Source organism: Sulfitobacter maritimus, assembly GCF_013346665.1.
Classification (GTDB): Bacteria; Pseudomonadota; Alphaproteobacteria; order Rhodobacterales; family Rhodobacteraceae; genus Sulfitobacter; species Sulfitobacter maritimus.
The window spans coordinates 89,374-192,539 of the sequence record NZ_JABVBB010000037.1 but is presented as its reverse complement, the minus strand read 5'-3'; the positions used below and the strand labels follow the sequence as shown (position 1 = coordinate 192,539).

The 103,166-nt window shown below is 61.0% G+C and carries 92 protein-coding genes, 2 tRNA genes and 3 pseudogenes; 35 read left to right on the top strand and 62 right to left on the bottom strand.

The genetic code is table 11. The annotated features are described in order from the left end of the window. Positions 1–63 precede the first annotated feature (63 nt). A protein-coding gene (locus HTT03_RS14715; RefSeq protein WP_174858008.1) for an IS3 family transposase occupies positions 64–1,193 on the top strand; the annotation gives its coding sequence in 2 pieces (ribosomal slippage) (positions 64–307 and positions 307–1,193; 1,131 coding nt in all). Here HTT03_RS14715 and HTT03_RS14710 read toward each other — a convergent pair. Beyond that, a complete protein-coding gene (locus HTT03_RS14710) occupies positions 1,190–2,158 on the bottom strand; it encodes an ABC-three component system protein (RefSeq protein WP_174860535.1) in 969 nt (322 codons plus the stop codon). The genes HTT03_RS14715 and HTT03_RS14710 overlap by 4 nt on opposite strands. A gap of 1,551 nt (positions 2,159–3,709) precedes the next feature. On the opposite strand from HTT03_RS14710, the gene HTT03_RS14705 reads away from it, so the two are divergent. The 3 genes from HTT03_RS14705 (at position 3,710) to HTT03_RS14695 (ending at position 5,160) form a co-directional block, all read left to right on the top strand. Next, entirely contained in the window at positions 3,710–4,123 is a 414-nt protein-coding gene (locus HTT03_RS14705; protein ID WP_174860534.1) for a hypothetical protein, read from the top strand. Positions 4,124–4,427: 304 nt separating this feature from the next. Next, positions 4,428–4,778, top strand: coding sequence for a hypothetical protein (locus tag HTT03_RS14700; protein WP_174860533.1), 351 nt, complete (start codon positions 4,428–4,430; stop codon positions 4,776–4,778). Continuing rightward, positions 4,768–5,160: a hypothetical protein gene (locus HTT03_RS14695; protein WP_174860532.1), complete on the top strand. Its 393-nt coding sequence runs from the start codon at positions 4,768–4,770 to the stop codon at positions 5,158–5,160. The genes HTT03_RS14700 and HTT03_RS14695 overlap by 11 nt, the downstream gene beginning before the upstream one ends. Before the next feature lie 407 nt (positions 5,161–5,567). On the opposite strand, the gene HTT03_RS14690 is transcribed toward HTT03_RS14695, so the two are convergent. Next, entirely contained in the window at positions 5,568–7,847 is a 2,280-nt protein-coding gene (locus HTT03_RS14690; protein WP_174860531.1) for an adenosylcobalamin-dependent ribonucleoside-diphosphate reductase, read from the bottom strand. 200 nt (positions 7,848–8,047) lie between these two features. Here HTT03_RS14690 and HTT03_RS14685 point away from each other — a divergent pair, with 200 nt between their 5' ends. Next, positions 8,048–8,479 (top strand): DUF1489 family protein, encoded by a 432-nt coding sequence (locus HTT03_RS14685; protein ID WP_174860530.1) that lies wholly within the window; start codon positions 8,048–8,050, stop codon positions 8,477–8,479. A 6-nt stretch (positions 8,480–8,485) separates the two neighbouring features. Here the strand turns inward: HTT03_RS14685 and HTT03_RS14680 are convergent, their stop codons facing one another. From HTT03_RS14680 to hisS, 9 genes are all read right to left on the bottom strand, one after another. Further along, complete coding sequence (locus HTT03_RS14680) at positions 8,486–10,303, bottom strand: AMP-dependent synthetase/ligase (protein WP_174860529.1); 1,818 nt, start codon at positions 10,301–10,303, stop codon at positions 8,486–8,488. Positions 10,304–10,314: 11 nt separating this feature from the next. Further along, positions 10,315–11,109 carry an ABC transporter ATP-binding protein gene (locus HTT03_RS14675; RefSeq protein WP_093744075.1) on the bottom strand — a complete coding sequence of 265 codons (795 nt, stop codon included), beginning with the start codon at positions 11,107–11,109 and terminating at the stop codon, positions 10,315–10,317. A 56-nt stretch (positions 11,110–11,165) separates the two neighbouring features. Beyond that, on the bottom strand, positions 11,166–12,374 hold the full coding sequence (locus HTT03_RS14670; RefSeq protein WP_246253547.1) for an ABC transporter substrate-binding protein: 1,209 nt from the start codon (positions 12,372–12,374) through the stop codon (positions 11,166–11,168). Positions 12,375–12,405: 31 nt separating this feature from the next. Further along, complete coding sequence (locus HTT03_RS14665; protein WP_174860528.1) at positions 12,406–13,476, bottom strand: branched-chain amino acid ABC transporter permease; 1,071 nt, start codon at positions 13,474–13,476, stop codon at positions 12,406–12,408. Continuing rightward, positions 13,473–14,477: a branched-chain amino acid ABC transporter permease gene (locus HTT03_RS14660; protein WP_174860527.1), complete on the bottom strand. Its 1,005-nt coding sequence runs from the start codon at positions 14,475–14,477 to the stop codon at positions 13,473–13,475. The genes HTT03_RS14665 and HTT03_RS14660 overlap by 4 nt, the downstream gene beginning before the upstream one ends. Positions 14,478–14,544: 67 nt before the next feature. Then, the gene (locus HTT03_RS14655; RefSeq protein ID WP_174860526.1) at positions 14,545–15,360 is read right to left on the bottom strand and encodes an ABC transporter ATP-binding protein; all 816 of its coding nucleotides are present in this window, start codon (positions 15,358–15,360) and stop codon (positions 14,545–14,547) included. Positions 15,361–15,570: 210 nt separating this feature from the next. Continuing rightward, positions 15,571–16,260 (bottom strand): ATP phosphoribosyltransferase, encoded by a 690-nt coding sequence (hisG, locus tag HTT03_RS14650; protein ID WP_174860525.1) that lies wholly within the window; start codon positions 16,258–16,260, stop codon positions 15,571–15,573. Continuing rightward, positions 16,257–17,339 (bottom strand): ATP phosphoribosyltransferase regulatory subunit, encoded by a 1,083-nt coding sequence (locus HTT03_RS14645; RefSeq protein WP_174860524.1) that lies wholly within the window; start codon positions 17,337–17,339, stop codon positions 16,257–16,259. Before HTT03_RS14645 ends, hisG begins: the two co-directional genes overlap by 4 nt. Beyond that, positions 17,339–18,835, bottom strand: coding sequence for a histidine--tRNA ligase (gene hisS / locus HTT03_RS14640; protein ID WP_174860523.1), 1,497 nt, complete (start codon positions 18,833–18,835; stop codon positions 17,339–17,341). The genes HTT03_RS14645 and hisS overlap by 1 nt, the downstream gene beginning before the upstream one ends. A 186-nt stretch (positions 18,836–19,021) precedes the next feature. On the opposite strand from hisS, the gene HTT03_RS14635 reads away from it, so the two are divergent. Beyond that, on the top strand, positions 19,022–19,228 hold the full coding sequence (locus tag HTT03_RS14635; RefSeq protein WP_174860522.1) for a SlyX family protein: 207 nt from the start codon (positions 19,022–19,024) through the stop codon (positions 19,226–19,228). A gap of 9 nt (positions 19,229–19,237) precedes the next feature. Here HTT03_RS14635 and HTT03_RS14630 read toward each other — a convergent pair whose 3' ends face one another. Both HTT03_RS14630 and dnaE read right to left on the bottom strand, forming a co-directional pair. Continuing rightward, complete coding sequence (locus HTT03_RS14630; RefSeq protein ID WP_174860521.1) at positions 19,238–19,822, bottom strand: hypothetical protein; 585 nt, start codon at positions 19,820–19,822, stop codon at positions 19,238–19,240. Positions 19,823–19,911: 89 nt separating this feature from the next. Beyond that, a complete protein-coding gene (gene dnaE, locus HTT03_RS14625) occupies positions 19,912–23,448 on the bottom strand; it encodes a DNA polymerase III subunit alpha (protein ID WP_174860520.1) in 3,537 nt (1,178 codons plus the stop codon). 216 nt (positions 23,449–23,664) lie between these two features. Here dnaE and xdhA point away from each other — a divergent pair, with 216 nt between their 5' ends. From xdhA to HTT03_RS14570, 11 genes are all read left to right on the top strand, one after another. Then, entirely contained in the window at positions 23,665–25,056 is a 1,392-nt protein-coding gene (gene xdhA / locus HTT03_RS14620) for a xanthine dehydrogenase small subunit (protein WP_174860519.1), read from the top strand. After that, positions 25,053–27,467 carry a xanthine dehydrogenase molybdopterin binding subunit gene (gene xdhB / locus HTT03_RS14615; RefSeq protein ID WP_174860518.1) on the top strand — a complete coding sequence of 805 codons (2,415 nt, stop codon included), beginning with the start codon at positions 25,053–25,055 and terminating at the stop codon, positions 27,465–27,467. Before xdhA ends, xdhB begins: the two co-directional genes overlap by 4 nt. Beyond that, the gene (gene xdhC / locus HTT03_RS14610; protein ID WP_174860517.1) at positions 27,464–28,222 is read left to right on the top strand and encodes a xanthine dehydrogenase accessory protein XdhC; all 759 of its coding nucleotides are present in this window, start codon (positions 27,464–27,466) and stop codon (positions 28,220–28,222) included. The genes xdhB and xdhC overlap by 4 nt, the downstream gene beginning before the upstream one ends. After that, the gene (locus HTT03_RS14605; RefSeq protein ID WP_174860516.1) at positions 28,219–29,736 is read left to right on the top strand and encodes an ABC transporter ATP-binding protein; all 1,518 of its coding nucleotides are present in this window, start codon (positions 28,219–28,221) and stop codon (positions 29,734–29,736) included. Before xdhC ends, HTT03_RS14605 begins: the two co-directional genes overlap by 4 nt. 42 nt (positions 29,737–29,778) lie before the next feature. Beyond that, positions 29,779–30,861, top strand: a complete 1,083-nt coding sequence (locus HTT03_RS14600; RefSeq protein WP_174860515.1) for an ABC transporter permease subunit — start codon at positions 29,779–29,781, stop codon at positions 30,859–30,861. Further along, positions 30,861–31,781: an ABC transporter permease gene (locus tag HTT03_RS14595; RefSeq protein WP_174860514.1), complete on the top strand. Its 921-nt coding sequence runs from the start codon at positions 30,861–30,863 to the stop codon at positions 31,779–31,781. The genes HTT03_RS14600 and HTT03_RS14595 overlap by 1 nt, the downstream gene beginning before the upstream one ends. A 70-nt stretch (positions 31,782–31,851) precedes the next feature. Next, positions 31,852–32,925 (top strand): BMP family ABC transporter substrate-binding protein, encoded by a 1,074-nt coding sequence (locus HTT03_RS14590; RefSeq protein ID WP_174860513.1) that lies wholly within the window; start codon positions 31,852–31,854, stop codon positions 32,923–32,925. Between the two features lie 115 nt (positions 32,926–33,040). Beyond that, complete coding sequence (locus tag HTT03_RS14585; RefSeq protein WP_174860512.1) at positions 33,041–33,658, top strand: glutathione S-transferase family protein; 618 nt, start codon at positions 33,041–33,043, stop codon at positions 33,656–33,658. A 52-nt stretch (positions 33,659–33,710) separates the two neighbouring features. Further along, positions 33,711–34,649 carry an aldo/keto reductase gene (locus HTT03_RS14580; protein WP_174860511.1) on the top strand — a complete coding sequence of 313 codons (939 nt, stop codon included), beginning with the start codon at positions 33,711–33,713 and terminating at the stop codon, positions 34,647–34,649. Next, positions 34,646–35,302: a DUF938 domain-containing protein gene (locus HTT03_RS14575; RefSeq protein ID WP_174860510.1), complete on the top strand. Its 657-nt coding sequence runs from the start codon at positions 34,646–34,648 to the stop codon at positions 35,300–35,302. The genes HTT03_RS14580 and HTT03_RS14575 overlap by 4 nt, the downstream gene beginning before the upstream one ends. After that, positions 35,299–36,087 carry a glycoside hydrolase family 25 protein gene (locus tag HTT03_RS14570; RefSeq protein WP_174860509.1) on the top strand — a complete coding sequence of 263 codons (789 nt, stop codon included), beginning with the start codon at positions 35,299–35,301 and terminating at the stop codon, positions 36,085–36,087. Before HTT03_RS14575 ends, HTT03_RS14570 begins: the two co-directional genes overlap by 4 nt. A gap of 198 nt (positions 36,088–36,285) precedes the next feature. Here the strand turns inward: HTT03_RS14570 and HTT03_RS14565 are convergent, their stop codons facing one another. From HTT03_RS14565 to HTT03_RS14545, 5 genes are all read right to left on the bottom strand, one after another. Further along, the gene (locus tag HTT03_RS14565) at positions 36,286–37,032 is read right to left on the bottom strand and encodes a hypothetical protein (protein ID WP_174860508.1); all 747 of its coding nucleotides are present in this window, start codon (positions 37,030–37,032) and stop codon (positions 36,286–36,288) included. Continuing rightward, a complete protein-coding gene (locus HTT03_RS14560; protein ID WP_174860507.1) occupies positions 37,029–39,521 on the bottom strand; it encodes a GcvT family protein in 2,493 nt (830 codons plus the stop codon). The genes HTT03_RS14565 and HTT03_RS14560 overlap by 4 nt, the downstream gene beginning before the upstream one ends. A 203-nt stretch (positions 39,522–39,724) precedes the next feature. Continuing rightward, a complete protein-coding gene (locus HTT03_RS14555) occupies positions 39,725–41,128 on the bottom strand; it encodes an FAD-linked oxidase C-terminal domain-containing protein (protein ID WP_174860506.1) in 1,404 nt (467 codons plus the stop codon). A gap of 2 nt (positions 41,129–41,130) precedes the next feature. Next, entirely contained in the window at positions 41,131–42,906 is a 1,776-nt protein-coding gene (ggt, locus tag HTT03_RS14550; RefSeq protein WP_174860505.1) for a gamma-glutamyltransferase, read from the bottom strand. A 108-nt stretch (positions 42,907–43,014) separates the two neighbouring features. After that, a complete protein-coding gene (locus HTT03_RS14545) occupies positions 43,015–44,001 on the bottom strand; it encodes a 2-hydroxyacid dehydrogenase (protein WP_174860504.1) in 987 nt (328 codons plus the stop codon). A gap of 150 nt (positions 44,002–44,151) precedes the next feature. On the opposite strand from HTT03_RS14545, the gene HTT03_RS14540 reads away from it, so the two are divergent. The 5 genes from HTT03_RS14540 to HTT03_RS14525 all read left to right on the top strand — a co-directional run bounded on the left by HTT03_RS14540 (position 44,152) and on the right by HTT03_RS14525 (position 48,777). Beyond that, entirely contained in the window at positions 44,152–44,661 is a 510-nt protein-coding gene (locus tag HTT03_RS14540; RefSeq protein ID WP_174860503.1) for an SH3 domain-containing protein, read from the top strand. A gap of 75 nt (positions 44,662–44,736) precedes the next feature. Continuing rightward, positions 44,737–45,729 (top strand): NADPH:quinone reductase, encoded by a 993-nt coding sequence (locus tag HTT03_RS14535; RefSeq protein WP_174860502.1) that lies wholly within the window; start codon positions 44,737–44,739, stop codon positions 45,727–45,729. Between the two features lie 214 nt (positions 45,730–45,943). Then, a tRNA-Gln gene (locus HTT03_RS14530) sits at positions 45,944–46,018 on the top strand. Between the two features lie 158 nt (positions 46,019–46,176). Continuing rightward, a complete protein-coding gene (locus HTT03_RS18990; protein ID WP_425506328.1) occupies positions 46,177–46,449 on the top strand; it encodes a DUF6538 domain-containing protein in 273 nt (90 codons plus the stop codon). A 189-nt stretch (positions 46,450–46,638) separates the two neighbouring features. Further along, positions 46,639–48,777 carry a polysaccharide biosynthesis tyrosine autokinase gene (locus tag HTT03_RS14525; RefSeq protein ID WP_174860501.1) on the top strand — a complete coding sequence of 713 codons (2,139 nt, stop codon included), beginning with the start codon at positions 46,639–46,641 and terminating at the stop codon, positions 48,775–48,777. 65 nt (positions 48,778–48,842) lie between these two features. On the opposite strand, the pseudogene HTT03_RS14520 reads toward HTT03_RS14525, so the two are convergent. Then, positions 48,843–49,181: pseudogene (locus HTT03_RS14520) on the bottom strand (YjbH domain-containing protein); the annotation flags it as partial. A gap of 191 nt (positions 49,182–49,372) precedes the next feature. Here HTT03_RS14520 and HTT03_RS14515 point away from each other — a divergent pair. Further along, a complete protein-coding gene (locus tag HTT03_RS14515; RefSeq protein ID WP_174860500.1) occupies positions 49,373–50,098 on the top strand; it encodes a metallophosphoesterase in 726 nt (241 codons plus the stop codon). Positions 50,099–50,114: 16 nt separating this feature from the next. Here HTT03_RS14515 and HTT03_RS14510 read toward each other — a convergent pair whose 3' ends face one another. From HTT03_RS14510 to HTT03_RS14495, 4 genes are all read right to left on the bottom strand, one after another. Then, a complete protein-coding gene (locus HTT03_RS14510) occupies positions 50,115–51,251 on the bottom strand; it encodes a glycosyltransferase family 4 protein (RefSeq protein ID WP_174860499.1) in 1,137 nt (378 codons plus the stop codon). Further along, positions 51,248–52,429, bottom strand: a complete 1,182-nt coding sequence (locus HTT03_RS14505; protein WP_174860498.1) for a glycosyltransferase — start codon at positions 52,427–52,429, stop codon at positions 51,248–51,250. Before HTT03_RS14505 ends, HTT03_RS14510 begins: the two co-directional genes overlap by 4 nt. A gap of 91 nt (positions 52,430–52,520) precedes the next feature. Continuing rightward, on the bottom strand, positions 52,521–52,934 hold the full coding sequence (locus HTT03_RS14500; protein ID WP_174860497.1) for a type II toxin-antitoxin system VapC family toxin: 414 nt from the start codon (positions 52,932–52,934) through the stop codon (positions 52,521–52,523). Further along, positions 52,931–53,179, bottom strand: coding sequence for an AbrB/MazE/SpoVT family DNA-binding domain-containing protein (locus HTT03_RS14495; protein ID WP_174860496.1), 249 nt, complete (start codon positions 53,177–53,179; stop codon positions 52,931–52,933). Before HTT03_RS14495 ends, HTT03_RS14500 begins: the two co-directional genes overlap by 4 nt. Positions 53,180–53,345: 166 nt before the next feature. Here HTT03_RS14495 and HTT03_RS14490 point away from each other — a divergent pair. The 5 genes and pseudogenes from HTT03_RS14490 to HTT03_RS14470 form a co-directional block, all read left to right on the top strand. Beyond that, positions 53,346–54,050 (top strand): annotated as a pseudogene (locus tag HTT03_RS14490) (sulfotransferase family 2 domain-containing protein); the annotation flags it as partial. Further along, on the top strand, positions 54,047–55,411 hold the full coding sequence (locus HTT03_RS14485; protein ID WP_174860494.1) for a hypothetical protein: 1,365 nt from the start codon (positions 54,047–54,049) through the stop codon (positions 55,409–55,411). The pseudogene HTT03_RS14490 and the gene HTT03_RS14485, both read left to right, overlap by 4 nt. Then, positions 55,398–56,411: an acyltransferase family protein gene (locus HTT03_RS14480; protein WP_174860493.1), complete on the top strand. Its 1,014-nt coding sequence runs from the start codon at positions 55,398–55,400 to the stop codon at positions 56,409–56,411. The genes HTT03_RS14485 and HTT03_RS14480 overlap by 14 nt, the downstream gene beginning before the upstream one ends. After that, positions 56,408–57,730: an oligosaccharide flippase family protein gene (locus HTT03_RS14475; protein WP_174860492.1), complete on the top strand. Its 1,323-nt coding sequence runs from the start codon at positions 56,408–56,410 to the stop codon at positions 57,728–57,730. Before HTT03_RS14480 ends, HTT03_RS14475 begins: the two co-directional genes overlap by 4 nt. 5 nt (positions 57,731–57,735) lie before the next feature. Further along, positions 57,736–58,899, top strand: coding sequence for a GumK N-terminal domain-containing glycosyltransferase (locus tag HTT03_RS14470; protein ID WP_425506327.1), 1,164 nt, complete (start codon positions 57,736–57,738; stop codon positions 58,897–58,899). On the opposite strand, the gene HTT03_RS14465 is transcribed toward HTT03_RS14470, so the two are convergent. From HTT03_RS14465 to HTT03_RS14415, 11 genes are all read right to left on the bottom strand, one after another. Then, a complete protein-coding gene (locus HTT03_RS14465) occupies positions 58,797–60,140 on the bottom strand; it encodes a hypothetical protein (protein ID WP_174860490.1) in 1,344 nt (447 codons plus the stop codon). The two genes, HTT03_RS14470 and HTT03_RS14465, sit on opposite strands and share 103 nt — an antisense overlap. Next, entirely contained in the window at positions 60,140–60,409 is a 270-nt protein-coding gene (locus tag HTT03_RS14460) for a spike base protein, RCAP_Rcc01079 family (protein ID WP_174860489.1), read from the bottom strand. The genes HTT03_RS14465 and HTT03_RS14460 overlap by 1 nt, the downstream gene beginning before the upstream one ends. A 580-nt stretch (positions 60,410–60,989) precedes the next feature. After that, the gene (locus tag HTT03_RS14455) at positions 60,990–61,757 is read right to left on the bottom strand and encodes a hydroxypyruvate isomerase family protein (RefSeq protein WP_174860488.1); all 768 of its coding nucleotides are present in this window, start codon (positions 61,755–61,757) and stop codon (positions 60,990–60,992) included. Next, the gene (gene otnC, locus HTT03_RS14450; protein ID WP_174860487.1) at positions 61,757–62,401 is read right to left on the bottom strand and encodes a 3-oxo-tetronate 4-phosphate decarboxylase; all 645 of its coding nucleotides are present in this window, start codon (positions 62,399–62,401) and stop codon (positions 61,757–61,759) included. The genes HTT03_RS14455 and otnC overlap by 1 nt, the downstream gene beginning before the upstream one ends. Further along, positions 62,398–63,642 (bottom strand): 3-oxo-tetronate kinase, encoded by a 1,245-nt coding sequence (gene otnK / locus HTT03_RS14445; RefSeq protein WP_174860486.1) that lies wholly within the window; start codon positions 63,640–63,642, stop codon positions 62,398–62,400. The genes otnC and otnK overlap by 4 nt, the downstream gene beginning before the upstream one ends. Then, positions 63,642–64,526, bottom strand: coding sequence for an L-threonate dehydrogenase (gene ltnD, locus HTT03_RS14440; RefSeq protein WP_174860485.1), 885 nt, complete (start codon positions 64,524–64,526; stop codon positions 63,642–63,644). Before ltnD ends, otnK begins: the two co-directional genes overlap by 1 nt. Before the next feature lie 3 nt (positions 64,527–64,529). Then, positions 64,530–65,810: a TRAP transporter large permease gene (locus HTT03_RS14435; RefSeq protein ID WP_174860484.1), complete on the bottom strand. Its 1,281-nt coding sequence runs from the start codon at positions 65,808–65,810 to the stop codon at positions 64,530–64,532. Next, entirely contained in the window at positions 65,807–66,313 is a 507-nt protein-coding gene (locus HTT03_RS14430) for a TRAP transporter small permease (protein WP_174860483.1), read from the bottom strand. The genes HTT03_RS14435 and HTT03_RS14430 overlap by 4 nt, the downstream gene beginning before the upstream one ends. A gap of 70 nt (positions 66,314–66,383) precedes the next feature. Next, a complete protein-coding gene (locus HTT03_RS14425) occupies positions 66,384–67,355 on the bottom strand; it encodes a TRAP transporter substrate-binding protein (RefSeq protein ID WP_174860482.1) in 972 nt (323 codons plus the stop codon). A gap of 33 nt (positions 67,356–67,388) precedes the next feature. Beyond that, positions 67,389–68,375, bottom strand: coding sequence for a D-erythronate dehydrogenase (denD, locus tag HTT03_RS14420; protein ID WP_174860481.1), 987 nt, complete (start codon positions 68,373–68,375; stop codon positions 67,389–67,391). After that, complete coding sequence (locus HTT03_RS14415) at positions 68,372–69,124, bottom strand: FadR/GntR family transcriptional regulator (RefSeq protein WP_217482840.1); 753 nt, start codon at positions 69,122–69,124, stop codon at positions 68,372–68,374. Before HTT03_RS14415 ends, denD begins: the two co-directional genes overlap by 4 nt. Before the next feature lie 159 nt (positions 69,125–69,283). Between HTT03_RS14415 and HTT03_RS14410 the strand changes: the two genes are divergently transcribed. Both HTT03_RS14410 and HTT03_RS14405 read left to right on the top strand, forming a co-directional pair. Continuing rightward, positions 69,284–69,652 (top strand): hypothetical protein, encoded by a 369-nt coding sequence (locus HTT03_RS14410; protein ID WP_174860480.1) that lies wholly within the window; start codon positions 69,284–69,286, stop codon positions 69,650–69,652. Positions 69,653–69,696: 44 nt separating this feature from the next. Beyond that, the gene (locus HTT03_RS14405; RefSeq protein WP_174860479.1) at positions 69,697–70,188 is read left to right on the top strand and encodes a copper chaperone PCu(A)C; all 492 of its coding nucleotides are present in this window, start codon (positions 69,697–69,699) and stop codon (positions 70,186–70,188) included. Positions 70,189–70,307: 119 nt separating this feature from the next. On the opposite strand, the gene HTT03_RS14400 is transcribed toward HTT03_RS14405, so the two are convergent. The 4 genes from HTT03_RS14400 to HTT03_RS14385 form a co-directional block, all read right to left on the bottom strand. Further along, positions 70,308–71,114, bottom strand: a complete 807-nt coding sequence (locus tag HTT03_RS14400) for an ABC transporter permease (RefSeq protein ID WP_174860478.1) — start codon at positions 71,112–71,114, stop codon at positions 70,308–70,310. Continuing rightward, the gene (locus HTT03_RS14395) at positions 71,107–71,874 is read right to left on the bottom strand and encodes an ABC transporter ATP-binding protein (RefSeq protein ID WP_174860477.1); all 768 of its coding nucleotides are present in this window, start codon (positions 71,872–71,874) and stop codon (positions 71,107–71,109) included. The genes HTT03_RS14400 and HTT03_RS14395 overlap by 8 nt, the downstream gene beginning before the upstream one ends. Before the next feature lie 57 nt (positions 71,875–71,931). Beyond that, entirely contained in the window at positions 71,932–73,194 is a 1,263-nt protein-coding gene (locus tag HTT03_RS14390) for a cation:proton antiporter (RefSeq protein WP_174860476.1), read from the bottom strand. A gap of 182 nt (positions 73,195–73,376) precedes the next feature. Further along, on the bottom strand, positions 73,377–74,396 hold the full coding sequence (locus HTT03_RS14385; RefSeq protein ID WP_174860475.1) for an ABC transporter substrate-binding protein: 1,020 nt from the start codon (positions 74,394–74,396) through the stop codon (positions 73,377–73,379). A gap of 120 nt (positions 74,397–74,516) precedes the next feature. On the opposite strand from HTT03_RS14385, the pseudogene HTT03_RS14380 reads away from it, so the two are divergent. Further along, positions 74,517–77,497, top strand: a pseudogene (locus tag HTT03_RS14380) (4Fe-4S double cluster binding domain-containing protein). Between the two features lie 63 nt (positions 77,498–77,560). Beyond that, a complete protein-coding gene (gene rpe, locus HTT03_RS14375; RefSeq protein WP_174860474.1) occupies positions 77,561–78,250 on the top strand; it encodes a ribulose-phosphate 3-epimerase in 690 nt (229 codons plus the stop codon). A 121-nt stretch (positions 78,251–78,371) separates the two neighbouring features. Here the strand turns inward: rpe and HTT03_RS14370 are convergent, their stop codons facing one another. The 11 genes from HTT03_RS14370 to HTT03_RS14320 are packed head-to-tail and all read right to left on the bottom strand — an operon-like array spanning position 78,372 to position 90,445. Next, positions 78,372–79,874: a class I adenylate-forming enzyme family protein gene (locus HTT03_RS14370; protein WP_174860473.1), complete on the bottom strand. Its 1,503-nt coding sequence runs from the start codon at positions 79,872–79,874 to the stop codon at positions 78,372–78,374. Positions 79,875–79,928: 54 nt separating this feature from the next. Continuing rightward, positions 79,929–80,696 (bottom strand): oxepin-CoA hydrolase, alternative type, encoded by a 768-nt coding sequence (locus tag HTT03_RS14365; RefSeq protein ID WP_174860472.1) that lies wholly within the window; start codon positions 80,694–80,696, stop codon positions 79,929–79,931. Further along, positions 80,693–81,100 (bottom strand): PaaI family thioesterase, encoded by a 408-nt coding sequence (locus HTT03_RS14360; RefSeq protein ID WP_174860471.1) that lies wholly within the window; start codon positions 81,098–81,100, stop codon positions 80,693–80,695. Before HTT03_RS14360 ends, HTT03_RS14365 begins: the two co-directional genes overlap by 4 nt. Next, positions 81,081–82,214: an acyl-CoA dehydrogenase family protein gene (locus tag HTT03_RS14355; protein ID WP_174860470.1), complete on the bottom strand. Its 1,134-nt coding sequence runs from the start codon at positions 82,212–82,214 to the stop codon at positions 81,081–81,083. Before HTT03_RS14355 ends, HTT03_RS14360 begins: the two co-directional genes overlap by 20 nt. After that, complete coding sequence (locus HTT03_RS14350; RefSeq protein WP_174860469.1) at positions 82,211–83,410, bottom strand: acyl-CoA dehydrogenase family protein; 1,200 nt, start codon at positions 83,408–83,410, stop codon at positions 82,211–82,213. The genes HTT03_RS14355 and HTT03_RS14350 overlap by 4 nt, the downstream gene beginning before the upstream one ends. Positions 83,411–83,421: 11 nt before the next feature. Next, positions 83,422–84,597, bottom strand: coding sequence for an acetyl-CoA C-acyltransferase (locus HTT03_RS14345; RefSeq protein ID WP_174860468.1), 1,176 nt, complete (start codon positions 84,595–84,597; stop codon positions 83,422–83,424). Further along, positions 84,594–86,690 (bottom strand): 3-hydroxyacyl-CoA dehydrogenase NAD-binding domain-containing protein, encoded by a 2,097-nt coding sequence (locus tag HTT03_RS14340; RefSeq protein WP_174860467.1) that lies wholly within the window; start codon positions 86,688–86,690, stop codon positions 84,594–84,596. Before HTT03_RS14340 ends, HTT03_RS14345 begins: the two co-directional genes overlap by 4 nt. Positions 86,691–86,708: 18 nt before the next feature. Further along, positions 86,709–87,494: an IclR family transcriptional regulator gene (locus HTT03_RS14335; protein ID WP_174860466.1), complete on the bottom strand. Its 786-nt coding sequence runs from the start codon at positions 87,492–87,494 to the stop codon at positions 86,709–86,711. Then, on the bottom strand, positions 87,491–88,831 hold the full coding sequence (locus tag HTT03_RS14330; protein ID WP_174860465.1) for a TRAP transporter large permease: 1,341 nt from the start codon (positions 88,829–88,831) through the stop codon (positions 87,491–87,493). Before HTT03_RS14330 ends, HTT03_RS14335 begins: the two co-directional genes overlap by 4 nt. Continuing rightward, positions 88,831–89,364 (bottom strand): TRAP transporter small permease, encoded by a 534-nt coding sequence (locus tag HTT03_RS14325; protein ID WP_174860464.1) that lies wholly within the window; start codon positions 89,362–89,364, stop codon positions 88,831–88,833. Before HTT03_RS14325 ends, HTT03_RS14330 begins: the two co-directional genes overlap by 1 nt. A 25-nt stretch (positions 89,365–89,389) precedes the next feature. After that, entirely contained in the window at positions 89,390–90,445 is a 1,056-nt protein-coding gene (locus tag HTT03_RS14320) for a C4-dicarboxylate TRAP transporter substrate-binding protein (protein WP_174860463.1), read from the bottom strand. A gap of 214 nt (positions 90,446–90,659) precedes the next feature. Here HTT03_RS14320 and HTT03_RS14315 point away from each other — a divergent pair, with 214 nt between their 5' ends. Then, complete coding sequence (locus HTT03_RS14315) at positions 90,660–91,316, top strand: 5-formyltetrahydrofolate cyclo-ligase (RefSeq protein ID WP_174860462.1); 657 nt, start codon at positions 90,660–90,662, stop codon at positions 91,314–91,316. A gap of 5 nt (positions 91,317–91,321) precedes the next feature. On the opposite strand, the gene HTT03_RS14310 is transcribed toward HTT03_RS14315, so the two are convergent. From HTT03_RS14310 to lepA, 5 genes are all read right to left on the bottom strand, one after another. Further along, a complete protein-coding gene (locus HTT03_RS14310; RefSeq protein WP_174860461.1) occupies positions 91,322–92,095 on the bottom strand; it encodes an MBL fold metallo-hydrolase in 774 nt (257 codons plus the stop codon). A gap of 77 nt (positions 92,096–92,172) precedes the next feature. Then, the gene (locus HTT03_RS14305; protein ID WP_174860460.1) at positions 92,173–93,003 is read right to left on the bottom strand and encodes a 3-oxoadipate:acetyl-CoA acetyltransferase; all 831 of its coding nucleotides are present in this window, start codon (positions 93,001–93,003) and stop codon (positions 92,173–92,175) included. A gap of 139 nt (positions 93,004–93,142) precedes the next feature. Next, positions 93,143–93,583, bottom strand: coding sequence for an alkylphosphonate utilization protein (locus HTT03_RS14300; RefSeq protein ID WP_246253546.1), 441 nt, complete (start codon positions 93,581–93,583; stop codon positions 93,143–93,145). A 218-nt stretch (positions 93,584–93,801) separates the two neighbouring features. Continuing rightward, positions 93,802–94,524, bottom strand: coding sequence for an AbiU2 domain-containing protein (locus tag HTT03_RS14295; protein WP_174860459.1), 723 nt, complete (start codon positions 94,522–94,524; stop codon positions 93,802–93,804). Positions 94,525–94,690: 166 nt separating this feature from the next. Next, positions 94,691–96,490 carry a translation elongation factor 4 gene (lepA, locus tag HTT03_RS14290; RefSeq protein ID WP_174860458.1) on the bottom strand — a complete coding sequence of 600 codons (1,800 nt, stop codon included), beginning with the start codon at positions 96,488–96,490 and terminating at the stop codon, positions 94,691–94,693. 213 nt (positions 96,491–96,703) lie between these two features. Between lepA and HTT03_RS14285 the strand changes: the two genes are divergently transcribed. Beyond that, complete coding sequence (locus HTT03_RS14285) at positions 96,704–97,066, top strand: hypothetical protein (RefSeq protein WP_246253545.1); 363 nt, start codon at positions 96,704–96,706, stop codon at positions 97,064–97,066. A 6-nt stretch (positions 97,067–97,072) separates the two neighbouring features. Here the strand turns inward: HTT03_RS14285 and HTT03_RS14280 are convergent, their stop codons facing one another. The 8 genes from HTT03_RS14280 to HTT03_RS14245 form a co-directional block, all read right to left on the bottom strand. Next, on the bottom strand, positions 97,073–97,534 hold the full coding sequence (locus HTT03_RS14280; protein ID WP_174860457.1) for an arsenate-mycothiol transferase ArsC: 462 nt from the start codon (positions 97,532–97,534) through the stop codon (positions 97,073–97,075). Next, positions 97,535–98,152: a UPF0262 family protein gene (locus HTT03_RS14275; protein WP_281361065.1), complete on the bottom strand. Its 618-nt coding sequence runs from the start codon at positions 98,150–98,152 to the stop codon at positions 97,535–97,537. Next, the gene (locus tag HTT03_RS14270) at positions 98,098–98,991 is read right to left on the bottom strand and encodes a DUF2189 domain-containing protein (protein ID WP_174860455.1); all 894 of its coding nucleotides are present in this window, start codon (positions 98,989–98,991) and stop codon (positions 98,098–98,100) included. Before HTT03_RS14270 ends, HTT03_RS14275 begins: the two co-directional genes overlap by 55 nt. Before the next feature lie 290 nt (positions 98,992–99,281). Then, entirely contained in the window at positions 99,282–100,583 is a 1,302-nt protein-coding gene (gene hisD, locus HTT03_RS14265; protein WP_174860454.1) for a histidinol dehydrogenase, read from the bottom strand. A 21-nt stretch (positions 100,584–100,604) separates the two neighbouring features. Continuing rightward, on the bottom strand, positions 100,605–100,934 hold the full coding sequence (locus tag HTT03_RS14260) for a hypothetical protein (protein WP_093743894.1): 330 nt from the start codon (positions 100,932–100,934) through the stop codon (positions 100,605–100,607). Positions 100,935–100,964: 30 nt separating this feature from the next. Then, entirely contained in the window at positions 100,965–101,435 is a 471-nt protein-coding gene (locus HTT03_RS14255) for a DUF2948 family protein (RefSeq protein WP_174860453.1), read from the bottom strand. Beyond that, complete coding sequence (murA, locus tag HTT03_RS14250) at positions 101,432–102,703, bottom strand: UDP-N-acetylglucosamine 1-carboxyvinyltransferase (RefSeq protein WP_174860452.1); 1,272 nt, start codon at positions 102,701–102,703, stop codon at positions 101,432–101,434. Before murA ends, HTT03_RS14255 begins: the two co-directional genes overlap by 4 nt. Before the next feature lie 3 nt (positions 102,704–102,706). Then, on the bottom strand, positions 102,707–102,883 hold the full coding sequence (locus tag HTT03_RS14245; RefSeq protein ID WP_174860451.1) for a hypothetical protein: 177 nt from the start codon (positions 102,881–102,883) through the stop codon (positions 102,707–102,709). Positions 102,884–102,968: 85 nt separating this feature from the next. Here HTT03_RS14245 and HTT03_RS14240 point away from each other — a divergent pair. Continuing rightward, positions 102,969–103,043: transfer RNA gene (locus HTT03_RS14240), tRNA-Thr, on the top strand. Positions 103,044–103,166: the final 123 nt, after the last annotated feature.

The following is a 103,166-nucleotide window of genomic DNA, read 5'->3' as shown; positions in this document are numbered from 1 at the left end:
TGGACCTGTCGCAGTTTGATGCCGCTCCTTTGATAGCATTTACTGCAACAAAGGAGATGAACTATGGGACTGAAACGGACGGACGAATTCCGCCAGGATGCGGTGCGTATCGCACTGACGAGTGGGCTGACGCGCAAGCAGGTGGCTGACGATCTGGGTGTTGGCATGTCGACGCTTAACAAATGGATCACCGCGCACCGAGGCACAGACGTGGTGTCGAAAGAGGATTTGAGCCTCGCCCAAGAGAATGAGCGACTTCGGCGCGAGAACCGTCTTCTCAAGGAGGAGAGGGAAATCCTAAAAAAGGCCACCCAGTTCTTTGCGGGCCTAAAGCAATGAGATTTAGGTTTGTCGAGGAACACCGGAGCCACTTCCCCGTGAACCGCTTGTGTCACGTTGTCGGTGTCAGTTCGCGCGGTTTGCGAGCATTCCGAAGCCGTCCTGCCAGCCGCAGACAGCGGTCTGATCTGGTCACCTTGGCGCACATCAAAGAACAATCCCGTCTCAGCCTGGGCAGCTATGGCAGGCCGCGCATGACAGAAGAACTGAAGGAGATCGGCCTGAATATCGGTCACCGCCGTGTGGGTCGTTTGATGCGCCAGAACGGCATATCCGTGGTGCGAACCCGTAAACACAAGGTGACGACAGACAGTGATCACAAGTTCAATATTGCGCCAAACCTGCTGGACCGGGATTTTATGGCTGACCAACCGAACCAGAAATGGGCCGGTGACATCAGCTATGTCTGGACGCGTGAGGGATGGCTGTATTTGGCTGTCATCCTCGACCTGCATTCAAGGCGCGTGATCGGCTGGGCGGTCAGCAACCGTATGAAACGAGACTTGGCAATACGGGCTTTGAAGATGGCAATTGCGTTCAGGGCACCGCCCAAGAGCTGCATCCACCATACGGATCGCGGGTCGCAATATTGTTCGCACGACTACCAGAAACTTCTGCGCCAGCAAGGCTTCAAGGTGTCGATGTCTGGCAAGGGCAATTGTTACGACAATGCTGTCGTCGAGACCTTCTTCAAAACCATCAAAGCTGAACTCATTTGGCGCAGGTCATGGGAAACACGGCGGCAAGCTGAGATGGCGATCTTTGAATACATCAACGGCTTCTACAACCCACGGCGACGCCACTCAGCACTGGGCTGGAAAAGCCCCGTCGCCTTCGAACGGAAAGTGGCTTAAACGAGCACTTGGGGCGGCACGAAAGCGGGACAGGTCCACAGCGACTCAGCATGATAGAAGAATACGCGCTGTCTTTTGTAGTGCCCGCCCAGCGTTTCATTCAGCTCTGAGTGGTTGCTTACCGGCGCTCCAAGATGGTCACCATAGGCATCCATGAGCTTTTTTAGGTAAACGCTCTCATGCTCTGCCGGTTCATCCGGCGGCGGAGATGCCGGAGAGACGGGCGGCAGGCCGCCACCAAAGCGTGGCCGGTGAAACGGTGTCAGTTCGTGGATTGCTATCAAATCGACCGCCGCTTCATCATCGAATATTGAAAAATCAAATGCATCGAAGTAAGCCAGCAACTCTCCTTCGAGAGGAGCCGTCAGCTCTTTAGCGATTTTGGGAACACAATGCGTTTCCCAGACTTTTCGCACTTCGTCCTTGAAGCGTTGCGGGTCTTTCAGCCAGCGTCCGACTGTGATTCCGACGCCATGCGGGCATATAAATACATGGCGACGAGGGACGCGCGCGCTCTGATTGAAGGGCGGCGTCTTCCGAAACGAATGATAAATAATCTTTCCTATTTCTGGATAGATGTCGGTTGGCTGAAGTGCGTGACCGTATTGCTTACACTGGAAGCTATCCCAAGCCTCATCAAAACCCTTTGCCGATGTGAAGGCTACAAGATCGAGGCCGAGGTCGCCGGCTCCGGAATATTTGTTTACATCGTGATATGTGCCATTGTTCTTGTAGAACCAGAGCCATTCGTGGGTAAATTGCTCCCAGTCAGCTGCCGACAGAATAGGAAGCAAGCTTTGTGGCGGTATCGGCACTCCCGATGATACCTGAGCTGCACTCGCAATGGATTTTGCAGCTTTAGGAGTGACACTCGAAAACAAGTTAGCCATTGCCTCCTGCTTTTCAATATTAAACTTCTCGCCCAGCCTTGTTGTGTTGGCCTCGAGCACAATGAGCACTTGCATGCAACGCGTATCAGGCCAATCGTCACACAATCCACGCATGTTGGCAATGGGGCCGGGAGAGGCTGGTACAGCTATGTCCGCTTCCAGGATGGCACCCCTGAAAGTTTTGCGCCTGCAACAGTGGGTGTTCTGCGTCAGATATGAATGTCTTGAAAGGGATGGGACCGGCCGTCTGCCGCGCCTGTCACGAAGGTTGGTTGAGGGCCGTCACTTCCTGCGCCAACGTCGAACGGATTGAGCGAGATCAGGCCCCGCGCTCCATCCCCAGCCGGCTCCAATTACTGTGAACACTGATACGCCAGCAATCGCGCCGAACGCTCCGCCAACGATGCCGGTACCTGCCCCCAGAAGGAAGCCGATAGCTCCCCCGACAAGGCTGCCCATTACTCGATTTCTCATCGCATCACCTAACTTTCGGCCACCCTACCGTCAGCGTCCGCGATGCGGAAGCTGCATTGCAGCGTGCCGTGTTCTCGAAAGGCGGCTTTGGGCCGTTTGACCTCGTGACTTTAGTCCTTGGCAGTCATGCGGGATACGGTGAGCTCAACGGGCCAGGGCTTACACCTACCGTTCGATGTCAGGCAGGCGCGTTTTAATCGCACAGTTCCCCTATTTTTTTTTGGGGGGGGGCGACACTCTCGAGAGGGAGTACACTACGTTTTTGGAACAAGCAATGAAGCAGTTAATTCCAACGTAGCTTCAATCAGTCACGCTGGCCGAAAATGCACGTAGCAACTGCTCCACTGGCCGCTTGATGCAGAAGCATGCGGGTGCCGCGAGGCAACCCGCCAAGCAACCTGCGACCGCAGCGCTACACGCGTCAGCGTGTCCGCATCGGCAACCCAGGCCGCTCGGTCATAGTAAGTTGGAGTTCAAAGTTTGCACTGTCAAAGTAATCGGTTTTCCGCTGCAGTTAGAACGAGCGCCACCGCGCTCGTGGTCGTCTCCCGTCGGTGGCCGGGAATTCGAAGGCCGCCAAGGTCAGCCTTCTTTGACAGACGAAATGGGATAGCGTCTCGCATGCACGTTAGGGCGACCACTCAAGTGAATGCCAACATCTCTGGGGAATGATCAATTCCCAGCAGCGCGCTGCTTCTTCAGTGATGTACAATCTTCAAGAGCGTCCAGATCATCTGGAATTTGTGCCTTCTCCTTTCTCTTCGCTCACCGTGTGGTCATCGAGGGCATCTCCATGCCCGTCCGTCATACAGAGGAAATGGAATGGTCGCGGTCAGACGGAAGCATTTTTCTGGCCAAAACTAAAAAAAACGTCGACATACCGGCCTCGGCACATCTTTGGACCTCCATCGCCCTGGAGACAGCCAGCGGTCGAAGCAGGGCGCCAGCTTAAACCGGGATGGTATGGTTCGAGACCTTCGGAAACGGGATTCCCCAAAAAAATCTCAGTTTCTTCTTCGTGCATTGCATGATTGGCCAATGTTCATTTCGAGAAGCAAAAGCAAAGAGGCCAGAACGCAAGCACGCAGCTCAAACAGGGTCAAGCTTGATGCTGCCACGAACGGCAGACGCGCAATAAATAGGAGGACTATCATGCTGCGCACACTCCCCACGAAAACCCTGTCCACAGAACCGCAGATTGCCATCGTCCGCGCATTCTTCGCCGAGCAGGGAAACGCGCTTTGTAATGCCGCAGGTCTGATTGACGGCGAGGCCGGAACAGCTCGCGTATTACGGCTTATGTCGATGCTGCGCGAGGCACCACGCCTTGACCGCACAATACAGCGCAGGTTGGTCGATCTCCACCGCCTCCTTTCTTTGGACCCTGTCATTGAGGCCTACGAACCCGATCTTCCGGCTTGGGACTTCCTCGACCCAGCCAGCCAGGAAGTCGAAGACCTCTGCCTGCTCACCGATCGGCTTTATGATCTTTTGATCGCCATCAGCGATCTGGATGCGGGGTGGGATCAACAGGCGCTCAATCTCCCAGCGCAGAAGGCCGCCTGACATGCAAAATCGGCCGCGTAATGCGCGCGGCCGGTGACACTCTTTTGGAGCCACAGCGCAGGATGCCCAAGCGGACAAAAGCATCTTCCATGCAGCGCCATTAAAAATTAACTGCCCTGCACGGCAGATTTTTTCTTCGTCTCTCAAAAGAACGACCAATGTTCTCTTTACCAGCACCAGCACCAGCACCAGCGACCGTAACCAACTGAAAGGCACATGCCGCCAGAGATCTCCAGAACGCAGCGATGATGACGCCGATGAATAGGCACCGCCAGCACCGTTCACGCATGCAAGGGAGACAGTCATGCTCAATACCAACACCGCAAATATCAGCCAGGCCCGCTATGATGCGGTTGCCGCGACCCAGAAACATCTGCGTCGAAATGGCGCCAGTTTGTGCGATCTGCTCGACGCGCTCGACGATCCGGCGGGCTTCGAGGCGTTGTGCCGTTTGCATAGCGCCTTCAGTTACCCGTTCCCGGACGCGGATGCCGTCGAAGATGCCGTGCATGATATCATTCGCTTTCTTGCGGATCAGTCGCCATCCTCGCTCGACCGGATAGGGACCGAGCGCAACTTTGCTGCGTCCGATATGGCGCGGTGGCATGGCGCCAGGATCAGCGAAATCTACGGCAAGTTTCGCCATGCCCGATGATCTGCGTTGTGTGTTACAGATCATCAAGGAAAAGCGTCTGGGAGATTACCCCGACACGTTTGGACCAGAGCAAGATATATGCGATATCACGCTCTGGCTGAACCAAAAGTTCTCCGTATCAAAGGCGCGTCTACTGGTTGATCGGCTTTACACCCAACGCAGCCGCGAGATCGTCGGCCTTTCGGTTGCCGGAATGGTCTCACAATCCTTGTCGATCACCCCAATCGCCTTGGAGGCGTTTCTGGCCTTGGGGTATTCGGTCCAGGATGCGAGCGGAGATAGCTATCGATGCCCCTCTTGTTTTGGGCATCACTCAAAGCATGAAGCAATCAAAGCCTTCGCACGCATCGAAAGCGCGCTACGCGCTCAGCGATCACGGTAGAAACACTGGAAAATGGTATCAAAGGGCGCCGCGAGCCGCCCTTTTTTTGTTGAAACACGGGGACTGGGTTCAGGGCGCAATCTCTGGACATAGTGATGTGCTGAAACTCCTTGGGATACTCCGCAGAGCTTTCACCAAGCACTCGCCATAGATTGATCTGTCTGGCTGTGCAGCGACATATTCGGATAGCTGTGGTGGATAAAAAACTGAAAAATTGTTTTTGGTCGCCCAAACGCAGCCCAATATCCCCGCTAACAGGCTCGCCCCCCATTTAGCCCATAAGGGGGCCTGAAACGCGAAAATCGGGCGTTTCCGCCCGATTGACTTATTTTGCTTGCGAAATGGACATTTCAGCCCGGCCGATGGCTATTTATTGGTGGTCAGATCAACAAGAAGCCACCCCTAAATCACCCGCACTTACTATGCCCACAACTCCCACAAGTCATGCACCCTTCAACCATCCGCATATCAAACTGACCGCAAGACGGGCATGACTTCCCGCGCGGCGCATCCAAGCCCACGACCTTCGCCTGCGGATCGGTCTTCAGTCCCATGCCTTCGCCCGCGATAAAGCCAGTGGCGATCATGTGCTGCTCGATCACGCCGCCGATGGCTGCGAGGATGGAGGGGATGTATTTGCCCTGCATCCATGCCCCGCCGCGCGGGTCGAAGACGGCTTTGAGCTCTTCCACCACGAAGGACACGTCACCCCCACGCCGGAACACGGCGGAGACCATGCGCGTCAGCGCCACGGTCCAGGCGAAATGCTCCATGTTCTTAGAGTTAATGAACACCTCAAATGGGCGGCGGTGGCCGTTCAGCACGATGTCGTTGATCGTGATGTAAAGCGCGTGCTCACTATCGGGCCATTTGACCTTGTAGGTATTGCCCTCCAACTCCGCCGGGCGGTCCAGCGGGTCGGACATATAGACGATCTCGCCGCCTTCGCTGACCTGATCGGGGCTGTCGGCGGGGGCCTTGTCGGTCTTTTCCGAAGACACGCTCAGGACCGAGCCGGTCACGTCGTTCGGGCGGTAGGTGGTGCAGCCTTTGCAACCCATATCCCAAGCCTGCATATAGACGTCCTTGAAGTCGTCAAAGGAGATATCCTCAGGGCAGTTGATGGTCTTGGATATCGAGCTGTCGATCCACTTCTGCGCCGCGGCCTGCATCTTGACGTGATCAGCGGGCGGGAGGGTCTGGGCGTTGACGAAATAGTCGGGCAGCGGGGCGTCGCCTTTGAGCTCGCGCCACATTTGCACGGCGTAATCGACGACCTCTTCTTCGGTCCGGCTGCCGTCTTTTTGCAGCACCTTGCGGGTGTAGGCATAGGCAAAGACCGGCTCGATGCCCGAAGACACATTGCCCGCATAGAGGCTGATCGTGCCGGTGGGTGCGATGGAGGTCAGAAGTGCGTTGCGGATACCGTGTTCGCGGATCGCATCGCGCACGTCGTCGTCCATCTGCATCATGGTGCCGGAGGCGAGGAATTTCTCCGCGTCGAAGAGCGGGAAGGCACCCTTCTCTTTCGCGAGATCGACGGAGGCAAGATAGGAGGCACGCGCGATGGCCTTGAGCCAGGCTTCGGTCTGTGCCGCCGCTTCATCGGAGCCATAGCGCAGGCCGACCATCAGGAGCGCATCGGCAAGGCCTGTGACGCCCAGACCGATGCGGCGCTTGTTTTGCGCCTCGGCGGCCTGTTCGGGCAGCGGGAAGTTCGAGACATCGACCACGTTGTCCATCATGCGCACGGCGGTGGCGACCAGCTCGCTCATCGCGTCTTGGTCCAGATGGGCGTCGTCCTCGAAAGGCTGTGCGACAAGCCGCGCGAGGTTGATCGAACCAAGCAGACAGGCGCCGTAGGGCGGCAGCGGCTGCTCGCCGCAAGGGTTCGTCGCGGCGATGGTCTCGCAATAGTTCAGGTTGTTGGCGGCGTTGATCCGGTCGATGAAGATGACGCCCGGCTCGGCGTAGTCATAGGTCGCCTGCATGATCTTGTTCCACAAGTCGCGCGCTTGCACAGTCTTGTAGACCTTATCGCCAAAGACGAGGTCCCACGAGCCGTCAGCCTTCACGGCCTCCATGAAGGGATCGGTGACCAGTACGGACATGTTGAACATGCGCAGACGCGCCGGGTCGGACTTGGCCGAGATGAAATCTTCGACATCAGGGTGGTCGCAGCGCATGGTCGCCATCATCGCGCCACGGCGGCTGCCTGCGGACATGATCGTGCGGCACATGGCGTCCCAGACATCCATGAAGGACAGCGGACCGGAGGCATCTGCCGAGACGCCCAGCACATCAGCGCCACGCGGACGGATGGTGGAGAAGTCATAGCCGATTCCCCCGCCCTGCTGCATGGTGAGCGCGGCCTCTTTCAGCATGTCGAAAATGCCGGACATGCTGTCAGGCACAGTGCCCATGACGAAGCAGTTGAACAGGGTCACCCGGCGCGCGGTGCCCGCGCCTGCGGTGATACGGCCCGCGGGGAGGTATTTGAAATCCTCCAGCGCGGTGAAGAACTTGTCCTCCCAAACTTCGGCATCCGATTCGACCTGCGCGAGGTCACGCGCGATACGGCGCCATGTGTCCTCTACCGTGACGTCCTTCGGGGTGCCATCGGCCCCTTTAAAACGGTATTTCATATCCCAGATTTGTTCGGCGATCGGGGCGGTAAAGCGGGACATATAACGATTCCTTTGAGTCGTGAGGCAGCACGAATGCGACTTAAGAGGCGGCATCGATACTACATGGTGGGCAGATTTCTCAACGGTCAATTCGCATTTGGGTGAGAAATTATTCCTCATTGTACCACAATACCTTGCTAGCTCCGAGGGCGGAACTACTATATAAAGGCTCATTCTCGGGCGACTGTGCGGGGGAACTTTTGGATAACTACATCAATCTAATCAAACTTTCGGTCGGCACCGAAGGGGTCGAGAGCCTTGCTAAGTGGCAAGCGCGCAAGGACGTGCGGACCAAAGATGGCCTGCCCCGCCATGTGACTCGCATGTGGCCCAAGCGTGAAGCCGAGATTCTTAACGGCGGGTCAATCTATTGGGTTATCAAGGGCGTGATCCAAGCCCGCCAGCGCATCGTCCGGCTGGAGGAGATCACCCGCGCCGACGGCATCCGCCGCTGCGCCATCGTGCTCGACCCCGAGATCATCCGCACCCAGAACAGCCTGCGCCGCGCCTTTCAAGGCTGGCGCTACCTCAAACCCGAAGACGCGCCCCCTGACCTGCCTGAGGGCCGCGAGGATGAGACTGAGCTACCGGTTGAGCTAAACCGTGCGCTGGCCGAGATTGGCGTGCTCTGACCTGGCTCAGGCGTAGAGCGCATCAATCTCCTTGGCGTAGACCTCATAAACCTTGGCACGGCGCACTTTCATCGTTGCTGTGACCTCTCCATCGTCATGGTCCAACTCCTTGCGCATCAGCCAGACTTTCTTGACCTGCTCAACCCGCGCCAGATCGCGGTTGTGGCGTTCGACCTCTGCCTCAATCAACGCTTGCACCTTCGGATGCTCAGCAAGGGATCGGAAAGTCGTATAGGCGATCCCCTGCCCTTCGGCCCAAAGCCGCACGGTATCCATGTCGATCTGCACCAGCGCCGTCACATAGGGTCGCTTGTCGGCCACGGCGATGACCTCTTTGATAAAGGGGCTGGCCTTGATGACGTTCTCGATATGCGCGGGCGCTAGGTTCTTGCCCGCCGCGTTGATCATGATGTCTTTCTTGCGGTCGATTAGGGTGATCGACCCATCGGCTTCCTCCCGTCCTATATCGCCGGTGTGTAGCCAGCCGTCCTGAATGGCCTCGGCGGTGGCTTTTGGGTTTTTGTAGTAGCCTTTGAAGATCGTGCCGCCTGCGAAGAGCACCTCACCATCCTCCGCGATCTTGGTCCGCACCCCGCTAACGGGGAAACCGATGCGCCCGTCGCACTGCCCCCATGCGCGCTGGATCGTCCCCACGCCCGAGGTCTCGGACATCCCCCAAGCCTCGCGTATATTGACGCCGATGCCGCGCATGAAGCCCAGCAGCTCAGCGCTGATCGGCGCGGCGGCGGAGATCGCGAATGTCGTGCGCCCCAGCCCCAGATAGCTGCGGATATGGCGGTAAACGAGCGTGTCCCAGAAGGCATGTGCTATTCGGTCCTGCGCCCGCCACTTATCTCGCCGGATCATCCCGCGGCGCTGTGCGCCTTTCAGCGCCATGAGTGTCATTGGCCCTTTGATCCGGCCCGCGGTCTGGGCCTGCACCAACACGCCCGCCTGCATCTTTTCCCAGATGCGCGGCACGCCGAAAAACACCTGCGGTGCCACTTCGCGCAGGTCGAGGGTGATGGTCCGCAGGCTTTCGCCGAAATTCATCACGAACTGCTGCGCCAACCCGTTGATCACCGTCACCGCCTGCTCGGCAATGTGGCACAGCGGCAAATAGCTCAGCACATCGGTCCCCGCCGGGTAATCGCCAAAGACGTCCCGCGCCACGGCCACGCCCGCGTGGATGTTGCCATAGGAAATCTCCGCCGCCTTCGGCAGACCGGTAGAGCCTGAGGTAAAGACCATCATCGCGGTATCATCCGGCTCGATTCCTGCCTGCCGTGCGCGCAGGTCGTCGGCCAGATCAGCGATCCGCGCCCGCCCCCGCGCCAACAGGTCATCAAAGCTGATCAGCCCCATTAGGTCTTCGCCCCGCGTGCCTTTGGGGTTGAAGATCACCAACTGCCGTAGTTTTGGCACCCGGCCCTGCAACTCCTTGATCTTGTCCAATTGCTCCTGATCTTCGATGAACAGCACCGTGGTATCCGAGGCATTCACCAGATGCTCCAACTCCGCCGCCGGACTGGTGGGATACATGCCCACCACAACCCCCGCCGCTGCGTTGATGCCAAACTGCGCCTGCACCCATTCGCTGCGGTTTTCACTGAGGATGCCGACGTGATCGCCCGCGTTCAGCCCCAGATCGACCAGACCCGCCGCCGCGGCCTGCATGATCTCTTGCAGGCCCGCCCAGGTGATCTCGTTCCAGATGCCGAATTCCTTTTGCCGCATCGCCACGCCGTCGGGGCGGTTCTTCGCATGGTTGTGCACCATACGCACCAGCGGCGCGAAATCGCCCTTGAACTCGTCGAATGCCATCACGGGCCTCCCTAGCTGAGCCAGCGTTTGCGGCGCTTGTAGTGTTTCACATCACGGAAGGACTGCCGCGCGCCGCCCTCCTCGCCCATGCCGAGGTAGAAAGACTGGATGTCTTTATCGCCGCGCAGCTTTTCCACATCACCTTCCATGACGATCTGGCCGCTTTCCATGATGTAGCCGTAGTCAGCGACGGAGAAGGCCACGCCGGCGTTCTGCTCCACCAATAGGATTGCGGTGCCGTCCTCTTGGTTCAGCCGTTTGATCGTGTCGAAAATCTCTGCCACCACCTTGGGCGCGAGGCCCAAGGATGGCTCGTCCATCAGGATCAACTCAGGCCGCGCGATCATCGCGCGGCCAAAAGCCAGCATCTGCTGTTCGCCACCCGACAGGTAGCCCGCGATCTGCTTACGCCGCTCCTTCAACCGGGGGAAAAACGCATAGACCTTATCATAGTCCGGCTTCGCCTTGCGTTGATCCAATGCATAAGATGCCGCGATCAGATTGTCCTCCACCGTCATCTCGCTGAAGATCCGCCGCCCCTCACGCACATGGAACAGCCCCTGTTGCACCAAGCGGTCCGGCTGAATCGTCATGATCGACTGGCCCTTGAAGGAAATCCGTCCCTCGCCGACCTCACCATTCTCAAGCGCCAGCAGGTTGCTCGCCGCCTTCAGCGTCGTCGTCTTGCCCGCGCCATTGGTGCCCAAAAGCGTGACGATCTTGCCGTCTGGCACCTCCAAAGACAGCCCGCGCAGCGCCTGCACCGTGTGATGGTAGGTCACTTCGATGTTTTCGATGGTTAGCACGGGCGCTCTCTCTTTCTATGGGGTTTGGGGCGCCCGCCGGACGCCCCGCCATCCGGTTAAACGGTGAACCAGTCCGATTTCGGCGTGAACAGCCCGTCTTCGGGGTTGTAGCCATAGACACGCCCGGTCCCGATTGCGTTGTTCTCCATGCTCACCGGTCCGCCAAAGAAACCACCGGAATCCCAGTCAGAGATATTCGCGAGAGTCTCGGCGATGTTATCCGCCGTCAGTTCTTGGCCCGCCTCAGCGGTGTCGCGGAAGGCCTTCATAGCAATCTCCAGCCCGCACATGGTCTGGATCGCCCAGGTCGACATGTAGTTCTCCAGCGGCGTGCCGGCGAACATCGCCTTGCTGAGTTCGGCGTACTGCTGGTAGCGCGGCGCGTCTTCGCGGTCGTAGAAATAGCGGTAGGGCATGACGCCTTCATAGCCCTCAAGGAACGGCCCCGCCTCGGCGGTAATGCGATCGGCGATCAGCTTTTCCATGCCCCAGAAGGTGCCTTTAAACTTGACCGGTAGGCCGAACTGCCGCGCCCCGCCGATGAGTTGCGGCCAGACGCCGGTGACATAGCCCTGCAAAATGCAATGATCCGCGCCCGACTGCGCCAGCTTGGTCACATGGGTCGGAATGTCGGCACCCTCAGCCTTGGTGCTTTCCTCCAGCACGACTTCCAGCCCCAACTCCTCAGCGGTCTTGCGGCCATGCTCGATGGGGTCGCGCCCGAACTCAGTGTTGGAGAAGATAAAGGCCACCTTCTGCCCGCCCTCGTTCTTGATGTTCTGCAGCAGGATGTCGAACTGGCTTTGGTAGGTCGGCCCTGAAAGATACTGGTAGGGGTGCGTCGCCGGATCGGCCAGTTCCGAGGCGAAAGATGTCGACCCCATGATCCGCGCGTTCTCGCCCTTCAACTCAGGCGCAATCAGCTTCATCGCCCCGGTGCTGTCGGCAAAGTAGCCGATCATGTTCTTGCCTTCGGACGCCAGCGCGCGCTGGTAGTTGTTCAGCGCGTTCTGCGGCACGTATCCCGAGTCTTCGGTAACAAACCGGATCGGCGTACCTGCAATGCCGCCTTCGTCGTTAAAGAGCTTCGCCGCCATGGCAAAGGCTGGCGCAACAAGCTGGCCTGCCGTGGCGAAAGGCCCCGTGAGCGGCAGCGAGGCGCCCAACACATATTCCTTGGGCTGCGCGCGCAGGATCATCGGCGTGCCGGTGGCCGCGGTGGCAGCAGCAGTGGTGGCGAGGAAGGATCGGCGGTTCATTGTCATCTTATCTTCTCCCTAAAGTGGCCTGTTGTTATTATCCGCGCGCAAAGGGCCATCTGTTTGCAGCGCGTAATATGCGGTCGACAATCTGGTTGATGCCCAGCGGTTCTTTCAGCAGGAACAGCACCAGCAAGACCCCAAAGGCGATCTGTTGCAGCGGGGCGCGCAGCTGCCCGGCCCCGGCGGAATCCCCTGCCAGTGCGCCAAAGAGCACCTTGATCACCTCCGGCACCATCACCACGATAATGACACCAAACACCGGCCCCATCGTGCGCCCCATGCCGCCGATAATCAGCGCCGCCACGAGGTTCAGAGACAGCGCCAGCTCAAACTGTTCCGGCAGGATACGGGCGTAGAAATAGGCAAAAAGCGCGCCCGCCAGCCCGCAATAGGCTGCTGAAAGGGCAAAGCTCATCAGCTTGTAGCGCAGGAGCGAGATGCCGAGTATTTCAGCAGAATAGTCACGGTCTCGGATGGCGATAAAGGCCCGTCCGATACGGGTTCGGATCAGGTTCTGCGCTGCGAGCAGCGACACAAGCCCCACGACAGCAATCAACCCGAACATCTCGCGCTTGGTGTCCAACTCCCAGCCCAGCAGGTTTGGCACGTTGGTGTTGATCCCCACCATGCCACCGGTCCAGGGGGCAAAGAGGTCCTCTTCGATCAGAAAAATCACGATGAAATTAGCCGCCAGCGTCGCCACCGCTAGATAAAGCCCTTTAACCCGTAAGCTCGGCAGTCCAACCAAGACCCCCACCGCCGCCGCCAAGGCCACCGCCAATGGCACGGAAATGAAAGGCATCAGCCCTGCCGGGATCACCCCGGCCCCGAGATTGCCAAAGATCGTGACCGCATAAGCACCGATGGCAACAAAAGCGCCGTGGCCCAGTGACACCAGCCCGGTGTAGCCGGTCAGGATATTGATCCCCACCACGGCGATCAGCAGGATTCCCATTTGGCTGGCGATGAGGATCAGGTAGTCATTGCCAAACAAGGTAAACAGTGCCAACCCCAGAATCGTCGCATAGACAAAGGCTTGCTTGTAACGGTTGTTCAGCACCCGCTCATCGGCGGCATAGCTGGATTTAAGGTTCGCGTTGATCATATCCGCTCAACCTCTTTCTGGCCCATCAGCCCATGCGGTCGCCAAACCAGTACGACCAGCACGGTAACATAGGGGACAATCTCGGCCCAGCCGCCGCCCATTTTCCATTGGGTCATCGCCTCAAGCACACCGACAACCATCGCTGCGATCAACACGCCGACATAGCTGTCGAGCCCGCCCATAAGCACGATTGCGAGCACCGAAAAACCAAACAGCCCGAGGCTGGGCGAAATCCCATTGCGTGTGGCCAAAATCGCGCCGGCAATAGCGCCTGTCGTGCTGGCCAGCACCCAAGCGCGGGAGAAGACCTTTGGCACCGAGATGCCCATGGAATAGGCGGTCGACTGGTCCTCTGCCGTGGCGCGAATGGCGATGCCGCCCTTGGTAAATTTCACGAAGGCCACGATCCCGCCAAACAAGAGCAGCGCAACAGCCATGTTCACCAGATCGGTGCCAAAGAGGAAGATCATCGTGCCGAACAACTCAAAACGGATCGGCATATTGGGCGCGATATAGGGCACGCTCGCTGCATCCGCTGTCCAAATCAACTGCGCCGCCCCCGACAGGATCGAGATCAGCCCAACCGTCACCATGATCATCGCAAAGATCGATTGCCCCATCAGCGGTCGCATCAACACCCGCTCGATAATCCGCCCTAGAATGGCGTTGCAGACCAATGCGCCAAACAACCCCAGCAGGATACGCGGCAGGTTCGCCACCCAGTCCAGCACCGCGGCCACTGGCGAGAACATCGGCAACTCGCCCCGCATCTCAACCATCCAGCCGGGCTGCCACGAGGCCAACCACGCGGGCGCCCAAGGTTGGCCCGGGACGATCACCGCAAAGGTAAAATAGAAATAGGCCCCGAACATGATGAGGTAGCCATGGGCAAAGTTAACCACCTTCGTGGCCTTGTAAACGCTCACGATCCCAACGGCGATCAGGGCGTAAATCGCACCCGCCATCAACCCGTTGATCGCAAATTGAACAAACTGCCCCATTAGAACGCCCCCCTGCGCCGTGCTGAATATTGAGAAAATTCAGCCCCGATTTCTTTGAAGGAAATCGTCATGCCGCTGCCCCCAGATAGGCTTCGATAACCGCCGGGTTTTTCGACACCTCCTCCGGTGTGCCGCTGGCGATCTGCTGGCCAAAGTTCAGCACAACGATGCGGCTGCAGATGTCCATCACCATGTGCATGTCGTGTTCCACCAGCAGGATCGTGGTGCCGAACTGCTCTTGCACATCCAGAATGAACCGCGCCATATCGGCGGTCTCTTCGCGGTTCATGCCCGCCACAGGCTCATCCAACAGCAAGACGCGGGGCCGCATTGCCAGCGCCCGGCCCAACTCAACCCGCTTTTGCAGACCATAGGGCAGCATGGTGATCGGGTATTTTCGAATGTGGTCGATCTCAAGAAAGTCGATAACCTGTTCTTCGATCTCGCGGCGCAGCTCCAACTCCGCCTTCTGCGCCGCCCCGAAGTACCGCAGCGCCTGCCAGACGTTGGTATTGAGCCGCGTGTGACCGCCCAGCTTGATATTGTCGAGCACGGTCATGCCGCGAAAGAGCGCGATGTTCTGAAAGGTCCGCGCCAGTCCAAGCGCCGCGCGTTTGTCAGGGCTCAGCGTTGTGATGTCCTGCCCCTCAAAAGACACACGCCCCCGGTCAGGTTTGTAGAAGCCTGATATCGCATTAAAAAGAGAGGTCTTGCCCGCACCGTTCGGGCCTATGACGCCGGTGATCTCACCCGCGTTCGCTTCGAAATTCACGCCCTGTAGCGCTTTGATCCCGCCAAAGGACAGATGGAGATCTTCGATTTTTAGCAATCGCCCACCCCCGTGCAGCAACTGCTTCGGCCCCGCGCGAGGGGCAGACGACATCCGATCATCGACGGATCCTCCCTATGTCCCACGCTGCACCCCTTTTGGCGGGGCTTCAGCATTGGGCCTGTTGATCCCTTCACCCTATCCGAGTGACGACATCCCGCAAGGGTCTTGATGATCCGCATCGTGAAACAACCCCAAACCGCGCGGCGCCGGGGGTTGCAATACATTGGAAAGCAAAGAATTAGTCAGCGGTATAACGCTACGTCAGGTCAATTGCGCGACCAGTGTTTTCAGGGCTTTTCGGCTGTGATCCTCCAAAGGCGCCATGCGCGAGCGCCAGAGCGTCGCCTGCGATTGCAAGATCAACCCGTCGCTGAGGATCTTCAGGTGGTTGGCACGCAGGGTCTCTCCGCTTGAGGTGATATCGGCAATCGCCTCGGCGGTCTCATTGAGCACAGTGCCTTCCGTCGCGCCTTGGCTATCGACCAGCGCATAATCGGCAACCCCATGGGTGCGCAGAAATTCACGCACCAGCCGGTGATATTTCGTGGCAATCCGCAGACGGAACCCGTGTTCGGCACGGAAGGCAGCTGCGGCTGCGTCCAGATCGTCCAGCGTATCGACGTCAACCCAAGCCTGCGGCACCGCGATAATCAGATCGGCGTGGCCAAAGTTCAACTCCTCCACCGGCTCAACCAACTGATCCCAAAGCGCTAGCTTTTCCTGCACCAAATCGGTGCCGGTCACGCCCAAGTGGATGCGCCCTGCCGACAGCTCACGCGGGATTTCCCCGGCTGAGAGCAGCACCAGCGACACATCCTCAATCCCTTCGACCTTGCCCGCATATTCACGATCCGACCCGGTGCGTTGCAGGGTTACGCCGCGTGCGCCGAACCATTCAAAGGTCTTTTCCATCAGCCGCCCCTTGGACGGCACGCCGAGTTTTAACGTCATTGCGCGGCCTCCAATTCCAGCATCAGGCCGGGGCGCATGACACCGCCCACCGCCGGGATTTCTCCGCCCTGCCCCAAGCGCCGGGTCAGCGCGTCATAGCGCCCGCCGCTTGCGATATTGGGCAGATCGGGCCGTGTCTCAGCGCGGAAGGCAAAGACGAAACCGTCGTAATATTCCATCGAGGACCGCCCATGGTTGGCTTCAAAGATCAGCGCATCTGTGTCGATCCCCCGCGCGCGCATCGCATCGGCCCGGTTGGCCACGCGGGTCACCGCATCGGCAATCGCGGGCATATCCACCATCAAATCACGCAAGCGGCTCAGCGCATTTGGCAGGGTTTCGCGCACTTCCAAAAGCGCATCGAAAAGATCGACCTGTTGCGCTGAGATCGGTGGCGTTTTGGCATCCTCTCGCAGCGCCTCTACCCGCGCATCAATTTCCGCGCGCGTGCGCAGCCCGACCATCGGCGCGTCACAAGCGGCCCCGTCTGGGGCCAGCAGGGTCTGACGCGAAACCGGCACGGCACTGCGGCCTGCATAGCGATCCAGCAAAGCGCGGAACCTGCGCGGACGCCAGATATGCCGCATCAGGGCCTGTTTGCGTGCGGGGGAGGTCTCAAGCCCCTGCACCGCTGCCATCAAAACGCCAATGTCACCCGTCACTGGACGCACCGGAAGCCCGGCCAGCGCCTCGGCGATCAGCGCGAAAACTTCCGCATCCGCCGCTGCCGGATCAACGCGGTCAAAGACCTCATAGCCCACCTGAATATACTCATTGGGCCGGTTCGGATCATGCTCCTGGCGGCGAAACACCTCGCCGGAATAGGTATAACGCGCCGGCTCCGCGCCATGTGCCATATGCATCTGCACCACCGGCACGGTATAGTCAGGTCGCAACATCTGCTCGCCGCGCAGCGCGTCCGAAGTGACATAGGCCCGCGCCCGAATGTCCTCGCCGTAAAGGTCCAGCAGCGTGTCTGCAGGCTGCAAGATTGGCGGCTCAACCAAAGCGGCGCCCTGCCGCTCAAAAATCGCGCGCAGGCTGGCCGCGCGGGCCAGCGTGTCAGAGCGTGTGTGCATCAGCTTGTCCGATCCAGAATATCGCGCACCGCCTGCACCAATTCGCCGCGCGGCACCTCATACTGGTTCTTGCGTTCTTTCCACTCGTCATGGCTGGCGTCCTGCGCCATCTGCGCGCCCAAAACCATATCCTTGATCTGCACAACGCCGCGTGCTTGCTCGTCGCCGCCTTCGATGACCACCACCGGGCTTTGGCGTTTGTCGGCGTATTTCATTTGGTTGCCGAAGTTTTTGGGGTTGCCCAGATAAACCTCTGCCCGAATGCCCGCCTGCCGCAGCTCGGCCACCATCGCCTGATAATCGGCCATGCGGTCTCGGTCCATCACGGTGACGACGACCGGGCCGGTGGCCTCCTTCGCCAAACGCCCCTTCGCGGCAAGCGCCGCCAACAGACGGTCCACCCCGATTGAGACGCCGGTCGCAGGCACTTCCTGCCCGGTGAAACGTTTGACCAGATCGTCATAGCGCCCGCCGCCCGCGACAGAGCCAAAGTTCCGCGCGCGGCCCTTTTCGTCTTTGATCTCAAAGGTCAGTTCGGCTTCAAACACCGGCCCGGTGTAATAGCCAAGCCCGCGCACCACTGAGGGGTCGATTTCAACCCGGTCCGGGCCATAGCCCCCCGCTGCCAACAGGTCCGAGATCAATTTTAACTCATCCACGCCCTGCACGCCGACATCGGAACCTGTCACTAACTCCCGCAACCGCGCCACCGTCTCGGCCCCGCTGTCGCGTTTCGCCTGCATGAAGCCCATGACCACGTCGGCCTGCGCCTCCGCCAGCCCCGCGCCCTTGGTGAAATCACCACTGTCGTCTTTGCGGCCCTCGCCTAGAAGCGCACGGACACCATCCGGCCCCAGCCGGTCCAGCTTATCAATCGCCCGCAGCACGATGCCACGCTCGGTCTCTTTGTCGTCACCCGAAAGACCCGCAACTTCAAGCACCCCATTGAGCACCTTGCGGTTGTTCACGCGCACGACATAGTCGCCGCGTGCGATCCCGACCTCTTCCAAACAATCCGCCAACATCGCACAAATCTCAGCATCCGCCGCCACCGAAGGCGCGCCGACCGTATCCGCATCACACTGATAAAACTGCCGAAACCGCCCCGGACCGGGCTTTTCGTTGCGCCACACCGGCCCCATCGCATAGCGGCGGTAAGGCAGCGGCAAATCATTGCGGTGCTGCGCGTAGACCCGCGCCAAGGGTGCTGTCAAATCATAGCGCAGCGCCAGCCAATCGCCGGGCTTGTCGCCCTCTGCGTCCTCCTGCCACGCAAAGACACCCTCGTTCGGGCGGTCCACATCGGGCAGGAACTTGCCAAGCGCCTCAACCGTCTCTACGCCCGAGCTTTCCAGCGCGTCAAACCCATAGCGCTGATAGACTGCTGCGATCTTGGAGAGCATCTCGGCCCGATGGGTCACCTCAGCCCCGAAGTAATCGCGAAACCCCTTTGGGGTCTGCGCCTTGGGACGGGGGTTTTTCTTGGGCTTTGCCATGGCAAGGTTCCTCGGTGCATCAATTGGCCTCGCGTCTAGCTCAAGCCCCCCGCAAGGGCAAGTAAAGGCACGCGGAGTCCCAACCCGCTTGTTCTAAGCGAAACATGGTCGGCAAGCAGTGCGGCACGCAGCGCCCCCTGTCCCGGTCCGCCAAGTCATGCTAAGCCCGACAAAAAGGATGCCCCCATGTCAGACACCACCGACCGCCTCGAAGAACAGATCGCCCATCTGACGCGCAGCGTCGAAGACCTCTCTGAAGTTGTCGCACGTCAGGAAGAAGAAATCGTCACCCTCAACCGCCGCGTCCATATGCTCATGCAACGCGAAGGCGAGCGGGATGCGTCGGGCGGCGGCGCTGTGTTGCTGGGCGACGAACGACCACCGCACTACTGAACCTGCGTGTTATTGCGCGGATTTCATCGCGATGGCCATGACGGCGCCATCATGCACCAATATCTCTGACCAGCGCGACGTCTCGCCAAAGCGTTCATAAGCGCTGACGAAAAAGGTGTTCTTGTCGAGCGCCGCCACACGCCGACCGCAGGGCTGTCCCCGCCGCGTGCCGCAGACCTGTCCTTTGATTTTCTCATAGACCGCATCGGTCTCGCCATAGGGGAGGTTTTCTCCGGCTGGGCCAAAGCGAAACTGCTCATAGTCCGACGCGCCCGCGAGCAGCACATTTGCCGCTGTTATTTGACGCGGACAGCCGTCCGCAAAGCCGGTGATGTAATATTTACGCGCTCCCGATGAGCTGGGTTCGGAATCGTAAAGGTGATAGCCCCTGGCCGCGGTTTCATTAACCTGCTGCCCCAGATCGCGTCCTTTGGCTTCGCAAACACGCGCAACCTCGCCAAAATGCTGCACCGCGCCAAAATCGGCATCGCGGACGTCCGCTACACTGTCACCCGAAAAGCTGCCCCCGCCCGGCAAAGCGCCACAAGCGCCCAAGAGTGCCAGAAGGATAAAAAGGCTCGCTGCTCGGTTCATGGTCCGCTCCCGTTGGTTTGGGCGGAGGTAGCGCGGAGGGGGCTGATCGTCCACCGGCGCGGCGGAGAATCCGCCCGTCGTCGCGCGGATCAGATTTCTTCAACCTCCATCACCCCATCAAGCGAGCGGATCGCGCCTTTGATCTGCGGCGTCACCGGGAATTCGCGACCAAGATCAACCTCAACCTCACCGGGCAGATCGGGGTGCATCAAGCAGAACTGCACCGGTCCCTTGCCCGCCGCCTTGACCGCTTGGCGCGCCCCGTCGAGCACATCGGCCACCGCTTGTATAGCGCCCGGCGCATCGATAAAGACCCGCAACCCCATGCTGCCCGCATCTGCCACCGCCGCGTCGATCGGCGCGACCGAACGGCCAAGCAGCTTAAGCTGGTCGCTCTCCATCGTCGCCTCAACAGTGATGACGATCTTCGAGCCGACTTCGAGATGTTCGCGCGCCAGTTCCAGCGTGTCCGAGAAGAGCGTCACCTCATAGCCGCCCGTGGTGTCCGACAGCTGTGCAAAGGCAAAGCGGTTGCCCCGCGCCGATTTGCGCTCTTGCCGTCCTGCGACCACCCCGGCCAACCGCGCGTTCATCGCGCCGCGGGTACTGACCTTCTCGGTCAATTCGTCAAGCGTCAGGAACGGCAGCCCCGTCTCCCGCGCCCATTTGCGGCGCAACGGGGCCATGTAGTCGTCCAGCGGGTGACCGGACAGATAGAAGCCCACCGCTTTGAACTCCTCGGCCAGTCGTTCCGCTGACTGCCAATCATCGCAGGGCAAGATACGCGGCTCCGGCAGGTCGTCGCCCGCTTCGCCAAAGAGCGAGACTTGGTTGCTGGCCTTCTGCTCATGGATCGCTGCGGAATAGCTGACCAGCCCGTCAAGCGATTGGAACACCCGCCGCCGGTTGCTGTCGAGTTGATCGAATGCGCCCGAGCGCACCAGCATTTCCAAAGGCCGCTTGCCGACGCGCTTCAGGTCCACCCGCCGCGCGAGGTCAAAAAGCGTGGCAAAAGGCTTATCGACCCCATCCACCTTGCGGCCCTCGGTCACGAGTTTCATCGCTTCGAGCCCGACGTTCTTCAAAGCCCCCAGCGCATAGACCAGTGCCCCATCGACCACTTTGAACGTCGCATCCGAGCGGTTCACGCAGGGCGGCACCCAAGGCAGTTCCAGCCGTTTGCGCACCTCTTCAAAGTACACCGCCAGTTTATCGGTCAGGTGAATATCGCAGTTCATCACCCCGGCCATGAACTCAACAGGGTGGTTCGCCTTCAGCCAAGCCGTCTGGTAGCTGACCACCGCATAGGCCGCGGCGTGGGATTTGTTGAAACCATAGTTGGCGAATTTTTCCAGAAGGTCGAAGACCTCCGCCGCTTTCTTCTTGTCGACCCCATTGGCCATCGCGCCCTTTTCGAACTTGGGACGTTCCTTGGCCATTTCCTCGGCGATCTTCTTACCCATCGCACGGCGCAACAGGTCGGCGCCGCCGAGTGAATAGCCCGCCATGACCTGCGCGATCTGCATCACCTGTTCCTGATAGACGATGATGCCTTGGGTCTCCTCAAGGATGTAGTCGATCGACGGGTGCACCGATTCCAATTCGCGCTGGCCGTTCTTGACCTCGCAATAAACCGGGATGTTCTCCATCGGGCCGGGACGGTAGAGCGCCACGAGGGCGACGATATCCTCGATACAGGTGGGCTTCATGCGCTTGAGCGCATCCATCATGCCGCTGGATTCCACCTGGAACACGGCCACGGTCTTGGCGCTGGAATAAAGCTTATAGGTGGCCTTGTCGTCGAGCGGGATGGTGGCGATGTCGTCGATATGCCCCTCAGGCGGCTGGTAAAGCTCGCGCCCGTCGGCGGCGATGTGCAGGTGGCGCCCGCCTGCCTTGATCTGATCCACCGCGTTCTGGATCACTGTGAGCGTCTTCAGGCCCAGAAAGTCAAACTTCACCAGCCCGGCCTGTTCAACCCATTTCATGTTGAACTGCGTCGCCGGCATGTCGGAACGCGGGTCTTGGTAAAGTGGCACAAGCTGATCGAGCGGACGGTCCCCGATCACGACGCCCGCCGCGTGGGTCGATGCGTTTCTCAGCAGCCCTTCGACCTGTTGGCCGTAGTCAAGAAGCCGCGCCACGACCTCCTCGTTCTTCGCCTCTTCCCGCAAACGCGGCTCATCCGCCAGCGCCTTTTCGATGGAGACGGGTTTTACCCCCTCGACGGGGATCATCTTGGACAGACGGTCGACCTGCCCATAGGGCATCTGCAACACGCGCCCGATGTCACGCACCGCAGCCTTGGACAAAAGCGCGCCAAAAGTGATGATCTGGCCCACCTTGTCGCGGCCATATTTCTCCTGCACATAGCGGATCACCTCTTCGCGGCGGTCCATGCAGAAGTCGATGTCGAAGTCGGGCATCGACACCCGTTCGGGGTTGAGGAAGCGCTCGAACAGCAGAGAATAACGCAGCGGGTCGAGGTCCGTCACCGTCAGCGCATAGGCCACCAGCGACCCCGCGCCCGAGCCCCGCCCCGGCCCCACCGGGATGTTGTTGTCCTTGGCCCATTGGATAAAGTCGGCAACGATCAGGAAGTAGCCCGGAAAGCCCATGCCTTCGATGATGCCAAGCTCAAAATCCAGCCGTTTCTGGTATTCCTCGACGCTCACCGCATGGGGGATCACCGCGAGACGGGCTTGAAGCCCTTCGTTGGCCATGCGGCGCAGTTCCGCGACCTCATCATCGGCAAACTTCGGCAAGATCGGATCGCGGCGATAGGCCATGAAGGCGCAGCGCTTGGCGATCTCGACAGTGTTGCTGAGCGCCTCTGGCAGATCGGCAAAGAGCGTCGCCATCTCGGCCTGCGACTTGAAGTAATGCTGTGCGGTCAAGCGGCGGCGCGGCTGTTGCTGGTCGACATAGGCGCCCTCAGAGATACAGATCAGCGCATCATGCGCCTCATACATGTCCGGCTTGGGGAAATAGACATCGTTCGTGGCAACCAGCGGGATGTCCATCGCATAGGCCATCTCGACAAAGCCGCGCTCGGTCAGACGTTCAGCCTCCGGCTGGCCGCCGTCTTCGGGGTGGCGCTGCAACTCGACATAAAGCCGGTCGCCAAAGGCAGCCTTTAACCGCGCCATCAACGCCTCTGCAGCCGGGCGCTGCCCACCTTGCAGGAGCATCCCCACTGGCCCCATCGGCCCCCCGGTCAGGCAGATGATATCCGCGCTCAGCGCTTCCAACTCGGCCAGCGTCACCTCGGCCACCGCCCCGCCTTTATCAAGGTACAGGCAGGAGTTCAGCTTCATCAGGTTCTCATAACCCAACTCGCTCTGCGCTAGCAGCACCACCGGCGCGGGCGGGCGCGGCTTCTCGCCCGGCTGCACCTCGACATAGGCGACATCAACCTGACAGCCGATGATCGGCTGCACCCCGGCACCCGCCATCGCGACGGAAAACTCAAGCGCGGCGAACATGTTGTTGGTATCGGTCAGCGCCAGCGCGGGCATGCCCGCATCGCGGCACATGCCGGGCAGCTTTTTCAGCCGCAGCGCGCCTTCCAACAAGGAATACTCGGAATGGCTGCGCAGGTGAATGAATCGGGGAGCATTGGACATGGCCGCAAGTTACGCCAGCCATTCCGAAGGCACCAGCGCCGGATCGCCCCCCAAGCATTTTTACCTCCAACGCATTTTTACCCCCAACGCATTTTTTCTTGCCAAGCGCCCCTTCCCCCCGCTAGCCTGACCTCCACCTTGCCCGCGCCCGGTTCTACGCCGCATCGAACCCCGCGCAACTTTATGGGCACCGAGTACCGCGGCGGATGAAAACCGATGGACATCACTTTTCTTCTTAACGGAGAAGTCGTGTCGCTCTCCAACGTATCCCCGACGACGACACTGCTGGACTGGCTGCGCGAAGAGCGCGGGCTGACGGGGACCAAAGAGGGCTGCAACGAGGGCGACTGCGGAGCCTGTTCAGTCATGATCACCGACGAGAACGGCAGCCGTGCGCTCAATGGCTGCATCCTGTTTTTGCCGCAAGTGAACGGCAAAGCTGTTACTACGGTCGAAGGCATGGCGAGCCCCGACGGCACGCTGCACCCTGTGCAAGAGACCATGGTCGCGCATCACGGCAGCCAATGTGGCTTCTGCACGCCGGGCTTTGTTGTCTCGATGGCCACGGCGCATCTGAACGGGGCCACCAACCATGATGTGCAACTGTCGGGCAACCTCTGCCGTTGCACCGGCTATGCGCCGATCATCCGCGCGGCGGAAGCAGCCGAGGATAAGCCCGTACCGGCACATCTGCGCAATCTGTCAGGCAAGCTGGCGCAGGACATCCCTGCCCCTGCCAAAGCCGAGGGCACGCCGCATGTGCAGCCTGCAAACAGCGACGAACTGGCGGCATGGTATCTCGACAATCCCGAAGCCACGCTGATCGCCGGGGCCACCGATGTAGGCCTCTGGGTCACCAAGGGGTTCCGCGATCTTGGCCCTGTCGCCTTTCTCAACCATTGCGCCGATCTGCGCGGGATTACCGAGGATGAGACCGGCCTGCGCATCGGTGCGATGACGACGCTCACCGAGGTCGAAGCAAAGCTCGCGCCCCTGCACCCCAGTCTCGGCACCATGCTGCGCCGCTATGGCTCGACCCAAGTGCGCAACGCCGCGACTTTGGGTGGCAATATTGCCAATGGCTCCCCCATCGGAGACGGCCCGCCCGCGCTGATCGCCCTTGGGGCCACGCTGCATTTGCGCCGTGGCGACACGCGACGCGAGATCGCGCTGGAGGATTTCTTCCTCGACTACGGCAAGCAAGACCGCGCGCCGGGGGAATTCGTCGAGGCCATCACCATCCCGCGCCAGCACGACACACTGCGCTGCTACAAACTGTCAAAACGTTTTGATCAGGACATTTCGGCGGTCTGCGGCTGCATCTCGATCACCGGCAACGGCACCGAAATCCTCACCGCCCGTATCGCCTTCGGTGGCATGGCCGCCACCCCCAAACGCGCAGCGGCGGCAGAGGCCGCGCTGGTTGGCCAACTGTGGAGCGAAGAGTCCATCCGCGCCGCCATGGAGGCGATGACCCAGGATTTCACTCCGCTGTCAGACATGCGCGCCTCTGCGGCTTACCGTATGGAGTCAGCGCGAAACATGCTGCTGCGCTATTTCCATGACGCCAACGGTGCATCCACCAATGTGCAGGAGGTCTCGGCATGAGCGTTGCAAAACCCCTCCCCCATGACGCCGCGACCCTCCATGTCACCGGAGCCGCGCGTTACGTCGATGACATTCCGACTCCACGCGATACGCTGCATCTGGTCTTTGGCCTCAGCCCCGTCGCGGCGGGCGATCTGACCGGGCTCGACCTTTCCGCTGTGCGCGAAGCCCCCGGTGTCGTCGCGGTGCTGACGGCTGCGGACCTCAAACATGATTGCGACACCTCCCCCTCGAACCATGACGAGCCGCTCTTGGCGACCGATCAGGTCCATTACGCGGGCCAACCGCTCTATCTCGTCGTGGCCACGAGCCATCTCGCTGCTCGTCGCGCCGCACAATTGGGTAAGCCACAAATCGCTCCGCGTGAACCGATCCTAACCATCGAACAGGCGCTTGCCGCTGACAGCCGGTTTGAAGACGGGCCACGCATCTATCAAAAAGGCAACGCCGAAGCCGCGCTGTCGAAAGCCAGCCGCCGCCTCTCCGGCCAGATCGAGATGGGCGGACAGGAACACTTCTACCTCGAAGGCCAAGCCGCCCTCGCCCTGCCACAAGACAACGGCGATATGCTGGTGCATTCCTCGACCCAGCACCCGACAGAAATTCAGCATAAAGTGGCCCATGCCATTGGCCGCCCGATGCATGCCGTGCGGGTCGAGACGCGCCGCATGGGCGGCGGCTTTGGCGGCAAGGAAAGCCAAGGCAACGCTTTGGCGGTGGCCTGTGCGGTTGCAGCATCGCTCACCGGCAAGCCCTGCAAAATGCGCTATGACCGTGATGACGACATGATCATCACTGGCAAGCGGCATGACTTCCGCATCAACTATGACGTGGGCTTTGACGAGACGGGCCGCATCACCGCGCTGGACGTGACACATTACACCCGCTGTGGCTGGTCGATGGACCTGTCGCTGCCGGTGGCGGACCGCGCCATGCTCCATGCCGACAACGCCTATCACCTCAGCGACATCCGCATCACCTCGCACCGGCTGCGCACCAATATGGCCAGTGCCACGGCCTTCCGCGGGTTTGGTGGGCCGCAGGGAATTGTGGGCATTGAGCGGGTGATGGATCATATCGCGCATGAGTTGGGCCGCGACCCGCTCGCTGTGCGTCGGGTGAATTACTACAGCGACAACGCGCATGAGGCGACGGAGGTCGAGAACACCGGCACCGCCATTGACAACCGCACCCCGCCGGAAGCGGAGGCCGATCTTTCGTCGCGCGGCGCACCGCCCGCGCCGACGGAGGCGAAAACCGTCCCCACCGCTCCAACGGACGCGCAGACAACACCCTACCATCAGCCGGTCACCGATTGCATCATTAACACGCTCACCGACCGTTTGGCCGAAACCTGCGATTACGAGGCCCGCCGCGCCGCCATCGCGGAATGGAACGCGCAGAACCCGCTGCTGAAACGCGGCATCGCGATCACCCCGGTCAAGTTTGGTATTTCCTTCACCCTCACCCATCTCAACCAAGCCGGAGCCTTGGTGCATGTCTATCAAGACGGCTCGATCCACCTGAACCATGGCGGGACCGAGATGGGCCAGGGGCTGTTCCAAAAGGTCGCGCAGGTTGCCGCGTCGCGCTTTGGCGTCTCGCCTGAAATGGTCAAGATTACCGCCACCGATACGGCCAAGGTGCCTAATACGTCGGCCACGGCGGCATCGTCGGGCTCGGACCTCAATGGCATGGCTGCGCAAAACGCCTGTGACACGATCCGCGACCGCATGGCCGTCCATCTGGCCGAACGCTATCAGACCACGCCAGATCAGGTGACCTTTGCCGATGGCATGGTGCGGATCGGCGGAGAAGAGATCACCTTCGGCGCCGCCGCCGCTTCGGCCTATGAAAACCGCGTCAGCCTATCTGCCGCTGGCTTTTACAAAACGCCAGAGATCGAATGGGACCGTATCGCCGGACGCGGGAAACCGTTTTATTACTTCGCCTATGGCGCCGCCTGTACCGAGGTGGTGATTGACACGCTCACCGGAGAAAACCGGATTCTGCGGACGGATATCCTGCATGACGCGGGCGCGTCGCTGAACCCCGCGCTCGACATCGGCCAGATTGAAGGCGGCTATGTGCAAGGTGCGGGCTGGCTCACCACCGAGGAACTGGTCTGGGACGAGACCGGCACCCTGCGCACTCATGCGCCTTCAACCTATAAAATCCCCGCCTGTTCGGACCGCCCGCCGGTCTTTAATGTGGCGCTTTGGGACCAGCCGAACCCGGCGCAGACTGTCTACCGCTCCAAAGCCGTGGGTGAGCCACCGTTTATGTTGGGCATCTCGGCCTTCATGGCGCTGTCGGATGCGGTGTCAGCCTGCGGCGACAGCTACGGCGACCTACAAGCGCCCGCCACCGCCGAGGCCGTCCTCGCCGCCGTGGGACGGGCGCGGAAATGACCGCGATCTACGTCGAAATCACCGCCACGCGCGGCTCGGCCCCGCGCGATGCGGGCACGGCGATGAAGGTCACAGCCGACAATATCGAGGGCACCATCGGCGGCGGCGCGTTGGAGCATAAGGCGATTGCCCATGCGCGGCACCTCTTGGCGAAAGGTCAGCGTGAGGACAGCCAGACCATCCCGCTTGGTCCCGGTCTGGGTCAATGCTGCGGCGGCGCGGTGAGCCTGCACTACACCGCCACCCCGCGCCCGCTCGACAATTCAGCCCCCCTGCCGATTGATACCGAACTGAAAAGCAATGTCCCGCTCTGGCTTTGGGGCGCGGGGCATGTGGGCCGCGCTGTGGTCGCCGCCTGCCCGCCCGCCGCGTTTGACGTAACATGGATCGACAGCGCGCCTGACCGGTTTCCGACCGATGTGCCCGAACATGTGACCGTCACCCCTGCGGCGGAAATGCCGCGTCTGGCTGCTCATGCACCGCAGGACGCGCACCACCTGATCTTCACCTACTCCCATGACATCGACCTCGCCCTTTGCGCCGCTTTGCTGCGGCGCGGCGCGGCCAGCATCGGTTTGATTGGATCCGACACCAAAAAGGCCCGTTTTTCCCGACGTTTGAGCAACATGGGGCTGGACCCCTCCGGCATCATCTGCCCTATTGGCGAAAAATCGCTGGGCAAGCTTCCGGCGCAGATCGCCCATGGAACATTGACCGCTCTTATCGCCCGGACCCAGACAAAGGTTTCCGCATGACACAGCCCCTTCTCGACCTCTCCGGTGTGACCAAAGCCTATCCCGGCGTTGTCGCGAATGATGATGTGTCTTTGCGCATTGCCCCCGGTGAAGTACATGCCCTCCTGGGCGAAAACGGTGCCGGGAAATCGACGCTGGTGAAAATGATCTACGGGCTGGTCAAGCCAGATGCCGGTCAGATGCAGATGCGTGGGGAGGCTTTTGCCCCCGCGAACCCCCATGCCGCGCGCCAAGCGGGGGTTGGCATGGTGTTCCAGCACTTTTCGCTCTTTGACGCGCTCAGCGTGGCGGAGAACATTGCGCTCGGAATGGAAAACCCGCCTAAAATGCGCGCGTTGAGCCAGCAGATCCGCGATGTGTCGGACACCTATGGCCTGCCGCTTTCGCCCGATCGCACTGTTGGTGATCTTTCGGCTGGGGAACGCCAGCGGGTCGAGATCATTCGCTGCTTACTACAAGAGCCCAAACTTCTGATCATGGATGAGCCGACCTCGGTGCTGACGCCCCAAGAGGTTGAAATCCTGTTCAAAACCCTGCGCAAACTCAGCGCGGAAGGCACGGCGATCCTTTACATCTCTCACAAGCTCGAAGAGATCCGCAGCCTTTGTGACAGCGCGACGATCCTGCGCTTGGGCAAGGTCGTGGGCCATTGCACCCCGCGCGAGACCTCGGCCCGTGACATGGCGGAGATGATGGTCGGCTCCGCGCTGAAAACACCAACGCGTGACAGTAAGGAACCGGGCAAAGTGGTCCTGACGCTCAACAACCTGTCCGCACGGTCGGCCCATGCCTTTGGCATGCCGCTGCGCGAAATCTCGGTCGAGGTGCGGCGCGGTGAGGTGCTGGGCATCGGCGGTGTTGCGGGCAATGGGCAGGATGAGTTGCTCAACGCGCTCTCGGGCGAGACATTGGTCAGCCCCGGAATGCTGACCTTTGACGGGCGCGACATTAGCCTGCTTGGCCCCACCGCGCGCCGAGAGCTTGGCGTCTTAGCCGCGCCCGAAGAACGGTTGGGCCATGCGGCGGTCCCGGATATGTCACTGACGGAAAACGCCATGCTGACCGGGGCCGCCCGCGAAGGGCTGGAGCGGAGCGGTATGCTGGATTGGGCCAAGGCTCGCGATTTTGCCGAAAAGATTATCAAGGCCTTTGACGTGCGGACCCCCGGCCCCGGTAATGCGGCGCGCTCGCTGTCCGGCGGGAACCTGCAAAAGTTCGTCATTGGCCGCGAGGTGCTGCAACGGCCTGAGCTTTTGGTGGTGAACCAGCCGACATGGGGGGTCGACGCCTCTGCCGCCGCTGCGATCCGACAAGCCCTGCTCGATCTGGCGTCAAACGGCACCGCCGTCATTGTCATCAGCCAAGACCTTGATGAACTGATGGAGATTTCTGACAATTTCGCCGCCCTGAACGAAGGCCGCCTGTCACCGACGCGCCCCGCGCAGGGGCTGACGGTTAATGAGATTGGCCTGATGATGGGCGGTGCGCATGGCATGGAGGTGGCGCATGTTTGAGGCAGACCCCACAATATTCACTTTGACCATTGGGGGTGATCAGTGATCCGCCTTGAAAAGCGCCCGCAGCCCAGCCGGGCTCTCTCGCTGTCGACGCCAATCATGGCGGTCTTGGCCACGTTCTTTTTCGGTGGGCTGCTCTTTGTTGTGCTGGGCAAAGACCCGGTGGAAGCGCTGCAAACCATCTTTTGGCAGCCGATCTTTGGCGAATATGCTTTCTACTACCGCCCACAACTGCTGATCAAAGGCGCGCCACTGGTGTTGATCGCCATTGGTCTGAGCCTTGGGTTCAAAGCGGGCATCTGGAACATCGGGGCCGAGGGCCAGTACATTATGGGCGCGATCTTTGGCGCGGCTGTGGGGCTGGCTTTCTACCCGGCTGAGGGCTGGTACATCTTCCCGCTGATGGTCATCGCGGGCGCTCTGGGCGGTTGGGCATGGGCGATGATCCCGGCGTTTCTTAAAGTGCGTTTCGGCACCAATGAGATCCTCGTATCGCTTATGTTGGTCTATGTGGCCGAGCAATTCTTGGCCTCTATGTCATTGGGATTGCTCAAGAACCCTGAGGGGTTCGGTTTTCCCGGCTCGCGGAATCTGCAACATTATGCGCCAGCGCATAATGCAGAGCTGCTGGCCGGGTCCGGTATGCATTGGGGTGTGATCGCGGCGTTGATTGCGGTGATCTTCGCCTATGTGCTGCTCGCCAAACATCGGCTTGGCTTTGCCATCCGCGTCACCGGCGAAGCACCCCGCGCAGCGCGGTTCTCAGGCGTGAACCCGGCGCGGCTTGTGCTGTTCTGCCTAGGCACCTCGGGCCTGCTCGCAGGGCTTGCGGGGATGTTCGAAGTCTCCGGCCCCTCGGGTCAGATTACCATCGATTTCAACGTGGGCTACGGCTTCACCGCGATCATCGTAGCCTTTCTGGGCCGGTTGCACCCCATTGGCATCCTGCTCGCAGGTGGGCTGATGGCGCTGACCTATATCGGCGGGGACATTGCGCAATCGAACCTTGGCCTGCCTGCCGCTGCCATTCAGGTCTTCCAAGGCATGCTGCTGTTCTTCCTGCTCGCTCTGGACGTTTTCACTCATTACCGGCTGCGCTTTGGCGCGGCGGAGGCTGCCTGATGGATCTTTCCGCAATCAACCCACTTTTGTTCGTCGCAGGTTTCCTCGTCGCCGCGACGCCGCTCATCTTCGCCGCCATCGGCGAACTGGTGGTCGAGAAATCCGGCGTGCTGAACCTCGGCGTCGAAGGCATGATGATCACCGGCGCGATCTGCGGCTTTGCCACCGCGGTCGAAACCGGCTCACCGCTCTTGGGCTTTGCTGCCGCTGCCGTGGGCGGAGCTGTGCTTAGCCTGCTGTTCGCCTTTCTCACGCAAGTGGCGCTGGCCAATCAAGTGGCCTCCGGTCTGTCGCTCACCCTCTTCGGCCTCGGCCTTTCAGCCCTGATCGGGCAGAGCTACGTCGGGATCAAACCGCCGCGGCTCGGCGACATCGACTTTGGCCTGCTGGCCGACATCCCCGTCATCGGCCCGATCTTCTTTACCCATGACATCATCCTCTACCTCGGCATCGCGCTGGTCGCCGGGGTCTGGGCAGTGCTGAAGTTCACCCGCGCGGGGCTGATCCTGCGCGCGGTGGGCGAGAGCCATGATGCGGCCCACGCGCTCGGCTATAAGGTCAAGCACATCCGCACGACCGCGATCCTTTTTGGCGGTGCCTGTGCGGGGCTGGGCGGCGCTTACATCAGCCTGATCCGCGTGCCACAATGGACCGAAGGCATGACCGCCGGGATCGGCTGGATCGCTCTCGCCCTCGTGGTCTTTGCCTCGTGGAAACCATGGCGTGCGCTGCTGGGGGCCTATCTTTTCGGCGGCATCACCCAGTTGCAGTTGAACTTGCAGGGCGCGGGCGTTGCCATTCCTGTGGAGTATCTGGCAATGTCGCCGTATATCATCACCATCATCGTTCTGGTGGTGCTCTCGGCTGACAAAAGCGCCGCGCCGGCGTCACTGGGCCGAACCTTCCACGCCTCGAACTAGGGGCATCACGTCACGCGGCCAAAACCGCATTTTAAGCCCCACGCAGGGGGCCAGCAACAGGGGAAACCAAATGAAATTAACCACCCTCATGACCAGCGCCGCAATGGTGCTTGGCCTCGCGACCAGCGCGATGGCACAGGACAAAACCAAGGTTGGCTTCGTCTTTGTCGGCCCCGTGGGTGACGGCGGCTGGACCTATGAGCATAACGAAGGCCGTCTCGCCGTCGAAGAAGAGTTCGGCGACAAGGTCGAAACGGTCTACGTGGAAAGCGTTGCCGAAGGCCCTGACTCTGAGCGGGTCATGACGCAAATGGCGCTTGATGGCGCGGACCTGATCTTCACCACCTCCTTTGGCTATATGGACCCGACGATCAACGTCGCCAAGAAATTCCCGAATGTGAAGTTCGAGCACGCCACTGGCTACAAACGTGCCGACAACGTCTCGACCTATGGCGCACGTTTCTACGAAGGCCGCGCAGTTCAAGGCACGATCGCGGGTCATATGACCGAGAGCAACATCGTGGGCTACATCGGCTCCTTCCCGATCCCCGAAGTGATCCGCGGCATCAACTCCGCCTATATCCACGCCAAGAAAGTGAACCCTGACGTTCAGTTCAAAATCGTCTGGGCCTACACATGGTTTGACCCCGCCAAAGAAGCAGACGCGGCCAAGGTGCTGATCGAACAGGGCGCCGATGTGATCTTGCAACACACCGATTCCACCGCGCCGCAGGCCGCCGCACAGGAAGCTGGCAACGTCATCACCTTTGGTCAGGCTTCTGACATGGCGCAATACGCCCCCAAACCGCGCGTGTCCTCGATTATTGACAATTGGGCGCCCTACTACATCGACCGCGTCAAAGCTGTGATGGACGGTACATGGGAAAGCCAAGACACATGGGGTGGCATCGACTCCGGCATGGTCGGCATCGGTGAAATCTCTGACGCGGTGCCTGCTGAGGTCAAAGAAGAGGCTCTGGCGCTGAAGGACAAGATGGCCAATGGCGAATACCACCCCTTCACCGGCCCGATCAAAAAGCAGGACGGTTCTGACTGGCTGGCAGAGGGTGAAACAGCGGACGACAAAGCTCTGCTTGAGATGAACTTCTACGTCGAAGGCATCGAAGGTTCGATCCCCGAGTAAGTGGGACTGGCCATCGCTACCACAGGGGCGCCGGGCAACTGGCGCCCTTTTTCGTTGCGAAGGGTTTGCGTTGCGCTAGGCTCAACGGTGCCCGCCCCTTTGAAAGGCTCTTCGCATGATCACCGTTCACCACCTCAACCGCTCGCGTTCACACCGTATCCTTTGGCTGTTGGAGGAGTTGGACCAACCCTACGAGGTCATCCGCTACCAGCGCGACGCCGAGACCAATCTCGCCCCGCCAGAGTTAAAGCTGGTGCATCCCTTGGGCAAATCGCCGATGATCGAAATCGACGGCCAACTGGTGGTCGAAAGCGCGGCCATCGTCGACCTGCTCTGCACCCGTTTCGCACCCGAGATGATCCCCGAGCCCGGTACGGCTGCCTATTTACGCCATATGGAGTTGATGCATTTCGCCGAAGGCTCCGCCATGACGCCAATCCTGCTTAACCTCTATGTCTCGCGCCTTGGCGACGCGGCGGCCCCGCTGCACCCACGGATCACGTCTGAATTAAACAACCACTACAGCTATATGAACAGCCAGCTACGCCCCTCCGGTCATTTCGTGCAAGACAGCCTTTCTGCTGCCGACATCATGCTCAGTTTCCCCGCCGAGATCGCCATGCGCCAAGGCCGCGCCGACGATTACCCGGCGCTGAAGGGCTTCGTCGAGATGATCCAAAGCCGCCCGGCCTATCAGCGCGCGCTTGAGAAGGGCGAACCGCAAGAGGGCTGATCCCACAAAGCACCCCATTGCGCAGGGCGTTGTGTCATGCCACCAATCAGCCATGACACAGCCCCTCACCAGCCCCGACGGCACACCAGCAAGCCGCCTCGCCTTTGGCACGATGCAATTCGGCGGCCACGCTGATGCGAAAGCTTCGCGCGCCATGTTTGACGCTTGCATTGAGGCCGGGATCACCCATTTCGATACAGCGCATGTCTATACCAATGGGGCGTCTGAGACACTCTTGGGCAGTTTTTTGGACGCCCGCCGCGACAGCCTGATCATCGCGACCAAGGCCGCCTTTACCGGCGGCGCGGGCCGCGCCAATATCCTCGCCTCTGCCGAGACCTCGCGCCAACGGCTACAGATAGACACGCTGGACGTGCTCTATATCCACCGTTTCGATCCGCATACGCCCTTCAGCGAGAGTTTCAGCGCCTTGGCTGAGCTAAAACAGAAAGGCCACATTCGCTACATCGGCCTGTCAAATTTTGCCGCTTGGCAGGTGGTCAAAGCCGCCCATGTAGCGGCAGGCTTTGGGCTGGAGATCGCGATGATCCAACCTATGTACAACCTCGTCAAACGTCAGGCCGAAGTGGAAATCCTGCCGATGGCCGCCGACCTTGGCATCCATGTCGCCCCCTATTCACCTTTGGGCGGCGGACTGCTCACCGGCAAATATGCGCAGGGTTGCACAGGGAGATTGAGCGAGGTCGAAGATTACGCCAAACGCTACGGCAAGGAGGAGATGCACGGCACTGCCGCGGGACTGGCCGCGCTCGCGCAGGATCTCAAGACCCACCCGGCCACTTTGGCGGTAGCATGGGCCGCGTCACATCCGACGAAACCGACCCCCATCATATCCGCCCGCTCCGCCGAGCAACTCGCCCCCTCGCTGGCCGCGTTGAACTACGTGATGTCGCCGCAGACCTATGCCGCGATCACCGCGCTCTCTCCGACGCCGCCCCCGGCCACCGACCGGCTGGAAGAGCAGGGATGACCCCGCGCCTGCCCCCCACTGCGAGTGTGGCCGAACCCGCAGGCGGTGACCGGCTCTTCGCCCCCGCCGCCGCCCGCAACCTTGAGCCGCTTTGCAACCTGTTGGCGGATCACGCCCCGGCGTCAGGGCGCGCCTTGGAAATCGCCAGCGGCACCGGCCAGCATGTCGTGGGCTTTGCCAAACGCCTGTCCGGCCTTACATGGCATCCCAGCGACATCGACACCACGCGCCGCGCCAGCATCAACGCCTATGCTGCCGAGGCGGCCTTGCCCAACATCGCCCCAGCCCTGCCGCTCGACGCCACCCTTCCCGGCTGGGCAGCCGAGCATGACCCTTTCGACCTGATCATGCTGGTCAACCTACTGCATTTGATTTGCACCCCCGCCACACGATGTCTCATTACCGAGGCCGCCGCAGCCCTCGCCCCTGAGGGCAAGCTGATCCTCTACGGCCCCTTCAAACGCGCAGGCGAACTCACCTCCCCCGGCGACATCCGCTTTGATAGCGAATTGCGCAGCGCTGATCCCACGATCGGCTACAAAGATGATATCGACATGGCCCGCTGGCTCAGCGATGCTGGCCTAAGCCCGATAGACCAGATCGACATGCCCGCCAATAACCTCGCCTTTATCGCCGGAAAGCCCAGCCTATGAACCTCCGACGCGCTCTGATCCTGTCCTTCCTTGCCGTTGCCGCCTGCGGCACTTCAACCACAACACCACCAGCCGACCCCGGCGTGCTCTTCACCGCTCGCTTCAGTGACAGTGACCCGGTCGATTTCAACGGACGCAAACCACAATCCTATCCGGTCCACGGCATCGACGTGGCACGCTTTCAAAACAATATCGATTGGAACACCGCGCGCCAAAACGGCGTGAACTTTGCCTTCATTAAAGCCACCGAAGGCGGCGATCTAAAAGACATCAACTTCGACGCACACTGGCGCGGCGCAGGCCAAGCTGCCGTGGCCCGCGGCGCCTATCACTTCTACTATTTCTGCACGTCGCCCGAAGATCAGGCCGGCTGGTTCATCCGCAACGTACCTAAGACACGCGGCATGCTGCCCCCGGTGCTCGACATGGAATGGAACCCGTTCTCCCCCACCTGCGCCCATATCCGCCCCCCAGCGGCCGAGGTCCGCGATCAAATGCGCCGCTGGCTGGCGGTGGTTGAGCACCACTACGGCCAACGCCCCATCATCTACACCACGCCCAAGTTCTACCGCGAGAACGACCTCGGCAACTTACGCGGATACGACTTTTGGTTGCGCACCACCGCGAAAACACCGGCTGAGGCCTATCCCGGCCAACCTTGGCGCTTCTGGCAATATAGCGCCACCGGCATCGTCCCCGGCATCGGCGGCGACGTGGACCTCAACGCTTTCTCCGGCAGCCGCGCCGATTGGCAAGACTGGCTCGCCACCCGCGCCGCACGCTAAACCAAGCGGGGGAACCCCTTCTCCCCTCCTTCATCCTTTCTTAAATACCGCTGCGCGACGTCCGCCCTGCCCGCAACACAAGAGTGCACCTCTAACCCGGTGCTACCCACTAAACAGCAGCGCGTGAAGACCCGCCCCTCCCTTCATCCTTTCCCAAATACCGCTGCGCGCCGCCTGCCTTCCCCGAAACGCAATCGCTCAATTCCGCGCGTAATGCCGTGCCACAACAAAAAGCCCGCCTACCAGCAAAAGCGGCAACAAAAAGATCCGAAACACATGTACGCTCAACACTGCCAGCAAGGCGCCGATCAACTCATCCGCCCGGCTCCAAAGGTTGCTGGCAAGCTGCCTGTATTCGGTCAATCCCGGCTCTTCTTCTCCCAAAGCCTCACTGCCGCCGACGCGGGCGGTGATCTGCTCAATCACCTCCATATTGCGCAGATAGACCCCTTCGGTCAGCCGCCCAGCCAGAGGCTCGGACACCACCAAAGCCAAAGGCAAGGCAAGACCTAAAAACCCGCCATACCACGCCAGCCGACGGGGGAGCCCCGCATGACCGCGCTTGCTAAACGCCCAAACCGCCAATGCTGCGGCCAAGAGCCCCAAACCGATCGAACTGACCGGCCCCAAGGCCACGGCAATCACCCCCGTCGCCACCATGACGCCAAAAACCAACCCTGCGATCCGCTCCACGGTATCGTCAATCGGCTCAAGCACCTTAAGGGGCCGCGCCGAGCCGGAGGCGATGAAAGACAGCCCTACCTCAATCTCCTGCGCGGTGGACAAAAAGGCGTTTAGCGTGCGCAGCGTGACATAACTCGCCGCCGCCGTGGTCGCCACATCAGCGGCATAGCCCTGTGCCGCGCTGACCACAGGATTGTCCCGCAACAGCGCCGCTGTCAGCGCCAGCACACAGAAAAAAGCAAGCAGTCCCCGCCGGATCAAGCGTCCGCCCGGATGCGCTGGTTCTTCGGATCATAGGGGCTGGCTTCGACCACCTCGGCCTCCCACATCTGGTCAAGCATCTTTACCTTCAGCTTTGTGCCTACCACCGCGTCCTCGACTTGCACATAGCCCATGCCAATGCTCTTGCCGAATGCGACCGAATACCCCCCCGAGGTCAGACGCCCGGTACGCCGCTCGCCATTATACAGCACCTCCCGGCCCCAAGGGTCCGCATCCTCAGGCCCATCGATCAGCAGCGTCACACATTTCGCGCGGATGCCATGATCGACCATCGCCTGCTTACCATAAAACTCTTTGTTCAGGTCCACGAATCGCGGCAGATCCGCCTCCAGCGGCGTCGCATCCCGGCCCAGCTCATTGCCAAAGGCGCGGTAGCTCTTCTCCTGCCTAAGCCAGTTCTGTGCCCGCGCACCGACCAACTTCATCCCATGCGGTTCTCCCGCCTTTTCCAGCGCATCAAACAGATGGTTCTGCATCTCAATCGGATGGTGCAACTCCCAGCCCAACTCGCCTGTATAAGCCACCCGGATCGCCCGCACCGGCACCATCCCAAGCTCAATGTTGCGCATGGTCAGCCAAGGAAACCGCTTGTTGCTCAGCACCGTTTCTGGCTCCGCGTCCCGCACCAAACCCTGCAACACACCGCGCGACTTTGGCCCCGCAATCGCAAAAACACCCCACTGCGTCGTCACGTCATGGCACTCGACATAGCCCACCTCAGGCATCTTATCGGCAATCGCCTTGCGCAGATAATCACTGTCGTAGGCAGACCACGCCCCCGCAGAGACCAGATAATATTCGTCCTGCGCCAGTCGCACGATGGTATATTCCGTCCGCGTCGTCCCCGCGCCAGTCAGCGCATAGGTCAAGTTGATCCGCCCCACCGAGGGCAACTTGTTGCAGGTAAACCAATCCAGAAACGCCGTCGCCCCCGGCCCGCGCACCAGATGTTTGGTAAAGGCCGTGGCATCAATCAGTCCCACGCCCTCACGGATCGCCCGCGCCTCTTCCACCGCATATTGCCACCAGCCCCCGCGCCGGAACGAGCGGCTGTCGTGGTCACTAAACCCCGCAGGCGCATAGTAATTCGGCCGCTCCCAGCCATTCACCTGCCCAAACTGCGCCCCCCGCGCTGCCTGCCGGTCATACGCCGGAGAGGTCCGCAATGGACGGCACGCTGGGCGCTCCTCATCGGGGTGGTGCAGAATGTAGACGTGTTCGTAGGCCTCCTCATTCTTGCGCGCGGCATATTCCGTGGTCATCCAATCGCCGTAGCGTTTGGGATCAAGGCTCGCCATATCGATCTCGGCCTCGCCCTCAACCATCATCTGCGCAAGGTAATAGCCCGTGCCGCCCGCTGCTGTGATGCCAAAGGAGAACCCCTCCGCCAGCCACATATTGCGCAGCCCCGGCGCAGGCCCAACCAGCGGGTTGCCGTCCGGCGTGTAGCAAATCGGCCCGTTAAAATCGTCCTTCAGCCCCGATTCCTCACAAGACGGAATCCGGTGGATCATCGCCGCGTATTCGTCCTCAATCCGCTCAAGATCCAGTTGAAATAGATCCGCGCGGAAACTGTCCGGCACGCCATATTCAAACCGTGCCGGCGCGTGTTTTTCGTAAACACCAAGGATCCAGCCGCCCCGCTCTTCACGCACATAGCTCTGCGCATCGGCATCCCGGATCACCGGGTGCTCCCCATGCCCCGCCGCCCGAAAATCAACCAAAGCCGGATCGCGATCCATAACGATGAACTGGTGCTCCACCGGGATCGCGGGCATCTTGATCCCCAACATCCGCGCCGTACGCTGCGCATGGTTGCCCGAGGCGGTGACCACATGCTCCGCCGTGATGACAAGCTGCTCGTCCGACGGCACAAGGTTGCCACCCTTCTCCACCATCTTGGTGCAGGTCACTTCCCAATGGGTGCCGTTCCAATGAAACCCATCCGCCTGCCATTTGCGCTCGATCGCCACCCCACGCTGCCGCGCTCCCTTGGCCATCGCCATCGTCACATCAGCAGGATTAATATACCCATCGGTCTGGTGATAGAGCGCGCCTTTCAGGTCCGACGTCTCAATCAAAGGCCATTTCGCCTTGATCTCATCAGGTGTCAGAAACTCATAAGGCACACCGCAAGTCTCGGCGGTCGAGGCATAGAGCATATACTCATCCATACGCTCGTCCGTCTGCGCCATGCGCAGATTGCCCACCACGGCAAAGCCTGCGTTCAACCCGGTCTCTGCTTCAAGCGTTTTATAAAACTCAACGGAATACTGATGAATATGCGTCGTGGCAAAGGACATGTTAAACAGCGGCAAAAGCCCCGCCGCATGCCAGGTCGAGCCGCTCGTCAACTCGTCCCGCTCCAGCAGCATCACATCGTCCCAGCCGGCCTTCGCCAGATGATAGGCAATCGACGTGCCAACCGCGCCGCCCCCGACAACCAATGCTTTGACTTGCGTTTTCATCTGCCAATCCCTCTGCGCTAGGCCCATTCCCGTTTTACGCAGCAGCGCCGCGCCGCGCAGGCAACAGCCGACTTAACATCGCCAGAAACCGACCTCAGCCCTTCACCAGCCCCGGTTCAGACCGCCTCCCTTTAACTTCATCCTTTCTTAAATACCGAGCACCACATTTCCACACACGCAGCATCAGGGCAGAGCCCCGCCCCTCATTCCGGAAAAATCTTGCCCGGGTTCAGGATATTGTCTGGGTCCAATGCCGCCTTCACCGTGGTCATCACATCCACCGCCGCGCCCAATTCCTTGCGCAGATAAGGCCGCTTGCCCTGTCCGATCCCGTGTTCTCCCGTGCAGGTCCCATCCATGGAGATCGCCAGTTCCGCCAGCCAACTCACAAATTCCTCGCCCCGCGCGACCTCGTCGGCGTTCGCCATGTCGATTAGCAGCGAGGCGTGGAAGTTCCCGTCCCCCGCATGACCCACGATAGGGGCAACCAACTGCAACTCCGCCGCCCGCGCCTGTGCCGCGACCACGGCATCGGCGAGTCGCGAGATCGGCACGCAGACATCCGTTGCCACAGCCTTGCATCCCGGGCGCAACGCCAGCACGGCCCAATAGCCATCATGTCGCGCCTGCCATAGCTTGCTACGTTCTTCGGGCGTGGTGGTTGCCGCATAGCCGTTGCCGCCATATTCTTCGGCCAACATGCCAAAGGTCTCGGCCTGTTCGACCACCCCGGCCTCTGAGCCGTGGAACTCCAGCAGCAACAGCGGTGTCTCAGGCAAGGTCAGTTTGGAATAGGCGTTTACCGCCTTGACCACATCGGCGTCCAAAAGCTCAATCCGTGCCACAGGCAGCCCATATTGGATCACGGCCATGACGGTCTCACAGGCCGCCTGCACCGTCGGGAAAGAACAGCGTGCGGAAGAGATCGCCTCAGGAATCCCCTGCAAGCGCAAGGTAATCTCGGTGATGATCCCCAGCGTGCCTTCCGAGCCCACCATCAACCGCGTCAGATCATAGCCCGCCGACGACTTCCGCGCCCGTCCCCCGGTGCGGATGACCCGGCCATCGGCCATCACCACCTCAAGGCTCAGCACATTGTCTTTCATCGTGCCATAGCGCACCGCATTGGTGCCGCTGGCCCGCGTGGCTGTCATCCCACCGAGCGAAGCATTGGCACCGGGGTCGATCGGGAAAAATAGCCCCTGATCGCGCAGATGGGTGTTGAGCGCCTCGCGGGTCACGCCCGGCTGCACCCGGCAATCCAGATCACCTGCGTTGACCTCCAGCACGCGGTTCATCTGCATCATATCGATGCAAATCCCCCCCGCCGGTGCGTTTACGTGGCCCTCAAGCGACGTGCCCGTGCCGAAGGCGATGATCGGCACACGCTGCGCGGCACAGATACGCACCACCTGCGCCACTTCCTCGGTCGATTCCACCATGACCACCCCATCGGGTGCTTGGGTATCAATCCATGTGGTCGTATGGCCGTGCTGTTCGCGGATGGCCTGCCCGGTCAACAACCGATCGCCAAAGGTCTCTGCCAACGCGTCTAAAGCCGCCAAGATGCCAGCTTCATTCCGCGGCAGGTCTGCAATTTTCGTCACTTTCAATCTCCCAACGCGATCCCCTCGCGGCGCGGGTCGGCCCCGCCGCTTAGATTTTCGCCAATCGCAACCATATGCAGCCCCGAGGTGAGTGCCCGCAGATTGGTCTCAAACCCCAGCTCTTGCAGCGGCCCGGCCATCGGCTCTATCGCGCTGCCTTCTTCCAAATCAAAAGTGCCAAACCGGTTCACCGCATGGGGCGCGGCCACTGCCTGCTGCACGTCCATCCCCCAATCGAGATGCGCGATAATCGCGCCGGCGACATAGCCAATAATCCGGCTGCCACCGGGACTGCCCACAGCCAAGACAGGCGCACCATCCTTTAGCACGATGGTCGGCGCCATAGAGGAACGGGGCCGTTTGCCGGGCTCTACCCGGTTGGCCACCGGCACCCCATCCACATGGCTGCGAAAGGAGAAATCGGTAAGCTCGTTGTTGAGCAAGAATCCCGCCGCCATGACCCGGCTGCCAAAGCCGTTTTCGATGGTGGTCGTCATGCTGGCCACATTGCCCATCGGATCCACGATCGAGACATGCGAGGTTGAAGGCAGTTCAATCGACTGATCATCCGCCCAGTTCAGCGCATGGTCAAAGGCGGGCGCACCCGGCGCCACCTCGGGCAGCGCATCATCGCCTGTAAGCAAGTCAGAGCGGCTTTTCAGATACGCGCGATCCAACAACCCTTTGACCGGAACAGGGACAAAGTCGCTGTCCGCCAGATAGCGCCCGCGATCAGCAAAGGCGAGCCGCGAGGCGTCACCGATCAGACGCAATACCTCCGCATCCTGCGGCCCGGCTGCCAGATCAAACCGCTCCAACATCCCCAAGATTTGCCCCACCGCAACAGCGCCCGAAGACGGTGGCCCCATACCGCAGACCTCATGCCCCCGGTAAGGCGCGCAGACTGGCGCACGCTCTTTGACGCGGTAAATTGCCAGATCCATCTCAGATAACACGCCCGGCTGCGACGCCCCCTGCACAGCCGCCACGATCTGCTTGCCAATCTCCCCGCCGTAGAAGGCAGCGGCGCCCTCCTTGGCAAAGGCGCGTAGGGTGTTGGCATAGGCGGGGTTGCGCAGCACTGCCGCCGCTGCAATCGGCGCGCCCTCCGGCAGGAAATAGGCCGCCGTATCCGCAGCCCGAGACAAACGCTCCACATCTCCAGCAACCAATTCCGCCAGACGCGGAGATACCGGGAACCCAGCCTCTGCAAGCTCTGCGGCTGGGGTCAAAAGTGATTGCCAGTCCTGATTGCCCCAGCGGGCATGGACCTCCGCCATCAAAGCTGGCGTGCCGGGCGTGCCGACGGAAAGCCCGCCCACGACGGCGTCAAAGAACTTCAGCGGCTCCCCATCTGCATCCTGAAACAGGCGCGGCGTTGCAGCCAGCGGCGCGGTTTCGCGTCCATCCAATGTTGTGACCTTGCCAGTGGCGGCGTCATACCAAACCAGAAAGGCACCGCCGCCAAGGCCAGAGGACTGCGGCTCAACCAGCCCCAACATCGCCTGAACCGCTACCAAAGCATCCGCCGCCGTGCCGCCCCGCGCCAGCACATCGGCCCCGGCCTGCACGGCATGGGGATTGGCGGCTGCAACCATCCATTTCTGCGCTTTAACAGGGCGCCCGGCTGCCTTGGCTTCAAGCGCCGCCGCGACCGGAGGTGAAATGGCCTCAAACCGCCCTGCGCTTGCGGCTTCGGGGGCCACCGCATCTGCTGCTTGCTGTGCTGTGGCCGCTCCGCCCAACAACACCCCGCAAATTATCGCAATGAAACGCATCGGATCCCCCTGTTTCTGACAGTACATATTCGGGAAGGATGAGAAGCGCGCCCCTCAACCCCCAATAGAACCTCGGCGGCACAGACGCGCCGCAATACTGCCGGACCGTTACAACATCGATGGCACGACCTGATCTGGCGGGCGATGCCCGTCGTCAAAGGTCTTGATGTTGATCAGGACTTTCTCGCCCATCTCGATCCGGCCTTCGAGCGTGGCCGACCCCATATGCGGCAACAGCACAACATTCTTGAGCTCACGCAGACGCGGGTTGATTTCGCGCCCATGCTCATACACATCCAGCCCTGCGCCTTTGATGTCGCCCGCCCGCAGCATCCGCGTAAGCGCGTTTTCATCAATCACCTCGCCCCGCGATGTGTTCACGATCACAGCATCCGGCTTCATCAGCCCAAGACGCCGCGCATTCATCAGATGGAAGGTGCTGGGCGTATGCGGACAGTTGACGCTGATCACATCCATGCGACTGACCATCTGGTCCAGACTGTCCCAATAGGTCGCCTCCAACGCGCCCTCGACCTCTTCGCGCAGACGTTTGCGGTTGTGGTAATGCACCTGCATACCAAAGGCCCGCGCCCGGCGGGCCACGGCCTGACCAATACGGCCCATGCCCAAAATACCCAAACGCCGCCCCCCGACGCGCCCGCCAAGCAGCGCCGTCGGCGCCCAGCCGTCCCAATTGCCCGACTGCATCACCGCCATACCCTCGGGCATGCGGCGGGTCACGGCAAGAATCAGCGCCATGGTCATATCGGCGGTATCATCGGTCAACACGCCGGGCGTGTTGGACACCAGCACCCCGCGCTGCCGCGCCGTGGCCACGTCAATGTGATCAACCCCGGCGCCGTAGTTGGCAATCAGCTTTAACCGCTCGCCAGCCTGCGTGATCAACGCAGCGTCGATGTCATCGGTAATCGTCGGGACCAGCACATCCGCCTGCCGCATCGCCGCGCCCAATTCCTCTCGGGTCATGGGGCGGTCGTCTTCTCGTAGGGTGACGTCGAACAGTTCCGACAGGCGTGTCTCCACCGCCTCCGGCAACCGTCGCGTCACTACAACACTCAACCGCTTCTTTGACATGCCTGCTCTCCCGGTCTTGGCGTCGCCTCAATTCAGGGGCATGGTGTCCCATGCAGCGACGAGGCACAAGAACTCGCACGGCAAAAAGAGCAACGACCCCGCAGAATTGCACAGACAACCACCGCAATGATCCGACTTGCAGGCAGCCCCATGAGAACCGCTTTCCTCCGCAGCGCCCTGATACTGGGCATGCTGCTTTTGGCCCCCGCCGCGCCGCTCAGCGCTGGCGAAAAGCGTGGGCAGGTGACCAATCTGCCGCTGCCGCGTTTCGTGTCGATGAAAGCCTCCGAGGGGAACGTTCGCCGCGGCCCCTCGCTGTCGCACCGGATCGACTGGGTCTACAAACGCCGCGACCTGCCCCTGCGCATCACCGCCGAACACGGCCACTGGCGCCGGGTCGAGGACCGCGACGGCATGGGCGGCTGGGTGCATTACTCCCTTCTCTCCGGCGTGCGCACCGTTTTGGTTGAGCAAGACATGCTGCCGCTGCATAGCAAACCTGACCCCAAAGCCCCTGTTGTGGCGCGGTTGGAACTGGGCGTGGTGGCACGGCTTGGCGAATGTACGTTGGAATGGTGCGAACTGCGCTCGGGTGGCTACGCCGGTTGGGCGCCCAAGGTTCGGCTGTGGGGCGTTGAGGCCGAAGAACTGCGCGACTAGGCCACGCTCGATTGCAAGGTCCGCCCGCTTGCGCCACTCTGCCACCAAAGCAGTCAGCAAGCCCGGGAGACCCACATGCACGCGATCACCTATGACAGATTCGGCGCCGCCGCAGATGTGCTGCGCCTGACAGAACTCGAAACCCCGGCCCCCCAGCCCGGTGAGGTTTGTGTGACGCTGCGTTATTCCGGCGTGAACCCTTCGGATGTCAAAGCGCGAGCCGGCAGCCGCCCTGGCGTGACCAAGCCGCCCTTTGCCCAAGTGATTCCCCATAGCGACGGCGCGGGTGAGATCACCGCCGTGGGCGCAGGCGTCGATCCCAGCCGCATTGGACAGAAAGTCTGGATCTGGAACGGGCAATGGCAACGGGCCTTTGGCACCGCCGCCACACATATCACCCTGCCGGCCCATCAGGCCGTACCGCTGCCCAAGGACGTGTCCTTTGAAACCGGTGCGCAACTGGGCATACCCGGTCTCACCGCCTGTCATGCGGTCTTTGGTGCCGGTGCGGTGGCTGGTGAGACTGTATTGGTGCAGGGTGGCGCTGGCACCGTGGGTTATCTTGCCGTGCAACTGGCGAAATGGGGCGGCGCGCGGGTGATCGCCACCGCCAGCCCACGCGACTTTGCTTTGCTGCGCGACTGCGGCGCGGATGCGGTGCTGGACTATACCGCCCCCGATCTGGCGCAACAGGTTTTGGACGCCAATCATGGCAAGCCGGTGGAGACCATCGTCGAAACGGAATTCGGCCTGAACATCGACACTGACACCCATTGCATCGCCCCCAATGGCCGCATTGCCGCCTATGGCTCCGCACGCGAGATGACCCCCACCCTGCCGTTCTATCCGCTTTTGTTCAAAGCGGTGACAATCGACATCCTGCTGATCTACCTGCTGCCCGCGGGACCACGTGAGCAGACCATCACAAGGCTGCATCACGCGCTCGAAGACGGCGCTCTTCACTGCCCCGTCGACCGCATCCTGCCGCTGTCAGAAGCCGCACAGGCGCATGAACGAGTCGAAGCAGGCCAACGCAACGGCGCGGTTCTGCTCGACTGTCAGGGATAATGATTTTTCGGCAGGCTGGCGCCTCGGCTCGGACGCGCCATTCAAAACGCGCGGCGGTTAAGAGACACGGGGATTTACCCCCCTGTCCGCTCGCAAAAAGCCGCCGAATTGCCCATCCGCGCGCGGCCCTGCTTTGTCGGATGCAAAGAATACGCTAAATTTTAAAAAACGGTCTTGCACACCGCGCCAGAGGACTTTAGTTAGCGCCCTGTGTTGGGATGTAGCCAAGTGGTAAGGCAACTGTTTTTGGTACAGTGTACCGTAGGTTCGAATCCTACCATCCCAGCCAATACATCCGAAAATCCAGAATGTTTCAGAGACTTGGCTTCATCAGCTCAGTAGGGCTGAAAAGTAGGTTACACCGGCGTTTATACACGTGGTCGCACAGACCGCGCGGGTAGTCCGCTACGCCATTCGGGGCGATGACCGACTCGAAAAGCGGTCGTCATAGTCACTATTCCCTACCTCTGCACAAGAAGCGGGCGATTCTACTTCCGCCGGCGGATCCCCCAGTTTTCCACATATAATATGCCCGTGATGTTCTCCTTGGGGACGACGGATCACTCGGCAGCGACTAGGTTATGCGTGCAACTGACCAGCAGATGTGTCGCCTTTTTCAAGGCTGAGCTCGCCCGTTGCGTGGCATCGGTGCATCGCATGCGGATGGTCAAGGGTATGGCTGCAGCCGTCAACAAATTTATGATTGGTATAATAGCGTAGAAATAAATCTGTTTCCGGTATCACACAAGTCGCTTATACGTTGAATACACTCCGACAATCACACGTCAGAGTGTTAAGGAAAGGACCTTAGTTGCCTGAGATTGTTGGATCACATGGCCGGGTGGCCGAATTAGGCGCTGCACTGCGGCGGAGTGCTTAGCAGGTATATTGTTTCAAGGTTTTGTTATTATGGAAATTTCACGCACCATAGGGCGAGACCCCGGGCATCAGGTACCCTCTACAGCGGCCTCCGCAGACGAAAATGTCACCGATCTTGGCGCTTTGTTTTCGACGCTTTGGCGTGAGAAATGGCTGATTGGCCTTGGTGTGCTCGTCGCGCTGCTGATCGGCGGCTATTACGCCTATATCGTTGCGACTCCGCTCTATCGTTCGACCGCTGTGGTGATTCTTAAGACAAAACAAGATCAGATTGTCGATCTCCAAAGCGTTGTTGGGGGGCTTTCTGGCGATACTTCTGAGGTTAACTCCGAAGTAGAAGTGCTTCGCGCGCGGAGTCTGATGCGTGAAGTGGTGGACCGCCTTGACCTCACAACGGACCCTGAATTCAACACCGAACTGCAGCCGGAAGGGTTGGTAAGCCGGATCAAATCGATGATCGGTCTTGGGGCGCTAGCGGTGGAGCTTCCGCCAGAACAGGAAGCACAGCGCATTCGCGATGCGGTGATCTCTAAACTGCTTGAGGCGGTGACAGTTCACAACGTGCCGCTCAGCCTCGTTTTTCAAGTTACCGTTGAGACCGAGGATGCCCGCAAGTCGGCGCTGATCGCAGATACCATCGCTGACCTCTATATCCTCAACCAAATCGAAGTGAAGTTCGAGGCGACCGAACAGGCGACCCTGTGGCTGAGTGAACGGGTGTCGGCACTGCAATCTAAGCTTGAAGAGGCTGAGGCCAAAGCATCTGAATTCAGCGCGGCCACGGAACTGGTATCTGTGGAAGCGCTGCGCGCACTTGAGCGACAGATTAAGGATTTCCGCGATCGCATTGCTACAGCACAGGTCAACCGCAATGCGCAGGCCAGCCGTATCGAAGCGTTGGAGGCTGCAACGACGCGCGCGGAACAGGTGGAGGTTTCAAATGACGCCCAGCTTGAACGTTTCCTGTCGCATGTGGAAAACGATCCCGAAATCGCTGAGGCCTTCGACACGCGGTTTCAAATCGTTTTGCAGCGTAGCCGACAAGATTTGGCGCGGGCCGACCAACAGCTTGCCGCTTTGCAGGCCTCTGAAACTGTGTTGAGCGGTCAAGTCTCCCGCCAGAACGAAGACCTGATCACGTTACAACAGCTCACTCGCGAAGCAGAAGCAACGCGCGTGCTCTACGAATACTTTCTATCGCGGTTGAACGAAACATCAGCCCAGCGGGGGATCCAGCAAGCTGACAGCCGTATCTTGTCTGATGCCGTGGTGCCGAACGCGCCATCCGCGCCGCGCAAATCCCTCATCCTGGCGATGTCAGCGATCCTTGGGCTGATGTTAAGCGCCGGCCTCATTCTGTTGCGCGAAATGCGCAACAACAGCTTCCGCACGGCACGGGAGCTTGAGAGCACCACAGGCTACACGGTTCTGGGTCAGATCCCGGCAATGCCAGCGGCTTCACGGGCGAAGGTTTTGCAATATCTTTCCGACAAACCGACCTCGGCGGCGGCTGAAGCAGTGCGGAACCCGCGTACCTCGCTCAGGTTGTCCAATGTCGACAATCCGCCAAAGGTTGTTATTTCGACCTCCTCCGTACCGGGTGAGGGTAAAACTACCAACTCCCTTGCACTGGCACAGAACCTGTTGGGTTTGGGCAAGCGTGTGCTCTTGGTCGAGGGTGATATTCGCCGGCGGACGTTGCATCAGTATTTTAAAGACATGCCCGACAAAGGCATTGTTTCGGTTCTGAGCGGCGAGTTGACGCTGGAGGAGGCCGTGCATCGAACGTCGGGTTTCGGCGCTGATATCTTGGGTGGCGAAAAGTCGAGCATCAACGCCGCGGACCTATTCGCCTCCGACCGGTTCCGCGCACTGATCGAAGAAGCCCGCGCTGCCTATGATATGGTGATTATCGATACGCCGCCGGTGCTTGTGGTCCCCGACGCCCGTATCATCGCCGATCAGGCGGACGCGATTATCTTTACGGTGCATTGGGATAAGACGAGCAAAACCCAGGTCGAAGAATCTCTGCGCATGTTCCATAACTCGGGCCAGCGGGTCACTGGCCTTGTTCTAAGCCAAATCAGCCCGAAGGGGATGAAACGCTACGGATATGACGGGACCTATGGGGCCTATTCGGGGTATGGCGCGAAGTACTATACGAATTAAAGGATAGGGCTTTGGCCCCGTTTTTTATTTGCGATCAGGTTTGTCGCGCCACGTGGCAATGTGATCCCCTCACCGAAGTCGTCAAAGCTTACGTCTGTAAGTGTGAAATACCCGCCGATCTTGAAACCGTTGTTGAACTCTCGGTCCAACCCAAAGGTCGCACCTCAGTCTTTCGCCAGATAGCGGCCCACATCCACCTGCGTGGTAAGCCCGTTGCCAAGGTCATAGTAAGCCGAGGCATGGCCGGTCACGACATCGTAGTCTTGAAAGCCGAACAGCATATCGAAATCCCGCTGTTTGGCGTGGTTAACCTCAACCCCAAGCGCGAAGCGGCTGGCGACAGGATACCAAAGCAACTCGCCCGACACACCGCCGTACATATTCTCCAGATACCCGCCAGCAATACCATCAGACCCCAATGCCAGCAAAGCGACACAACCAATTAACTTGCTAAAACGCATGGAGATAAAAACTTAAACTTCTCAAGACCACTTAGCAGACCCCTGCGGAGACTTCACAATGGCCAGCAAACCGCCTAAAAAATAGGCCTGCACGGCGGTCCTGTTGCAACACCCTAAAGGACGACACATCATATATGCTTGGCAATTGGATCAAGGGGCTATTCGCACCGAAAACGCCCTTCCCGCCGATCGCGCCGGATGCGGCCTTTGTGGCGCTTGGTGACATTCACGGTCGGGCGGATCTGCTGGCACGCGCGCTTGATAGCATGACCGATGTGCAAATCGTTTGCGTCGGAGATTATGTTGACCGCGGCGATGAGAGCGCCGAGGCTCTGCGCATGTTGCAAGCGCGTCCAGACGTGGTTTGCATTTCCGGCAACCATGAAGAAATGATGCTCAATTTTTTGGATCATCCGCAGAAACATGGGCCGCGTTGGCTGCGCTATGGCGGGCTGCAAACCTTGGCCAGCTTCGACGTGGCAGGTGCCAGCGAGGGGACAAGCGGGGCGGGATTGGACGCCCTCGCAGATAAACTCAAAGCTGCGATGGGAGAGGAATTAATCCAATGGCTCCGCAGTCGCCCGACCCTGTGGCGGTCGGGAAACGTCGTGGTGGCCCATGCGGGCGCAGATCCGAATGTTTCGATAGAAGAGCAGACACCCGAAACGCTGCACTGGGGTCATGCAGAGTTTGGCAAACACCCCCGACAAGACGGTATCTGGGTGCTGCACGGTCACACCATCGTTGACACACCTATCGCGGATCAAGGGCGTATATCGATTGACACCGGCGCCTATGCAACGGGCCGATTGACGGCTGCATGGGTAACCGACGGGCAGGCTAATTTCAAAACCGTCTAATAACCGCGCCACGGTATTAGGCTCGAAGCTCAGATGAAACCGGAAGCGCAGATTGCCGCAGGGCTAACGTTTCAAGGGCGGTGACGAGCATTGCTGCAAGTTCCGCGGCACTCTCCCGCCAACAATGCTTCTCAGCGACCGCATACCCACGGCCAATCATACTTGTCACCTGCTCGCCGCTCATCTCCGCAAAATACCTTAGCACGCGCGCCAGATCATCAACATCTCGCGGATCAAACCAAAGCGGTGCGTCCCCCAGAACTTCCGGCATCGCCCCGCTGCGCGCGCAGACCACCGGAACGTTTAGCCGCATCGCTTCAAGCGGCGGGATTCCAAAGCCCTCGTGCAATGCCGCAAAGACAAACCCGGCCGCCCCCTCATAGAGCCCGCGCAGATCACGGTCCGGCACCCGACCGAGCGCGGTGACCCGGCCATTTCTGCCTGCCGCCTCGGCGACAAGGCCCGGCACGTCACCTCCGACAAGCGCCAACGGCGGCACCTCCGCCCCGCAGGCGGCATGCGCGGCGATCAACGCCCGCAGGTTCTTGTTGGGGCTGTGGTTGCCAACACTCAACAGGTAGCCGCCCCGCGTCAACCCATAGCGTGCCGGAACATCGGGCGCGGGCGGCAAGCGCAGCATATGGTCTGCGCTATTGGGCAGGATGCGAAAGCGGTCTTCGGCAACCTTTAACCTTCGCGCGAGCGCCTTGGCCGAATGTCGGCTTACCGTAAGCAGCGCCGCCGCCCGGCGGGCAAGGCGGGGGCGCAGGAAGCGGTGCCACAGACGGTACCGCAGGGCATAGGCTTCCGGAATCTCCCACAGGTTAGCGTCGTGCAAGCACAACACATGGGCGCGGTGCATCAAAGGGCCGCTATTGCCGAGGCTGATCAGAACGCCGTCTCGGCTGGCCCGCCACAGCGCACCCTGCTCCCACAGGTGCCCGCCCCCGCCCGGCACATGGCGCAGGCGCAGCATTTGCCAATCGGGCGCCTCGACCTGCTCTGGCACCAACACCTCTATAGGACCGAGCCGTTCAGTCAGATGAGGCGACTGACAAAGCTTTTGATCCAACGCCCCCAGTATCTCGTGGGCGTAACGCTGAACGCCAGAGAGAGGCTGCGTCAGAAACCGACCATTTACATAAATCGTCATGCCAGTTCCAATTCGTGACTCGCCCCCGCAAAACGCGATCGGCGGACCGGCAAGCCGTAGAGCGCGGTTGTACGGCGGCCAAGCGCATCAAGCGCCCAAGCACTTACGTCCGTAGTAAGCGCGCCCTTCCGCAGGCGATTTAAGCGCTGGTCGTCATACAACAAATCCGACATCAGCCGCACCGCATCGTCCATATCGCCGCCATCCGCGACCAAACCGTTACGTCCATGGTCGATAATCTCATCAATCCCCGGCAGGTCCTGCACCACCATCGGACAACCCGCCGCCATAGATTGCACGGCAACGCGTGGCAGACCTTCCCGCGCGGAGGTGAGTATTGACAGATCGGCAAGTGCGAACAGGGCCTCCGGATCAGGCCGATGACCGCAAAAGACGACTTTGTCCTGTAGTCCCAGACGCGCCACCTCTGCGCGCACACGCGTCTCTTCTGGTCCGGCGCCAGCCAAAAGCAGCTTCAGATCCGGCAGCGTATCCGCCACCCGCGCAAAGGCGCGCAGGAATGGCACGTGACGTTTGCGCCGTTCGAAAGCCGCCATCATCAGCACCACGCGCGGACGCGCATTTCCGCCCGTCACCCCTAACAGGTCACGCCAATCGGCTGGCAGCGCGGGTCTGCGAAAGCGTGCGATGTCCATGCCCGAGCGGACACAATGCACCCGCCCCCGTCGGGCGATCCCCGCGCTGACATAGGCCCGGCCCACCGCTTCGGAAACGCCAATAAACACATCCGTCTGTCGCGCGGCCAACCGCTCTGCGGCGAGGTAAAGCGCGCGTTTGGCCGGGGTAACCCCTTCGAATGGGATGATGTGAACCCCATGTGCCACCACCGCCTCCGGTACAGCCCGTGCAGCAAGACGGCCAAGAACACCCGCTTTGCTTTGATGGGTATGGATCACATCTGGCTGCATCGCGCGGTAAAGCTGGCGCAGGCGCAGGATGGCCCGCATGTCTTGGAGCGGATGGACCGGATGCACCATTTCTGGCAGGGCGATCCGATGAAGGCCGCTTGGCAGATGATCTTGCCAATAGGGGTCCGGCGCGGCCCCGTGGATGAGGGACACCCTATGTCCCTGTGCAATCTGCCAACGACAGGTCTCAAGCGTATTCTCTTCGGATCCGGCCCGCAAAAGGCGGGTGAGCAGGTGAACAATATGCATCGGCAGCCCTCGAAACTCAGGCTCCCACCCAGTTCGACACCGCCAACTTCGCGCTTAAGGTCTTACCAGATGCTTAACAGACGCGATTTTCTTATAATTTATCTTTAACCGGCGCGATCAGCTCGACGGTCGGATAGTAGCTTCGGTAACGCCCCTGATCGCGGGTTAGCAGCGGCACGGCCCGCACTGCAGCATGGGCGCCGATAAAGAAATCGGGCAAAACACCGCTGCGCGTACCGCCCGCCTTGCGATATGTGCGAAAGACTTTCGCGGCGAGAAACAGCGCCGCATCTGGAATAGGCTCGCGCTTCAACCCGATGCCATCGATGAAGGTATCAAGCTGTTCCTTGCTCTCATAACGCACCGACAGTTCCGCATAGATCACATCATCAATCAGCAGCGGACCGACCAACGAGGCGGCTTCGAGTTGCGCAATCGACCAGTCCGCAAACTGCGGATCGTCGGTGACCAAATCCAGCAGCACATTGGTATCAACCAGCGTCAAGCATCTGGCTCCGCTGGCAAATCTCGGGTCAGCGCCATAATCGCGGCGGTATCCATTCCAGCCCCCGCATGGCCGCGAAACTGGGCAAAGCTGCTCTTGGCAGGCCCCTCTTCCTGCGGGACAAGCTCCACCCGCCCATCATCGGTCCGGCGGAAGCTGACTTTGCTGCCCGCATGCAGACCCAATAGGTCACGCACGGCCTTGGGGATGGTGACTTGGCCCTTGGATGTCACGGTGGTCTGCATCGGAATCGCCTCAGTAAGGAATGCCTAATTGAAGGTATTACTTCCCCCGCCAATTTTCAAGATAGCGCTGCACGCGCCGCATCTCACCGCCGTTAAGCGCGCGTTAACCAAACCGCTGCAATCCTTTCTAAACCCCTAACGCGGCACCGCTCGCCCAGCCGAAGGACGCCCCATGCCCCGGATCATCTACATCCACGTTCCGAAGTGCGGCGGCTCCAGCTTTGGCGCGGCGCTGCGGTTGCGCTATTTTCTGTCGCAAGCGGGGATTGACCTAAACCCCGGCGATCCCGCGCTGCCTGCCGCGCCTCGATTGCGGGCAGATTACGCGCGCCGCCGGGTGCAACTGCACGAACTGGTCGCCCAAGGCACCCGGATGATCTCCGGCCATGTGCAATATGACCCGCAGCTCCACGATGGCGCTGCGCGGCACTATCGTTTCGTCACGCTGCTGCGCGATCCGGTGGCGCGGTTCGTATCGCATTATAACTATTTAAAGCGCCGCCACCCCGATCCATTGCGACCAGCGACTTTAGCGGCCTTCCTTGACACGCCTGATGCCGCGCGGTTGGCCTCGCAATACCGCTTTTATTTCGCAAGTCAGAGCCTTCAGCCGGGCAAAGACCCCACCCCTCTGATCGCCCGTGCAGGTGCCGCGCTTGCCCGGTTCGACATCGTTGGTGACCTGTCTCAACCCCGCACTTTCGCGGATCAGTTGCGGCGCCATATTGGCACCCCCCTGCCGCGCTGGCGGCGCAACGGGGCCCCCGTGCCCACGAAAATCCCCGCCGACCTCCGCCCTCTGATCGAAGCACTCTGTGCAGCTGACATCGCGGTTTACCAAGCGGTTCAAACCGCAGGCATTGCGGCATGAGACGGGCGCTCTCCCCTCTTGCGCTGCTGCTTATCTGTTGGAGCCTTTCGGGTGCCGGCGTTGCCCTTACGCTCACCTATCTTGACCATCTCGATCTGGTGCAAATCTTCATGCGCCGCGAACATTTGAGCCTTTCTGTTTTCACTGCCACCGGGCTGGCATGGGTGCTGTTGGCCCTGCTGGCCTATGCGGTGGGCGATATGGCCGGGCATTTCTCGCGCCGCCGCAACCGCCCTAGCACGGTGCAAATCAGGCTGGTCCGCGCGGGCTATCTTACAATCGTTGTTAACCTCGTGCTGCTTGGCGTCACCGCCCTTTGGATCGCGACCGCAGCTACCAAGGCCGGCGGCCTCATCAACCTCGCGGCCTCCGTCTATATCGACAGTCTGACCACCCGCGACCTGTTGCTAGAGAACAAACTTTTCACCGGCATGCGCCTATTCTATGCCGCCCTGCCCGCCACGGCCTGTCTGGCGACGGCGATCTTGTGCCTCGGCCCCCTGCCCCGACAAATCCGTGGCCTGCTTCTCGCCACCCTGATCGGCAACACGCTGGCGCTCTTCGTGCTGCCGATTGTCATGAGCCAACGCCTGCTGCTGCTGCAACTGCTCCTGTCGTGTTACCTCGTCGCCTGCCTGATCCGGCGGCGCCTGATCGGCTGGATCTGGAGCTTGCTGGCCGTGGCGCTCTTTCTCGGCCTCTGGATGGCCCGCGAGGCGATCACCAATCCGATGATTGACCGGTCAACCCTCGACATAGGCACGCAAAAGCTGGCCTTCTATCTTGTGAACGACATGTGGAACGGTTTTGCACCGCTCGCTGTCGAAATCCCACACACTTGGGGCGCATTGAACCTTGAGGGCGTGATGTTCCTCACCTTCACCGACGGTTATTTTGCCCGTATCCTCGCCCCCCGCGCCGAGGCGCTACAGGCTGTGCTGGGCGGAGGCAAATTTCCGCTTCTGACTGCCGCCTATGTGGATTTCGGACCGCTGCTGGGGGCGCTGTTCCTTGCCCTCGTCGGCTTTGTGATCCGGCGTATTTTCCTGCGGGCGCAGCAGTCGCTTGGTTTTGCCGTGGCCTATGCGCAAATCGGCGCGTCGCTTATGTTTTCCAACCATTCCGTCTATTTCACACATCAGAACCTGCTGTTTTCACTCGCTCTTATCGCAGGGCTTTTGAAATTGGCAACGCAGCGGCCAGCCTTGCAGCCGCAACCTGTGCTCCCGCTGTTTCGCTCCCGGCGAAAACCACAGAAGCAGCCCCCGCCTTTGCCTGACACTCTGGTCCGCCAAATGATACTCTTCACGTCCCAAAGACACGGTCCTGCTGAAAAGACGCCCCAGCATGAAGGCGTCTAAACTCCCTGGCCTCCAGGCCCTCCGCGGGCTCGCCGCCGTAATGGTGTTGATCGGCCATGTCTTGGCCGAGGCCGAACACTACTTCGCCCTCCCCCTGCCCGGAGACGCCGTTCCGTGGACCCGAGGCGTTGATATCTTCTTCGTCGTTTCCGGTTTCGTCATCACCCTTTCCGCGCAGCGTTACCTTGGCCGCCCCCGATCTTTCCTCTGGCGGCGCTTGCTGCGCGTCGCACCACTCTACTACTTCTTCACCACGCTCATGGTCGCGGCCTTGCTGCTGCTTCCCGGCGCTGTCAAAGACACCCCGCTCGATTTTGTGCAGATTGTCAGTTCCTACGCTTTTTTCCCCCACGCCCGCCCCGATGGCCGCATCGCGCCCGTGCTGTCGCTGGGCTGGACGCTCAATTACGAAATCTTCTTCTATGCAGTGATGGCCCTCTGCCTCGCGCTGCGTCGTCCGCTCGTGACAGTTTCGGGCCTGCTACTCGTCCTCGCCACGCTCGGGCTGACGGTCGAGTTTCACCTCCCGCAAGTCGTCTTTTGGACAAACCCCCTGATCCTCGAATTCCTCTTCGGCATCGCCCTCGCCCGCCTTTGGCAAAGCGGAAAGACATGCCCCAACCCGATCCTCTGCACGCTGACCCTAGCTTTCGGCTTCGCGCTCCTCGTTGTGCTTGATCCGCTGCCCCTGCCCCGCTTCCTCGCCGCCGGCCTCCCCGCCGCCCTGATCGTCGCAGCAGCCACGCTTTTCTGCCCCAAGTGCGCAGTCCCCGGACAGTTGCTCGGAGATGCTTCCTACGCCTTCTACCTATCGCACCGCTTCGCCCTGCGCGCGGCGACCCTTTTGCTCCTGCCGCTGCTCCCCGCAACGCCACTTGGCGCGTGGGCCTATGTCGTCATGACCTGCTTCTTTGCGCTCTGCCTTGGGACCCTCACCCATCTGTTCTTAGAGCGCCCATTTTTGCGCAGCCGCCAATCCCAAAAGGTCGTCCCCGCATGAGCCCACGGTTTTGGTCTTTCGCCCTGCAATGGTCCCGCGTCGGCATCAACGCGGGCCTCTTCCTCATCGCCGCGCGTTTCCTCACCTTGGCCGAGATCGGCGCTTTCGCCACCGCCTACGCCCCCATCCGTCTCACCCAAGGACTACACAAAGCCGGGATCGGTGAAAGCGTGATCATCCTCGCCCCCCGCCAACTGCGCCAAGACGCCCTCTTTGCCCTGTCACTCGGCAGCGGCACGGCCCTGACGTGCTGCTTCGCGGGCATAGGCTTCGTCTTCAACGCCCCGCTGCTCATCGCCCTTAGCGCCGTCCCCCTCCTCCACGGCATCAGTGCGGTCTCCGAAGGCATCCTCCGCAAGCGCCTCCACCTCCGCGCCCTCGCGTTGCGCACCATGATAAGCCAGTCCCTCGCCGCATCCCTTGCCCTTTGGCTGTTATCAAATGAGAGCGGCGCATGGGCATTGGTGGGCTTCACCCTCTGTCACGCTGCCCTAACCACGGCTCTGTCATGGCACTCGGCCGCATGGCGCCCGAAAAGCCGTCCCAACTGGCAGTATCAGAGATTATTGAGCGGGTTGGTGATAGAAATCGCTGCCCGAGATCTCCTTAACACCGCCCTTTTCCCGCTCATGCAACTCCTCACCGCCCTCATCTTCGGCCTCCCTGCAGCCGGCGCTTTCCAAATCGCGGCCCGGATGCTCAGTCTCATTGAAGCGCTGACCCTCTCGCCTCTGCGTTTCCTCGCCCTCCCCCAGTTGCGCCGGCTCTCGGTTCGCCAAAGAGCAGCCGCCCTGCCCGACCACCTCCGCCTCACCGCCGCGTTCTCCCTCTGGGTCTGGAGCGCAACCCTCCTTGCCGCCCCTCACACTCTGCCCCTGCTCATCGGCCCCTCCCCAGCAGAGGCGGCCATACCGATCCTTACCGCCCTCGCAGGGTTTGGTCTGCTATCGGCCCTGCTCATGCCGATCAATCAAGCCCTCATCGCTGCTGGCCACACCCGCCTGATGCTCCACCGCGCGCTGCTTCTCGTGGGCCTAACCTGCGCCCTCACCCCCTTCGGGCAATCCCCGACCGCTCTCTCCGCCGCCATCAGCCTCGCGGCGCTCTTAACCGCCCTATGGCTCCTCCCCCGCGCCCTGCCGCGCCTTGGCCTCTCGCTCGCAGCCCTTTCCCCCCTCATCGCGCCCCTCTGCGCCGCTGCTACGGTTGCCGCGCTCTTTGCCCTGCTCCCACCCTTGCCCGTCCCGGTCCAACTCACCCTTGGAAGCGCTCTCTACGGCGGGCTCCTGCTGATCCCCTACCGAAGGATAGTGACTTGAAGCGCGTGGTTCTCCTGACAGGTCATTTCCCCTTTCAGAAACGCCGCCCGAGCATGCTTTGGGTTTCCCATCATCTCCGCGCCGAAGGCTGGCGCATGACCCATGTAACGGTCGGCTATAGCTGGTTGTCTAAAGTGTTTGGTGACGTCCGCCTGACCGCGCTCGACAGCCCACCGCATTACGGCATTCACCACCACGATCCGCAGTTCACGTCGATCTACAGCCTACCGCCCATTCACCCGGTCAAGACGCGAAGCGCCCCGCTCAACAGGCTCCTAGAACCTGCCTTCAAGCTCTTCACCAACCACTGGAGCCGCCTCCTCCGCGTGCCGCTGTCGCGTGCTGATCTCGTCATATGCGAAAGCGGCCCGCCGGTCCTGCTCGGGCCGTTGCTCGCCGAACAGGCCCCACAGGCCGCCCGCATTTACCGCGTCTCAGACGACATCCGCCTGCTAAACGCCCCGGATATCCTCCTTCGCTCCGAGCGGGATCACCGCCCGTTCACCCGCATCAGCACGGCCAGCCCCCATATCGCCGCGCGTTTTGCAGACCATGCGAATGTCACGATCGACCCCATCGGCATCCCCCATCAAGACATAAGGGTCAGCACGGATGACCCTTATCCCAGGCCTCGTCCCGGCCCCATTGCCGTCTGCGCTGGCACCACGCTACTGGATATCCCCGCTCTCATCCGTTTGGCCGACCTGCGCCCAAACTGGCAAATCCACGTCCTCGGTCGTTTGCGCCAAACGCCGCCCGCGCGGCGCAATATCGCGTGGCATGGAGAGCAGGATTTCAACACCACCCTGGCCCATATCGCCCACGCCGACATCGGCCTGGCCCCCTATCGCGATGAACCGGGCGTTGAGTATCAGTCGACCAACTCCAATCGCATCTTGCTCTACCGCCACCATGGGCTGCCGACCCTCGGGCCAGATCGGCTCTGCCACCCGACCTTGCCCTCGATTATCGGGTACAATAGTCCCAACGCGCTGGAGCGTTGCGAAACTTGGAGACGCGCCCCCGAGGTCGTACCGGATTGGAAAGAACTGGCTCAAAGACTGGCTCAAAATGGCGTTACAGAGCCGCCAGAGGCCACATCCACCCCGCCCGACAAAGCCACAAAACCGCGCGTGAATACTGTGCCCGCGTTCGCCTGCAAAGCATAGTTTTCCGCTTGCCCCGCTGCATCGCCGGAACATTCCTGCAACCACATTAGCGCGCCGTTCGAGCATTTGAACGCAACCGAGGTGCCATCAATATCCCGCGCCACCGCCCGACACCCCGCCGCCCAGGTCTCCGTCGATTGGATCACATGCACCTCGGTCCCGTTCCGCGACAGGCCAAATGCGCCCCCCAACAGGATCGCCCGCACCCCGTCATGGCTGGTGAACCCATTGCAAGACGTCGCCGTACTGAACCCATTTCCCCAACCCGTGCAGCCCTGCAACAGCACATGCATCCCCGCGGTACCGTCCTCATGGAATGACCAGCCGTCCTTGGCCCCGCCCGAAGCGTCGCACTCAAAAAAGGCCACCAGCCCATCGGTCCGCCGCACGCGCGCCGCATCCTGCAAGGCTGTTGGGCTCGACGGAGCCGAATAACGGAAGGAACAGTTGACCCCGACGATGTTGCGCGCAGCTACCGCGTCAAAATGCAACGCCCCGCTGATCCCGCCCTCGCAATGGATATTCTCAAGGTAGAAATCCTTGTCATGGGTCATGAAACGCGCACCGTGAAAAGACCGGATCACCGCAATATCCTCGGCGCCCGGCGTGCCGCCCACGTTGACATGCAGCAGGGTGCCGTCATGCACCCAGGTGTTCACCGTCGCGCTGCAACTGGCCACATCGGCGGCCTCAGTCAACTCGGTATAAAGCCCCTCTTCGGTTAGCACGTCGCAGCGAAACACCCGTCGGACGGAGCTCTCACTCGCCGTAAATGTCCCGCCCGCATCGCTCCAGACCACCGAAAATGGCCCCGCGCGATAGCGCACCGCGCCGCCCCAGCCGATCACGGCGACCGGTTGGTTTGGTTCATCCTTTCCGTTGCGGGTAAAGGCCGCCTCGGCATAGGTGCCGGGCTTCACCAAAACACGGTAGGCCGCACCGGTTGCATTGCCCGCCACAAAGGCCGCGTGAATGGTCCGCTTGGCATTGGCAAAGTCACCATCCGTCGCGCCCAAGCCACTGTTGCCATCATCTCCAGTCACGCCATCAACATGGAAAGCCGCGCCGTTCCAAATCGCGGGGTCAACCAAATCCCGCGGCGCCACATCTGCGCGGTAGATCCCGCCGACCTGCTCAATATCGAAATCAAAGCGGGTCCGATCCCAGTTAAACCCCGCCGGAAAAGCGATAGGTACCCGGTTACGGTATGGCGCAAACACCTGCAAGCCGACGCCCAACATCAGATTAACCCCTTGATGCCTGTTGCCGTTGTCCCTGTGGAAAGCACCCTTGAGACGCGGATCGGATAGATCACGCCCGGTGCAAGGCCCGGCAGGGTGAGCGCATCCCCATTCCTGAGGATTACCGCCAGATCACCCCCAGAGGCCACCATCACGCCGCGCGTCATCTGCACAAGGTCAGCCCCATCATGAGGCGAGATATCAAAGCCGCCGCTGATAGGACCGGTCAGTCCATCATGGTGATTTTGGAAAATGTCGAGAATGGGCATCGCGGCCTCCTGTAAACACTGAGAGATGCAGCATCGAAGGCAGGTGCTAATGAGGCGCTAAGGCAGCGTACGCTGAAAAAGGCAGAGGGTTCGCGTGGGAAACCCCACCGGCTCCGACGTAAAGGGAGGCTTCGCATGCGTCCCCATAGGTCGCATACTTCGTCTAAGCTTCCGAGTTCTAGTGCTTCAAAGCCAGCTGATCGTAGCCGCGACTGTTACCGTGGACCATGTGGTTAGGCACAGTAGAAGTCCGCCGCCGTACGAGACTGATCGTGGCGGCGGGCATTAGCAATGTCAGCAGTTTCAGTCACCCATATTCAAACCGCTTCACCTTTCGTCCTAGTTTAGTTTGAGAAAAAGCCCCTTGAAAACAACGATATGCAAGGATTCCTACCATCCCAGCCAACACTTTCCTCCGATAGTGATCTACAGCCTCAGCTCCGGTCATAACGCCGGTTTACCGGAACGCAAAGCGGCCCCTTCTGCCGCGTAGGAAGATCACGCCGTCACGCCTGAGCGTTTTAAATGCGAAATTTCGACCTGAAACCCGATCGCCATGCGAGCAGCACTATCCACGCTGCTAGATCTGCTGCGCTTTCTTCAACCAGCGCAACGTCTCACAAGTAGCACCTTGGGGCTTATACTCCGCACCAAGCGGCATGGCGAAACCCAACCCCTTAATCACCCGAAAGACATAGTCAAAGTTGATCTCGCCGTGGTCTGGCGCTCCCCGATCCGGAACGCTGGCGAATTGGATATGGCCGATCTGTGTTTGCAACTGTCTCAGCTTGTTGCTGAGATCGCCCTCCATCAATTGCACGTGGTAGCAATCAAACATAAGCCTGAGGTTTGACGCGCCGACCTCGGCGATGAGCGCGGCCGCTTGCTCCGTGGTTTGCAGGAAATATCCAGGCGCGTCATAGTGGTTGAGCGGTTCGATCAAGATAGAGATGCCCAAGGGCGCCGCGCGAGCACAGGCGTATTTTAGATTTTCGACAAAGACCCCATGCGCCTCCGCACCCTGCGAAAATCCGGCCATGACATGGATATTTCGCGCATTAATGTCTTGGGCATAGGCTATGGCTTGATCAATCGCGGCGCGGGCTTCGGCGGTGCGGTCTGGCAGGGCGGACAACCCGTTGTCGCCCGCAGCGACGTCGCCGCGTGAGGTGTTGAGCCCAAGCATGGTCAGCCCGGTCTCGCCCAGAGCCGCTTTGACCTCTGCGCTATCGACCTCATAGGGCCAATGACATTCGACAGCATCGAACCCAGCGGCTTTTGCCGCGCGGATTGCTTCTGGCAGGGGCAATTCTGTCCAAAGGAACCCCAAGTTGGCGGAGAATTGCATCAATCGTCCCACTCAATATCAAAATGCGTCACGAGATCGCGCACCTGCGTCGCGTCCAACATGCGGGCCGGGATGCCGTGCATCATCATCGCAAGGCGCGCCGTGTCTTCAAGCTCTTCTATGGCGTTGCAGGCGGCCTCTATGTCCTTGCCAGCAACCACGGGGCCATGATTGGCTAGCATCACTGCAGACCTCTTGCCCGCCAGGCCGCGCACGGCCTCCCCCATCGCAGGATCGCCGGGTCGATAGAACGGCAGCAATTTGACACGGCCCAATTTCATAATCGCATAGGGCGTCATGGGGGGCAGAAAGTTGTCGGGATCGACATCTGGCATCATCGACCATGCAACAGAATGGCACGAATGCAGATGCACAACGGCACCAGCCGCGCTGCGCGTGTCATAAAAGGCCGTGTGCAGGGGCATTTCCTTGGTCGGCGGGTCGCCGTCCACCAGCCTGCAGCTGGCATCGAAATGCGACAGCCGCGCCGGGTCCAGCCTGCCGAAACTGGTACCTGTGGGCGAGACCAAAAGACCTCCGTCGTCGGTCCTCGCAGAGATGTTGCCCGTGCTACCTCCAGTCAGACCCCGGTCAAACATCGACTTTGCCAAAAGACATATCTGTTCGCGCAGTGCGGTCGTCATGGTGAAGTTCCATCCAGAATGCGGGCCGCTTTTTCGAAATAATCGACGCTGCCGAAGTTGCCTGACTTCAACGCCAAGACGAGGCCCCCGCCGGCCCGCAACGCAGGCACACCCGGATCAATCTCCGGCCCGATCTCAAGTTGGGTGAGAGCCAGCCCTTCGACCACAGCGCCCGAAGTCTCCCCCCCCGCGGTCAGCAATTTTCCGACCCCGTTTGCTGTCACAATCCGGGCGACTTCGGCAAAGAACTGTTCGAATTTTTCGGCGCTTTCCTCGCGCCCGTATTTGTCTTGTGCGGCGACCACCCGGTCTGGATCGGCAGAACTGTATATCAGCGGCAACCCTTCGCTACGCATTGCCCAATCCGCAGCAGATTGTGCGGTGATCTCTGCCCCGAACAGCATATCCGCGCTGACTTCGAGCGACGGGTGTGACGTCTTGTGATGCGCGATCTGGCCCCGCGTTGCGATGGAACAAGACCCCGACAGGATGACGCATTTTCCGTTCGCCCCCGCCCATGGCGCCCGGTCATGCGCCGTGATGTCAAAATTCGCAGGCAAGCCAAGGGCAGCGCCCGATCCCCCGGTGACGAGTTTGAGCCCCTTGGCCGCGCGGCCGATCTCAATGAGGTCTGCATCTTGCAATGCGTCGACAACGATCAACCGCTTGCCATCGTCGGCCTCTTGGTCAAGCCGGGCGCGAATGGCAGATGCCCCTGATAGCACCGTAGCTGCCCCGACATGGCCCACAGGGCCAGTTGATTGCGCTTGCAAAACCCGTCTGATGTCAGGGTCGGTCATTGGTGTTAGCGGGTGGTTCTGCATCCCGCTTTCGTTCAGCAAGACATCGTTTACGAACAAATGCCCCTGATAGATCGACCGCCCCGTTCCCGGAAAAGCCGGACAAACGATCACAGCGCGCGCATCCAAGGCATCGGCCAAGGCTTCGGCGACAGGGCCGATGTTGCCTTGTGCCGTGCTGTCGAAGGTCGAGCAGTATTTGAAATAAATCTGCTCACACCCCTGCGCCCGCAACCAGTCGAGCGCCTTGAGCGATTGCGCTACTGCATCCGCTGCGGGGATGGATCGTGTCTTGAGCGCGACCACACCTGCCTGCACGTCGGCATCCGCCGGATGGTCCGGCACGCCGCTGTATTGAACCGTGCGCATGCCGCCCTTGGCCAAGGTATTGGCCAAGTCGCTGGACCCGGTGAAGTCGTCCCCGATACAGCCCAGCAACATCAGCGATCTCCCGGCAAAGAAACACCGCCTGCGCGGGCGAAGTATTTGGCGATGGCAGCGTCGTCCTCATCGCCCAAGCCTGCTTCTGACGCGGCGCGAAATTGTTCCAGCGCGTTGGAGGAGACCGGCACCGGCAAGTCTGCGGATGCAGCGATATCTGTCACGATACCGAGGTCTTTGAGCCAGATGTCTAGCTTAGACTTTGGCGTATAGTTGCCTTCTACAACATGAGGCGCGCGGTTTTCAAACATCCACGACGTCCCGGCAGAGACCGAGACCACATCAACCACCTGCGCAGGCGTCAGCCCTTGGGATGCGCCGAAGGCCAGCGCTTCGCCCATCGCCGCGATGTGAACGCCAGCGAGCAACTGGTTCACCGCTTTCATAGCCGAGCCCGGCCCTGCGTGATCGCCCAAACGATGAACGGTCTCTGCCATCGCATCCAACACCGGCGCTGCTGCGTCAAAGGCCGCGCTACGACCTGCCGCCATGATCGACAGTTGCCCCGCAGCCGCCTTGATCGCGCCGCCCGAAATCGGCGCATCGAGGTAGAGCAAGCCCGCTTCATCTGCCTGCGCCTCCATCTCTGCCGCGAAGGCGGGCGAGACGGTCGCACAGGACAGGATCACCCCGCCGGGCCGAAGGCGCTTGGCCGCGCCCCGCTCTCCAAACAAGACCGCCCGCGTTTGATCGGCGTTGAGCACCGCACTGACCAGCGCATCGGCTGGCTGGTCGTCCTCTTTGAACGCAGCGCCGCCCGCAGCGATCAGCATTTCGACCCGCGCCACCGCCGGATCAAAGCCGCGCACAGTATGGCCCGCTTTGACAAGGCTCACCGCCATGCCCAGCCCCATTGAGCCGAGGCCCACAAAATCAATCAACATCGCTTACCCTCCAAAGATCCATTCGACCGGCCAGAGCGTAATGGCAGGGACGTAGGTGATGACCATCAGGGCGGCAAAGACCGTAAGGACGAACCACACCAACTGCGGGATGATCTTTTCCACCCGCAGGTTCGCCACCGAGCAGGCGGCAAACAGGTTAACCCCCAAGGGCGGCGTGATCATCCCAAGCGCGAGGTTCACCACGATGATCAGGCCAAAGTGGATCGGATCAACGCCATAGCTTATCGCGATGGGCGTCAAGATCGGTGCCAAGACGAGGATCGCCGCCGAGGTTTCGATAAACATGCCCACGATCAGCAACAGGATGTTCACTGCCAGCAGAAAGGCGATGCGGCTCTCGAAGATGTCCTTGAACCATGCGGCGATTTCATTGGGCAGGCCGGAGCGGGTGATCAGGAACGAAAACAGCGCTGCCGCCGAGATGATGATCATAATCGCTGAGGTGGAGATGATCGTGCTTTTCAGGATGTCCGGCAGGTCGCTGACCTTTAGCTCTTTGTAAAGCAACATCCCCACGATCAGCGCGGCGGCCACGGCTGCGGCACTGGCCTCAGTCGGCGTGAAGATGCCCGAATAGATGCCGCCCAGAATGACCACAGGGACCAGCAGTGCCGGTAAGGCCGACTTAAGCGCCGAGCCGGGAGCCGCACGGTCCATCCCGTCATCCTTGCCAATGCCACGCACCCGGCAGATCACCAGCACAAGCGCCATGAGCGAACCTGCCACGACCACGCCGGGGCCAAGGCCCGCCACGAAGAGCTTGCCGATCGACGTGTCGGTAGAGACGCCATAAAGGATCAGCGGAATGGACGGGGGGATCAGAACACCCAGTTCGGCAGAGGACGCCTGAATAGAGGCGGCCAGCGGTTTGGGGTAGTTATGTTTGACCATGGCCGGAATGAGGATCGCACCAATAGCAAAGGTGGTCGCGACAGAGGAGCCGGAGACCGATGCGAAAAGCATACAGGTCAGCACGCAGGTACAAGCCAGCCCGCCTTGAATGCCACCAACCAGCGATTTGGCAAGATCAACAAGTCGCTGGGAAATGCCGCCCGCCGACATCAGATTGCCAGCAAGGATAAACAGCGGGATGGCCATGAGCGGAAAGCTGTCGATCCCGGTGAACATCCGCTGGGCAACAAGCAGCAGCGGCAGACGGCCCTGCGCCTCAATGCCAATGACAGAGGCGAGGCCAATAGCCACGGCAATCGGCACGCCAAGGACGAACAGGATTGCCAGCGAGAAACCAAGTGCGCTGTTCATGCGACGTCCTCCGCATTGCGTGCGATCAGCCAATCACCCTGAACCGCGCGCACCATCGACGCGGCAACAGCGATCAGGATAAAGCCCGACCCAACAGGCAAGGCCGCATAGACCCAAGCGATTGAGATATTGAGGGCTGACAGGCTTTGCGGGATCACCCGCAGCGTCATCAGATAGCCCTGCCACAGCAGGACCGAAAAAAAGATCAGAGAGCCAACATTGGCGAATAGATAGACGCCAATCCCAAGGCGCGGGGGCAGCGCGTTCTGGATCACATCGACCGAAATCATGGCCCCGTGCCGAAACGCAACGGCCACGCCCAGAAACACTGACCAGATCATTGCAGAGCGGGTGATGACTTCAGACCAAGTGGAAGGCGCGCCAAAGGCAAAGCGCGTAATCACCTGATAGAGCGCCAACCCGGCGGCAATAACCAAAAAGGCGATGGACAGGCGTTGCGCTACGCCAGTGGTGAAGTCTTCGAGACGCAGGAAATAGCGCATGAAACGTCCTTATGGTGATGGGAAAAGTCAGCAGCAGGCGCGGGGATATCCGCGCCTACCACTTTAAGCCTTACTCGACCGCTTGAATGCGCTCGACCAGTTCAGGACCGTACTGATCGGTGTAGATCGTGTAGGAGGCCTGCGCCAAATCGGCGAAAGGTGCCTTGTCGACGTCGGTGATGACTTCCATGCCGTTTTCAATCAGAAGCGCCACACCGGATTCTTCGAGACGGTTCACCTCTGCGCGGGTCGCCGCAGCGGAGGCTTTGGCCGCTTCCATGAACCAGCCGCGCTCTTCATCTGTCAGGCCGTCGAGCAGAATGGGCGAGCCCAGCACAACCGCGGGCGAATAGACGTGACCGGTCAGCGAGACGTGGTCCTGCACTTCCCAGAACTTGGAGGCGGTGATCACGGTGACCGGGTTTTCTTGACCATCAACAACACCCTGCTGCAAGGCTGTGAACAACTCAGGGAACGCCATTGGCGTCGGCGCGGCACCCATCAGCGAGAACGCTTCCATATGGACCTTGTTTTCCATCGTGCGCAGTTTCAGCCCATCCAGATCATCCGGCGCACGCACGGGGCGCTGCGAGTTGGTCACATGGCGGAAACCGTTTTCGGACCATGCCAGACCGACCAACTGGTTCTCGCCGATCTTCTCCAGCAGTTCCTGACCGATCTCGCCGTCCAGCACGTTGCGGGCATGGTCATAGTCCCGGAACAGGAAAGGCAGGTCGAGGGCATAGACCTCTGGCACGAAGTTGCCCAAGGGGCCGGTCGATGTGATTACCACATCCATCGAGCCGATCTGCAGCCCTTCGATCATGTCCCGCTCGCCGCCTAATTGGCCTGCGGGCGCCTGAGAGCCGGTGAATTCACCGCCCGAAAGCTCGGTCAACGTGTCAATGAACGCCTGCGCGCCGATGCCGTAATGCGAGCCTTCGGACAGGGAATGGCCGACGACGATATTGCGTTCGGCATAGGCTGTGGTTGCGGCCAGAGCGGCGATCGTGCTCGCAAAGGCAAAGATTGTATGTTTCATGTAAGTTCCTCCCAAGGTGATAAATGTGCCCGTTCAGGCACTGATCTGAGCCTTCTGGCCCATTTCGTCCTCCAGATAGACCGCAATGATCTCTCCGAATGTTTGCTCGGCCCGAAAGCCCAATGACAAGGCGCGTGCCGTATCAAAATCGCGCGGCCAACCTGCGACGATATTAGCCACAGCAGGATCAGGCGCACGGCGGATCAAGGCCACAGCGCTGTCACCAGCAACGGCCCCCAACGCTTCGATCTGTTCGCCCACGGTGGCGCTGACGCCCGGCATGGTCAAGCAGCGCTGCGCGCCCATTGATGCGGTGTCCATCGTGGCGGCATGTTCGATATAACCCACGGCCGCCCGCGGGCTTGCAAACCAATGGCGCACATCGTCACCGACAGGCAAGATCGCCTCTTGGCCGTTCAGTGGCTCACGCAGAATGCCTGAGAAGAAGCTGGAGGCCGCCTTGTTCGGCTTGCCGGGCCGAATGCAGATGGTGGGAAAGCGGATGCCCACACCGTCGACCAGGCCACGCCGCGAATAGTCGTTCAACAACAACTCCCCCATCGCCTTTTGCGTGCCATAGCTGGTGAGCGGCGTCAGGTGATAGTCATCGGGGATCTGATCGGGGAACGGTGCGCCGAACACGGCCAGCGATGAAGCAAAGATCACGCGGGGGCAGTAGCCTTCGACGCTAGCAATCGCCTCCAACAGCGCCCGTGTTCCGTCAAGATTAACGCGGTAACCCTTTTCCATATCCGCCTCGGCTTCACCCGAAACGATGGCTGCAAGATGCACGATCACGTCAGGGCGGTCCGCAATCACGCGTGCCGCGACGTCTGGCGCAGATAGATCGGCGGCAAAAGCGTCCTGTGCGCCTGCAAAACCCGCGACTGTTTCCGGGGCGATCACATCGATCAATGTCAACGCATCAACCGCCTGCCCGCCGATTTCGCTTGTCGCCGCAATACGGTCGGTCAGTTTGCGCCCAATCATGCCGGCCGCGCCAAGGATGGCAACTCTCATATATTCGCCTCTTTTGTAGGGTTTGCCAGCAACTCTCGGGTGCTGTCGTAAATACGGCGCTCATGGACGCCTAGGGCCGTGGCCAGCGCTTGCGCATCGCGCGCCACAAGCGCGGCGAGGATCAGGCGGTGGTCTGCGATGCTCTGCGCTATGGCGCCCGGTTTGCCGATGGCGCGGCGACGGTCATTCAACTGATAGGAATAAAGGGTCGCTGCCAGATCGGACAAAAGCGCATTGCCGCAGGACTGGTAAATCGCAATGTGAAACGCGCGGTCCGCGATCAAGAAGTTCACCGGGTCATCCGTTGCTTTCTCCTGCATCTCGATCAAGTCAGACAGTGTGTCCAGCGCTTTGCCATCGATGCGGGCGGCGGCGAGTTCTGACAAACGCGCCTCGACCATCAGCCGTCCCTCATGGACATCCTTGAGCGAATAATCCGTGACACGGCCATTTGACAGCGCAGAGAGACCCAGATCCCCCACATCGTCGGAGACTACTTTTGTCCGCGCGCCCTGTACGATAGAGACTATCCCTTTGGTCGACAGGATCAGCAACGCGCCCCGAACCGTCTCACGACTGACGCCCATCGTCGCCGCCAAGTCGCGTTCACTGGGCAGCGCATCCCCAACGCTCAGCACGCCAGACGCGATCAGGGTCGCAATCCGCTCGGCCACCTCATCCTTAACAGACCGATGCGCCACCTTGTCTAAGGAGGAGTTGCCCATATCCAGCAATGTCACGTCTCCCATGCATCCCCCCCGCACACTGGTACGTTGACCAGACCAGCATACCAATTTCTTGTCAATTAAAATTTTTGGACAACCTATCGTGGGAAGGGCAGGACGACATAGGGTCGCAGCACTGCGCCGGTTGCTGGTCATCGGCATGAGTGCGGGCTAACAGGGGCTATGCAGTCTGTAACGCGCGTTCATCTTCGTCGGGTCATGGTGACCGCCCTGCTCGCGCTTGCGCTGGCCAGCATTCCCTTTGCCCATCGCGGGCAGGCTGAACGGCTGCAAGACCCGGCCTTTATCGCCTTTGTTCAGGCGGGCGGTGATCTAAGCGATCTTTGCACCGGATCGGCATTGGACCACGAACTGGGCACGCCGGTATGTGAAGCCTGCCGACTTGTGGCTGGCTTTATCCTTCCGTCCCCCGTGCAAATGTTAATTGCCCCGCAGTGCACCCTCAAAACCGAGCCGCGCCTGCACCACACCGTGCAAAGGACCAGCAGATCAGCAGGCCCCCCACCCGCTCGTGGGCCGCCTGTGGGTTGATTGAAACCTCACTCAAACAGTTCAATCAAACCACGGATAAACAAATGAAAAACCTCTTCACTGCGGCTCTCGTCGCTTGCTTCGCCCTGCCCGCCGCCGCGCATGATTATAAGCTGGGCGATATTGTCGTGACCCACCCGATGGCCTTTGAAACCCCTAAATCGGCACAGGTCGGCGGTGGTTACCTAAGCATCACCAACACTGCCGAGACAGCAGACCGCTTGCTGAGTGTAAGCGCCGACGGTTTCGACGACGTGACGCTTCACGAAAGCACGACCGATGACATGGGGGTGGCCCGCATGCAGCCGGTCGAGGGGATTGACCTGCCCGCTGGCGAAACGGTGATGCTTAAGCCGGGCGGTCTGCATGTGATGTTCATGGGGCTGAACGGCGATCCGTTTGAGATTGGCGAAAAGATCCCCGCGACCCTGACCTTTGAAAAAGCAGGCACGCTTGATGTTACATTCAACGTCGAAAGCCGCCGCGCCGCGCATGGGGACGAAATGGATCACTCCCACCACGACATGAAAGACTAATTGTCACCCAACCAATGAACACCGGCACTCTGCTGTGCCGGTGTTTGCATTTCAGCCTGTGCAGACGCATCCGGCGCACGGCCACTCTCGCTGCCCCGCACCGGGCGCATAATTTGCCATCAAACGCGCCAGTTCAACACCCGCCGCTCCACCGCCGCCACGGCTGCCGACACGGCCACGCCCAGCAGCGACAGGATCACAACCCCCGCAAACAAACGCTCCAGATCGTAAAGGCTGCCGGCCTGCAAGATATATGCACCGATGCCATATTCCGCGCCCAGCATCTCGGCTGCGACGAGCAAGATAATCGCAATCGTCAGCGAAATGCGCAGGCCTGACAGGATCCCCGGCATGGCCCCCGGCACGACAATCTTAGACACGATGGACCACCAGCCAAGGCCAAAACTCTGTCCCATGCGGATCAACACCCGGTCCACATTATCCACCGCGGCATAGGTGGCGACAACGGTCGGCGTGAAGGTGCCAAAGGCGATCAGGGCGTATTTGCTGGCCTCATCAATCCCGAACCAAATGACAAAGAGCGGCAAAAGCGCGATCTTGGGGATCGGGAAAATCGCCGCGACCAGAGGCACCAGCCCCGCGCGCACCAGCGAAAAAAGCCCGATTAAGACGCCGATGCCCACGCCAAGCGACGCGCCGATCAAAGCACCAATCGCGAGACGGGTCACCGATGGGACAAGATGTTTAAACAGCATCCGTGACTGATAAAGCTCTTGAAAGGTCAGCAGCACATCACTGGGCCTTGGCAAAGTCAGCGGCGAGATAAACCCGCTCCGCGTGCCCCATTCGGCCAGCAGGATCAGCACCACGAAAACGGCCAGCCCTACTCCCCGACGATGACCGGGCTGAAACCCGCCCCCGCGAAAAGTCACTTCGCGTGCTGTGCTTTCGGTAAGGTCAGCCATTAATCAACTCCGCATCCGCCGCTGCAGCCTCGTCGCGCATCAGGCTCCAGAGGTGCTGCTGTTGGGCTTCTAACACCGGATCACCGTGACGGCGCTCCGCCAGAGGCATGTCCAAACTCACCACTTCACGCAGCTCTCCCGGGCGGCGCGACAGCACCACGATCTTATGTCCCAGACGTACCGCCTCAGCGAGGTTGTGGGTCACATAGACCGCCGTGAAAGGTTGCCGCGTCCAAAGCGCCACGAGGTCGTCCATCAACAATTCGCGGGTCTGGCTGTCCAGCGCGCTGAGCGGCTCGTCCATCAACATCACCGCCGGGTTCACCGCCAGCGCGCGGGCAATCGCCACGCGCTGCTTCATCCCGCCCGACAGTTGCTTTGGCAGCGCATCGGCAAAATCGGTCAGCTTGGTCCGGGCCAGCACGTCATCAATGATCGCCGCGCGCTCGGCCTTGCTTAAACCATGATCTTCGAGCACCAAACCCACATTGCCGCGCACGGTACGCCAAGGCAGCAGCGCGAAATCTTGAAAGATATAGGTCAGCGGATTTAAGCAGTTTTCGGGCGCGTCGCCCAGTTGCAACACCCGCCCCGTCGTTGGTCGCTCCAACCCGCCGAGCATCCGCAACAGCGTGGATTTTCCACACCCTGAAGGGCCGACTATGCAGACGATCTGACCCGAAGGTATATCGAGCGTGATGTCCCGCAACACTTGCGTTTCACCGTAATAATGGCTGACAGAGGAGAGCTTGAGATCCATGGCGCTCTTTTCCGGCAAAAGGCACGCGGGTGCAATGCGCAACCGTAAAGATTGCAGTTAGCTGCGCTCTCCCTCCTTGGGCGTTCTGAGCCCTTCAACCGCAATGCCTGCGGTAAACCCATGGATTAACGCCGATAGAAGAATGGCAAATCCAACGATGGCCCAAATCTTTTCCTCATCCCAAAATTCCACCTTCGCAGCAGCATAGGCGAGATAGTAGATCGACCCGATGCCGCGAATACCGAACAGCGCCACCACCCAGCGGTCGCGTGCCGTGAGCGGGGTGCGAGCCAAGGATAGCCAGCCGCCAAGCGGGCGCACGACGAGCAGTAGCACCACAACGATCACAGCGCCCGTCCAGGTGAGGGACGTCAGTAGCATCGGCAACACTGCTCCCAAAGCGATCAGCAGCAAAGCAGTCAGCGCATGTTCCACGGCAGAGACAAAATCATGCAAGCGGCGGTGGAATGCATGGTCGCCCTCGATCCGGCGGATCACCAGCCCCGCCACGGCAACAGCGATAAAACCATAACCTTCGACCAGTTCCGTGGTACCATAGCACAAGAGCACCCCGGCCAGAGCGACAACGCCTGAAGAGGTTTCGGCCAAGGCAGCGTTGCGCGGGACGTTGAAGAGAACCTGCCCCAAGGCCCAGCCCCCGGCAGCGCCCATCGCCGCGCCAACCGCTATCCGCCAAAACACATCTCTCGCCAACCATTCAAAGCCCCACGCCCCCGGCGCCAGACCTTCTGCCGCGACCAGCAAGCCAAGGTACACGAAAGGAAACGCCAACCCATCGTTCAGCGCAGCCTCGGTCGTCAGCGCAAAGCGCACCGGATGCTCGCCCCCTTCCTGGGGTGGTCCGACCTGCACATCGCCCGCCAAGACCGGATCGGTCGGCGCCATGACCGCCCCCAGGAGGATCGCCCCGCCGATGGTCATCCCGGCCAGACCATAGCCCAAAAGCGCGACTGCCAGAATGGTGATCGGCATGGTCAGCGCCAACAGCCGGATCGTAGGCCCCCAACGGCTGAAGCTCGACAGGCTGTCGATCCGCAATCCGGTGGCGAATAATGCAACAATGACGCAAAGCTCGGCAACGACCTCCCAGATATGCGGATGGGTTCGCGGGTCGGGCACTTGCGGCATTCCGGGCAGAAAGGCAAAGACGCCCATGCCGAAGAGGATCAACAGGCCAGAGGACGCAGGCTCGCGGCGGGTGATGAAACGCGGCAACCAATTGGCGAGGATCACACTCGCGCCAACCGCCCCAAGCGCGATATGGTAGCTGTCGAACCCGAAAAAGGTGCCATCGCTCATAGAGGGTGTCCATTCATGGATGCAGCGCCCATGCAAATTTGCCAGTCACAAGACAACGCCGCGCATCCCCTTCGGGTTGCCATAAATCGCAATAAGCGCCGTCAAAGCGTGACTTTTCCTCCCGTGCAACAAAAAAGGCGCACCGCTTTCGCGATGCGCCCTTTGGTTAAACGGCTGGCTGCTTAGCTGCCCATCGTCTCGACATAGGAGGTGTCGACCAGCGTTTCCAAGCTGATATCGCTATCGACCAACCCTTCAGACTGGAACCACTCCAACTGATCGCGCACCGAGGCGACGTTCAATTTGGCCCCTTCGTTCAACCGCATTGTGCCGTTAATGATCGAGGGTGCAGCTTTCTCGCGCGGGCGGTCGGTGTAGACATGTTTGTGGATCAGATCGACCATCTCATTCACGCCGTCTTCGCCGCCGTCCTTGGCAATCAATGCCGCGTTGTAGTCGGCCACACCTTTGGAATAGCCCGCGAGGAAGTTCTCCGTCATCTCGCGCTCCCCTTCGGCATTGCTGACCGAGGTGCAGATTGTGGTGACCTGATAATCAGGCAGATAGGTCGCCACATCCCCGATGATATGCACGGCACCCGACCCGGCCAGCGGCTTGGCGATATGCGGCACGATGGACCATGCATCAATCTGCCCCGACTTTAACGCGCCGATCACCGCGCCGACCTTTTGCAGCGGCTTGAACTTGAGCGAGATGCCCTCTGCCTCGGCCATTTTGGAGCCCATGTAGTGAAAGGACGACCCGGCCTGGGTCATGCCATAGCTTTTGCCGTCCAACATGCCCGGCTCAGTAATGCCCGCCTGATAGGCCGCGTCCGACACGAGGAACTTTTGACCATCAATGCCCGGCTCTTCTTGCAACCCGCCGCCGATGACTTTGACCGCGCCCTTTTGCGCCAGTGACACCAGACCGCCAGAGATCGCCGCAACGGCATAGTCCACATCACCGCTGGCAATCGCTACGGCCATCGGTTGCGCGGCCTCAAAAAAGCGTAGCTCCACGTCCAGCCCGGCGTCTTTGAAATAGTCCCGCTCAAAGGCGACAAAGCTGCCCGCGTGGCTGGTGAACCGCAGCGCGCCAACGGTGATCTTGCGGTTCTGCGCAAGCGCGGGCGCCGCAAGGCCCACAGCGGTGGCGGCGCCCATGGTTGCGATGGCCTGACGGCGGGTAAACAGGGTCATAGTCTCACTCCTCATTTTTGCGCAGCATGGTCGGGCGCAGCCCGCAAAGTCAAGCGAGAGCACCGCGAACCGCCCCAAGCCGCACTGGTGTTTCGCGGTGACCCGTGGCATCGATTTGCCATGAAGCTCTTTTCATCGAAAACCCGCCCCCTGCACCTTGGCCCCTTCCCTTTGGAACGCCTGCACCGCCTGCCTGCAGCCCTCGCTCGCCTGCCTGATGCGCCGTTGCCCGCGCTGCGGTTTGTTCGGCCTGACGCTCCGGAAAGCATCTGCAACGCAATGGCACCGTTTCAGGCGATGATGGACCTGCTGCGCGACGGGCCGGTCAATGCAGCAGGAGCGGTAATTCCAGACTGCCCGTTGGAGCGGGCCAATCACCTCAAAGCCTTCGGCTATTACAATGACGCCTCGATGATGGGCATCGGCGCTTTGCCAAAGGCCGCGCGCCTCCCAACGCCTCGCCGTAACGAAGGCAGCGCAGAACTCGCCCAAGACCTGCGCAGCCGCCAGACCAAGACGCTGGCCGCCGGGGTCGATGTCATTATGGCGAACCTGCGCGATACGGTGGATGCGCCGGAAACGTCGATCGACAGCCACAGCCACGCGCTGGTCATCCTCACCGCCTACCCCCGCGACCCGCGTGAAGATGAGCCGGGCAGCGATTGGATCATGGACGCGCAAGCCGAACGCGCCTGCCTGCGCGGGACTGCGAGCAGCCGTGGTCGGTGCTGAAAGGCCCGCATTGGCAGTTGGGCACCCATGGTGGTGTCAGCGCCCGCGATGTCGACCCATACGCGCGACGCGACTATGCCGCAGGGCCGCATCCGTTTGAGACGCTGAAACGGGTGGACGAACCGACCACCTATATCGACGCTGCCAATGTGCCGCGCGTGCCAAAACGCGGTGATCTTTTTGCCCGCGGTCAGTTCGGCGACATGGGGCCAAAGGTGCAAAACGCCATGAAGGGCGGGCATCATGTGGTGAAATCCGCCCCCTCCGCCGCGCAGCGCCGCCTGCTGGGCGCACTGATCCTGTTGCAAGACGGTCCGGTAAACGACGCGGCGCCTGCTATGACAAACGCCGCCCGCAACGCCGCGAACCTTAAAGCGGCGAGCTATTTTCTGGGCGCTGATGCTGCCGGTCTCTCGGCCTGCCCTGACTGGACGTGGTACAGCCACGACGCCACCGGCACCCCGATCACCCCGCCGCATGACCAAGCGCTAAGCCTCATCATCGACCAAGGCTTTGACACGATGGAAGGTTCCTCGGGCGATGACTGGATCGCCGTGTCGCAATCCATGCGCGCCTATCTGCGGTTTTCGATGCTGGGCGGCGTGCTGGCGCAACATCTGCGCAACCTTGGCCATGCTGCGAAGGCGCATACGGTGATGGACGGCGACGTGCTGCAACCGCCGCTTCTGCTGCTGGCGGGCCTCGGCGAGGTCAGCCGCATCGGGGAGGTGATCCTGAACCCATTCCTCGGCCCGCGCCTGAAATCCGGCGTGGTGACCACCACCCTGCCCATTTCCCACGACAAACCCATCGACTTCGGCCTGCAAAGGTTCTGCGAAGCCTGCAACAAATGCGCCCGCGAATGCCCCTCGGGCGCGATCACAGCCGGGCCGAAGCGCATGTTCAACGGCTATGAAATTTGGAAATCCGACAGCCAGAAATGCGCCACCTACCGGATCACCAACCAAGGCGGCGCGATGTGCGGGCGCTGCATGAAGACTTGCCCGTGGAACCTCGAAGGGTTGTTCGCCGAAGCGCCCTTTCGCTGGGCGGCGTCCAATATGCCCGCCGCTGCACCGCTCTTGGCCAAACTCGACGACAAGGTCGGCAAAGGCCGCCTGAACCCGGTGAAAAAATGGTGGTGGGACATTGAGCGTGATCCTTCGGGTAGGTTCGACACGCCAGCCCAGCCTGTGAACGCCCGCGACCTGCAACCCGATCTTGCCCTCAAGTTCGAGGACCAGACCCTCGCCGTCTACCCTGCTCCTCTGGCCCCGCACCCTTGGCCCTACCCCGATCCGATGAACCGCGAGGCGGGGATCGCGGCCCACGCGGCGCTCCTAAGCGCCGACGAACACCGCCGCAAGACGGCAGCAGGCGAGACCGATCATCTGCATCTTTATAAAGTCGGCAGCGACACCCCGGTACTCGACTTGCGCATCACTGAGGTCACCCGCCTGAACGCAACCACAGCGTTTTATGACATTGCCCACCCCGAAGGCCACGACCTGCCTGCATGGAGTGCAGGCGCACATCTTGATCTGGTCGTCGCCCCCGAATTCCTGCGCCCCTATTCGCTGCTGAGCGATCCCACCGACCGCAAGCGCTACCGCATCGCAGTGCTGCGCGAAGACGGGGGCCGGGGCGGCTCGGCGCTGCTGCACCGGGTGTTCACCAAAGGGCGGCGTATCTTTGTCGGAAAGCCGGTGAACCATTTTGAACTGGTCGAGGACGCGCCGCATAGCCTGCTCATGGGCGGCGGCATCGGCATCACCCCAATGATCGCCTTCGCCCATCGTCTGCACGCGATTGGTCGCCCCTTTGATCTGCATTACTCAGCCTCAACGCGCGAGGCCGCGGCCTTTGCTGACGAACTCTCGCAAGCGCCATGGGCCGACCGCGTGCATCTGCATATCTCATCCGAGGACACCCGCGCCGACCTGCCTGCCATCATGGACCGTGCCGCACCCGGCACCCATGTCTACACCTGCGGGGCGGACGCCTACATGCAAGCGGTCATGACCGCCGCCGAGGCCGCAGGCATTCCCGAGGACGCGCGGCATCTGGAATATTTCTCGACACCCGAAGCGCCGGATTACGTCAACCACCCGTTCACGCTCAAGCTCGCTTCGGGCCGCGAGATCGCTGTGAGCGCCGAGGAAACCGCCGCGGACGCACTGATCAAAGCAGGCGTGCCGGTGGACCTGAAATGCAGCGATGGCATCTGCGGCGTGTGCAAATGCGGGCTGCGCGGGGGCGAGGTCGAACACCGCGACTTTGTGCTCTCGGCCAAGCAGCGCAACAGCGCAATCATCCTCTGCCAGTCCCGGGCGGCACAGCCCGGCGGAGTGCTGGAACTCGACCTCTAGCCCCTTTCGCAAAAAGTGCGTAGGGGCTATGAGGGGCCAACCTCTGCAACAAAGGGCTGCCCCATGACATTCGACCGTTCGATCAAGATCGCCCCCTCCATCCTCGCCGCCGATTTCGCCAATTTCGGAGCCGAATGCGAAGCCATTGAGGCGCAAGGCGCGGATTGGGTGCATGTGGATGTGATGGACGGGCATTTCGTGCCCAACATCACCTTCGGCCCCGCGATGTGCGCGGCGATCCGGCCCCATATCAAGGGCGTGATGGACGTGCATCTGATGATCTCGCCCGTCGATCCCTATATCGAGGCTTTTGCCAAAGCCGGAGCCGATGTCATTACCGCCCATGTTGAAGCAGGGCCGCATATCCACCGGACCCTGCAAGCGATCCGCAATGCGGGCGCAAAAGCAGGCGTGGCGCTGAACCCCGGCACCCCGGCGAGCGCTGTGGCGGACATTCTGGACATGACCGACCTGATCTGCGTGATGACCGTGAACCCCGGCTTCGGCGGGCAAAAGTTCATCGACATGACCGCCAAGATCCGCACATTGCGCGAGATGATTGGCGACCGTCCCATCCATATTGAGATCGACGGCGGCGTTGACCCCAAGACCGCGCCACTGGTTGCACAGGCGGGGGCCGATGTGTTGGTGGCAGGCTCAGCGGCCTTCAAGGGCGGATCGGTCAGCAACCCGGCACCCTATGGTGAGAACATCCGCGCCATTCGGGCAGCGGCTGAAGGCACCTATGTCTGATCTCGCCGGAACGTATCTAAGCTAACTGTGTGCAGGGGCGTTCTGGCGCCCCCTTGAGGGGGGCGCGATGCCGCAGGCGGAAGTATTATCGTCCGATAAGAGGGGGCGGTGATGGCTGACCTTAGCCCTCCAACTGATCGGCAAATGCGGTGAGCAGGCGGTGTTTCAAGATCTTGCCCGTGGGCGCTGCGGGCAGGTCCGTTGCGACGATGATCTGTGATGGGCGTTTGTAGCCGGTCAGACGCTCTTTGACGAAACCGCGCAACTCCTCAGCCGTAACATCGTCGCCGGGGGCGACTTGCACGAAGGCCAGAACCTCCTCGTCGCCGCCTTTCACCCGCCCCACGACGGCAGACTGCACCACGCGAGGGTGATCGTTCAGCGCAGCTTCGACTTCGGGCGGATAGACGTTAAAGCCGCCGTGGATGATCAATTCTTTGCTGCGGCCAAGGATATGTAGCCGCCCGTTTTCGTCGAGCTTGCCGAGATCGCCAGTGTGGAGCCAGCCCTCCGCGTCAATCGCTTTGTCAGTTTCGGTTGGGTTGCGGTAGTAGCCCTTCATCACATGCGGGCCGCGCACCAGCACTTCGCCTTCGCCCGCGCCGTTGCCGCCGGGGGCTTGGTCGTCAATCTTGCATTCGGTTCCCGGCGTTACAGGCCCGACAGACGTATCGGGTGAGCCGATGGGGTTGTTGGTCGCAGATGCGCCGGAGGTCGTCTCGGTCATGCCGAACCCGTTTTGCAGCGGCAGTTCGTAGAAGGCTTCGGCTTTGCGCTTCCATGCGGGATCAAGCGGCGCCCCACCTGAGGAGACATAGCGCAGACAGGGGCTTTCCAACTTGGGCATCCCGCGTTCGCGGGAGTATTGCATCACCAGCGCGTGCATCTGCGGCACGGCAGGCAGGATGGTCACGTTGTCATGGGTCGCCGCGTGCAGTTTCGCAGCAGAGAAACGCGCCTCTTGCCGCACCTGTGCGCCAGCGCTGACCGACGCCATAAGCACCGATACAAGGCCAAAGACGTGGGTCATCGGCAGCACGCCATAGACCACATCGCCGGGCCTCATCTGCCGCAAATCCGCCGACGCCCGCGCACCAAAACGCAGGTTGCCATGCGTAAGCATCACCCCTTTGGGGTCCCCCGTTGTGCCAGTGGTATAAAGCAGGACGGCCACATCGTGCAGGTCCGCGTCCGGGCTGCTTGGCCGGGGGGTCGCAAGGTGCAGACTGCCAAAAGACCCCGAGATTTCATCTGCGCCCAGCCGTTCGGCATGAGCTGCCGCGTCGGGGGAGACATCGCAGGTCAGCAGAGCTGCCGCCGGGGTCGCATGGTCGATGATCCGGGCGACTTCGGCCTCGGTCTGACGCGCATTGACGGGGATCGCCACGGCGCCCAACTCCCAGCAGGCATAGAGCGACGCCACCGCAGAGACGCAGTTTTCCACCATCAGCAACACGCGATCACCCGCCTGCACACCTGCGCGACTAAGCTCAGCAGCGAGGGCGACGCGTGCGCGGTCTAAATCCGCAAAGCTCCACGCGGCTCCACCGGCGTCGCTGAGTGCTGCTGCCTCTGGCCGGGTCGCCAATTGCTCGATTAGAAAATCCTGTACTTTGGCATTCATGGGTGTCTCCTCCTGCCTGTAAGCGGCCCCCTCCTCTGACGGCCGCTGCCCGGTTTAAAACCGGGGCTTTCGTTTTTCTAAAAAGGCCGCGATGCCTTCGGCAGCCTCGTCCCCGCCTGCGGCATGCGCCATGGCGTTGCGCTCAGCGTTGAGTTGGTCAGCCTCGTCGGTCTCATAGGCCTGCGCCACCAACTGCCGGATCGTGCCTTGGGCGACGCGGGGTCCTGCGGCCAGCGTATCGGCCAGCATCTGCGCTTCTTCCAAGGCTTTGCCATTGGGGCAGATACGGTTCACCGCGCCCAACTCGGCAAAGCGCATGGCCATCACCGGGCGGCCCAGCAGGCACATTTCCATTGCAAGCGGACGCGACAAAAGCCGTGCCAGCGACGCGGTAAGACCTGCATCAGGCACCAGACCGGCCTTGACGTAGGCGGCGGTGAATTGCGCGTCTTCGCAGGCGACGATCATGTCACAGGCCAGCGCCAGAGAAAGCCCCGCCCCGGCAGCGCCCCCCTCCACCGCGGCGATCACAGGGACCGGGCAGGCACGTATCGCACGGACCAAATCATGCAGCGCATCGACCCGCTCGCGGCGTTCCGGCTCGGTCATTTTGCGGCGTTCGATCAGGACATTTAGATCGCCCCCCGCACAGAAGAACCGCCCCTCGGAGGTGAGGATTACCGCACGGATGCGCGGCTCTTGCGCCAGCGTCATGGCGTCGGCAATGGCGTCGTAAAGCGCGGGCGTAAGTGCCCCGCGCTTTACGGCATTGCCGTTCCAGACGATCAGACGGTCGCCTTGGTCTTCGATCCTTGCACTCATGTCTTGGCCCTTTTGAATACGCCTGTCGCCCGCGACAGCAGCTTACCGTCCGCGTCGTGCAGCTGTGCTTCGGCATAGAGGATCTTGTACCCGCCGCCCGTCACGCGCCCCGTTGCCACAACCTGCCCTTCGCGCACCCCAGAGATGTAATCGGTCGTGAGCGACAGGGTCAGCATCGGCACAAACGGCCCGCTCATCGCACAGTGCCGTGCGCAGGAGAAACCAGCGGCGACGTCAAGCATCAGCGTATGCAGCCCACCATGCAGCACGCCTGAAACATTCAGATGCTGCGGGCCAATATCAAGTGTAACGCGGGTGCTGCCATCGGGGTTCGACAGGTCGGGCTGAAACCCGATAAGCTGCTGAACCCCGGTGGTCGGTGCCTCATGCGGCGGATAGTGCAATGAACCGCTCCAGATGATGGTCAGTGTCGCCAAAGCGGTGGTCCGCCATGGTGATGCGTTTGGCGATATGCGCGAGTTCGTATTCCTGCGTCATCGCAATGCCGCCGTGCATCTGGATCGTGTCCTCGGCCACCAGACGCCCGACACGGCCCATCAGGTTTTTCGCCGCCGAGACGTGACGCTCGCGGCTGACGCGGTCGTTCGCCAGATGACCAGCGGCGTTGATCACGGCAGAGCGGGCCTGTTCCAGATCGATAAGCAGGTCAGACATCCGGTGCGCCAAGGCTTGGAAGCTGCCGATCGGGCGGCCAAACTGCTTGCGCGTGCCGAGGTATTCGCGGGTCAGCGCGCAGGCAGTTTCCATGGCGCCCAGTGTTTCGGCGCACAGCGCGGTTGTGGCCACGGCAGTGCGGGCCTCGATGGCGTCGTACGCCTTGCCTGCGGCGCCAAGACGGGCGCTGTCCGGCAGAGTCACATCGTCCAACGTCACTTCAGCGGCGCGGCCCCCGGCGAGCAATGCATAGCCAGTGACGGTCAGCCCTTTGGTATCGGATGGCACGAGGAAGAGCGAGATACCTGTCTCATCCCCGGCCTCCCCGCTTTCGCGGGCGGAGACGACGAGCATGTCCGCGGCCTCGGCGTTGGCGACGACAGCCTTGCGGCCATTCAGCACAATGTCGCCACCGTTTTGCGCAGCGGTGGTGGTGACGCGGTTCAGGTCATAGCGGCTACCCGGCTCGCCATGGGCAAAGGCCAGTTGCAACCCGCCGCCGATCAGTTGCTCGATATGCTCCTGCTGCGCTTCGGTCCCGAGGTCGGCAATCAGCCCCCCCGCCAGCACGGCGCTGTCAAGCAAGGGCTCGACCACGCCAGCCCGGCCCAGTTCTTCGAAGACGGTGGTCACGTCAAAGCCCGCGCCGCCGAAACCGCCCTGCTCTTCGGTGAAGAGCGCACCGATCACGCCCAGTTCGGCCAGACCCTCCCAGATCTCGGTCGAATAGCCAGTCTCGCTTTCGAGGATGCGGTTGCGGGTCTCGGTGTCGTATTTGTCGCGCAGGAACCGCCGCAGGCTGTCCTGCAGCATCTGGCGTTCTTCGGTCAGGTCGAAATTCATTTGCCACCTCCCAGCATGGTCTTGGCGATGATCTGGCGCTGGATCTCGTTGGAGCCGCCGAAGATCGACAGTTTACGGTTGTTGAAATACTGCGCGGCCACGGGGCCTGCGTCATTGGGATCGGGCAGCGCATCATTGCTGCCTGCTACCGCTTCCGAGGCAAAGGGCATCGCGTAGACGCCAGCCGCACGGCGCGCGAGGTCGTTGATCTCCTGCCGGATGATCGTGCCTTTGACTTTGAGCATCGAGCTTTCCACCCCCGGCGCTTGTCCTGCGGCGGCCTTGGAAATGATCCGCAGATTGGTCGTCGCCATCGCCATCAGGTCGATCTCGGCCTGCGCCACGCGGGCGGCGAAATGCGGGTTCTCGATCAGCGGGCGGCCCCCGGCCATCTCGGACTTGGCAATGCGTTTGACGGCCTGAAGACCGGCTTGGGAGAAGCCCACCCCCGCGATGTTGGTGCGCTCATGGGTCAGCAGGTACTTGGCGTAGGTCCAGCCCTTGTCCTCCTCGCCGACTAGGTTCTCGGCAGGCACCTTGACGTTGTCGAAGAAGACCTCGTTCACCTCGGCGCCGCCATCCAGCAGGATGATCGGGCGCACGGTGATGCCGGGGGTTTCCATGTCGATCAGCAGGAAGGAGATGCCCTCTTGCTGCTTCACGTCTTTGTTCGTCCGCACAAGGCAGAAGATCATGTTGGCGTGCTGGCCCAGCGTCGTCCAAGTCTTTTGACCGTTGACGATGTAATGGTCGCCGTCCTTGACCGCTGTGGTTTTCAGCGAGGCGAGGTCCGACCCGGCGCCCGGCTCGGAATAGCCCTGACACCACCAGTCTTCACCCGAGAGGATGCGCGGCAGCCAGTAGTCCTGCTGCTCTTTCGAGCCGAATTTCTGCAGCACCGGGGCCAGCATCGACAGGCCAAAGGGCACGATGCGCGGCGCGTGGTGTGCGGCGGCTTCTTCCTCGAAGATATGCCGCTGCACGGCGTTCCACGCGGCACCGCCGAACTCTTTCGGCCAGTTGGTGGCCTGCCAGCCCTGTTCGTTCAGGATCGCGTGCCAGCGTTCGTGGTCGTCCTTGGTCAACTCCTGCCCACGGCGCACCTTTTCGGAGAGTTCCTTGGGCAGTTTCTCGGCGAGGAATTGACGCACCTCCTCGCGGAAGGCGCGTTCTTCGTCTGTATAGCTCAGGTCCATGTCGGCCCCCTTTAGTAGATTTCGAAGAGGCCAGCCGCCCCCATGCCGCCGCCGATGCACATCGTCACGACGCCCAGTTTCGCGCCGCGGCGGTGACCTTCGCGCAGGATGTGGCCGGTCATCCGCGCCCCGGTCATGCCGAAGGGGTGGCCGATGGCGATGGAGCCGCCGTTCACGTTGCATTTGTCGGGGTCGATGCCCAGCTTGTCGCGGCAGTAGAGCGCTTGGCTGGCGAAAGCTTCGTTCAATTCCCACAGGTCAATGTCGTCAACGGTCAGCCCATGACGCTCCAGCAAGCGCGGCACGGCGAAGACCGGGCCGATGCCCATCTCGTCAGGCTCGCAACCCGCAACGGCGAAGCCTTTGAAGGCGCCCATGGCCTGAAGGCCCTGCTGCTCGGCTTCCTTGCTGTCCATCAGCACGAGGGCTGCGGCACCGTCGGAAAGCTGACTGGCGTTGCCTGCGGTGATGAAGGCGCCTTCGCCGCGCACGGGGGTCAGGCCTGCGAGCCCTTCCATCGTGGTGTTCGGGCGGTTGCATTCATCGCGGTCCACGGTGACCTCGCGGGTGGAGACCTCTTTGGTTTCCTTGTCCTGCACGCCCATGGTGGTCTGCATCGGCACGATCTCGTCGTCGAAAAGACCGGCCTCCTGCGCTTTGGCGATCAGCTGCTGGCTGCGCAGACCGTAGGCGTCCTGATCCTCGCGGCTGATGTTATAGCGTTTGGCCACGATGTCGGCGGTGTCGATCATCGCCATGTAGACTTCGGGCTTGTGCTCTTTCAGCCACGGCTCCTTAACCGATTTCACATCCGGCTGGATGAGTGAGATGCTCTCGACCCCGCCCGCGACCATCGGACCTGCGCCCTCCATGCAGATGGCGTTGGCGGCCATGGCGACGGTTTGCAGACCGGAGGAGCAGAAGCGGTTCACGGTGACGCCCGAGGCGGTGACCGGCAGGCCCGCGCGCAGCGCAATCTGGCGCGCGATGTTGGAGCCGGTGGCCCCCTCGGGGTAGCCGCAGCCGATCATCACGTCTTCGATGGCCGACGGATCGACGCCTGAGCGTTTCACAGCTTCCGCGACGACATGGCCGCCCATGGTGGCACCGTGGGTCATGTTGAATGACCCGCGGAAGGATTTGGCCAGCCCGGTGCGGACGGCGGAGACGATAACGGCCTGTTTCATTTGGCAGCTTCCTTGTTCAGATCATCAAAAGTGCGGTTGGTTTTGACCAGTTCGGCTAGCAGGGGCGCGGGCTTCCAGAACCACGGGTCCTGCTCGGCGAAGCCCTCGATTGCGGCGAGTACATTGGGCAGACCCTGAATGTCGGCCCATTTCATCGGGCCGCCCCAGTAGCGCGGGAAACCGTAGCCGAAGAGCAGCGTCATATCGATGTCGAGCGGGCGTTTGGCGATGCCCTCTTCCAGCACCTTGGCGGCCTCGTTGACCATGGCGCACATGTAGCGGCGCACGATCTCGGCATCGGTGAAGTCGCGCGGGGTGATGCCGCGTTCTTTCTGCTCTTCTTCGATCAGGCGGGTGATCTCCGGGTTCGGCGTGCCGCCGCGTTTGCCCTTTTCGTAGATGTAGTAGCCTTGGCCGGTCTTCTGGCCAAAGTGACCCTGCTCGCAAAGCCGGTCGATATAGGTCGGCACCCGCTCCTCGGGGTGGCGCGTGGCCGCCTTGCGTTTGCGCGTGGCCCAGCCGATGTCGAGCCCGGCCAGATCGGCGACCGCAAAGGGGCCCATGGCAAAGCCGAATTTCTCCAGCGCCGCGTCGATTTTATAGGGGCTGGCACCATCGAGCACCATGTGGTCCGCCGCCGTGCGGTAGGTGGCGAGGATGCGGTTGCCGATGAAGCCGTCGCAGACGCCAGCGCGGACGCTGACCTTGCCCAAAGCCTTGCCGAGCGCGAAGCCCGTGGCGACCACGTCTTTCGCGGTCTTGTCGGCGACGACGACCTCGAGCAGTTTCATCACATGCGCGGGCGAGAAGAAGTGTAGCCCGATCACATCCTCAGGGCGTTTGGTGCTGGCGGCGATCTCGTTCACGTCGAGATAGGAGGTGTTGGAGGCCAGCACGCAACCCGGTTTGCAGACCGCGTCGAGCTTGCTGAAGACCTGCTTTTTGACGTCCATGTCCTCGAAGACCGCTTCGACCACCAGATCGACATCCGACAGGCTGTCGTATTCGGTGGAGACGGTGAGCGCCTCGCCCGTCAGATGATCGAACTTCGCCTGATCAATCTTGCCGCGTTTCAGCGCGCCTTGGAGGTTGCCGGAGATACGCTCATGCGCGGCCTTGACGGCCTCGTCCTTCATCTCGATCAGTACGACCGAGAAACCCGACAGCAGCGCTGCGGTGGCGATGCCCGCACCCATAGTGCCGCCACCGATCACACCGATGGCTTTCAACTCCCGCGGCTCGACGCCCTTGAGTTCCGGCAGGTTGCTGACGGCCCGCTCGGAGAAGAACGCGTGGATCATGCCCTGACGCTGGTCGGTGTTCATCAGTTCCGAGAAAATGCGGCGTTCGGCTTTCATGCCCTCCTCGAAGGGTTTCTCGACGCCCGCCTGCACGGCACGCACGGCCTCGGCGGGGGAAATCTGGCCGCGGCCCTTTTTCAGCGTCGCCTCATAGGCGGCGTCCCAGTCGATGGGTGCGGGGGCGGGCATGTCGCAGATCGGACGCCGCTCGGCACCGTTGTTGAGCAATTCGCGGACGTAGGCGAGGCCCACTTCCTGCGGATCGCCCTCCTCCACGCGGTCGACGATGCCCATCTCCAACGCCTGTGGCGCCTTGATGTGGCGGCCTGTGGTGATCGCATCGAGGGCGGGCTCCACGCCGATGAGGCGCGGCAGACGTTGGGTGCCGCCTGCGCCGGGGATCAGGCCAAGGTGTACTTCGGGCAGGCCTACACGCGCCGAAGGCTGGGCGATGCGGTAATGCGCTGAAAGGGCGACTTCCAGACCGCCGCCGAGGCTCACGCCATGCATGGAGGCGACGACGAGCAGCGGCGAGGCTTCGATCCGGTTGCACAGGTTGGGCAGATGCGGCTCCATCGGCGGCTTGCCGAACTCGGTGATGTCGGCGCCCGCGATGAAGGCACGACCCGCGCCCACGATCATAACGGCGCGCACGCCGTCCTCGGCCTCGGCACGGTCCATGCCGTCCGCCAGCCCCTGCCGCACGGCTTGGCTCAGTGCGTTGACGGGCGGGTTTTCGATGCGCAGCACAACGATGTCGTCATGGCGGGAATAGGCGATCTTGTCGGTCATTTTAGTAACTCCTTGTTCTTAACCGCGCCGTGACAGGGCGGGTGCCCGTCCGGTGCGTTGTTCGATGCCGCTGACCACGTCACGCAGCGCTGGCCCTACTTGTGACAGAATGCGCTCGTCGGGCAAGTCGGCCGGCAAAGCACCGCAGGTGAAAGCCACCGGCTCGCCAAACTCGCCGGCATAATAGGGTACGCTCACGGCATTAATCGTCCGGGCATAGCGGGTATCTGGGGGGGCGAGGACAAAGCCCTGCGCGAGCAGTTGTTCATAGCCATCGCGGCGGAAATCGCGCAGGCGGTCGTCGGGGGACAGCGCTTCGAAACGGTCTTCGTCGAGGCTCGCCAGCGTGGCCATGCCCGAAGACGAGCCATAGACCGGAATGCGATGTCCCGGCTCCAACCAGATGGTCGAGGCCGTGCGCGGCCGCCAGGTGCGCACCAGCATCATCCGGTCTCCGTCGCGCACGGCGATCAGCGCCAGCGTGCGGGTCTCATCCGCCAATTCCTGCATCGCATCAGACGCCATATCAACGAAACTGACCGCGACCGACGCCACCGAGCCAAGCGCGATCGCGGCAGGCCCGAGGCGAAACTTGTCGTTACGCCCGCCATGCGCCAGATAGCCCAACTCGCACAGCGTATAGGTCAGCCGCGACACGGTGGGCTTGGGCAGCCCCGTCCGCTCCGCAATCTGGGCATGCGACAGCCCGCTGTCACTGGCACGGAAAGCACGTAGAATCCCGAGGCCCCGCGCCAGCGTATTGGCGAACTTGCGATCTGTGACGCTGTTCGACTGCTCGTTCATCGGGCCGCCATCGGGATCAGGAGCGAGATCATCGGGAAGGACATGATGAGGATCAGCACGATCACATCGACGCTGAGGAAGCGGGTGATGCCTGCGAAAATCTTGTCGATCGGCGCTTCACGACCCACCACATTGGCAATGACAAAGACGTTGAGGCCGACGGGCGGGGTGATGAGGCCGATTTCCAGCAGCTTGATGACCACCACCCCGAACCAGATCAGATTCAGGTCATAGCTTTCCACGAGCGGGATCATCAGCGGCAGGGTCAGCACCATGATGCCGATGGGGTCAAGGAACATACCCAGCAGGAGATAGATCAGCGCGATGCAGAGCATCAGCACCACAAGCGACATCTGCGCGTCGGACACGAAGCCCACGATGGTGCCTGCAACGCCAGTGAGGGCCACGAAGGCAACAAAAATCTTAGCGCTAGCGGCGATGAGGAAAATGGCGGAGGTCTGAACGCAGGTCTCTTTCACCGCTTCCCACAGGCCCGACCAGTTGAGCTTGCCCTGCACGAAGCCGATCAGCGTGGCCGAGACAACGCAGACCGCAGCAGCCTCAGTCGCGGTGAAGATGCCGCCGTAAATGCCGCCGATGATGAGCACGAAAAGCAGGACCGCAGGCCAGCTTTCGAGGGCCGCCTGCCACCGCTCACCCGCGCTGTAGCGTTGGTCGGTCGAGGGCGCCACCGCCGGATCGCGCCAGACCCAGACCGCGATGACCAGCACAAAACCCGCCAGCGTCAGCAGCCCCGGCAGAACGCCCGCGAGGAAGAGCGAGGAGATCGAGGTTTCGGTAAAGATGCCGTAGATGATGAACAGGACCGAGGGTGGGATCAGCGAGCCCAATGTGCCGCCCGCCGCAACGCTGGCTGTCGCCAGACGCGGGTCATAGCCCATCCGCAGCATCTCGGGCGTGCAAATCTTGCCCATGGTCGAGGCGCAGGCAATGGACGAGCCGGTGATCGCGGAAAAGCCGCCGCAGCCCATGACACTCGCCATCGCAACACCACCCGGCAGGCGTGTCAGCCAGACCTTGGCCGCGTGATAGATTTTAGTCGTAATATCTGCGCGGTAAGCAATGTGACCAAGCGCCACAAAGAGCGGGATCATCGACAGATCGTAGGAGTGAATGAGGTCGAAGGAGTTGGAAAACACCATCGAAGTGGTCGCCTTGATCGCGCGTTCGGGCATGAAAGTGCCAGTGCGGAAGGCGAAGATAAAGAAGGTGGCAACGGTCGCCACAGCGGCCAGCGTAAAGGCGATTGGCACCCGCAGGGCGAGCAGGATCAGGACCGCAGCAAAAGCGATCATTCCGATGGTCGAAGCATCCATTACAGCACGTCCTTTTCGACCATCAGGTCAGCAGCATGTTGTTGTTCGTCCGAGACGATTCCGCCCGCGAGAATGGTCCGGCTGTCGCGCCACGTAAGCTCAGCCAGCCGCAGGAAGGTGGCAATCATCCCAATGAGAAACAGCAACCGCCCCGGCCATTTCGGCAGGTTCAAATCGCCATAAAAGAAGCTGCCCTTTTCGACGACAGCGAAAAACTCGCGCCCGCCGGAATAGATCAGCGGGCCCAATGCCAGCATTCCGATGACAGAACCCGCCACGATCAGACAAGACCGCGCCCGCGCCGGAAAACGGTCCGACACGAAAGCGACCGAGACATGCGCACGCGCCGCGGTGGCAGCGGCAAGGGGCAGCAGGATGGCGGCAACCATGAGCTCACGCACCATGGTCACCGAATCCGGCACCTGACTGGCAAAGAGCGCGCGGGCGATCACGTTGGAGGTGATCAACACCCCCAATGCAATCACCGCCAAAGCGCCCAAGCCCAACAGGATTTTCTCCAGATTTACCAACATAGCTGCCCCTCCCCAATTTCAGCGATCAGTTGCTTTCGGCTTCCCAAGGATAGCCGTTTGCATCGCGCTCTTCGGTGTATTTGGCGATCAGACCCTTGTACTCTTCGAGCAGTTGCGTCCCCGGCAGGCCGGTGGACTCGGCAGTCTGCTGCCATTCGTCGAGGAACTTCTCACCGGCTTTCACCAGCTGCGCGCGGTCCTCTTCGGGCAGGGTGATGACTTCGACGCCCTGCTCTTTCATCGAGGCGATGGCTTTTTCGTTGGCGGTGGTGATCATACGGCCAAACTCATCGGCCATTTCCGAGCCGACCTCGGCCAGCGTTTCTTGCTGCTCAGGCGTTAGGCTGTCGTGCATGTCCTTGTTCATAAAGATGCCCAAGCCCCCGACCTGACCCCAATCGAGGATCGTGTAGCTGTCCATCACCTCGGCCTGCTTGAGCGCCGCAACCGCATAGCTGTAGCCCTGCGAACAATCGATCAGCCCGGTGTCGAGACCTTGGTAAGCGTCGTAGATCGACATGTTGACCATATTCGCGCCCTGCTCGCCAAAGACCTTGCCATAGGCGCCCACGCCGCGGACTTTTTTGCCTGCGATGTCTTCGACAGATTTGATCGCGCCGCCCTTGCAGCCGATGTTCACCTGAGACGTGGTCCACGTGCCGATATAGACGAGGTTTTTATCCGCAAGGTCTTCTTGAATGGCGTCGCTGCTGCGCATCAGCTCATCCGTGGCACGCATGCCAACCCAAGCGTCGGGGTTGTTTACGGGCAGGTCTGCGATGCCGTAGCCCGCCATTTCCTGCGGGTAATAGACCGCGATGACGGAACCGGTGTCGGCCACACCGTCGGCGATGGATTGCACGGCAGCGTTGGCTTTGAACAGTGCCCCACCCCACTGAATGTCGATTCGCATATCACCGTCCGAGCGCTCGGCCACTTGATCGGCGAACCACTGCAGGGCATCGGCGCGCGCACCGCGGTTTGGCCCTGCCTCGCCATGAATCAGCACGGTTTCAGCGCTCAACGCACCGCCTGCCAGCGCCAATGTGGCTGCGCAGCCGAAGGATTTCAAAAGTGTCATATATAGGCTCCTCCCAGAGACTTGTTTCACAATGCGAACCGGAGTTTCGCATTTGTCGCAGGTCACGCTAGTCTGAGCCTTTGCACCAATCAAGCAGAACTTCCGTGATGGCGCCGAGAACGGGTCTAAGGCGCTGGTATCTAACGGGGAAATTCGGCCAATAGGTTAATAGATCGCGCTTGCACAGCGCAGGCGGTCTTGCCACACTCTCTGCATGACAGATGACAGTAGTCCTTGTTTTGCCCATCTGCTGGTCGCCGGTCAGCCCGTCGATCCCGACACCCGCCGCGATGTGGCACGCTTTCGCAAGGCAGAGCGTGCGCGGCTTATGGCAGCACGGCGGGCGCTGTCGCCGGATCAGCTGAAAGCACAATCAAACGTCGTCGGCGACCTGCTTAATGGCGTGCTTTCATCGCCGACAGACCAGACCATCGCTGTTTATTGGCCGATCCGAGGCGAGTTGGACCTGCGCCCGTGGATGACAGCGGCACATGAACGGGGCGCACAGATCGCTTTGCCGATGGTGGTTGAGAAAGACGCCCCGGTTGCCTTTCATCGTTGGGAACCGGGTTGCGCGATGACCCGTGGGGTCTGGAACATCCCGGTGCCGCAGTCCTCAGAAGCCTTGACCCCGGACGTGGTGATCGCCCCTTTGCTGGGCATTGATGCGGCTGGCTACCGTCTGGGCAATGGCGGCGGCTACTATGACCGCACGCTGGCCGCCCTGCCCCGAATGCCGCAGGTGATCGGCGTGGGGCATGATTTCTGCCGCATAGACACGATCTTTCCCATGCCGTGGGACGTGCCTATGCAGCAGTCAATTCTTGGTGACGGTACGATGACACACCACGCGGATTTGCTAGCAGATTGAAAGCGTTAGCCTTCGTACCAGCCACCCATTTTGACCTCTACATCTGTGCCCACGCGTTTGGCGAATTCTTCGGGGTCCTGCGTTCCCCCGTCCTTGCCGCGGTAGTGGTAGGGGTAGACGTAGGTCGGTTTGAATTCCGCCACTGCGGAGGCTGCGGCGTTGGAATCCATGGTGAAGGGTAGGTTCATGCAGACAAAGGCCAATGAGATGTCCGTCAACTCGCGCATTTCGGGGGTGTCTTCGGTATCGCCGGAAATATAGACGCGGAAGCCGTCAAAGCCGAGAATATAGCCGTTGTCGCGGCCTTCGGGATGGAATTTCTTGCGATCTTCCGTGATGTTATAGGCGGGGATCACGTTGATAGGCAGGCCTTTAAAGTCGGTGCTTTCGCCGTTAGCGAGGGGGCTGGCCTTAGCTTTGAGCTCTTCGGGCAGCATGTCGTAAACTGCCGGATTGGTGATGATCTGGGTCTCATCGCCCGCGAGTGCTTTGAGCGTATCGGCGTTGTAATGATCGCCGTGTTCATGGGTGATGAGGATCAAATCGGGCTTGGCAAAATCGCTGTAAAGCCCCGCGTCACCGACCGGGTCGACATAGATCACGCCCGCCGGTGTTTCCATGAGAAATGACGCGTGTTCAATAGGATGCACGGTGATCGGCCCGGCGTTTGTATCGAAACTGTCGCCACTATGCGCGGCGGCGCGGGCGGCGAAGGGGAGCAAGGTTACGGCCCCTGCGGCGGCACTGGCGGCGAGGAAATGGCGGCGTGAGTGTGTCATCTCGAACTCCTGTGTTGATACGCAGGAGGTAGCGGGGCCACGCCGGGTTTCAACGCAGCCCCTGTAAGCGGGCGGTCTTATGCCGGGCGAAGGCCGAGGATTTCGCGGGCTTGTTGCGGGCTGGCTATCGGTCTTTCGTATTTATCACAAAGACTTGCGGCGCGGGCGATCAGCGCGGCGTTGGAGGGTGCGAGGGTCTCGCGGTCAAGACGGACGTTGTCTTCTAGCCCCGCCCGCGTGTGGCCCCCGGCAGCGATGGCCCATTCGTTGAGGATGATCTGACCCGGCCCGATTCCAGCGGCGCACCATTGGGCGTCGGGGGCGAGCCGGTTTAGGGTTTTGATATAAAAATCAAAGGTTTCGCGGTCCACTGGCATGGCATTTTTGACGCCCATAACGAATTGCACGTAAAGCTGGCCGGGGATGCGACCGTCGCGGTTCATTTCGGCGGCTTTGTGGATGTGGGATAGGTCGAAGGCTTCAATTTCTGGTTTGATTTCAAAGGCTTTCATCTCACTCGCCAGCCAGTCGACCAGTTGCGGCGGGTTTTCGTAGACGCGGGTGGGGAAGTTGTTAGAGCCGACCGACAGGGAGGCCATATCGGGGCGCAGGGACAACATGCCGCCGCGCTCTTTGCCCGCGCCGGAGCGGCCTCCGGTGGAAAATTGTATAATCATATCAGGGCAATGCGCCTTGACCCCCTCCATCAACCGGGCGAATTTTTCGGGGTCGGAGGATGGGGTTTCGTCGTCGTTGCGGACATGGGCATGGCAGATGCTGGCGCCTGCTTCATAGGCCTCGTGGGTGGATTCGACCTGCTCGGAGATTGAGATCGGCACCGCAGGATTGGCCGATTTCGTGGGGACAGAGCCGGTGATGGCGACGCAAAGGATGCAGGGGGTGGTCATGGCCGATCTTCCTGTGGTGACAAAGGCTTAGCGCGCAGAGTGCAAGTGGTGCGCGAAGATTTGTTAATCAGAGGTTAAATGTCACATATTGTACACCGGCTGTACACCGGGCGTGCATATGCGCGTCGCGGGATTTGCGTCAGCGTTTTTTCACGAATTCGGTCAGGAGCACGATGCGCTGGCCCTCGACCCGACCTTCGATATGGGCGGGGTTGTCGGCGACCAGCGAGATGCGGTGCACGGCGGTGCCGCGTTTGGCGGTGAAGCCCGCGCCTTTGACGGTGAGGTCTTTGATCAGCACCACGGTATCGCCCGACGTGAGCGGCACGCCGTTGCTGTCGCGGTGGGCGGAGGGCTGGGGGACGTTCTCGGCCCAAGCTCTGGTTTCGTCGTCGAGGTAGAGTTGCTCGGCGAGGTCGCGGGCCCAAGGCTCGGGGATTTTGGCGAGGGTGCGGGCGGCCAAGACCTGAATGGCGGGGTCTTCGGACCACATGGTGGAGGCCAAGGCGCGGAAGCGGGCCGGATCTGGCGTGTCGCTGGCGGTCTGCTCGGCGCAGGTGGCGCAGAGGGGGCATGTCATGGGGGTGGTTTAGGGTGGTGCAGCCGGATTGAACAGTCCGGGGGGGCTGCTTAAAATGCCGAACGCATATTTCGCGAGAATTGGGCCGGGGATACATTGGGTGTGGTTGATTGGGACCGCCGCGTCCGAACCGAGGGGCGGGGAAAAGCGAAGCGCCCGAACCGAGGGGCGGTTCGGGCTCTGGCAAACCCCAAGAGAGCCCAAGTCGATTTTGGCAACTAGAACGGATTATCTCGAAAGTGGTCATCCGAAAGCCAATCTGGGTAAATTGACTGAAATGCGGAATCCCAATCTCCGGCTTCTGCCTGCCTAATTTTCTCTGATGTTTGCTCTACAGAACTTTGATTGCCGAGATAAAGCCGTTTCAAAAATTGCTGCTCGTCTGACACGGATGTTCTGGGCACCAACTCATAAGAAACATCTGTAATTTTCTTGTGAAACAGCTGAACGAAGCTTGAAATCTCTTTGATCGCCTTTGTGGTTTCGCCTCGATTTGTCGAAGATATCTTCCGTCCCGCTGCGTGGTCAAAGTCTGAATGAGCGATATGCTTGTCTGCATAACGCCTAGTCGTTTCACACGATGAAAGCAGTTCCTCATAAGGAACGTCCAAACATGCAATTCCCTTCTCGCGGGAGATACGCAGCAAATGCGCAAGCGAAACGTTGATTTCACCTCGTGATTTTTCCCGATCCGTTAATCGCCGAACGTTAAGTATTGTATTGTCCCAAAGTAAATTTTGAAAAGTTCGAGCGGTTAAACCGGAGGCTTCGTTTAAGACTTCGATCCTTTCCAGCGGCCCACAGTAGAAGAAAAGGAACATTCTCCACTGCAAAATTAACTGAGATACAGAATTTGTGAGTCTGTGAACCAAAAAACCATCAGCCTCGCCAAAATCTTTTGCGTATTCCGCCGCAATTTCATCGTGGGTCCTAGTAGTCATACTTCACTTCCGCGCTCCGATTGATAAGTGTCGCGGCTATGGGGACAGTTCATACCAAGTTATGATCGTCTTGATAGTAGGATTGCTGCACCCAAACACAACCGAGCGGGAACGCGCATTGCTTCGCAATACGCTGCCTCCCGCGCGCTCTAAAAACGGCCAGCTTTTAGCTGTCCATTTTTAGAGCGGAAATAAACGCCTCCTGCGGGATATCCACCTTCCCGAACTGGCGCATCTTCTTCTTACCAGCCTTCTGCTTCTCCAGCAGTTTCTTCTTCCGCGTCGCATCCCCACCGTAGCACTTCGCGGTCACGTCCTTGCGCATCGCCGAGAGCGTCTCGCGGGCGATCACCTTGCCGCCGATGGCCGCCTGGATCGGGATCTTGAACATATGGCGCGGGATCAGGTCTTTGAGCTTTTCGACCATGGCGCGGCCACGCATTTCGGCGCGGTCTCGGTGGACCATGGTCGACAGCGCGTCGACGGGCTCGTCATTCACCAAGATCGACATTTTCACCAGCGCGTCGGTGCGGTAGCCGATCATCTGGTAGTCAAAGCTGGCGTAGCCCTTGGTCACCGATTTCAACCGGTCGTAGAAGTCGAAGACCACTTCGTTCAGCGGCAGATCATAGACCACCATCGCGCGGGAGCCGGCGTAGGTGAGGTTTTCCTGAATGCCGCGGCGGTCCTGGCAGAGTTTCAGCACGTCGCCGAGGTATTCATCTGGCACAAGGATCGTCGCCTTGATGCGCGGCTCTTCGATATGGTCGACATGGGTGAGGTCGGGCATGTCGGCGGGGTTGTGCAACTGCTCGACGCTGCCGTCTTTCATGTGGATGTCGTAGATGACGCTCGGCGCGGTGGTGATGAGGTCGATGTCATATTCGCGCTCGATCCGGTCGCGGATCACTTCGAGGTGCAGCAGACCAAGGAAACCACAGCGGAAACCAAAGCCGAGGGCGGCGGAGGTTTCCATCTCATAGGAGAAGCTGGCGTCGTTGAGGGCGAGTTTTTCGATTGAATCGCGCAGGTCTTCGAACTCGGCGGCGTCAACGGGGAAGAGGCCACAGAAAACGACGGGCTGCGAGGGTTTGAAGCCCGGCAGCGCCTCTTCGGTGCCTTTTTTCTCATGCGTGATCGTGTCGCCCACGCGGGTGTCGCGGACCTGTTTGATCGAGGCGGTGAGGAAGCCCAGCTCGCCGGGGCCGAGCACGTCGATCTCGGTCATCGCGGGGCGGAAGACGCCGATGCGGTCGACATGGTGGACGGAGCCGTTTTGCATCATGCGGACGCGGTCGCCCTTGCGCAACTGCCCGTCCATGATGCGGACGAGGACGATGACGCCGAGGTAGCTGTCGTACCACGAATCCACCAGCATGGCTTTGAGCGGCGCGTCGAGCGTGCCTTTGGGCGCAGGCAAGCGGGTGACGATGGCCTCAAGCGTTTCCTTGATGCCGATGCCGGTTTTGGCGGAGACTTGGATCGCGTCGGAGGCGTCGATGCCGATGACGTCTTCGATCTGCTCGGCCACGCGGTCACAATCGGCGGCGGGGAGGTCGATCTTGTTGAGCACCGGCACGATCTCATGGTCCGCGTCGATGGCGTGGTAGACGTTGGCCAAGGTCTGCGCTTCGACACCTTGGGTGCTGTCGACCACCAGCAGCGAGCCTTCGACCGCGCGCATAGAGCGGGAGACTTCGTAGGCGAAATCGACGTGGCCGGGGGTGTCGATCAGGTTGAGGACATAGTCCTGCCCGTCGTCAGCGGTGTAGTTGATCCGGACGGTCTGGGCCTTGATCGTGATGCCCCGCTCGCGCTCGATATCCATGTTATCGAGCATCTGTTCTTTCATGTCCCGGTCGGCCACTGTTTTGGTGGATTGGATCAGCCGGTCGGCGAGCGTGGATTTCCCGTGGTCGATATGCGCGACGATGGAGAAATTGCGGATGTTTTCAAGCGGTGTCATGCAAGGGGATATGGCGCAGTGCTGCGTCTGCGTCAATTGGTCATAAACGCCCCGCGCCCCCTGCCCGCCCCGACGGGCGCTTTATCGCAACGTCGCGGTTGTGTTGGATCACGTTAGAATTGCGCGAAGCCCCATTTTGCGGCATAGTGAAGCGCAGAGCAGACCGGGCCGACAAGGGGAAAACCCCATGGTCCAGAACAATAGGGCAAATCAATGCGGACAGTTGTGAGTTTGATGGCGCTCGTCGTCTTGGCGGGCTGTGGCGGGTCACGTTATTCAAGCGATGCGGCCGTGGGGCGGTTTGCGCCCGCGCCGGTGCTTTTTGCCACCGGGCCGATCCAGAAAGCCTGTTTGGCCGACGGGCGGCGCGGCGCCAGCCAAGCGCGTTGTGGCTGCGTGCAGGCGGTGGCGGATCAGACGTTGTCGTGGTCAGAACAGCGCACCGGGGTCAAAGTCTTTCGCGATCCACATCGGTTGCAAGAAATGCGCCAGTCGGACAATGCGCGCGACAATGCCTTTTGGAGCACGTGGAAGGCCTTTGGTCAGAGCGCTGCGGCGGCCTGTTCGCGGACCTGAGCGGGGCTAGCCTTCTTCCAGCGGCGGGCCGAAACGGTCAATCAGCCGTCCGACGATCTGATCGCGGGCGGCGCGGAACTGGGTGAGCTTGGCTTCGCGGTTTTCACCAAGGCCCGTTGGATCGAGGATCGGCCAATATTCGACGTCGAGGTGGTAAAAGCGCGTCAGCTCCAGCGCACGGCGTTGGCTGGCGGGGCTGAGCGCGATGACCAGATCGAATGAGCCAAGATCGTCACCCCATTCCTCCATCTCGTCAAAGCTGCGGCTGCGGTGGCGGTCAAGTTCGACGTCCAACTCGCTGCAGACGGCGATGGAAAAGCCGTCAATCTCCATGTCGTTTTTAACGCCTACGGATTGGACATAGGTGCCGGTGCCGTAGAACTTTTTCATCAACCCCTCGGCCATGGGCGAGCGCACGGCGTTGTGGTCACAGCAAAACAGCACAGATTGGGGCAGCGTTTGCGTCATTCAGCCGCCGAAGTGTAGGACGCAGATCAGGGTAAAGAGCCGCCGCGCCGTGTCGGTGTCGATCTCGGCCTTGCCCGACAGACGCTCTTGCAGCACGCGGGAGCCTTCGTTGTGGATGCCGCGCCGGGCCATGTCGATGGTCTCAATCTGGCTGGGGGGGAGCTTCTTGACCGCCTCGAAATAGCTCTCGCAGATTTGGAAATAGTCCTTTACCACCTGCCGGAAGGGACCGAGCGAGAGGTGGAATTCTGCGGCTTTTTCAGCGGCTTCGGTCTGCACGTCAAAGACCAGCCGCTTGTCCCGGATCGACAGCGACAGGTGGTACGGGCCTTCGGGCACCGGGCCTTTGTCGCGCTCTGGAATGACAAAGCTGTTCTCCTCCAGCAGGTCGAACATGGCCACTTTACGCTCCTGATCGATCTCGGGCGTGGGGGGCGGCATGTTCGCGTCATCAAGCGCGATATGGGTGATGCGGGTCATCGGCGCATCCTTTTTGCTGGCGATACCTGATGTGGATAGCGCAGCGTTTGACGCGGGGCAATGCGGGATGATCGCAGGCGGCGCTACGCGGTCTCTGCGGCGTGGCGCGGCACGACAGCTTCGCGGTAGAGGTGCCATGTGGCGTGGCCCAACACGGGCAGCACGACGATCAGCCCGATAAAGAGCGTCAACACGCCAACAGCAAGCAGCGCCACCACGATCGCGCCCCAAGCAATTACGACAAGCGGGTTGCGTCTGGTGACTTCGATGGAGGTTGCCACCGCACGCGGCAGACCAACATGGCGGTCAAGTAGCATCGGGAAAGAGACCACGGTGGAGGCCAGCACCGCAGCGGCAAAGACCCCGCCGATCAGCAGACCCAAGATCAGCATCGTCAACCCTGCGCTGGTGGTAAAGACATCGCGCAGCAAAGCCGTGAAGGAGGCAGGCGCTTCTGGCCCAAGGGTCACGTTGTAAAGGCCAAAGGCCGCCAACATCCAGACGGCAAATAGCATCAACAAATAGCCGCCCAGCACCACGATAGGCGTGAAAGAAGGTGATTTCAGCACATTGAACGCATCCCCCCAGCCCGCGGGCAGTCCGGCTTCGCGGCGGCGGCTCATCTCATAAAGGCCAAGGGAGGCCACTGGACCCAGCAGGGCAAAGCCAGAGATTGCGGGAAAGACCAGCGGCATCAAGTCTCGGTTCAGCGCAAAGAGGACCAGCGCAAGGCCGATGACCGGATAGACCAGCACGATAAACATCACATCCGTGCGCATGGCGGCGAAGTCTTCGAAGCCTTTGCGCAGGGATTGTGTGAGGTCCGCGAATGAGAGGTCGTAATACTCGACCGGGGCATCATCTGCTGCGCCCAGTTCGCGCAGACCGTTGCCGATATATTGGGTTCCGCCCTGCGCCGTATGGGCCGCGAAGGACAGCGGATTGCCGATCGTCTTTGGGGTACGTGCTTTGGCCATGACTATGCTCCCTTCATGGGTGCCCGCAGGGGCAATTACCCCGCTAAATCAGACCTTTCCCGACGCGGGGATGTCTTCAGGATAGCATGAAATTTGGGTTCTGTCGCGCCGTTCACGTAAAGGTGCGCCAGCGTTAGCCCCGCCCGGTGACACAGCAGACATCACTCCCCCCGGAGGGCGGTTTTGCGACGCTTCGCCAATTGGGGCGGTTCGCCCACGGCGCGCCGACCGTTTCTATGGGGATGTACGGTGCGCCCACGACGGAGAGCGCTCCCGTTAGCGCCCCTGCCCTAGCCGTTCAGCTTGCGCAGCCGTGCAGTGACCGACAGGCCGTGCGCTTCAAGGCTCTCGGATTGCGCCAGCCGTTCTGCGGAAGGCCCGATGGCCCGCAAAGCGTCCGGCGACATCTGCGCCAAGGTGGTGCGCTTCATAAAGTCGAGCACCGAAAGGCCAGAGGAGAACCGCGCCGAGCGGGCGGTGGGCAACACGTGGTTTGGGCCGCCGACATAGTCGCCAATGGCTTCAGGCGTCCACTGGCCGAGGAAGATCGCGCCCGCATGGGTGATCTTGGCCGAGAGCGCTTTTGGGTCCGCGACACAGAGTTCGAGGTGTTCCGGCGCGATGCGGTTGCTGAGCGCGGCAGCGGCGTCGAGGTCTGGCACCGTGATAATCGCGCCATTGTCGCGCCAGCTGGCCCCCGCGATGGCGCGGCGTTCTAGGGTCAACAGATGTTTTTCCACCGCATCTTGGACCGCACGGGCAAAGCCGGCATCCGTGGTGATCAGGATGCTTTGCGCGCTTTCGTCATGTTCGGCTTGGCTGAGCAGGTCGAGGGCGATGAAGTCGGGATCGTTGTCACCATCCGCGATGACGAGGATTTCTGAGGGGCCCGCGATCATGTCGATGCCGACCTTGCCGAAAACACGACGTTTGGCGGCGGCGACAAAGGCGTTGCCGGGGCCAGTGATTTTGTCCACCGGGGGGATCGTCTCGGTGCCGTAAGCCAGTGCAGCGACGGCCTGTGCGCCGCCGATGCGATAGATCTCGTCCACCCCGGCGATGCGGGCGGCGAGCAAGACCAGCGGGTTCAGCACGCCGTCCGGGGTTGGCACGACCATGGCAAGACGCGCGACGCCCGCGACCTTGGCGGGGATGGCGTTCATCAGCACCGAGGACGGGTAGCTTGCCAGCCCGCCGGGCACGTAGAGGCCAGCGGCGGAGACCGGCGTCCAGCGCCAGCCGAGGGTCGCGCCGTCGGGGTCGGTCCATTCGGCGTCTTCGGGCAGTTGCCGGGCGTGGTAGGCGCGGATGCGGTCGGCGGCGAGTTCCAGCGCCTTGCGATCTTCGGCGGAAACTTCGGCCACGGCGGCGTCGACCTCCTCGGCGCTGATGCGCAGGGTGTCGGGGGTGAGGGTCACGCGGTCGAATTTTTCCGACAGTTCGATCACGGCGGCGTCCCCGCGGGCGCGGACATCGGCGATGATCTCGGCCACCACGGCGTCAACATCGGGGCTGTCCTCGCGCTTGGCGTTCAGAAGCTTGTCGAACGCGGTTTCGAAATCGGCGGCGGTGGCATCGAGCGTGACGGGCATGGGGGTCTTTCGGGAAAAGGGTTAAGAACCGGGGCGGCGCAGGCTGGGTTCGGCGCGCAGGCCCGCGTTGGTCGGGCCAGCGGCGGCGGGCGGTTTGCGCTGCGCGAGCCGCATGGCGCGGGTGTCTTGGGCGTTGTCGAAAACCGCGCGAGCGACATGGGCGGCGAGAATGGCGAAAAGCCCGCCCGCGATGGCAGCGGCAGGCGCAAGCAGCCCCGGCAGGGTGACTGTGCCGAGCAAATGCCGCACCGCCAGCGCCACGCCGAGCAGCAGAAGCGCCCAGCCGGTGGCTTCGGTCAGCAGCGCGGCGACGCGGCCACGGGTGAAACGGTTTTGCTTCAGTTCAGGCATCGGATCGATCCTTGCGCCCTTGAGCGGGCGTCATTCGGGGTGAACGGGCCGCTTCTTGGAAGGCGCGACATAGGGGCGGGTCACATCCTTGAGGGTGACTTCCAGCGCTTCGACGTCGAGCCGGATCGCACCGTCGCCTGCAAGCGTGAGGGTGACTTGGCCCGAAGGCGCGTCGGTCTGCTCGAAGCTGATGTCGAGCAGCGCCAGAATCGTGTCGGCGTCGCCCTTTGGCACCCCTTGGCTGGCGACGCGCTCTACGTTGTTGAACATCAGGACCGATTGCACACGTTCCGGCGCATGGCGGTCGGCGCCCGTATCCTCATGCCGCAGGCGGTTCAGCAGCAGCGCGAAACGGGCGCCGGCGCGGTGCCAGCGCATTTCCGAGGCGGGAAAGACCGCGTCTTGGGTGAGCGAGGCAATCACCGTGAGATCCTCGGCATCCAATGCGCCAAGGTTCAGTGGCGCTTCGCGGCCATCTTCGAAACGTGCATCTTCGGTCATTTGGTGCTGATCCTTTCGATCTGGGCGCCGACACCGCGCAGTTTGGCCACGACATGCTCATAGCCGCGATCAAGGTGATAGACGCGGCTGACCGTGGTTTCGCCTTCCGCCGCCAATCCGGCGAGAATGAGCGAGATCGAGGCCCGCAGATCGGTCGCCATGACCGGCGCGCCTTTGAGCTTTTCGACCCCTTGAACCGTTGCCGTGCCGCCCTGAACGTCAATCCGTGCGCCCATGCGAATGAGTTCCGGCGCGTGCATGAAGCGGTTTTCAAAAATTTTCTCTTCCAACACCGACGTGCCTTCGGCGGTGCAGAGCAGCGCCATCATTTGCGCTTGCAGATCGGTCGGGAAGCCGGGGAACGGCTCGGTCGTGACATCCACTGCCGAGATGCGCCCGTTGCGCCGTGCGACCTTGAGGCCCGCCTCGGTCTCGGTGACCTCAATGCCCGCGGCATCCAGCTTTTCGCAAAAGGCTTCGAGCAGATCGATACGCCCGCCAAGCAGTTCAACCTCCCCATCGCAAAAGGCGGGGGCGAGCATGTAGGTGCCAAGTTCGATCCGGTCGGTGACGACCTTATGGGTCGCACCATGCAGACGATCGACACCCTGAATCGTAATACTCGACGTGCCGTCACCTTCGATCTGTGCGCCCATGGCGCGGAGGCAATCGGCGAGATCAACGATCTCCGGCTCCCGAGCGGCGTTGTTGATGACGGTGGTGCCTTTGGCCAGCGTGGCGGCCATCAGAATGTTTTCCGTGGCCCCGACAGAGGCGAAGGGGAAGTCGATCACAGCGCCCTTGAGCTTGCCGCCCGCCGCCTTGGCATAGAGGTAGCCATCGCGCAGGTCGATTTCGGCGCCCATTTTGGCAAGTCCGTCGGTGTGAATGTCCATCGGACGTGCACCAATCGCACAGCCACCGGGAAGGGAAACCTCAGCATGGCCTTCGCGGGCCAGCAGCGGGCCGAGGACAAGGTTCGACGCGCGCATCTTGCGCACGATGTCATATTCCGCGCGGGTGTTGATCTCGCCATGACTTGCCATGGCAATGACCTTGCCATCTTGCAACGAGGTCACTTCCGCGCCCAGCGACTGCAACAGTTCGGTCATGGTGCGAATGTCGCTCAGACGGGGCGCGTTGGTCAGGGTCAGCGGCTCTTCGCTGAGCAAGGTCGCCGGCATCAGCGCTAGACAGGCGTTCTTGGCCCCCGCGATGGGGATTTGCCCGTTGAGCGCGCCGCCGCCTTTTACCAGAATCGAATCCATCGTTCAGCTGTCCTTTTCCGACCCCTGGGGGTCATTGCGTGTATCCTGCGCCACATCCGCAGCCCGCGCACGCGCCTGAGCCTTGCGCCGGGCCATATTGGCCTTCAACGCCGCTTTCAGCCGTGCATCGCGGGCGGAAGGGGTTTTTCCGGTCTGTTTGGGGCCATTTTGCTTTGTCATGCCGCCTATCTAGCGCAGGGCACCCCAAGCGTCCAGATCAGGGGTTGCGCCTCATTTCGATTGCGGCTAATCACCCGCCCACGGCGCTGCTGTAGCTCAGAGGTAGAGCACTCCCTTGGTAAGGGAGAGGTCGAGAGTTCAATTCTCTCCAGCAGCACCATTTACCTCATTCATTGCTGGATATGTCGCCCTCGCATAGGCGCTGGTCTCTCGACTTACGCCCGTCGCTACGCGCCAGTCTGAGTGCGAGAGTTCAATTCTCTCCAGCAGCACCATTAACCTT

Bases quoted from the DNA above. Each gene is read 5' to 3' on its own strand.
- HTT03_RS14680 (WP_174860529.1), bottom strand. From the start codon at position 10,303: ATGGCATTCGACGAGTTCAAGGGCGATTTCGCGCCGCTGGTGCGTATG.
- HTT03_RS14635 (WP_174860522.1), top strand. From the start codon at position 19,022: ATGTCAGACACCACCGACCGCCTCGAAGAACAGATCGCCCATCTGACG.
- hisD (WP_174860454.1), bottom strand. From the start codon at position 100,583: ATGCCCGTCACGCTCGATGCCACCGCCGCCGATTTCGAAACCGCGTTC.
- HTT03_RS14435 (WP_174860484.1), bottom strand. From the start codon at position 65,810: ATGAACAGCGCACTTGGTTTCTCGCTGGCAATCCTGTTCGTCCTTGGC.
- HTT03_RS14710 (WP_174860535.1), bottom strand. From the start codon at position 2,158: ATGCAAGTGCTCATTGTGCTCGAGGCCAACACAACAAGGCTGGGCGAG.
- HTT03_RS14485 (WP_174860494.1), top strand. From the start codon at position 54,047: ATGAGACGGGCGCTCTCCCCTCTTGCGCTGCTGCTTATCTGTTGGAGC.
- HTT03_RS14645 (WP_174860524.1), bottom strand. From the start codon at position 17,339: ATGCACACACGCTCTGACACGCTGGCCCGCGCGGCCAGCCTGCGCGCG.
- HTT03_RS14425 (WP_174860482.1), bottom strand. From the start codon at position 67,355: ATGAAACATACAATCTTTGCCTTTGCGAGCACGATCGCCGCTCTGGCC.
- HTT03_RS14560 (WP_174860507.1), bottom strand. From the start codon at position 39,521: ATGAAAACGCAAGTCAAAGCATTGGTTGTCGGGGGCGGCGCGGTTGGC.
- HTT03_RS14400 (WP_174860478.1), bottom strand. From the start codon at position 71,114: ATGGCTGACCTTACCGAAAGCACAGCACGCGAAGTGACTTTTCGCGGG.
- HTT03_RS14275 (WP_281361065.1), bottom strand. From the start codon at position 98,152: ATGGCACCTCTACCGCGAAGCTGTCGTGCCGCGCCACGCCGCAGAGAC.
- HTT03_RS14505 (WP_174860498.1), bottom strand. From the start codon at position 52,429: ATGCATATTGTTCACCTGCTCACCCGCCTTTTGCGGGCCGGATCCGAA.
- HTT03_RS14370 (WP_174860473.1), bottom strand. From the start codon at position 79,874: ATGAATGCCAAAGTACAGGATTTTCTAATCGAGCAATTGGCGACCCGG.
- HTT03_RS14575 (WP_174860510.1), top strand. From the start codon at position 34,646: ATGACCCCGCGCCTGCCCCCCACTGCGAGTGTGGCCGAACCCGCAGGC.
- HTT03_RS14295 (WP_174860459.1), bottom strand. From the start codon at position 94,524: ATGACTACTAGGACCCACGATGAAATTGCGGCGGAATACGCAAAAGAT.
- HTT03_RS14465 (WP_174860490.1), bottom strand. From the start codon at position 60,140: ATGTTGGGCGTCGGCTTGCAGGTGTTTGCGCCATACCGTAACCGGGTA.
- HTT03_RS14590 (WP_174860513.1), top strand. From the start codon at position 31,852: ATGAAATTAACCACCCTCATGACCAGCGCCGCAATGGTGCTTGGCCTC.
- HTT03_RS14260 (WP_093743894.1), bottom strand. From the start codon at position 100,934: ATGCCTGAACTGAAGCAAAACCGTTTCACCCGTGGCCGCGTCGCCGCG.
- HTT03_RS14280 (WP_174860457.1), bottom strand. From the start codon at position 97,534: ATGACGCAAACGCTGCCCCAATCTGTGCTGTTTTGCTGTGACCACAAC.
- otnK (WP_174860486.1), bottom strand. From the start codon at position 63,642: ATGTTGCTGGGCTGTATCGGGGACGACTTCACCGGGTCCAGCGACTTG.
- HTT03_RS14705 (WP_174860534.1), top strand. From the start codon at position 3,710: ATGCTGCGCACACTCCCCACGAAAACCCTGTCCACAGAACCGCAGATT.
- lepA (WP_174860458.1), bottom strand. From the start codon at position 96,490: ATGACACCGCTTGAAAACATCCGCAATTTCTCCATCGTCGCGCATATC.
- rpe (WP_174860474.1), top strand. From the start codon at position 77,561: ATGACATTCGACCGTTCGATCAAGATCGCCCCCTCCATCCTCGCCGCC.
- HTT03_RS14305 (WP_174860460.1), bottom strand. From the start codon at position 93,003: ATGACCACCCCCTGCATCCTTTGCGTCGCCATCACCGGCTCTGTCCCC.
- HTT03_RS14545 (WP_174860504.1), bottom strand. From the start codon at position 44,001: ATGTCAAAGAAGCGGTTGAGTGTTGTAGTGACGCGACGGTTGCCGGAG.
- HTT03_RS14345 (WP_174860468.1), bottom strand. From the start codon at position 84,597: ATGAAACAGGCCGTTATCGTCTCCGCCGTCCGCACCGGGCTGGCCAAA.
- HTT03_RS14350 (WP_174860469.1), bottom strand. From the start codon at position 83,410: ATGGACCTGAGCTATACAGACGAAGAACGCGCCTTCCGCGAGGAGGTG.
- otnC (WP_174860487.1), bottom strand. From the start codon at position 62,401: ATGACGACCGCACTGCGCGAACAGATATGTCTTTTGGCAAAGTCGATG.
- HTT03_RS14695 (WP_174860532.1), top strand. From the start codon at position 4,768: ATGCCCGATGATCTGCGTTGTGTGTTACAGATCATCAAGGAAAAGCGT.
- ltnD (WP_174860485.1), bottom strand. From the start codon at position 64,526: ATGTTGATTGATTTTGTGGGCCTCGGCTCAATGGGGCTGGGCATGGCG.
- HTT03_RS14340 (WP_174860467.1), bottom strand. From the start codon at position 86,690: ATGACCGACAAGATCGCCTATTCCCGCCATGACGACATCGTTGTGCTG.
- HTT03_RS14335 (WP_174860466.1), bottom strand. From the start codon at position 87,494: ATGAACGAGCAGTCGAACAGCGTCACAGATCGCAAGTTCGCCAATACG.
- HTT03_RS14540 (WP_174860503.1), top strand. From the start codon at position 44,152: ATGAGAACCGCTTTCCTCCGCAGCGCCCTGATACTGGGCATGCTGCTT.
- HTT03_RS14585 (WP_174860512.1), top strand. From the start codon at position 33,041: ATGATCACCGTTCACCACCTCAACCGCTCGCGTTCACACCGTATCCTT.
- HTT03_RS14700 (WP_174860533.1), top strand. From the start codon at position 4,428: ATGCTCAATACCAACACCGCAAATATCAGCCAGGCCCGCTATGATGCG.
- HTT03_RS14395 (WP_174860477.1), bottom strand. From the start codon at position 71,874: ATGGATCTCAAGCTCTCCTCTGTCAGCCATTATTACGGTGAAACGCAA.
- HTT03_RS14355 (WP_174860470.1), bottom strand. From the start codon at position 82,214: ATGAATTTCGACCTGACCGAAGAACGCCAGATGCTGCAGGACAGCCTG.
- HTT03_RS14415 (WP_217482840.1), bottom strand. From the start codon at position 69,124: ATGGGAGACGTGACATTGCTGGATATGGGCAACTCCTCCTTAGACAAG.
- HTT03_RS14480 (WP_174860493.1), top strand. From the start codon at position 55,398: ATGAAGGCGTCTAAACTCCCTGGCCTCCAGGCCCTCCGCGGGCTCGCC.
- HTT03_RS14300 (WP_246253546.1), bottom strand. From the start codon at position 93,583: ATGACATGCCCCCTCTGCGCCACCTGCGCCGAGCAGACCGCCAGCGAC.
- HTT03_RS14515 (WP_174860500.1), top strand. From the start codon at position 49,373: ATGCTTGGCAATTGGATCAAGGGGCTATTCGCACCGAAAACGCCCTTC.
- HTT03_RS14320 (WP_174860463.1), bottom strand. From the start codon at position 90,445: ATGACACTTTTGAAATCCTTCGGCTGCGCAGCCACATTGGCGCTGGCA.
- HTT03_RS14665 (WP_174860528.1), bottom strand. From the start codon at position 13,476: ATGATCAACGCGAACCTTAAATCCAGCTATGCCGCCGATGAGCGGGTG.
- HTT03_RS14285 (WP_246253545.1), top strand. From the start codon at position 96,704: ATGCGGACAGTTGTGAGTTTGATGGCGCTCGTCGTCTTGGCGGGCTGT.
- HTT03_RS14315 (WP_174860462.1), top strand. From the start codon at position 90,660: ATGACAGATGACAGTAGTCCTTGTTTTGCCCATCTGCTGGTCGCCGGT.
- HTT03_RS14330 (WP_174860465.1), bottom strand. From the start codon at position 88,831: ATGGATGCTTCGACCATCGGAATGATCGCTTTTGCTGCGGTCCTGATC.
- HTT03_RS14570 (WP_174860509.1), top strand. From the start codon at position 35,299: ATGAACCTCCGACGCGCTCTGATCCTGTCCTTCCTTGCCGTTGCCGCC.
- HTT03_RS14405 (WP_174860479.1), top strand. From the start codon at position 69,697: ATGAAAAACCTCTTCACTGCGGCTCTCGTCGCTTGCTTCGCCCTGCCC.
- ggt (WP_174860505.1), bottom strand. From the start codon at position 42,906: ATGCGTTTCATTGCGATAATTTGCGGGGTGTTGTTGGGCGGAGCGGCC.
- HTT03_RS14605 (WP_174860516.1), top strand. From the start codon at position 28,219: ATGACACAGCCCCTTCTCGACCTCTCCGGTGTGACCAAAGCCTATCCC.
- HTT03_RS14580 (WP_174860511.1), top strand. From the start codon at position 33,711: ATGACACAGCCCCTCACCAGCCCCGACGGCACACCAGCAAGCCGCCTC.
- xdhA (WP_174860519.1), top strand. From the start codon at position 23,665: ATGGACATCACTTTTCTTCTTAACGGAGAAGTCGTGTCGCTCTCCAAC.
- HTT03_RS14655 (WP_174860526.1), bottom strand. From the start codon at position 15,360: ATGTCGTCTGCCCCTCGCGCGGGGCCGAAGCAGTTGCTGCACGGGGGT.
- HTT03_RS14310 (WP_174860461.1), bottom strand. From the start codon at position 92,095: ATGACACACTCACGCCGCCATTTCCTCGCCGCCAGTGCCGCCGCAGGG.
- xdhB (WP_174860518.1), top strand. From the start codon at position 25,053: ATGAGCGTTGCAAAACCCCTCCCCCATGACGCCGCGACCCTCCATGTC.
- HTT03_RS14690 (WP_174860531.1), bottom strand. From the start codon at position 7,847: ATGTCCCGCTTTACCGCCCCGATCGCCGAACAAATCTGGGATATGAAA.
- xdhC (WP_174860517.1), top strand. From the start codon at position 27,464: ATGACCGCGATCTACGTCGAAATCACCGCCACGCGCGGCTCGGCCCCG.
- HTT03_RS14430 (WP_174860483.1), bottom strand. From the start codon at position 66,313: ATGCGCTATTTCCTGCGTCTCGAAGACTTCACCACTGGCGTAGCGCAA.
- dnaE (WP_174860520.1), bottom strand. From the start codon at position 23,448: ATGTCCAATGCTCCCCGATTCATTCACCTGCGCAGCCATTCCGAGTAT.
- HTT03_RS14325 (WP_174860464.1), bottom strand. From the start codon at position 89,364: ATGTTGGTAAATCTGGAGAAAATCCTGTTGGGCTTGGGCGCTTTGGCG.
- HTT03_RS14455 (WP_174860488.1), bottom strand. From the start codon at position 61,757: ATGCAATTCTCCGCCAACTTGGGGTTCCTTTGGACAGAATTGCCCCTG.
- HTT03_RS14255 (WP_174860453.1), bottom strand. From the start codon at position 101,435: ATGACCGAAGATGCACGTTTCGAAGATGGCCGCGAAGCGCCACTGAAC.
- HTT03_RS14495 (WP_174860496.1), bottom strand. From the start codon at position 53,179: ATGCAGACCACCGTGACATCCAAGGGCCAAGTCACCATCCCCAAGGCC.
- hisG (WP_174860525.1), bottom strand. From the start codon at position 16,260: ATGACGTTAAAACTCGGCGTGCCGTCCAAGGGGCGGCTGATGGAAAAG.
- HTT03_RS14525 (WP_174860501.1), top strand. From the start codon at position 46,639: ATGGAAATTTCACGCACCATAGGGCGAGACCCCGGGCATCAGGTACCC.
- murA (WP_174860452.1), bottom strand. From the start codon at position 102,703: ATGGATTCGATTCTGGTAAAAGGCGGCGGCGCGCTCAACGGGCAAATC.
- HTT03_RS14670 (WP_246253547.1), bottom strand. From the start codon at position 12,374: ATGACAATGAACCGCCGATCCTTCCTCGCCACCACTGCTGCTGCCACC.
- HTT03_RS14460 (WP_174860489.1), bottom strand. From the start codon at position 60,409: ATGCCCATTCTCGACATTTTCCAAAATCACCATGATGGACTGACCGGT.
- HTT03_RS14270 (WP_174860455.1), bottom strand. From the start codon at position 98,991: ATGGCCAAAGCACGTACCCCAAAGACGATCGGCAATCCGCTGTCCTTC.
- denD (WP_174860481.1), bottom strand. From the start codon at position 68,375: ATGAGAGTTGCCATCCTTGGCGCGGCCGGCATGATTGGGCGCAAACTG.
- hisS (WP_174860523.1), bottom strand. From the start codon at position 18,835: ATGGCAAAGCCCAAGAAAAACCCCCGTCCCAAGGCGCAGACCCCAAAG.
- HTT03_RS14475 (WP_174860492.1), top strand. From the start codon at position 56,408: ATGAGCCCACGGTTTTGGTCTTTCGCCCTGCAATGGTCCCGCGTCGGC.
- HTT03_RS14510 (WP_174860499.1), bottom strand. From the start codon at position 51,251: ATGACGATTTATGTAAATGGTCGGTTTCTGACGCAGCCTCTCTCTGGC.
- HTT03_RS14390 (WP_174860476.1), bottom strand. From the start codon at position 73,194: ATGAGCGATGGCACCTTTTTCGGGTTCGACAGCTACCATATCGCGCTT.
- HTT03_RS14595 (WP_174860514.1), top strand. From the start codon at position 30,861: ATGGATCTTTCCGCAATCAACCCACTTTTGTTCGTCGCAGGTTTCCTC.
- HTT03_RS14660 (WP_174860527.1), bottom strand. From the start codon at position 14,477: ATGGGGCAGTTTGTTCAATTTGCGATCAACGGGTTGATGGCGGGTGCG.
- HTT03_RS14535 (WP_174860502.1), top strand. From the start codon at position 44,737: ATGCACGCGATCACCTATGACAGATTCGGCGCCGCCGCAGATGTGCTG.
- HTT03_RS14410 (WP_174860480.1), top strand. From the start codon at position 69,284: ATGCAGTCTGTAACGCGCGTTCATCTTCGTCGGGTCATGGTGACCGCC.
- HTT03_RS14385 (WP_174860475.1), bottom strand. From the start codon at position 74,396: ATGACCCTGTTTACCCGCCGTCAGGCCATCGCAACCATGGGCGCCGCC.
- HTT03_RS14245 (WP_174860451.1), bottom strand. From the start codon at position 102,883: ATGACAAAGCAAAATGGCCCCAAACAGACCGGAAAAACCCCTTCCGCC.
- HTT03_RS14365 (WP_174860472.1), bottom strand. From the start codon at position 80,696: ATGAGTGCAAGGATCGAAGACCAAGGCGACCGTCTGATCGTCTGGAAC.
- HTT03_RS14630 (WP_174860521.1), bottom strand. From the start codon at position 19,822: ATGAACCGAGCAGCGAGCCTTTTTATCCTTCTGGCACTCTTGGGCGCT.